Consider the following 115,343-nt stretch of genomic DNA (forward strand, 5'->3'; position numbering starts at 1 on the left):
AATCATAATCAAGTTATGCCCCCCAGCAGCAGCAATTTCAAAGGCCCTTTTTACGCTTTCCTGCCCCTGAACTTGAGAAAAATCTACATCAAATTGGTCATGAGTTTGATTGAATAAGGCATGAACATTAACTTGAGTAGGTTCTAAGGCTATTTTTCCCCGGATAAATTGTATCGTTTCCCTCAGATGGCTGAGTCCAAATACCTCAATACCCTCAACCATAGCAGCTTCTATGGCATTTTCTTCAGGTAAGATAAGCTTTGAAATACCTCGGCTTTTTGCCTCTAATGCTATGGGTAAGGCTCCTTTTATAGGCCGAATAGTGCCATCTAGGGCCAGTTCGCCCATAATCACATAGTCTTCCAATCCTTTTAACTCGACCTGCTCGGATGCTTCTAAAATAGATAAGGCAATGGGTAAATCATAGGCTGATCCTTCCTTTCGAATGTCTGCTGGTGCTAGATTTATGATGACTTTTCTTCTCGGGAAAAAGAAGCCATTATTTTTTAAAGCGGATTCTACTCGTTGGATGGATTCTTTGATGGTGGAATCTGGAAGTCCTACTAAATAACATTTACTTCCTTGTCCTACATGTGTTTCAATGGTGATGAGGTTGGCAGATACACCGAAAACGGCGCATCCATAGGTTTTGGCTAACATGGCTTTTTGTTAGGCAAATTAGCAGAAAAGCATGTATGACTTAATCAGTTAAGTGGACATTGTCAGCATTTACCAAAAGCTTGATTTTTTTTCCAAAAACCAAGGGGAAATTTTGCGCAATATGTCCCGATGGAAATTCAAAGGCAATGGGAAACTGGCTGTTTGCCGTATGCTCTAGAATAATTTGATTAACATTTTTACCCACACTCAGGCCTGCTTCTTTGCAGTCACTAAAACCACCAACAATCAGACCCGCTAAATGATCCAATAATCCAGCTCTTTTTAGTTGTAAGACCATGCGGTCAATATGATATAAATTTTCGCCCACATCTTCCAACAATAATATCTTTCCTTTGAAATCCGGAAGACTTTGACTGCCTATCAGGTGTACAATCAAGGATAAATTTCCTCCTACGATTTCTGCCTCTACATGACCCATTCTATTCTCTGGTTCGGAAGGAATATCAATCTGAATTTTTCCTTCAAATAGGAAATTTCTGAGATTTTCCAAAGCTTCATCTCCACCTACTTGGCAGAAATTATGCGGCATAGGGCCATGTATGCTAGCTATTCCGAGTTGAGTTACATGATTCAGAATGGCTGTTATATCGGAGAAACCGATGATCCACTTAGGATGTAGTAGGAACTTTTCAAAATTTAAACGGTCTAAAATTCGGCTGGAACCATATCCTCCTCGAATGGGGAAAATAGCTTTAATCTTAGGGTCATCCAGCGCTAATTGAAAATCACTCAATCGTTCTTCATCACTTCCCCCAAATCCAAAATAGTGCGATAAGGCATTAGGAGCTAATCGGACTTTCAAGCCCCAAGATTCTAATATTTCCACTCCTTGCTTCCACTGATCACTCTTTGGATGAGAGGCAGGAGATACCAAAATCACTTCATCGCCGGGACGTAAGAAAGGAGGAGTTTTCATATTTGTTAGAATGGTAGACAAATATGAATTATTTTTCCCTTTAACCCAAGGCTTAATTTTCGTATTATTGCAAAAAATATCCCTGTTTGACTACTCCAAAGACAAATAAAATCCTAGACTTGGTTCATCCATGTTACAACCCTCATTCGGGCTGGGCAGAGGATTTAATTCGTCATTATAACTTATTTATGTCACGTATTCCATCCGATGTAGAAGTACATGTCTATGTGGTAGATGATGGAAGTAAACATGGGGTGCATTCAGTGGATATTGAGACTTTACAACAAGCAATCCCTCATTTCACCTTCATTCCTTTAAGTCAAAACCTAGGAAAAGGAGGGGCATTAAGGCATGCCATTCGTCAGTGTCAAGGAGATTTGGTGATCTATACCGATGCGGATTATCCTTACAGGATGGAAAATGCCTGGGAAATGTACCGAAGGTTAGACCAGGGACAAGCCGATGTGGTAGTCGGGGTTCGCGATGAGCAATATTATGACCAACTACCATTTCGAAGGAAGATTTTTTCACTTTCGCTCAAATTGATGAATTATTTGTTTTTCCCTAGCTTAAAAGTGAAAGATACGCAGTCAGGATTGAAGGGATTTAATGCCAAAGGGAAAGAAATTTTTCTAAAGACAACAATTTCCGCATTTCTGTTTGATATGGAATTTTTGGTTTTAGTGTCTAAGCAAAAGGATATTCAGATGGATTGGATTTATGTGCAGGTGCGAGAAGGGATACATTTTTCTACCATGAAGCCTAAAACCATTTTAACCGAATTATTCAATTTTGTTTCTATCTTAATCCGAGGCGTCTTTTTTAAATGAAACAAGCTCCTGCCATTTTATTGACCATTGATGTAGAAGAATGCGATATTCCTTTGGAGTATGGTTATACAATGGATTTGGACGAACAATTAGAACAATCAAGAAAGGGTTTGGAGGAATTCATGTCTGTTATCACTCAGACCCAAGTTCCTTGCACGGTATTTTGTACGGGAGTTTATGCGAAACACAATCCTGAATGGATCAAAGGATTAGATGCCCAGCATGAATTGGCTTCTCATGGATTTTATCACAGTAAGTTTGATCCGAAAACGGACCTGCTGTCTTCCCGAGTACTTTTGGAAGAACTTAGCGGAAGAAAGGTAGTAGGTTTTAGAATGGCTAGAATGCAGCATGTTGAAGAATCAGATATAGTACAAGCAGGTTATAAGTACCATTCTTCCTTGAATCCAACTTGGATCCCGGGTAGATATAATCACTTAAAGGCTTCCAAGTTACCGTTTTATGAAAAGGGGCTTTGGAACATCCCCGCATCAGTTACTCCGAATTTCAGGATTCCATTATTTTGGTTAGCATTTAAAAACTTTCCATTGTTTGCCTACCAGCAAATGTGCAAAGAAACCTTAAAGAAGCATGGTTTTTTGAATCTATATTTTCATCCTTGGGAATTCGCAGATTTATCGAAATACCCATTACCGGCACATGTGAGTCGTGGTTCAAAAGGAGCGTTGGTTTCCAAATTGAAATCCTTGATTTTGTATTTGCAAAAGGAAGGCTTGGGGGAGTTTATGACCATCGAAAATTTTGTTACGCAATTAGAAAATGGAAAATAAACCTGCATTTTATGCTCGTTACGAGGTCTTATTAGGTCTATGGTTCATAGCTGGACTTTTTACAGGGATTAAACAATATAATCTCGGGGAGCTTCACTCTCACATCAATAATTTCATCATATTTAAGTCGAGCTACGGTCACTTCATCCAAAGAATGCCTTTGTACCTTGAATATCCGAAGGAATATTTCGATCTATACTTGTACGGTCCCATTTTTGCTATTTTGATGGCGCCATTTGCTTTCTTACCTACAGGCATTAGTGTGACGGTTTGGAATGTGATAAATGCTTTAGTCCTTTTTTCAGCTGTTTGGAATTTGCCATTGGATCAAAAAAAGCGGGTAGCTATATCTTGGATCATCTTGAATTCCACTGTAACGGCTTTATTGAATACCCAATTTCATCCATTGTGTATCGCGCTAATTTTGTGGTCTTATATCTGCATTAATAGGGGACAGGATGCTTGGGCTGCCCTTTGGATTGTATTAGGTATTTGTATCAAGTTATATGGAGTAGTCGGGCTAGCCTTTTTCTTTTTTTCTAAAAAACCACTTCGATTGGCGGGATATTTAATTTTTTGGATGTTGTTAATCTTATTACTTCCTATGTTATTGGGAGGTTGGGACTATGGGATGTCTACCTACATGGGCTGGAAAGAGGTTTTGTCGCACAAAAATGAGTTAAATGTAGACATTCGAAACTTACGTACAGATGTATGCGTCATGGGGATGTTTCGTCGATGGACAGGAGACGGTACTCTGTCCAATTTATGGTTTTTGATTCCTTCGATGATATTAAATGTGTATGTCTTTTTCCAAGTTAAAAAATGGAAGGATTTATCTTTTCAACTGAGAATCTTGGCTTTTGTGAGTATTTATTTGATGTTGGCAAGTACAGGAACGGAGTCACCTACTTTAATTATGGCCTTTCCGGGAGTAGGCATCTGGTTTGTTTTGGGAGAGAAAACGAAATCTCGATGGGCTTTGTTGCTGCTAACTTTATTGATTTCTAGTTTTTCCCCGACGGATTTATTTCCCCAATGGCTTAGAAATGAATGGGTCAATCCATTGGGGCTGATGATTTTGCCCTTGTTATTGGTTTGGTTGGCAATTGCCTGGGATTTAGTCAAACTAGGACCTAAAGAAATACCACGTCTTTAATTAAATCAGATTTGGCGTGTTTATTGATGAGTTCTATCATCTTCTGTTTGGCCATCATGAGTTCTTTTTTGAGTGGAGCAGAATTAATTTGTAAAAAGAGCTTTTGTTGGTGTACATAGACCTTCTGGGTACGTGCAGCGATGGGTTTTCCCATGATTTCTTCCCAGTGCGCACTGACAAAGGTTTCCTCGTACTTTCCTTGTATTTGGTAGACTTTCAGCATGGACTCGATCACCTCCTTCAAAGAATGGCTAGATTCTTTGCGAGTTGAGGGTTTAAGTCGTTTTGGATAAAAGGGAGAATCCATGTGATAAAAGGTTGTTTTAGAGTTTAAAGTTAGAATTTTTAAAGAGGACTTTCGTCGATTTAACGGTTTAAATTAATTTTTTTTCATTTTTTTTTAATTTTTTAATTCTCGAAAAAGTACCTAATAAAGTGACGTATTTAGTTTAAAATATCAGGATAGTACAATAGGTACCCTAGTGATATGAAAAAAATGAGAACTTTTTAGATAAACCCGTGTAAAAATTAATTAAGAATTGCATTACTTTTGCCTTTACTGAAAAAAACAGCGGACGCTTAGAAATCTATGAAAACTGCTACGTTGTATTTTCGCGAGTTTTATTTTTAAATAATTCTTTAACCCCAAATTACCAAACTAATGAGTACACAACAACCAAAGCCAGCTGCTAAGCCAGCTGCACCCGAAAAAAAATCTGGCGGAATTTCTGCAGGTTTAATTCTTGTCATTCTATTCGTCATTGCATTATTGATTTTCCAATTCATTATGGGTGATGGCTCTCACTTCGAAGGTGGAACCAATGAAGGTCACCCAATTCCAGGCGATTACTTTGGTATCGTGTACAAAGGTGGTGTGATTGTGCCCGTGTTAATGACTTGTTTCTTGACAGCTTTAACATTCTCAATTGAGCGTTTAGTTACAATTGGTAAAGCAAAAGGAACTGGTGATGTTAACGCATTCGTTCGTGGTATCCAAGCAGCTCTAGACAAAGATGATGTTGAAGGCGCTTTGAAAGCTTGCGAAAAGCAAAAAGGTTCAGTAGGAAACGTAACTCTTTCTGCTGTTAAAAAGTATAAGCAATTGATTACTGATGGTTCTTTAGATAAAGAGCAAAAATTATCAGCATTAAGCAAAGAAGTTGAAGAAGCTACTTCATTGGAATTACCCATGTTGGAGAAAAACTTAACTATCATTGCAACATTAGCGTCAGTATCAACTTTATTGGGTCTATTAGGAACGGTAGTTGGTATGATTAAGGCGTTCTCTGCATTAGGTAACTCAGGAGGATCAACAGATGCATCTGCTTTGGCAAACGGTATCTCTGAGGCTCTTGTAAATACTGCATTAGGTATTGGTACTTCAGCTATCTGTATCATCGCTTACAACGTTTTCACATCTAAAATTGATGAGTTGACTTACAGCATTGATGAGATTGGTTTGAGCGTTAACCAAAACTATGCTACGCATCACAATTAATATTTGAACCAATGCGGAATGATTTTTTCATTCTGATTTTTCATTTTTTTCACCGTTCAAAATAAAATTGTTATGCCAAAAGTTAAAGCCAAACGACATAGTGTTTCACTCGATATGACAGCGATGTGTGACGTGGCTTTTCTTCTGCTTACGTTCTTCATGTTAACCGCGAAGTTCCGTCCAGAAGAGGCAGTTACGATTACACCACCATCATCTATTTCAGAGAAAGCTCTGAATGCGAAAGATGGTATGTTAACCATCAGTGTTTCCAATGAGGGAGGGGTTTATTTGGCAACTGATGATCAAATGGCTAGGGAATTTATGTTAGAGCGCATGGCTAATCGCTATGGAGTTGCTTTAACAGGCGAAATGAAGAAGAACTACATGAGTTCTGAAATCGTCGGATACCCAGCTGGTGCGATGCGTCAGGTGTTGAATATGAAACCTTCTGAAGCTAAGGATAAAGGATTTATAAAAGGTATACCTATTGATTCATCTAACAATGAGTTATCCTATTGGGTAGGCTATGCCAAATTATCCAATCCAGAGTTGAAGGTTGCCATCAAAGGAGATCAAAATTCGAGCTACAAAGTATTTGCTGATATCATCGGTACCTTGCAAGCCCAGAATATTAATATCTTCCAGTTGATTACATCTCCTGAGAATAAACCAAAATAATTTACATTCTAATTCGAAAAAGAAATGGCAGAAATAGATAGCTCCGGTGGGGGTAAGAAAGGCGGGAAGAAGCGAAGTAAAAAAATGTCAACCAAAATTGACATGACACCGATGGTGGACTTAGGCTTTCTTCTTATCACTTTCTTTATGTTGACGACTACGTTGGCAAAGCCCGTTACCATGCAATTAAACATGCCTGATAAAACGGATACAAAGGAAACATCACCTGTAAAATTGTCAGAAACACTAACTGTGTGTCCTGACGAGAATAAGGTGTATTACTACCAAGGTATCCCAACTGAAGCAGGCACCAAGTTAGAGGTGACCGATTATTCTGACACGGGAATCCGTAAAGTTATCACGGATTTAAAGGCTAAAGTTGGTAGCAACTTTACTCTGGTAATTAAGCCAACCAAAAAAGCGAAATACCGTAATATGGTAGATATGCTGGATGAGTGTGCAATTACTAATAACAAGCGTTATGCATTATTAGAAATTGATCCAGATACTGAAGCTTTAATCAAACGTTCAGGAAAGTAATTTGGTCAAAAGCCTTTTAAATTAATTTTTAAATAACATAAACTATGTCACAAGTAATAAGCCAAGATGCTACATTAGATGACATTATCTTTAAAGATAAGAACCGGGAGTATGGTGCTTTTCTTTTGAGGACAACGTATCCTAAGGTCATCAAGCGGTCTGTATTACTAGGCTCAGCACTTTTTGTTGGTGCATTGTTATTGGCAGCATTCTGGAAACAGTTAACTGCCTCTAATTCTGAGAAAACAGAGGTGACAGCCGAAGTAATGAAATTGGACACTCCACCACCTGCTAAGAAGGTCGAGTTGCCACCGCCACCACCGCCGCCACCACCGAAAGAAATTCCTAAGGTGACGACAACTAAATTCTTGCCTCCTGAAATCAAACATGATGAAGAGGTAACTAAGCCTGAGCCACCACCAGAAGAGGTACGTGGTAACACAGCTAGTGAAACAGTTAAAGGTGAAACGGAGAATTACGAACCTCCCGTAGATCCAGATGCTAAAGGAAAAGAAGAGCCAGTTGAGCCACCAAAACCTGCTGAAGAGGAAATCTTTACAGCGGTAGAGCAACAAGCAGAATTCCCAGGTGGACCTGCGGCTTTCGGACGTTTCTTGCAGAAAAACTTGAAGTATCCATCTGCTGCTCAACGTGCTAACGTAGGCGGTAAGGTATATGTACAATTCGTTGTGAATACGGATGGTACTATCCAAGATGTAACTGTATTGAAATCTGTAGGGTTTGGTTGCGACGAAGAAGCAATGCGTGTAATTAAGTCTGTACCAAAATGGACGCCTGGTAAGCAATCAGGTCGTGCGGTACGCTCTCGATTCACTCAGCCGATTACGTTCGTACTTTCCGAATAATCGATTTCCCATTCATTTTTCAGACCTGCTAAATTCTTTTATTTGGCAGGTCTGATTGTTTAACAATTTTTCTATTTTGACTATGGCACGCCCAGCAGCAGTTTGGATTAATGTTTTATTTCGCTTTTTTGCCGCTCTAGCCTATTTTTTATTAGGCTATTACATTGGATTCTGGTCCGATTTTCAATTAGGGATGTTGATGGAGATGCCAACTACTTTTTGGCTAGGAATTTTGTTTATGCTGTACGGATTATTTCGTATTTGGCGTGCTTTTTTATATGTTAGTGAAACAAAAGATCCAGATTATGGCAATTATGAAGATTAAATCTTTAGGGCTTAGTTTACTAGTATTAGCTAGTATAGTTTCTTGTAGTAAATCCAAGGATAGCAAATTTTCAGATGGTCCTGCACAAGGTGAAATATCGGTGGCTGTGGATGAATCTTTTCAGCCCTTGTTATTAGCCGAAAAATCGGCATTTGAGAATAATTATCACTTTGCTAAAATCAACTTTGATTTTCATGCAGAAAATGAAGCCATTGCCGATCTCCTAAATGAGAAGGTTAGGGCTGTGGTCGTTACGCGCGATTTGACCGAAAATGAAAAAGAAATATTTACGAGAGAAAAAGTAAGCTACCGTAGTTATAATTTTGCAGCTGATGGATTGGCTCTTTTAGTACATCCTCAAAATGTTGACACCTTAATGTCTCTTCCTACCTTGAAATCCTTGCTGACTGGCGAGAATAAAACTTGGGAGTCACTTGGAGCTAAAAGTACCCAAGGAGAAGTGGCATTAGTCGTTGATAAAGCGAATTCAAGTAACATTAAATTTTTGGTTGATAAATTTGGTCTTGATATCAATAAACCACTTCCGATATTTGCTGCCGGGTCCAACAAAGCTGTTATTGAGTACGTAAAGGCACATAAAAATGCCCTAGGATTGATTGGTTCTAATTGGATAAGTGATGGGGATAATCCAACATCTTTAGGTTTTATTCGTTCTGTTCATGTGATGTCTCTTAGCGAAAAGAAAAGTAATTCATCAGCTGATTATTATCAACCTTTCGGTTATAACTTGGCGCTGAAGAAATATCCTTTGCGTAGAGATATTAAGATAATTTTGAAAGAGTCACACATGGGCTTAGGAACAGGATTTGTGAATTATGTATGTGGTGACATGGGGCAATTGGTCGTTTTGAAAGCTGGATTAATTCCACTGACCCGTCCTATCACGATTAGGCAGTATCAAATTAGTCAATAGACCATATTTAATTGACATTGTCTAATAAAATATTGAAGAATTATAATTAATTTTGTAGTTCGTAAAAAACTAAACTTTTACGATATTTAATTGAATTATTTCAATTTAAGGCCTGAGAATTATTAAGAATCGCAATTAATTTAAATGAACAATGAAGAAAATGAAATCGTGGATACTGGGTTTGGGATTATTAGTATCCAATGTGGCCTTCGGGCAAACAATCCAAGATGGTTTGCATTTTTTAGATCGTCATCAGCCAAGTAGAGCAAAGCAAGTTTTTGAATCTTTAGTAGCTTCGGCTCCTACAGGTGAAAATTACTATTTTCTTGGTTATTATTACCTGAATCTACGTGATTGGAATAATGCCAAAGCGGCCTTTGAAAAAGGTAAAGCTGCTGATCCTAAAAACTATTTGAATCAAGTAGGTTTAGCGTCTATTTTGGTCGGTCAAAATAATGTGTCGGCAGCTAAAGCTGAATTTGATCGTATCATTAAGGAGACAAAAGAAAAAAATCCTGATGTATTGCACCGTATTGCTGAGGCATATGAGATGTTTTATATTTTGGGAAAAGAAGATAGCTTTAATGCTAACAACAATGATCCAGGTGAAGCTATTCGTTTGATTGATTTGATTCAAGAAAAAACAAAGAAGATGCCTAATCCTGCTCAGTACATTGTGAAAGGTGATGCGTTCTTGATTAAAAATGATGGAGGTAATGCCGTAACCGCATACGAGCAAGCATTGTTACAAGATCCTAAAAATGTAAAAGCAAAAGTGAAAATAGGTATTGTGTATTTACGTGGTAAAAACTACAAAGAAACACAAGCTCGTTACAAAGAAGCTATTGATTTAGATTCTAACTACGCCCCTGCACACCGTCGTTATGGTGAGTATCTAATCGTAGGTAACCAATACAAAAATGCCGCACGTTATTTCAGAAAGTATTTAGAAAAAGCGGAAGCTACTCCAGAAGTGACTTTGGAAACAGCTAAATTGTTATTCTTGTCAAAGGATTATGAAGGAGCAATGAAGTTTACTGACGAAGCAGATAAGAAGGGGGTTAAAGACAATGACATCTTTCGTATGCGTGGATATGCCAATGTGGAGATGGGTAATTTTCAACAAGGTATTGAAAACTTAGATGGTATGGTGAAAAAAGGAGTTAAGCCATATTTCATGGATGATTTATACTTTGGTAAAGGTTACCAAGGTCTAGGAAAAGATTCAATTGCTTTACTTTATCTTGAAAGAGCGGCTCCTTTAGATACAAATAACAACGTGTATTCTATCATTCATGATGTGCGTTACAAGCAAAAGAGATATGCTGATGCGGCTAAGGCAGGTTTAGGAAGTATCGAATGGAAAAAGAAGAAAAGCCAAACAGTAGGTTCAGGGGATTATTTTAAAGTAGCCATGGACTTTTATTTGACTTCTGCTTACATGGATCGCGCGGATACGTTAGGTCGCCCTGCTATGGCCATGAGAGCTGATTCTATGTTTGCTAAAGCTATCGAGATTAATGATAAGTGGCCTCCGTTCTATATTAACCGTGCACGTGCGAACAACTTCATTGATTACACGGGTACTAAATGGTTAGGAGCTCCTTATTATGAGAAGTTCTTGGCTTCAGTAGAACAACAAAAAGCAGAAAAAAGTACTCAATACAAAGAAGATAAGAACCAGTTATTCGAGGCACTTAAATTCTTAGGTGGATATCATTTATCGGTTACTAAGGACGAAACTAAAGTAAAAGAATTATTTACTAAGGCTCAGGAGATTAAGCCAGATGATCCAGATATCAAAGCTTATTTCAACCCAGCACCTGCAGCACCAGCTGCGGCTCCAAAGAAATAAATTGAATAAAAAGCTGCTTTATGCAGCTTTTTATTTTTAACTCGATTAACAATCAATTCAGATACATCATGTCATACGCTATCGTTACCGGTGCTAGTAAAGGAATAGGAAAAGAAATAGCTTTGGAATTAGCTGCCAGGGGGTATAATTTGTTTCTAGTAGCACGCAATGCCCAAGAATTACATCAAGTAAGCGATGAAATCAAGTCGCACTTCTCACTGGAAGTGGATTATTTACCCTTAGATCTATCCCAGCCTGGATCCGTTGCCCAATTATATGAATGGGTAGTGGAGAAGCAAGTGGATGTGAGAATTTTGGTGAATAATGCTGGATATGGACTAGTAGGCGCATTTGAATCATATACTTGGGAGGAAAATCAACAAATGATGCAGGTTAATATGAATGCATTAACAGAAGCTTGCTATCGATTCTTTCCTTTATTGCAAGGAAAGGGACAAGCTTATGTGTTAAATATCGCAAGTTCCACTGCCTATCAGGCCATTCCTTTGATGAGTTTATATGCCGCAAGTAAGGTGTTTGTTTTGAATTTTTCTCGTGGTTTATATCATGAATGGAAATCGAAAGGAATCCAAGTTACGGTAGTTAGCCCGGGTGCAACCTCTACTAATTTCAATGATCGGGCCAATTTACAAGATAAGGCTAGGAGAGCAGCTGAAAAAGTAGTCATGACCCCAAAAGAGGTAGCTCGTTTGGCTGTGGAAGGTCTGTTTGCTCATAAACCGGAAGTCATTACAGGATTCATTAATAAACTAGGAGCTACGCTTGCTTGGTTAATGCCTAAATCGCTAAGTGAAAAAGTAGCAAAAGGGATTTATGAGTAATATATATGCAGGTTTAAAGTTTTGAAGATGCAGTCTCAAATGCAATAGGTCGCTTCGAGAATCCCTTCAATAACCTCGTGTAAACATCAGAGATTTGAATAAAAGAAAGAGAGGCTATCCTTTAAAGGCAGCCTCTTCTTGTTAAGAATGCGTATTGTTATTTGTATGAGTCTGTTCAATCCTTAGTTATCGATTAAGGATAATCATTTTCTCTTTGCTGTAATTTGGGGCAATGATTTTTAAAATATAGGTCCCAGCCGGGAGGTCGGGTAGCTGTAGGCTGATGGGCTTGGAACTTGGGGGTAAGTTGTAGCTTACGATTTCATTACCTATGAAGTCAAATACCTTGGCTTCTGCACCTTGAATATCTTCTAAAAGTTCTAGATGTAATATTCCATTCTTAGAGGGATTTGGATAAATGGATATGCCTTGCATATTTTCTGGAATGCTCATGCTTATTTTTTGAAAAGGGGAATAACATACAATACTTTCCGATTGAAAAAGGTCATATTGTTTTTTTGCCCTGACCTCAAATACTCCTATTTCTTTAGCTTTGATTAATGCCTGGTATTCATTCAGCTTTTGATTGTCTTTTTTCCATTCATATTCATCTGGTAGATCCAAACTGATGGCTTCAAGAAAATAGTTCCCCGATTTTTTAATGGCGGGTATTAAGGGCTTTTCTCGCCGATAAATACTGATTTCTTCATTTCTTTTGGACCAGCACCCAAATTTATTTTGAGTTGTAAGCCAATAATTTCCAGAATCAGTAATTTGAATGTTTGGTTCAGTGGAATCATTTTTCCATAAGTAAGCATGGGCTAGACTTGCTTGTAATTGAATGCTTTCGCCTGAGCAAAATTGTCTGGCAGGAATTGCCTCAACGATAGGAGTGGGTTCTTCTGGATAATGATATGTCTGGAGAGAGTCACTTGAGATAGACCAGCAGCCAAAATGATTTTGTACTTTCAACCAATACCATCCTATTTTTTTCACATAGCTAGATTGTGTTGTCATTCCTGTATTCCATTGATAGCCTAGAAAGTTTGTGGGAGCTTTTAATTGGATGGAATCTCCTTGACAAAAACCTAGTGCTGGCCAAGCCACTATTTTGGGTTGTTGCGGATTTTCATGAACTTGGATAAGATAAGGTACAGACCAATCTGACCAACACTGATTATCTTGACTGACCTGAGCTTGGAATTCAAATTGGCCGGATTTTATTGCCTTAAATTGGATGTGACTTTCCTTTTCACCCGTTTTCCATCGGATATAAGGGAATGTATTTTCCATTTTCAATAAGGAACTATCTTGTAAACAAAGTGATGATTTTGAGGCAGTAATGGTTGATGCTGGTGGAGCTAAGCGAACTTCAAGGTCCAAAATTTCGCTTCGGTAGAAACAAGTGTTTTGCTGAATGATCGCTTGATATTGTCCAGCTTCTAATGTTTGATGTAAGATGAAAGCCTCAGAAAAAAAATGCCCATCTTTTTCCCATCCGATGAATTGATTTTTATACTTATGATCTATTTCTATCTGAGCCATTTGATCATGACAAACATAGCGTTCAAAATTTTTGATAATGGCAATGTTAGGTCTTTTCAATTCGGGAATTGTCAAATTGATGACACGGCTATTTGACTCTGAGCAACGTATCTGTACATATAATTCAAACCTTGCATCTACAATCCATTCGGAGCCTTGTGCTCTCATGAACTCTGGTCCATATTGATTGTAGTACATCACATTTCCTGGACAACCTTGAACTTGGATTTTATAAGCATCTTGTTGACATAATGGTTCCATCGTATAAGTAATCTCATACCAAGTTGGGATACTAATTTCCTCTGTTGCTTCATCATCATTATTTTCTTCCTCTTCTATGTCATCTTCATCATCTGGGATTTGAGCACCATCGCCTTCGTCAATTTCTGGTGTAGATGCTACTGTGCTATCTTGAGGTATTTCAGGATGGTTGATACTATCTTGAGGAGTATGTAATACTTGGTTTTCCCACTGAATATAAACGGAGTCTTTAGCCAAGCAATTTAATTGGTCTTTGACTTCAATTTTAACATAAGTAGAAGAACGAAATGGGCCAATACGAGGATTACTAGCTTTAAATGCACTAATAGGAGTATTGTTGCTCGTTGACCATGTAAAACTATATGGAGGCTTTCCCTTCATGGCAGTGGTAAATAAATCGGTATCATATAAATCATCCCCTTTTAGTTGTTTATTTTCTCCAGCATCAGCCAAAATAGAAGGAGAAACATTAACTCGAATAGCTGTTTTTGGACTTTCACACTCATTGATTTTTTGTGATACCCATCGGGTGATTTCCAGAACATCTTGCCCAACATTGGTGGTTTGACTTACGTTAATGGAAGTAGCGGTGCTAATGGTGTTTTTATCCGTTGAGTTAAGGTACCATAAATTATTACTTCCTCCCGAAGCCTTAAAGCTAATTACAGAGCCACTACATACTTGAGAGGGTGTTCCACTATTCATGGGCGCAGGAGGGATAGGAAAAGCTTGCGCATATGTACCGAGGGATGGAAGGCTTTCACATCCATTTTTAAAACATGTGGCTTTAAATAAATGGGCTGATGCATCCATTGGGGTGACAGAAATACGGGCCCCTTCGCCAATTTTTTGTCCTTGGGCATCATGCCAATAAGTACTGTAAGGAGAGCAGCCAGTAGAATTCAAGGTAATTGGGCTATCTATACAACCTTTATATAGGTTGGAGGCATGGCTGGGGATAGGTACATTTTTAATTTGTAAACTTACTTCTGAAGAAGTTCTAGGGCAGGAGCTTGACTGGTTTTCATTGGTTAATGAGCCTTCATTATCATTGTTAGGACTGATAGAAAAGTTGATTCTTACCTTGATTTTTTGACTACTTAAACTCATCATGGCTTGTGAAATAACCAAGTCTTTGCTTTTTGTCCCACTAAAATTTACGTCATCAACCAAATCCTCAAAGGGTCCACCATTGATCGACCTAGTCCATTGATAATGTTGAACTTGTGCCAATGATGTACTTGAAATTTGAGGTATCAAGGTGCCAGTGCCACGCTCACAAATGCTTGGATTAACAATGGATGTGATACTGTGTAAGGTGATATTGGCCTCTTGAGAATACACCTGACATGTATTTTTGCTAACCTTTACTCGATATACCGTGCCTGAGGGATGTAAGGTTCCTCCACTGGGATAGATTTGATAATTGGCACTAGTAGCCCCTGAAATAGTGCTAAATTGACTATCAATTGGTCGTTTCTTCTCCCATTGGAACTGATCGCCATCACTATTAACAATCATTCGGATACTATTCCCATCACAATCAGTTTGTGAGGTAGGCTGAGATTGAATGATAGGACATTGCCCCTGTATTTCCCAGCAAATGAATAGGAGTAGTAGGTAGAAATAGTGCTTTTTCATCTTGAACTCTTGTTATGTGAGTTCAAATCAGGAAATTAAGCCTGAAGCTAAAAAGCCTTGAAAACTTAAAGAAATGAAATTATGAGCTTGTTGGCAAAAAAAATACGCAAGCTGTTGAAATTCAATAGCTTGCGTAAATATCAATAGTTTGGCAATTAGATATCGCAGATCTTAACAGCTTGCTCTAAAGAGGCCATTTTATCGGCACGTGCTGGAATAAATTCCTGACCAATAAAACCTTTATATCCCGTATCATAAATAGCTTTGATGATCGCTGCATAATTTAATTCTTGGCTCTCATCAATTTCATTTCTGCCTGGGACACCACCTGTATGGTAGTGAGAAATATATTGATGATGTTTTTTAATGGTTGCTATTACGTCTCCTTCCATGATTTGCATGTGGTAGATATCGTATAGTAATTTAAACTTATCAGAACCCACCATTTCACACAAGACAGCACCCCATTCGGTGTGATCAGCTTGATAATCTTTGTGATTAACTTTGGAGTTGAGTAATTCCATGGAAATCGTCACATCATGGCGCTCTGCCGTTTTCATGATACGCTGTAAGCCTTTTTTACAATTCAATAAGCCTTGTTCATCACTCATTCCGTCTCGGTTACCAGAAAAAGTAATTAAATTTTTAACGCCTACTTTAGCGGCCTTAGGGATTAAATCCTCATAAAAAGCGACCAATTGATCATGGTTTTTTACCTTGTTGAAAAAATTGGGAAGTCCCATTCCTTCAGGATATTTACCCCAACCAATGGCAGCAGTCATATCATGCTTTTTCAAAATATCCCACTCATCAGGTCCAGTAAGCTCAATGGACTGTAAACCAATTTTTTTGGCATTCATGACTAATTCTTCAAAAGGTATAGCCTGATAGCACCAGCGACAAGCTGAGTGATTAACTTTACCTTTTAAATCCATTCCAGCTTGTTTATCCGCTTCAATAAAACGGTGTTCCATGGAATTACCTAAGAAACCTAGACCTGCCAATCCTGCTGAATTTTTAATGACATCTCTTCTTGTGAATGTTGTTTTCATCGTAATGGTTTTTCTTAATTAATTGGTTTTAACCCTGCCAGTTTCCAATCAAGCTACTGGTTTCTTCTAATACGTTCATATTGTATTTCAGGGCAATCTTTTTGTATTTGATTAAATCCACGATGGTCCCTATCAACAATAAGCCTCCTGTAAAAAAATAGAGTAGACCTAAGCCGATTCGGTTGGTAACAAAGCGGTGTATTCCTGCGAAACCCACAAAACCCATGAGTGTACATAGAAGTATCAATAATGTATCTCTTCTTCTAGCCAAGTAAATGCCTAAAAATTGTTCTTGTTGACTGTCACTGAGGCCATTCAGTTTTTGTTTGACGGCAATCATTTCTTCAATTTCTAATTGAGAAATTAATGGCAAAAATCTAGGGTTCATAGGCTTGTTAGTAGGGTAGGGTGGTCAAGAAATTGGAAACAAAGTATTTGGACCAATCCAAGATTAATTGTGGTAATATACCGAAAAGGATGCTTAATATACCAAGACTAAACAAACTAAATATTTCTAAGCGATTTAAATCCGGTAATTCCCATGCAGAATTAAAGAGATTTGTTTTACCTAAATAGACTTTTTGGAAGGTCCATAAGAAATATCCTGCACCCAATAATATACCAAATGCCCCCCAAACTGCCCATGCTGGATGAATATAGGGACTAGTAAACGCTCCTAATAGACTAAAAAATTCCCCAATAAACCCAGAAAAACCAGGCAATCCCAAGGATGCAAAAATGGCAATTCCAGAGATCAAGGTGAAACGCGGCATTAAAGTAGCAATACCAGCATAGTGGTCGATTTGTCGATCGTGGGTTCTTTCATACAACACCCCAACCACTAAAAATAGCAAGGAAGATAGAATACCATGGGAAACTAATTGATAAATAGCTCCTTGCCAACCTTCCGCCTGAAAGGAAGCAATTCCTAAGAGCACAAAACCCATATGTGAAACGGAGGAATAGGCGACTAGTTTTTTCAAATCACTCATGGCTAGGGCATTATACGCCCCGTAAATGATGGAAATGGCGCCAAGGGCTGCCATGATATTGGCAGATTCCAAAGCCTCTTTCGGGAAAAAGGGGATCGCCGTTCTTAGCCAACCATAGGCTCCAATTTTAAGCAAAACACCCGCTAATAATACCGAAATAGGAGTAGGAGCCTCAACGTGGGCATCGGGAAGCCAAGTATGTAAAGGGACCATCGGTAGCTTGATCGCAAAACCAATGAATAGTAGCCAAAACCCCCACATTCTGGCACTTAGGCCATTGAGTAACCAACCTGAATTTGGATGTAAAATACTAGTAGTTTGACAATTATTGACATCACTTAATGCCTGCATATCAAAGCTATGGACCAAATCAAAGTTGGCTATTTCTTTATTAGCTATGGCTGTTTGAATATTTTTCAGCGCTTCCAAATCAAAGTTTTGACCTTCTTGAATTAATCCCAAATGTTTTGCTGTCTCGTAAGGATCAATATAGGCTAAACTGATACCTAACATAACAATTAGGATAAAAAGTGAGCCTATCAATGTATATAGGAAGAATTTAATGGATGCATAGTTTTTCCTTGGTCCTCCCCAAATACCGATGAGGAAATACATGGGCAAGAGCATAAACTCAAAGAATACATAAAACAGGAATAAGTCGCGCGATAAAAAACAACCCATTAAGGCGGCATTTAGTAATAATACCAATGAAAAATAGGCGCCCTTTTTCTCCTGAATGCTGTGCGAGTTGATGATTGCCAAAAAGGAAATAAAACCCGTTAAAGCGACCAATAAGAAACTTAAACCGTCAAGGCCTAGGGAATATTTGATGACAAATTCTCCAAGGGATCCTAAAGGTAATTGAATCCAATTTAATTCCTCTTTCCATTGAAATGATGTAGCAGAATGATCAAATTCCGTTCCAGAATAGATTAAGGCGAACAATTGAATGACTGAAATTCCAGTTGCCCAATGTTTGATCCCTTTTTCCCATTTCACTACGGCAGCCACTAGGGATCCAATTAATGGCAAAAGAATAATACATGATAGTAGCGGTAAACCCATTATTTTATTTTAATAGGACTTTTACATCCAAACGTAAAGTAAAAATAGACCAAATGTTAAAAATACCAATATCCAATATTGCTGAACTTTTCCAGATTGCCACTTACTTAAGAATTGACCTGAAAATTGACTCATTTTTGTACTGAATCCTACCAGCATGCCATCCACGATCGATTGGTCTATCCAAGCGACGATATGTCCTGCCACCACCTGCCATTGCGCCATCCAAATCAATAACCGATCCAATAAAAAGCTGTCAATAATATGTGTCCAGCGAGCTTTCCATGGGAAAAATCGGAATAAGCTAGGCCAAAAAGCTGTCAAAAACTGGTAGTTTTTTGATGGAATCCAATGTCGACTAAACCAGGTTAAACTTAGACCAAGCACCCAACTAATGGCTGTTATGATAAGCCAAAAGGATGGAACTTCAAGTGTTTTTATTTGAAACCAATTCAGAATGCTTGATTCCTGCGTATGAATTGGATTCCAGCTTGTCCAGAAAAACAAACTAAGCAAGGCTAAGAGTATCACAGGAATTTGTTGAGATAAATCCCACTTTGAGGATTTTTCCAAAGCTAATTTTGCTCGATTCTCTCCCAAGAATATGAGGTAGAATTGACGGCTGATGTACCAATTACTTAACAGCATCCCGACAGCCAGACAAGCTAGTAAAGTCCAATAGATGGGGTAAAATGGGCTGTTTTGTGCATTTTCCCAAAGAAGTCCAGCTAGGTTTTCTTTACTGAAAAAACCATTGGTGAAAGGCAATCCCATTAAGCTAGCAGCAAAAACACCATAGCCGAGTGCTGTCCAAGGGAGCTGTTTTCTAAGTCCACCCATTTGGTTTAAACTTTGGGCGTCAAGGTGATGACTTGATTTTTGATGGTGTAAATAATGTATTACTGATCCAGCAGCCAAAAATAAACCTGCTTTGAAAATACCGTGTACCACTAAATGCAAAAGTGAAGCGTCAGATCCCATACCCATCCACATTAGGCCCAATTGGGAAATGGTAGAATACGCCAGCGCTTTTTTTATGTCATGTTGGAATAGGGCAAAAACCGCTCCACTGATCAAAGAAATGGCTCCAATGACAGCCATGAAAAGATGAGTATCTTCACCTGTAAAAGGGTAGATTTTAATGCCTAAATAGACCCCTGCTGCCACCATGGTAGCGGCATGAATTAAGGCAGAAGCAGGTGTTGGACCTTCCATGGCATCGGGGAGCCAGGACATCAAAGGAAACTGAGCGGATTTACCTATTGCACCTACTAATAAGGCAATTCCAATGGTAATAGGAGCAGGGCCTACTGAACCAATTTGCATGCTAGAAAATTCCATGGTGTCGAAATGGATCGACAATCCGATTAAGCCAATAAGCAGTCCAATATCACCAAAACGGTTTAATAAAAAGGCTTTTTTAGCGGCTTTGATGGCCACTTCTTTTTGATGCCAAAAGCTGATTAATAAATAGGAACAGGCACCCACCATTTCCCATGAAGCGTAAAATATCCAAATTTGATCAGCAAATAGCAAAGCATACATCGCCGCTGCAAATAGGTGTAAATACAAGTAATATCGGGCTAAATTAGGTTCATCCTTCAGGTATGAACTAGAGAAAATTTGAACAAAAAATGCAACTATCGCAACCAAAAGAGCTACTAATTGAGAGGAAGAACTAGCCTCAAAACTGGCTCTAAAAACAGTATCTCCTAAACTAAACCAAGTTAAATGAATTGCATGATGATTCCCTTGCAATTGGAAAATAAAATAAATCAATCCAATGAATTGGATGAAAGCTAAAAGGACGGAAAAGGAAGAAAGTAAACTTGTAAGAATTCTGGAAAAAACTGCGATGAGCATGGCCGAAATCCAAGGGAAAAGGAGGAGGCCAATAAATAAGGGGGTTAAGCCCATCGGGTTACACGAGTTTAATGTGCAAATATACAGTTCTTTGTCGTTTAACCGCCACTAACAGGAGGAATTAGGGCAATTTCCATGCCTTCATTCAAGATAAAATTAGCCTCTGGAAAATGATGCTCAGCGGCAATTCGTAAAGAAGGAAGGTTGGCTAAAGCCGGATAACTTGATTTTAATTTGTCTAAAAGCTGTGAGGCGGTTAATATTTTCTCAGAACTCACCACAATTTCCTTATTTTGAAGTAAATCTCTTGTTAAACCAAAAAGTAGAATTCGATAGTTTGGCATTCGTTTGAGGGCGATTTTGTACCTTTGTGTATAATACAAATATATTGGATATTTCTCAAAGCTTACCTTCATCCCGTCCTATTCTCTATGATAATCATGGAAGAGAGATGACATATTTGCGTTTGGCCGTTACAGACCGATGTAATTTGCGCTGTTTTTACTGCATGCCAGAGGAGGGAATTCACTACATGCCTGAGAAACAGTTGCTGACATGGGAAGAAATGATGCGCATCGTTCAGCAATTATATTTCCTTGGATTAAGAAAAATCAGAATTACTGGGGGGGAGCCTTTGATACGTCAAGGGCTCATGGAATTCCTAGAAGAACTTAGTCGATTAGATGGATTAGAAATTTGTTTGACTAGCAACGGGGTTTTGCTAGAAAAGCATATTCCTCAGCTAGCCAAATTAGGGGTTCGTTCTATCAATTTGAGTCTTGATTCATTAGACAGAAAACGCTTTCATCAAATTACTCGTCGTGATGATTTTGATGTGGTTTACTCGACGATGATGCGATTGATCGAGGCTGATTTTAAAGTGAAAATCAATGCTGTAGTGATGGATGGAAAGAATGAGCTGGATATACTAGCTTTAGCCCAATTAACAAAGCAATATCCTATATCTGTTCGATTCATCGAAGAAATGCCTTTTAACGGTTCGGGGAAAGGTCCAGCGATCTTAAAATGGGATTTCATTAAAATTGTGGATCATTTGAAAGCGCATTTTGGTGACATGCAAGCCATTAATTTGAGTTATGGAGAAACGGCACTTCGATACCAAATTCCAGGATTTAAAGGAGATGTAGGCGTGATTGCCGCATTCAGTCGGACTTTTTGTGGGACCTGCAATCGGATTCGCCTCACAGCTATGGGTGAGGTGAAAACTTGTTTATATGACGATGGGGTATTCGATTTAAAAGCATTTCTTCGACAGGGGGTAAGTGACGAAGATATTCGACAGACCTTCATTACTTTATTTGGGAATAGACCTAAAGACGGTTTTGAAGCAGAAAAAAATAGAAAAGGAATTATAAACGAGTCTATGACTAGTATTGGCGGATAGTTATGAAAACAGTGAATGACATTTTCAAGGGTTTTGATCAATTACAGGTTTTGGTCATTGGGGATTTAATGATAGATGCATATACATGGGGTAAGGTGAGTCGAATTTCTCCAGAAGCTCCGGTTCCAGTAGTTCAAGTGATAAAAAAAGAAGCTAGACTAGGTGGAGCAGGAAATGTGGTCATGAATATCGCCAGTTTAGGGGCTAAACCTTGGGTAGTTTCCGTGGTTGGAGATGATGAGGCTGGAGCACAATTAAAATTCTTATTGGAGAAAGAAGGGATTTCCCTAAGTGGAATTGTAGAAGAAAAAGGAAGAATTACTTCCATTAAAGAAAGGATAATTGCTGGTTCTCAGCAATTGTTGCGGGTTGATTCGGAAACAGATAAATCCGTGCAACAGGCAAGCTCACAAGCACTTTTGGAGAAGGTAAAAGCTTGTATCAAGGAAATAGATGTAATTATTTTTGAGGATTACGACAAAGGCGTTTTGAACGAGCAATTCATTCAAGAAGTGATTACTTTGGCCAGAAAACAGGGTATTCCTACCGTAGTAGATCCTAAAAAACGTAACTTTTTTAATTACCGAGGAGCTACTTTATTTAAGCCTAATTTACATGAATTACGTGATGGATTGGGGCTTTTTCCTGAAGATTTGGAGGGGCAAAAATTATTGGAAACAGTTCATCAATTCAAAGAAAGTCAAGGTTTTGATGGGGTATTTGTGACGCTATCAGAAAGAGGAGTATTGATGGACTTAGGGCAAGAACAAGTACGTATACCGGCACACATTAGACAAATAGCCGATGTTTCAGGGGCAGGAGATACGGTGATTTCTATTGCCGCTTGTGCACTAGCATTGGGTTTACCTGCAAGACATATTGCTTCCTTAGCTAATTTGGGCGGAGGGCTAGTTTGTGAATCTTTAGGTGTAGTTCCTATTGATAAAGAATTGTTGAAAAAAGAAGCAGAAAGCCACTTGATATAAAGGTATTTTTTACAACGCTGGCAAGGTTCCAAACCTTGACAGCGTTTGTCTAACGGACCATTTTTTGAATTATTGTATCAGGAAACTGATAAGCTATTCATTAACCCAAGCCGTGAATTCTATTTCTACTTTATACTGCGGTGCGATTAAAGCCGAAATTCCATATATACCAGTAGTTGGCTTAATTGCTCCAAAGAAATGTGCATGAGCCTTGGCAATATCTAAGTTTTTTGAAATATCTGTCGTGAAAATGCGTGTTCTAACCACATCATTGATGGATGAGCCGGCTTCTTCTAACACAACAGCGATTCGCTCAATGATATTATATGTTTGTGCATACAAATCATCTTCTTTTACTTTATCGCCATCTACTAAGGCCACAGTGCCCGAGATCTCCACTAAATTTCCTGTTTTTACTGCACGGCAGTAACCAAATACGTCTTCAAATGGAGAACCACTTGAAATGGATATTCTATTGCTCATTTTTTTTAATTAGGTGTGATACTTTTTCCCAGATATCTTTCTTAGCATGGCGAACTACCTCGCCAATGATAATGACTGCGGGATTGCGAAGGTCTTCATTTTTAGCCAAATTTTCAAGTTCTCCAGCAATTCCAAGACCTACTTTTTGTAGCGACATGGTCCCATTTTGAACGATTGCTGCTGAAATTTGGGCTTTTCCGGCCTCTTGACAAATTTTCGAAATTTCGGCTAGTCGATGCATGCCCATCAAAATAACGATGGTAGCAGTAGATTGTAAACCCAGCTGTAAATCATTACTTAATGAGCCATCGGATTTTGTACCCGTCATAACCCAAAAGCTTTCATTCACACCTCTAATAGTCAAAGGTATATCCGCTGCTCCAGCTGCGGCATAAGATGAGCTAATTCCGGGGATATAGGCTGTTATTAAGCCAAATTGTTTGGCATATTCTATTTCTTCTTGACCTCTTCCAAAAACAAATGGGTCACCTCCTTTTAATCGAACAACATGCCCTAATTCATAAGCTTTTTTAACGATGAGGGCATTGATGGCATCTTGCGAATGACTTTCACCCGCTTTTTTTCCCACAAATATTTTTTCGCAGCCTTCCGAACAGTGATCCAATAGACAAGTATCTACTAAAGCATCAAATAAAACTACTTGAGCACTTTGTAAGGCTTTGATGGCTTTTAAGGTAATCAATTCAGGGTCACCAGGACCTGCCCCCACCACGCTCAGTTTGGGTTGAGGTTCCAATGATTTAAACCGACTTAATTGTTGGATCATCTTAATTACTGGCGATTGATTGGCGGAATAAACTGGCAGTTTCTAAAAAGCTTAAAGCTTGCTGTGCATAAGCTTTTGCAAATGCTTCGCTAGGTTCATGTTGGTTGATTTGAAGCACTAAAGCAGAAAAACTATCGGCTTGTAAATCAAAATCACCTGTTTGAACATATTGTTCATCAAATTTCGTAATTACGGCATGTTGTGTTGAAACTTGTACACTTTTATCTAACAACAAGGCTTTGGCAGCAGAAACAAATACACTGTAAGCGTGATAAATAGCATCTGCCCAGCGCTTATCTTCTAAGGCATTTTTGCACCAATCGTATTTTTCTTCGGATTCAAATAGCAATGTCGCTACTAAATCAATGATCACGCTGGCGCATTCTCCCACACCAATTTCCGTGTGAAAGGCCTCAGCTGCTCCCCAGTCAATGAAATCATCATCTACCAGTGTTTGTAAATCTGCAATGGGTTTAAGCAAAGTATAGAAATATTTCTCACCTTGACGATCGTAATATTGGTGGAAATATTCACCTTCTAAGGCATTTTCTTCATAGTTGTTTAAGACTACGCGTAAAACTTCAGGGCCCCTTTTGGAAGGAACTTTTATCACTTTATCGGCTATTTTACCATCTCCATTTCCTAAGGTGGCTCCGCCCAAAAGAACTTGTAAAGCAGGAAGAACCCGTTTGTCTGGCGCTTTTAACGATGAGCCATGAAATCCAATACTGGCCATGCTGTGTTGTCCACAAGCATTCATACAACCCGAAATTTTGATTTTCATCTGGCTATCATGAATTAACTCCGGAAAATCTTGAGAGATTACTTCCTCTAATTTTGACGTAATATTGGTAGAATCAGAAATAGCTAAATTACAGGTATCAGTACCAGGACAAGCCGTGATATTAGCCACTGAATTTGCTCCAGGAGATGCTAAATCATGGTCTTTTAGTATTTGGTAGACATAAGCTAAGTTTTGTTTTGGAACAAATTTGAATAACAAACCTTGATTTATGGTAATACGAACATCATCGCCAATATATCCTTCCAAAGCTTGCATGATGCTTCTAGATGTATCGCTGGAAATATTACCATTTAAAATGCGAACATAAACACCAAAATAGCCTGCTTGCTTTTGTTCGAAGGTATTGGAACTTAACCATGTTTGATACTCGGCAGAACCATCCTCTGGAAGATCAGCTAGTTTTGTCGGAATAGAAACTTCCCAAATACCATCGCTAGGAATATCTACTACCTGATTTTTTAAAGCTTTAGTTTCGACATTGACCAAATCCATGAACGCCTCAAATCCAATTTTTTGAATGAGAAACTTCATTCGCGCTTTATGGCGAGAGTTTCTTTCTCCATGACGGTCAAACACACGTAATACCGCTTCCATGAATGGAATGATTTTGTTCTCAGCTAAAAACTCATAGGCCGTATAAGCTAACATCGGTTGAGCACCTAAGCCTCCACCAACTACCACTTTAAACCCTTTCACTCCTTGTTGAATTTTAGGAATAAATCCCATATCATGCAAATACGCCAAGGAAGTATCTTCGTCTGTATTGGAAAAAGATATTTTCACTTTTCTTCCCATTTCTTGGCAAATCGGGTTTCTCAATAAATATCGAAAAGCCGTGTCAGCATGGGCACTCACATCAAATAATTCTAAAGGATCTATACCCGAGGTAGGAGAGGCCGTAATATTTCTAACGGTATTTCCACAAGCTTCACGTAGTGTAATGTCGTCTTGTTCTAATTTAGCCCATAATTCAGGAGTACGGTCCAAGGAAACAAAGTGAATTTGAATATCCTGACGCGTCGTTAAATGTAAATTCCCAGTCGAATATTCATCTGAAATAGCCGCAATGCGTCTCCACTGGTTGAACTTAATTTTTCCATAAGGAAGTTTAATGCGAACCATTTGTACACCTTGTTGTCTCTGGCCATATACACCTCGAGCCAATCGAAGGCTACGAAATTTCTCCTCATGTATCTCACCAGCTCGGAATTGAGCAATTTTATTAGCAAGATCAATGATGTCTTTTTCTACTATAGGATTTTCTATTTCTGAGCGGAAGCTTTGCATAATGGCGTATTTTAATCTTATATACTCTATATAATATATAGATTTTAAGCAAAATTACAAATTCAACGCTATTCGACCAAGGATTTTTCATTCGAATGTAAAAAACTTTTGCTTGGTAATCTTGGATACCGTGCTAATATTTAATGGCTGATCAAGTCATGTCTGTAAATTGATTTCTTAGCCAGTGGCTATAAAGGCCAGCTAAGTAGTATTTTGTGGATTGAGTTGTATGAAAATAGCTTGAAATCGTAACAAAATGTAAAGGATATGAATAGTGACTTCCATTCTTCAAAAGAATTGATTAGTTTTGCCCTCCCAAACAGAGGGGTGTCCGAGTGGTTGAAGGAGCACGCCTGGAAAGTGTGTATAGGTCTCAAGCTTATCGAGGGTTCGAATCCCTTCCCCTCTGCCAACAAGACAAATCTAGATCAGATTTGTCTTTTTTTATTTTAAGAAAGACTAAAACATTTGAAATCAATACATTTGTTCACATTAATCCGTTGAACTATGTACATTCCTGCCATCAATCAAGTGACAGATTTAGGTGAAATCATCGACTTTATTCAAAAATTTAGTTTTGGAACGATCATCTCCACGGTACAAGGTCGACCAGTGGCAACTCAACTACCTTTTGTTTCACATCTGAGCAATAATAAGATTATTTTGCGCGCACATTTTGCCAAAGCCAATAAACAGTGGAAGCATATTGCAGTTCAAGAAAGCTTACTTATTTTTCAAGAACCTCATGCTTATATTTCTCCTAAATACTATGAAAAGGAGCAAAATGTACCCACCTGGAATTACATGACAGTTCATCTGTATGGTAAGGCTAGAGTGGTGGATTCCTTGGAAGAAACGAAAGCTATTTTGGAAGAAAGCATTAATTTTTTCGAGAAGGATTATCAAGCACAATGGGTGAGTTTATCAGAAACCTATAAATCGAATATGATCCAGGGAATCGTCGCTTTCGAAATGGAAGTTTCTGAAATTCAAGCTAAAAAGAAAATAAGTCAGAATAGATCTGAAAAGGAGCAGGAACAAATTGCCCAAGCATTGTCGCAAAGCAACTTAAGCCACGAACAGCAAATTGCTGATTATATGAAAAAGAAATAGTTCGCTAGGCTGGAGACTTATTAATATAATTTTTTCATAAAAAAATTTGATTTTATTTACCTTGAAAGCAGACAAATAAGGTTTTTTATTTGGTGAAATTCGTTTACATTTATGCCAATTAATTAACCTATTTGAAAATGAAAAATAAAAATAACGATGGCTTAAATCGGAGGGATTTCCTTTCAAAAGCCAGTTTGGCCTTTGGTTCAATCATGATTGTACCTAGGCATGTACTAGGAGGTAAGCGTCCTGATGGAAGTTCATATCTCGCTCCTAGTGATGTACTTAATTTAGGATTTATTGGAACTGGTAAGCAAGGACGTGGATTGTCGAATTCTTTTTTGTCGACAGGCCAAGTAAGAATTAGTGCTATCAGTGAGGTTTACCAAGCGAAGGCTAATTTATTCTTGGACCGTGTCAAAGAAAATTATGCCAAGAATCCTTCTTGGGGAGCCTATGCTTCGATTCCCGTTTATCAAGATTATCGCGAATTATTAGCTTCTAAAAATGTGGATGCCGTTGTTATTGCAACCCCTGACCATTGGCATGCAGCCATGGCCGTTAGAGCTGCGGAAGCGGGAAAGGATATTTACTGTGAAAAACCGCTATCATTGACAGTGAAAGAAGGCCGAGCCATGGTGAATGCAGCGCGCAAACACAAGCGAGTATTTCAAACCGGAAGTATGCAGCGTTCCTGGCCGGAGTTTCGTCAAGCAGTAGAATTAATTCGTAACGGCTATATTGGAGAAGTGAAATCCATCAAAGTTAATGTTGGCCCTCCACCAGAGGCTTATCAATTACCTGCTCAAGCAATTCCGGAGGGATTAGATTTTGAAAAATGGTTAGGGCCCAATGAAGCTGTTGCTTTTAATGCGGAATTAGCTCCACCAATTACACAAGATGTATTTCCCAATTGGAGAAAATACAAGGAATTTGGCGGAGGCGGTATGACGGATTGGGGAGCGCATATGTTTGATATTGTGCAATGGGCATTGGATATGGATCAGTCTGGACCTGTGAAAGTAAGTGCTCCACAAGGGAAAGATCAGCCTTATTTAACCTATACCTATGCCAATGGTATTACCATGACTCATCAACCATGGGAATGGAATAGTGGGGTGGAATTTGTAGGTACAGAAGGTACTTTACGTAGCGCCAGAAAAAAACTGGAGACTTCTAAGCCAGAGTTGAAAGATCGCGTTATAGGGCCAAATGAAAAGCATGTGTATAAAAGTGAAAACCATTATGTAGACTTTATTCAAGCTATACGTAATAGAACTATGCCAATTTGTGATGTAGAAGTAGGACACCGAACAGCTTCCGTTTGTAACATTGGAAACATTGCTTATGCTGTGAATAAATCTTTGGAATGGAATCCGAAATCGGAGAAATTTAACGATGCAGAGGCTAATGCATTATTAGGAAGAAAATTGAACAAAACTTGGGGAATTAAAATTTAAAAAATGAATATGAAAAAGATTGTATTGACAATGATGTTAGGCCTTTTGGCTTGTAACGTAGGTTTCTCTCAAAAAGGGAAATGGGTTGAATTATTTGATGGTAAAACCTTAGACGGTTGGAAGGCAAGTGAAAGACCGGAATCCTTTCGGGTAGAAGATGGTAATTTAGTGGTGGAGGGAATGCGTGCGCATTTATATTATGATGGGGCATTTAATAACCATAATTTCAAGGATTTTGAAGTTCAAGCTCGTATTATGACTTTTCCAGGAGCAAACTCCGGATTATATGTACATACGGACTTTTTGCCTAGCGAATGGCCTAAACAAGGTTATGAGATTCAGGTAAACAATTCTCACACAGATTGGAGAAGATCGGCTAGTTTATACAATGTAGTGGATGTAGCCGAGGTGTACGTGAAGGATAATGAATGGTATGACATGGTAGTTACGGTTAAAGGAAATCGGATTGTGACTAAAATCAACGGAATCACAGTAGTGGATTATACGCAACCAGCTAGTCCTTTACGAAATAAAGGCCAGGAATTGCGACTAATAAAAAATGGGACCATCGCTATACAAGCACATGATCCCAAATCTAAAGTAATGTATAAGTCGATTAAAGTTCGACTTCTATAAATCTACTGCTTCACCATAGGCTGCTTCTGTTGCACCTTTAAATGCTTCAGAAATGGTCGGGTGAGGGTGTACTGACTTCATTATTTCATAAGCAGTACTTTCTAATTTACGAACGACCACTGCTTCTGCAATAAGTTCTGTTACGTTGTAACCGATCATGTGAGCACCAAGCAATTCACCGTATTTAGCATCATAGATAACTTTTACAAAGCCATCGCGAGCACCAGCTGCGGTGGCTTTTCCTGATGCGACAAATGGGAATTTCCCTACTTTGATGTCGTATCCAGCTTCCTTAGCTTTCTTTTCCGTCATACCCACTGAAGCAATTTCAGGAGTACAGTAAGTACATCCTGGGATATTTGTATAATCTAAAGCTTCAGTTTTATGTCCTGCAATTTTTTCTACACAAATGATCCCTTCCGCAGAAGCAACGTGCGCTAATGCTGGACCAGGAGTAACATCACCAATAGCAAAATAGCCTGGCATATTGGTTTCGTACCATGCATTTACAGGAATTTTACCTTTGTCAACGATGATACCAACTTCTTCTAAACCTATATTTTCTAAGTTAGCTATTACACCAGCTGCCGATAAAACGATATCACATTCGATTTCCTGATTACCAGTTGGAGTTTTAATTGAAACTTTGCAGGCTTTTCCTTTGATATCAACTTTCTCCACACTTGAATTCGTCAAGATATCGATACCCATTTTTTTGTATTGCTTAGCCAATTCTTTGGATACATCCTCATCTTCAACAGGAACCACGTTAGGAAGGAATTCGACAATGGTTACTTTGGTTCCCATGGCGGCATATACATATGCAAACTCAACTCCAATAGCTCCAGAACCAATAATTACCATCGAATCAGGTCTTTTACTTAGGCTCATTGCTTTGCGGTATTCAATTACTTTTTCTCCATCAATCGGGATATTAGGTAAAGCTCTTGCACGTGCACCAGTTGCAATCATCACGTTTTTTGCTTCGTAGATGGTTGATTTGCCGTCAGCATCCGTTACTTCTACTTTTTTTCCAGGCTTGATTTTTCCAAAACCCATGATCACATCGATTTTGTTCTTTTTCATCAAAAACTGAACGCCTTTACTCATGCTATCCGCAACTCCACGTGAGCGTTGAATCACTGCCGTAAAATCTGCTTCAGCACCCTTTACCGTAATACCATAATCAGCAGCATGTTTAATGTATTCAAAAACCTGAGCAGATTTTAAAAGTGCTTTTGTGGGGATACAACCCCAGTTTAAGCAGATTCCACCTAGAGATTCTTTTTCCACGACTGCACATTTTAAGCCTAATTGAGAAGCTCGTATCGCGGCTACATACCCTCCCGGGCCTGATCCTACCACGATTAAATCGTATTGTTGCGCCATTGTATTGCTTGAATTAAATGAATTTGTCCGCAATTTAGCACAAAAGCGGGTATATTTGTAGCTTAATTACACATTTAGGTATGACAAAAGACAGGTTCAATGACCTGAAAGCCAGAATAGAGGCTTTAAGGAGGTATCTTTGACTACGATCACAAAAAATATTTGATTTCGGAATTGGAAACAGTGACCATGGATCCCGAGTTTTGGAATAATCCAGACAAAGCGGAAAGTACCATGAGAGAAATGCGGGGCTTGAAATTTTGGACGGAGGGTTTCGACAAGCTTAAATCTTCCATGGATGATTTAGAAACCATTTGGGAGTTTTATGAGTCAGGTGATGCGACTGAAATGGAGGTTGATCAGGAGGGGGCCAAATTAGAAGAAAAGCTAGAAGCTTTGGAGTTTCGTAAAATGATGTCAGAAGAAGGCGATCAAATGAGCGCCGTCTTAGAGATCAACGCGGGAGCAGGTGGAACAGAGTCGCAAGATTGGGCGAGCATGTTGCTGCGCATGTATTCCATGTGGGCAGAAAAGAATGGTTTCAAAGTTCGCTTGGTGGATTCCAATGATGGAGATGTTGCGGGTTTAAAATCCGTGACCATCGAAATAGAAGGGGAATTTGCCTACGGAAATTTAAGGTCTGAAAATGGCGTTCATCGTTTAGTCCGAATTTCACCTTTTGATTCCAATGCTCGTCGACATACCTCTTTTGCCTCTGTGTATGTCTATCCACTTGCTGATGATTCCATTGAAATTGATGTGAATCCAGCAGATATTGATTGGGATACTTTTCGTTCTGGAGGTGCTGGAGGACAGAATGTCAATAAGGTGGAAACGGCAGTGCGTTTAACCCACAGGCCATCGGGTATTATTATTGCTTGTCAGCAGGAAAGATCACAATTACAAAATAAGGAAGTGGCTTTACGTTTATTGAAATCAAAATTATACCAAATTGAGATTGATAAGCGAAATGCGGCAAGAGCTGAAGTAGAAGCAGGTAAGAAAAAAATTGAATGGGGTTCTCAGATCCGAAGTTATGTATTGGATGATAGACGGGTAAAGGATCATAGGACCAACCATCAAACCTCGAATACGGATGCTGTCTTAGATGGAGAACTCAATGAGTTCATTAAGGCGTTTTTGATGGGGAATTAAATACCAGATTGCAATAGTTTGATCTTATATCAATCGGATTCAGGAGGATTTGGGAGAATTCAGGGGGATTCGAGTAGATTCGGGGTGGTTCAGGTAGATTCGGGGTGGTTCAGGTAGATTTGACAACTTTTTAAAAGTTGTCAAATCTAAATGTCAAATCAAAATTACCGAACGGCCTTATTTTTTTGTTGTAACTTCTTGATTATTTTCTTCTAACTGCTGAAGAAATTCAACTAGTTTATCTTTTGCTAATGAAAGTGCTAAAGCGATGGCATACGATTTAATGGCCCCGCCTAGGAAAGAACCCCCTTCTTTAGTTTCTAATTTTGGTTTTTTCTCAGATCCAGAAAGGAAGGAATACAATAAGTAGGAACCCAATAATACACCACCTATGAGTAATGCTTGGCTACCCTTTTCTTTGATTTGTTGTTTTATTTCACCGACCTCTTCTGAGAGTTCTTTTTCATAGGTCTCTGCTTGGGCGATTAATTCTTCTTTCTTACTTTTTGCTCGGCTCATGATTCGATATCTTCTTCAGTTTCTTGAGGGTCAATTTCTTCAACTGCTTCTTTCTTATCTTGTTTTTTCAGATTGCTTAGTAAGATTAAACTAACTATTGTACTGAAACCCGCCACAATCAAATAACCCCAATAAGCACTTTTTAACCATTCATTTAAAAAGTTAGCTAGGCCCATTAAGGCAAAAAACAAGGTAATTAATACCGCAAAAGCCGTTAAGAAAAAGGTAAATATTCGAGTCAATAGTTCTTCGATTCGTTCTTGGATGTCTAACTTCACCAATTCGAATTGTGTCTTGAGGTAATTACTCAAGAGATCGATTAACCTATTGTTATCGAAAAACCCCATTTACTTTTGTTTAAGTTTAGCCTCTATCGAATGTTGTGTGTGAGGAACTAAACGCAATCTCTCTTTGGAAATTAATTTGCCACTTTCTACGCAAATTCCGTAGGTGCCATTTTTAATTCGCATAAGTGCCTTTTCTAGGTTACCCGCAAATTTTTGCTGACGAACGGCCAATTGGTTCATGTTTTCCTTTTCAGCAGTATCCGCACCGTCTTCCATTACTTTGGAATTACCCGCAGTATCATCTGTGCCCGGATCATTTTTTTTACTTAACGTTTCTCTCAAATACGTTAATTCGGCTTTTGTTTCTTCTAGTTTTTTCAGGATAATATCTTCAAACTCCTTTAATTCTTCAGCTGAATACCTTTGCTTTTCTTCGTTTCCCATGTTCTAAATAATGCTTAATCTGAATGTTGAATAAATATTTTGCTCTTGCAAGTATTTGTTAATCAGTGATTTAGTTTCGTTTCTTATAATGGTAGCACAAATATAAATTTAACTATTTGAAATAGATAATTATTACCACAAATTGAATTTAAATTTTTAAGATCGAAGACTCTTTTTCCATTGAGATAGTCCTCTGATAGCCAGAAAGATAAACAGGATATAGAGTAAGCTAGTTCCCCATAATGCTTTTTGAACGTACATCAGCACATAAATGATGTCTATGAAGATCCAAAGAATCCAATTTTCAATTTTTTTGTTAATAGCTAACCAAGTGCCAAAAATACTTAGTCCTGTTAATGTGGCATCCAAATAAGCAAAAGAAACCCAATTAGTTAGACGGCTATGTAGGAATCCAACTACCAAACCATAACTAATAGCTAATGTGATTCCCAGCATAAGTAATTGTTTACTACTTCTTTCAGCTTTCCAATGGCTGTCTTCTTTTTTCCATTGGTAAAAACCATAAATTCCCATGACAATAAAAAAACCTTGTAATTCCATATCGGAATACAAGCCCTGATGGTAAAAAAGTATGCCAAAAAGAATGGACCCTAAAATGTTCCAAATCCAAGCAGCCAACTGCTGTTTGATAGAAAAATAGACTCCCAATAGGGAGCAAATAATGCCACTAAACTCCCAGATATTATTTTGAATCCATTGAATGATCATGTTTTGGGCTTATTTTTTTCAAAGTAGGCACAAAAATGACTGATCTGGCAATTAGAGCACATCGGTTTTCTAGCCAAACAAGTGTATCGGCCATGTAAAATTAACCAATGATGCGCCCGTGCTATCACTTCATCAGGAAGGTTTTTAACCAAGATTTGCTCCACTTTTAATGGCGTAGTGGCTGTTTGTGGCACCAATCCTAATCTTCTTGATACTCGATAGACATGCGTATCCACAGCCATGGCAGGTTGGTTGTAAATCACCGATGCGATAACATTGGCTGTTTTTCGGCCTACTCCAGGAAGTGTTTGTAAATCGTCTAAGGATTCTGGAACTTCTCCTTGAAATGCATCCATTAATTTTTGACCTAAACCCAATAAATGCTTCGCTTTATTATTCGGATAAGAAACAGACCGAATGTAGTTGAATATTTCATCGACACTGGATTCTGCTAATTCTTTAGGACTTGGGAATCGTTCGAAAAGAGCTGGTGTCACTTGATTGATCCGTTTGTCCGTACATTGTGCAGATAGTACCACAGCCACTAATAATTCAAAGGGATTACTATATCGTAACTCGGTTTCTGCCTCTGGAAAAGAGCTGGAAAAATGATCTACAAATGCTTGAAATCGTTCTTTTCTTTGCATGAAAATGACTTTCTACAAAGGTAAGAAAAATTTCAAGGCTGAATGCCCATCCATTAGGATTGAATGGGCATCTGATGCTTTGAATAAGCTAAAATAGCTTCTATGGTTCTACTAGGAGGTTCTAGTAGGGCATTGTCTAATGACAATTTGACCTTTTGGAGGGAAGCCAATTCCGATTGGTCTTCCAAGCTTAAAACAGTTGAAAACCCGGGTAGGGGTTCGTAAAGAGTTTTGACTAGGTCATTTGGGGTAAAGTTTTGCGTCATAGGCATTCTCTTGTTTTTCTAGCATTTTTCTTAGGTTAATCAATGCATAACGCATTCTACCTAAGGCCGTATTGATGCTAACGTGAGTTTGTGCCGCTATTTCTTGGAAACTTAATTCTTCGTAATGACGCATCACAAGGACCTCTCGTTGTTCATCAGGCAGTTTTTTAATTAATTCTCTGATATTAACGATTTGATCCTCTTTTAATTGTATCTCCTCTGCAGAATCTTCTGCAAATTCAAAACTGTTGAATACTTTAGATCCATCTTCCAAGACAATAGTCGGATATCTTTTGTCTTTCCTGAAATAATCGATGGCTAAATTATGTGCTATTCTAACTACCCAAGGCAGAAATTTGCCCTCTTCGTTGTAACGGCCCGACTTCAATACATCAATTGCTTTGATATAAGTTTCCTGCAAAAGATCTTCTGCGATGTAGCGATCTTTAACGATTAAGTATAGGGTCGTGTAAACTTTTGATTTGCTTCTTTTAACCAACGTTTCAAACGCTTGGTCATTGCCTTGGATGTACGCTGATACCAACGCTGCATCGTTAACTTGATTTTTGATCATAAAAATTCAAAATTGTTAACGTAGAGTTTTATCTCATGCAGGGTCTCCTATTGTTTGGTTGGCGAATTGATTTCGGTTCAAAAGTAAATAAAACTTTTATAAATCAAAACGCTTCATCGCAAATGATATAAAATTTTTAATATTTTTTTTTGTCATTTCAAGCTTACATGAGTTATGCAAGCATCATTTTTTATTAGATTTGTCAAACAAACCAAAATTAATACCCAATGAAAAAAATTAAAAATATTGCCATTGGACTATCGTTGGCATTTTTTGCTTTTACGGCTGAGGCGCAGACAGCTGTATCAGATTATGCTGGTAATTATAAATTACAAGATAATCCTTATGTGAAGTCAGTGAAATTGACTCCCAAAGATGGAAAATTAGTCATGTCTGCCGAAGGTTTTCCTGATTCAGAATTAGCTGTAGGTAAAAAAGCGGATGAATTTGTGTTGGAAAGTATGGGCGCAACCATCACATTTGAACGTGTAAATGGTCAAGTGAGTGTGATTAAAATTGATGCTCAAGGACAAGTTTTAGCTGGTCAAAAGGAAATGACAAAATCAGCTGGAGATGAATATGCTGGTTCATTTAAAATGGCAGAGAATGAATATGTGAAGAAAATTTTAATTGCTGCAAAAGAAGGAAAGCTTTTCTTGACTTCTGATGCAGGTGGTGCTGAGCCAGCAGAATTAAAACCTTCTAAAGATGCCGATGTATATACAGCAACGATCCAAGGTTATGATGCAGATATTATTTTTTCTAGAACCGATGGAAAAGTAGCTGCCATCAAATTATCAGTAGCTGGTGGCGCTGTAGTTTTGACAGGCCAAAGAGATTAATCGTAAGTTACGAGTTAGTGAAAAGGGGCAATCCATCGATTGCCCCTTTTTTATCAATAAACTGATAAGCTAGTCAAATCGAACAATAATCTAAGGTGCTGTTTATTAGGCACTTGTGAAAGTTGATTCTTAAAAATTGATTTGTATCAATTTTATTTCTTGATTTAACGCAAGATGTTTTACTTTAATTATGCTCAATTTTGCATTACAAGGAACAGGAAATCAGCAAAGGCTGATTAGCTGATGATTAGCTAGGTATTCTTTCGGAATATCTAACCGCTTTTAATCTAGAATGATGAATTTTTTAGGTTCAATCATTTTTAATGGATGTTTTTGTTGTTTAAAGGACGCTTTAAATAACAGAAATGTCCTAAAGTAATTGTCTTTTATAGAGCTGAATCGTGTTTTCCAATCCATAATATAAAGCATCACAAATTAAGGCATGCCCAATGGATACTTCATCCAAAGGCTGAACATTGGCTTTAAAAAATGCCAAATTCTCCAAACTTAAATCATGGCCTGCATTTACTCCTAAGCCCAACTGATGAGCCTTAAAGGCTGCTTTTCTGTAAGAGGCAACTGACTGAATAGGTTGAGTTGGGAATTCCTCTGCAAAAGGTTCCGTATACAGTTCAATGCGATCAGCCCCAGTGGTTTTGGCAGCCTCAACCATTTCTAAAATCGGATCCACAAAAATAGATGTACGAATACCAGCCGCTTTGAATGGGGCAATTAATTGAATCAATACATCTTGATGTTTAACCGTATCCCAGCCATGATTGGAGGTAATTTGACCAAGAGCATCGGGCACTAATGTAACTTGCTCAGGTCTAACGGCCAGCACTAACTCAACAAACTTCGCTTCCAGAGGATTACCCTCAATATTGAATTCGGTTTGTATGACTTTTTTTAAAGCATAGACATCTGCATAGCGAATATGTCTTTCATCAGGTCTAGGATGTACCGTGATCCCTTCTGCTCCAAACCGTTCGCAATCTAAAGCCATTTGGATCAAATCCGGATTATTCCCTCCACGCGAATTTCGGAGAGTAGCAATTTTGTTAATGTTTACGCTGAGTCTAGTCATATCATAAAAAAGGCCGGATAAACCGGCCATTCTATTAAATTAATTGATGCTTGGCCAAATATTCCGCTATTTGCACGGCATTGGTCGCGGCTCCTTTTCTTAAATTATCTGCCACAATCCATAAATTTAATGTATTAGGCTGAGTTTCATCTCGACGAATTCGTCCCACGAATACCTCATCTTTTCCATGAGCTGTGATTGGCATAGGATACAAGAAGTTTTTCGGGTCATCTTGTACAATCACCCCTTCTTCTTGTGCCAATAAACTTCTTACCTCATCTAAATCAAAATCATTTTCAAATTCAATATTGACAGATTCGGAGTGACCACCTATGGTGGGAATACGTACCGTAGTAGCTGTTACCTGAATGGAATCATCCATCATGATTTTTTTGGTCTCATTGACCATTTTCATCTCCTCTTTGGTATAGCCATTATCTAAAAATACATCGATATGCGGCAATACATTCAAGTCTATTTTATGAGGATAAACTTTGTCATATTCTGTTTTACCAGCACGCTCATTGAATAATTGATCTACAGCAGCTTTCCCTGTACCCGTAACAGATTGGTAAGTAGAAACCACCACACGCTTAATTTTATATTTTTTATGCAAAGGGTTCATCACTACCACCATTTGAATGGTCGAGCAATTAGGGTTTGCAATGATTTTGTCTTCAGGAGTCAAAGTAGATGCATTGATTTCCGGAACCACCAATTTTTTGGTTGGGTCCATTCTCCATGCGGATGAATTATCGACCACAGTAATACCCGCTTCTGCAAATTTAGGAGCAATAGCTAAGGAAGTTCCTCCACCTGCCGAGAAAATAGCCACATCAGGTTTCATGGCAATAGCAGTGTCAAAACCAACAACCTCGTATTCTTTGCCTTTAAAACTAACTTTTTTGCCGATTGAGCGCTCCGAAGCCACGGGAATTAATTCGCTAACCGGGAAATTTCTTTCCGCCAATACTTTCAAGATTTCGCCGCCAACTAAGCCTGTGGCGCCCACTACTGCAACTTTCATTGTATAATCGTTAAAATTGATAATTCCATGCTAATCCCAAAGAAGCCCCAGAGCTTCCATGAGAATTGATTTGCAAACTGATTTTACTATCTGTTTGCGCTAACTCATTATAGCGTTTCAATGCTTTCTTGAAATGCTTGATGCTCACTGTGCCTAGGTATAAGTTAAGTACAGCAGCACTACCCACCACTGACCAATATAAGCCGTCTGATACCTGTCCTTTACTCAAAAATGTATATACAGAAAATCCTGTGGTGAAAGCAGAAATAATTTCTACACTTCTTTTTTGACGTTTGTAGGTCAAAAACTCATAACTCACTTCAGGGTCTCTTGCCTCCAATAAAGGAATTTGCAAGGCCAATGGGCTTTCTATAATTTGTCTTTTATAGGTATACTTTTTGTTCCAACCGCCTTCTGTCTGTTCAATAGGATATAACTTCGGTTTTACTTCTTCTTGCCCCATTAAAGTTAGGGTCATGAAACAAACGTAAAACATCATTAATAGCCTGATTTTCACAGAAAAATGTTTATTGGAACGCAAAATTAGGGCTTATATCTCGAACAAGAAAGGAATTTTTGGACTAATTCAATGAATGGTATAAAGTCTTTCATAACTGATGACGACATCCAAGGGGATATCAAATGCATGAAGATCATCAATTTGAGGAACTGGACCCTCTAAGCTTAAGCCGATTTTTAAACAGTTTGGCTGGCATTGTGACAAAAAGCGATCATAAAACCCTTTACCAAACCCGACCCGATGACCCAGTAAATCAAATCCAATGAGTGGGACTAGAACAACTTGTATTTCGTTTGGCTCTATTTTTTTTGCCGTTATAGGGTCTGGTTCTAGGATGCCCCAGGCCGATTTAATCCAGGAAGTTTTTTCATACACGATGTAGGCCGACATTTTTCCTTCACCTTCTACTCTGGGGAAAGCCAATTGGAATTCATAAGGAGGATGGGTGATGGTTTCATGAATAGGCAGTGTATCGACTTCCCACTTTCCTTCTATTGATTGAAAACTAAAAACAACTGTCCCCTTTGGAAGGGATTTAAGATAGCTTATTACCTGTTGATGTAATTGTTCATTTCGCATTTGCCATTCTTCCTGAGTCCAGGATTTTCGAAGGGCAAGGTGTTTATTTCTTATTTCAAGCTTTTTCATATATCGACAAGCAACAAATTAGGATAAATATGGCATAAAATCCAAAGAAAATGACCTGCTATCTAAAACAGATTAATTAGATAAGGAAGGAAATGATATTACGATTTCAGCCCAAATTTTACTATTTTTGCCTCAATTTTGCCTAGCTTATACTATTAAATCCCCTTTATACGTGAAATTCAAGGAATACAAAAATTTAGATTACGCGCAAGTTGCCGATGAGATTTTAAATTTCTGGAATCAAGAGCAGATTTTTGAGAAATCGATTTCCACACGTGCTGGTCATCCAAGCTTTACATTTTATGAAGGTCCTCCTTCTGCTAACGGTACTCCTGGGATTCACCACGTCATGGCGCGCGCCATCAAAGATATTTTTTGTCGATACCAAACACTAAAAGGGAAACAAGTAAAACGCAAGGGTGGCTGGGATACACATGGTCTGCCAGTGGAATTGCAAGTGGAAAAAGAATTGGGTATCACCAAGGAAGACATTGGTAAGAAAATTAGTGTTGAAGAATACAATCAAAAGTGCCGTGAAACGGTCATGAAATTCACGGGGCAATGGAATGATTTGACAGAAAAGATGGGTTATTGGGTAGATCTTGAAAATCCCTATGTGACTTATCAAACCCCCTATATTGAAAGTGTTTGGAATTTGTTAAAACGCCTGTACGACAAAGGATTGTTGTATAAAGGTTATACCATTCAACCTTATTCACCTGCAGCGGGTACTGGTCTTTCTTCGCATGAATTAAATCAACCGGGCTGTTACCGTGATGTGAAAGATACTTCCTTAACGGCTCAATTTAAAGCTATTCAGAATCAAAAATCCCAATTTTTGTTTGAATTAAGTCAAGGAAATTCAGTGTATTTATTGGCTTGGACTACCACTCCTTGGACTTTACCATCCAACTCAGCCTTGACGGCTGGGAAAGGAATTACTTATGTGCTTGTTAAAACCTTTAATCCTTATACTTTTCTTCCTGTTCATGTAGTACTTGCTAAGGATTTGGTACTCAAATATTTCAATTTTCTTGCCTTAAATGGAGATTTCGAAGAATATATAGCTGCTGATAAAAAACCTCAAGCCATTCCTTATCAAATCATGGGAGAATGTAAGGGAGCGGATTTAGAAGGAATTGAATACGAACAATTGATGCCTTACGTTCAACCCGCTACACCAGCATTTCGAGTTATTTTAGGGGATTTTGTGACGACCGAAGATGGTACGGGTATAGTTCATACGGCTCCAACTTTTGGTGCAGACGACTTCCGTGTAGCTCAGCAAAATGGCATTCCAGCGATTATGGTCCTAGATGTCAATGGTAAAGAAGTGCCATTGGTGAATCGGCAAGGGAAATTTGTAGAAGAAGTGAGTGATTATGCATTAGAGCCTGTTAAAGAAGCTTACCTGACCGAAGAAGAGAAGGAACAAGCAAGAATCAAGCAAGGAAGAGATAAGTATTTGTCCGTGGATGAGCGGATCGCCATTCAATTAAAAACGGAAAATAAAGCCTTTAACGTACAAAAATTTGATCACCCTTATCCACATTGCTGGAGGACGGATAAACCTGTTTTATACTATCCTTTGGACTCATGGTTTATCAAAACCACGGCAGTCAAAGATAAATTGATCGCTTTGAACCAAACCATTCAATGGAAACCTGAATCTACGGGAACAGGTCGATTTGGTAACTGGCTAGAAAATTTAGTGGATTGGAATCTATCACGCTCCCGTTATTGGGGTACACCTTTGCCTATTTGGAGAACAGAAGATGGTTCTGAAGAGATTTGTATTGGATCTTTGGAACAGTTGACTTCTGAATTGGAAAAGGCTTTAACTTCAGGTAAATTAAATGCTGAGCAGGTTAAAGGTAATCAAGATTTTATAGCTGCGATACAAGCAGGCACGGCTGATCTTCACCGTCCTTTTGTGGATCAAGTGTATTTGGTAAGTCAATCAGGTGCTGTCTTATCTCGTGAATTGGATTTGATTGATGTATGGTTTGATTCAGGAGCTATGCCTTTTGCCCAATGGCATTATCCATTTGAGAATCAAGAGGTATTTAAAGAATCATATCCTGCTGATTTTATTTCGGAAGGCGTTGATCAAACCCGTGGCTGGTTCTTTACATTACATGCTATTTCTAGTATGGTAGAAGATTCAGTAGCTTTTAAAAATGTCGTCTCTACGGGTTTGGTTTTGGATAAAAATGGAAATAAAATGTCCAAGCGATTGGGTAATGCCATAGATCCATTTGAAACCTTGAAAAAGTATGGAGCTGATCCAACACGTTGGTATTTGATTACCAATGCCCAACCTTGGGATAACTTAAAATTTGATTTGGCTGGTATTACTGAGGTGAGAAATAAGTTTTTTGGCACATTAACCAATACCTATAATTTCTTTGCTTTATATGCTAATTTGGATGGTTTTGATCCCAAGGCAAATCCATTAGAAGAAGCTAATTTAACAGAATTAGACCGTTGGGTATTATCCAAATTGATGCATTTGATTCAAGAAGTAGACGAAGCCTATGCCTCTTATGAGCCAACCAAGGCGGGTCGTGCCATTCAAGATTTTGTGTGTGATCATTTGTCGAACTGGTACGTAAGACTTTCAAGAAGAAGATTCTGGAATCCAGAGTCTACCGAAAAGGAAATCAACCCAGACAAGCAAGCTGCTTACCAAACATTGTATACTTGCTTAGAAACAGTAGCTCAATTGATGTCGCCAATTGCACCTTTTTACGGGGATTGGTTATTCAAGAATTTAAGTAATAAGGAATCTGTTCACTTGACAGATTTTGTTCAGGTAAATCCTGCTTGGGAGAATCCAGCATTGGAGGCATCCATGGACTTAGCACAGCGCATTTGCTCTTTGGTACACTCCATTCGTAAAGTGCATAAATTAAAAGTACGTCAGCCATTGACTCAAGTGTTGGTTCCTGTTTTACAAGAGCAGGTTCGTGACCAAATTCGTCGTGTGGAAGATTTGATTAAATCGGAAGTAAATGTCAAACAAGTCAATTATTTGGACGATGCTGCTGGTGTATTAAGTAAAAAAGTGAAGCCAAATTTTAAAGCATTAGGACCTAAGTTTGGTAAAGATATGAAGTCCGTAGCGGAGGCAATTAACTCCATGACGGCAGAAAACTTGCAAGTGTTGGAAGCTCAAGGTACTATTTTGTTGAGTAATTTTTCCATTGAACTAACAGATGTGGAAATTTTAACGGAGGATATGCCAGGCTACCTAACAGCCAGCGATTCTGGGTTAACGATTGCTTTGGACAGTCAATTGAGTCCATCTTTAGTACGCGAGGGTATGGCACGTGAATTTGTTAATCGCATCCAAAATCTTAGAAAGGATTCAGGATTTGATGTAGTGGATAAAATCAACATCGACGTGTTGAAGGGAGATGTGGCTTGGGAAGAAAGTATTCAAGAATTTGGGGCCTATATCTGTCAGGAGGTTCAAGCATTGAGCATCAATTGGAAAGAGAGTTTAGATCAAGCATCTGAAATTTCTATGGATGATACAACTTTATCCGTTAAGGTGACGGTTCATAAATAAGAAGCTATGGTATTCAATTCCTTGCAGTTTTTAGTCTTCTTTGGAATTATTACCAGTGCTTATTTTTTATTACAACCTAAGTTTCGTTGGTTCCTGCTTTTAGCGGCCTCCTGCTACTTTTACATGGCTTTTGTGCCCATGTATTTAGGGATATTGGGGTTCACCATACTTATCGATTATTTTGCTGGAATCTATCTAGAACGCTTCCAAGGATTACAAAAAAAGCTATTCTTGGCGGTAAGTTTGGCCGCCAATATTGGAGTTTTGGCTATTTTCAAATACTATCATTTCATAGACCAAAATATCGTTTGGCTATCTGAGCAATTGGGGACACACATGCAGCTCCCTGTGCTGGAAATGATTTTGCCCATCGGATTGTCCTTTCATACCTTTCAAGCCATGAGCTATACCATTGAAGTATATCGTGGACATCAAAAAGCAGAAAGAAATTTTGGGATTTATAGTTTGTACGTGATGTTTTACCCTCAGTTGGTAGCAGGTCCTATTGAACGTCCTCAAAATTTGTTGCATCAATTTTATGAAGTTCACAACTGGGATTGGAACCGAGTAAAATCAGGACTATTGCAAATGGCAGCGGGTATTTTTAAGAAGGTAGTCATCGCTGATCGCTTGGCTCTGTTGGTGGATCCTACCTACGCACAAATAAGTAATCAATCGAGTGCTGCTTTGGCACTAGCCGCATTCTTTTATTCCTTTCAAATTTATTGTGATTTTTCTGGATATTCCGATGTGGCCATCGGTGCAGCGCGAGTCATGGGATTTAAATTGATGGATAATTTTAATGCCCCTTATTTTGCTAAATCTTTGCCTGAATTTTGGCGTCGCTGGCATATTTCTTTATCTACTTGGTTCAAAGATTATGTGTATTTTTCCTTAGGAGGAAACCGTGTTTCAATTCCCAAATGGTATTTGAACATCATGTTGGTGTTTGTATTATCTGGAATTTGGCATGGCGCCAGTTGGAATTTTGTCATTTGGGGAGCATTGCATGGTCTTTTTCAAGTTATTGGATTAAGTATGAATCAAGTATTTCCTAGTTTAGCCGCGGAGGCACAAAAGCAGGTTTGGGTACAGTGGGCATATCGTTTATTGACTTTTGTTTTGGTGACTTTGGCCTGGGTATTTTTTAGATTAAAGCATTTTAGTGAAGTGAAGCAGTTCTTCCAAACACTATTTATGGGCAAAACAGCAGGTTTACCACTTGCCTTGAACTTCCCTGAAATTGTTTTGTCCATCGGCTTAATTATTTCCTTATGCTGGTGGGAGTATCGTCAAAGAATAGTAGGCAGAACTCAAGCATGGCCATTTTTATTTCAGTTTAGTCTATTGGCCTTAGCCATTTATTTTTTAGGCGTATTTAGTTTAAAACAATTTATCTACTTCCAATTCTAATATGCGTCGACTAATTGCCCTTTTAATATTTATTTTCTGTTCCACTGTACTCATGATCAGTAGTTCGGAAAAAGGTATGCATTGGATTACTCAAGGACGATATGCACGCAATGATGCTTGGGGAGCAGATAAATACCGTTTTGGAGATTTATATGGGATTTCCTATTTGTCGGATTTTCGCATAGCTAAGGACAGCCATTTATTGGCCGTACCCGATAAAATGGGTAATGATTTGCGCGATTATGATTTAACCATTTTAGGAGATAGTTATTTATACAGTTCTTTTCAAGTGCATCCTGCTTATTTCAATCGGGTGAATTCTGTACAAATGTATCGATGGTCAGATAGCCTGCAGCACCTAATACCAACTAAATCCACGCGGAAAAAAGTATTGTTAATCGAATGTGTAGAAAGAAACATGTGGGACCGTATGAATCTGGCTGATGCTAGATTACGTCTTGATGTCCAACAAAAAAAATCGTTGCCTGTTGATAAGTCAACCAAGCAAATACTCATCAATCAATTGGATCGATTTGATGCAGGAGTAAAGCGTGCCATATATCATCCAACGTTGGAATCTAATTTGGATTTTGTCTTGTTCAATGTTGGTTTTTTGGGATGGATCAAAGAGCTTAAAGCGGATTTCACTTGGAAGGCTTTAGGTAGAACAAATCCAGATGTACAAGTTTCTCATGATGGTCAATTTCTTTATTTAGAAGAAACGCTTAATCCCCAAAAAAGAGGATCTTCATTCAGGCTTATTAAGAAAGAAGAAATTGATAGGATGGTAAGTCATCTTCAAGCAATAGAATCCTATTATCTGTTGCATGGATACGATCAAGTGATATTTTCTCTGATTCCCAATCCAGTTGCAGTCTTAGAAACGGAAACTAAAGCCCTGAATTTAGCCATTCAAATAATCATGCAGCACCCTCAAAGGCATGTCAAAATAGTAGATCCTAGTTTTTCATTGAAACAACAAGCTACTATGAATTTTTACCGATCTGATTCACATTGGAACTTGCGTGGTGCTCAAATTTGGTTGAATGAATTCAATCAAGTACTCAGCAAGCTGCCTTAATTATTTTGGGAACTGACTTTTGTCTAGTTTAGGAAGTAAGTGCAAAGCATTTTTATAATACACTTTTTTCAATACCTCATCTGGTAATCCTAGGCCATAAATACGCCAAAATGCATGTCTTTTGCGGTAATACGGGAAATATTCGTCTTCTGTTTCCAATAATCTGAAATAGGTATAATATTCTGATGTGTTCCAAATATCTTTTCCGAATAAGACCCGATCTTGGTATTGAATCATGAATTTTCGGGCATTTTTCGGTTGTCTTCCTAATTCATGAATAACCGCTCCTATTTCCGTATACATGTTGGGATAAGTGTCTAATAAGCGCCCCAATTCTGCTAAATCATTGCCTCTCCAAGCGAGGTGGGCCGCAATGAATTTGGTTTTAGGGTGCTTGCGGATGATGTCGGTCAGTTCATCCATCACGACCTGCCACGAAGGGTATTTAGAGGATGGGCGCGCTCTCCCTGGAAATTGTTTTAATTCTAACCAACGCTCATTGGTTTTATCATGAACATCAAAGAAAGAAATAGGCTCACCAGTATGGATTAAAACGGGGATATTCAATTCCCCACATTTTGCCCAAACAGGATCCAATCTAGGGTCATTGGTGGCTAGTCTATTTCCTTTGGAATCTTTAACTTCTAAACCGAGATCCTTATAAATTTTCAAACCCATAGCACCTGCTTTTACTTCTGTTTCTAGGGCAGCTACGGTTTTGGCAGTCCAATCAGGACTATCGATATTGGCAAAACTCAAATTGGTAAAAACCACCACACGGTTATTGGTTTTTTCTAAGCCTGCACGAGCAGATAGAGCTAAATATGCTGTTCCTGCGGCTATATCAGCACCACGTTGTGAACCTTTTCCACTTAGATTTACCATGACCTTCATATTAAGGCTATCCATTTGTTTTAATAGATAAGCCAAATCTTGATTGGGCATGTTGAATTGGTGATTGTGAATATCAATGAAGGGATATTTAGCTTTTTTGATGTGATGCTCTGGAACTTTTAATGTAGAAACAGGGTCATATTCTTCGAAACTCATGGTTTTTTCTTGAGCCAACAAAGAGCCACTTAGTAGTAATGTGCAGAACAATAGGTATTTCATTTGATTCATTATTTTAACGAATCTATTCAATTCTGCTCAAATACAGCGCATTTCATTTAAAATTTTGAAAAGGATTCGGGGTATTTCGGTATATTCGAACTTTTATGAAATACCTCTATTCAATACTTTTAGTTTGCTTACTTTCCTTTTCACTGTTTGCGCAGGAAAATGGGAAAAAAGCCAAGAAGGAAAGCGCCGCTTTTTCTCCTGCTCGAGCAGAAGAGTGGATGGCTGAAGGTATGCGCCATTATTTAAAAGAGGATTATGATGAGGCTATATTAGTATGGGAGCAACTTTTGGCAGAAATGCCACAGGAAGCATCTATTTCATTTTATTTGGCCAAATGTTATCTAGCACAAGGTAAATCCATCAATGCCTTAAAGTTTGCACAAAAGGCCAATGAGCTTTCTCCCTACTCCTTAGATTATGGATTGATGTATGGCGATTTATTATTGCAAGAGAGGAAATCCAAAGAAGCTATTGCCTGCTTTTTGAAATTAATTCAGTATGACTCCATGCAACCTGATGTGAATCTTCGATTAGCTCAGGCTTACCTATGGAATAACCAAGGTGACGAGGCCTTGAAGGCATTGAAATCTGCAGAGCCATGGATTGGGGATTTTCCAGAAATAATACGAACCAAGCAATACATATACTTGAAGAATGAGCAGTGGGAAGAAGCTATTCAGGAAGGGGCGAACTTTGTAGCCAATAACCCTGAAGAGCCCTTGTTTGCTTGGGAACAAATGGAATATTGGTGGCATTTAAGTACTTGGAAAGGTGCTAAAATCGCATTGGAACAGTTGTCGGTAGATTTTCCCAATGATGGACAAGTAGCCTTATTAAATGCCAATGTACGGGTTCATGAAAAGAATTTTGCAGCATCGCTTTCCTATTTAGAGCGCTGTTTAGCCGATTCTGATATGCACATTGAACTGTTCAGTCAAGTGACCTTACAAACCTTTGAATTAATGTCTGGTCAAGGAGACTGGGACAAAGCCTATGCTTTTCTACAAAGGGCTGTAGCTGCTTTTCCCAAAGAGCCTCGATTTGTGGCCATGCAAGGAGATTTATGGATGAGTATTTCCAAGTTTCAAGAAGGTCAAAAAGCCTATATCAAAGCGGCACGAAATGGGGGAGGGAAGTTTGAGGTTTGGACTAGAATTATTCAATTGGACTTTGAGATGAATGCTTTAGATAGTGTCTTAGTGCATTCAAAAGAAGCTTTAGAAGCTTATCCCAATCAAGGATTTTTGTGGTTTCAAATGGGTTTTGCCCAATATATGCAGGGAAAGAGCAAAGAAGCACTAGCTTCTTTTGAGTCAGCTATTCCTTATGTACAGGAGAAAGATACTTGGTATATACAATTATTTGCCTTGATGGGGGATGCCTATCATGCCTCGGGGAATTATCGGGATTCTGATATGAGTTTCGAAAAGGTGTTGGCTAAAAACCCAGAGGAAGAACATGTACTAAATAATTACAGCTATTATTTATCATTAAGAAAAGAAAAGCTAGACAAAGCCGCAAAAATGGCTAAAGTATTAACAGATAAATTCCCCAAAAATGGAACTTATTTGGATACATATGCTTGGGTTTTGTATCAGCAAAAGGAGTATTCCAAAGCTTTGCAATACCTAGAATTAGCGCTGAAGGATGAGAAGCAAAATAGCTCAACGGTTTGGGAACATTATGGAGATATCCTGTTTCGCTTAGGAAGGTTGGAGGAAGCGATGAAGGCTTGGGAAAAGGCAAAAAATTTAGAGGGAGCTAGTCCAAATTTATTTAAAAAGATTGAGAAGAGGCAAATTATCGAAAATTGAGATAATTTTGTGTTGTAAAAAAAATCACATGCCGCATTTAAGCCACGGGAAAAATATTTTACTTGTTTTTTTATTCATTCTTTTTCAATCCTGTGGGAAAAAGGTTGGGACTCCATCGGTGGAAACGGTAGCGGTAATTGATACCATCATAGCCATGGATACAACGACATTAATCGAAATTAAGCCAGCAGTGGTGGAAGTTCAACCAGTAGTGGAGGAACCCAAAGTTCATACTGAAGATTTGAACTTCAATTACCTAAAGGCAAAGTCAAAGGTTCTTTGGAAGACAAATTCCAATTCAGATACCTATACCGTGGATATTCGGATGAAAAAAGACAGTCTGATTTGGATGAACATTTCTGTATCTATGATCACTGGAGCCACCGGGATTTTTTCGAAAGATCGAGTACAGTTTTTTCATAAAATCAATAATGAGTATTTTAACTTGACTTATGATAGTTTAAGTACCAAAATGGGTTTTAAAATAAACTATGAAATCTTACAATCTTTAATTGTGGGGAATCAACCCTTTAAGAAGAAAAATTCTAGGGTAATTCGAGAAAATGAAAATTATATTTTGAAACAAGATGAAGGTCGCATTCAAATTGATAATTATGTGGGACCTAATAGAAAGCTGAAAAAATTGCTGGTCAATGATGGCCCTACAGAAAATAAATTGACGTTGGATTATGAAGATTTTGCGACAATAAACCAGTTTTTATTCCCTTTTTCAAGTCAAATTACGTTAGATGTGAAGGACAAGGACAATAAAGTAGTAAAAACGCTCATTAGTATCAAGTATTCTAAAGTTGAATTGTTAGAAAGTCCTTTAGAATTTCCTTTTAAAGTTCCTGCTAAATACCTGAACAAATAAATCCTAAAACCTTGAAATACATCGCTTTTCTATTTTGTTTAATGCTGGCTTTTTCCATGGACGCCCAAGTGGATAAAAGAGAGCAATTGGAGCGTCAAAAGAAGGAGAATTTAGCTAAAATTAAAGAACTAAATAGCATCATTTCTCGTACTTCAAAGAAGAAAAAAGTATCCCTAGGGAAGTTGAATGTCTTAAAAGAGCAGATTGGTGTTCAGAAAAAGCAAATTGGCATTTTGAGCGAAAATCAACGGCTATTGGCACGAGAAGCTAATAAACTCCGTCAAGAAAGTGACATCCTCGCAGCCAAATTGGAAAAATTAAAGCGGATGTATGCCCAAATGTTATTTGAGGCGCAAAAGACATCTACGGTATATAATAAGCTTAGTTTTTTATTGCTTTCCTCTAACCTTGGTGAATTTACACGACGTTTTGACTATTTGCGTCAATTTACTAGCAACCGTAAAGCCCAAGCGCATAAGATATTTCAAACTCGTCAGGATTTAATGTCCAAAGAGCAGCAAGTCATCTTTAAGAAAACAGAAGAGAAAAAGGTATTGGTAGAGAAGGAAAAGGAGAAGAAGACCTTGGAAGTACTGAAAACCAAAGAGGACAAAGTGGTTACGGTCTTAACCCAGCAAGAAAAGAAATTACGTATCGAATTGGAGCGAAAGAAATTGGCGATTCGGAAATTAGATAATTTGATTGCTGGAATCGTGGCTCGAGAGATTCAAAAAAGTCAGGAAAGAGAGCGACGCCTACGTTTAGCACAGCAAGCCAGAAAATTAGAAGTGAATAAACCCTCATTGCCGACGTTGAGGGGAGATGGATCTTTACCAAAATATGCCGAGAAGTCGGGCAATGAAGATACTAAGTTGGAGACGAGAATTGAAACGGCAGAGGATAAAAAAGAACTGGCGAAGCCTAAAGTAAATGAGAAAGTAGAAGTGGCTAAAGCTGAGCCATTAGAAAAAAATATTTATTACATGAATGCCGAGGAGGCTAAATTAGCGAGTTCATTTGGAGCTTTACGGGGTAAAATGCCATTTCCTGTTCCTTCAGGGTTCATTTCAGATCATTTTGGGGTACATAAGCATCCTATCTTGAAGGGAGTGATGATCAATAATAATGGTATTGATATTCAAACAGCTCCAGGTTCTCCTGTACATTCTGTTTATGAAGGTATTGTGCAATCGGTGGTCAATATTCCGGGAATTAACATGGTGGTGGCAATTCAACATGGTGATTACTTTACCGTCTACAGTAAGTTAGACAATGTTTCGGTTTCCACGGGGCAGCGAGTTCGAACTGGCCAGCGAATAGGTAGTGTGGCATCTGATGAAGATGGTACCGCAGAAATAAATTTTCAAGTTTGGAAAAACACCATTCGCCAGAATCCTGAGCAATGGTTGAGAAGGTAATTAACTGAATTTGTAAACTACTCTCAATTGGATATTTCGTCCTTGGTCATCCGTATAATAGCGGAATCTATTTAAATAATCTCGATAGGATTCATTGAGCACATTGGTGATACGTATTCCCACATCCAATTTGTTGAATTGATATCCCCAGTTCAGTTGTACCAATTGATAAGCAGCAGGTGGAGCTGAATAGTCAGAACCAGGTTCTACTCGACTTTGTCTTGAGACTTGAGTGATTCCTGCACTGATATATTGTTTGTTTTTATTGAATTGATATCGAACCAAATATTCAAAGCGGTCAGCGGGAATATTCACCATATATTCTCGGTTTTTGATATTAAAAGCCCTTACCAAACTTGTCTTTTGAACTAAGGAAATTTTAGGATTTATGTGGTATGAAATTTGGCCATCTAATCCATTAAATCGAGCATTGATTTGTTCGTAAGTGAATCCAGGGAAAATACCACGTAGTGTCACAATATAGACAGCTTGACCATCATTGACCATGGGCCGTAAGTAGATGAAATCCTGAATATGATTACTGTATAAGCCTAATTCGATGTTCCATTTTTCCAAATTATATTCTGTATTCAGACTTAGGTTGGTGGCTGTTTCCCCTTTTAGGTTCGCTTGACCAATTTCATAAGCAGCTGCACCATGGTGCACACCATTGGAAAATAATTCGTTAGCACCTGGAGCTCGGAATGCCCTAGCTAAAATGAAGTGGCTTTCTAAATTGTCTGTCCAATGGTATTTAATACCTGCGCTGCCTGATAAGCCCGTAAATCGTTGTATATCTCGGTCAATAATGAAAGAATAGTTCTTGATAGGTCGGTGGGTCACAATTTCCTTTTGGTCCAATCGAAGCCCTAATTCCAATTCCCATTTTTCTTTGACCATTCTTTCGATGACAAATATACCTAGGTTATTTTGTTCATAATTAGGCAATAGACTGGTAACCAAAGTGGGGTTATTTACCCGATTCCCTGAAGTGATATTGTCTTGTAGCGAGAAGGTAAAACCATATTGTCCTTTCCAGAATTGACTAGAATTGGCACCATCTAAAATGACTTCGCCAGTATAAGTGCTAAGTTGAAAGCTTAAGGTATTGATGTTTTTCCCAGCACGTAAAACATCCAGCTCTAAACGTTGATCTGTTTGATGAGCCAAGGTTAAACGTAAGGTATAATTAGGGGAAACTTGATAAAAACTTTTAAATTTCAACAAATCATGGATGACATCTTGGTTTGGCCGATCGATGTTTCGAATAAATTCATTGGGGGTGAATTGTTCCAGAGGACTCGCTAATTTGATCGATCTTTCTAAGTCATTCACGTTTCCGATATGAGACCCTAAGAAGATTCCCAATACTGTATGGAATCTACTATAGAAAAGGTCCGTACCAAACTGACGCGTTTTATATCCAATTTGGCTAGAAAAATTTTGTTCTTGTACTCCAGTATTCGCTAAATAATAATTGGCCGAATGTATATTCCCACCATTTTTAATGGTTCCTTGGATACGCCATCCCCAGCCTTTTGCTCCTGCAAAGCCACCTTCTACACTTCCTGAACCTACCCATTGGCGGCCATTGGTGAAGTAAATGTTTTGTAGTTCACCTTTAATACCGCTGGTATCTGGGAGGGCGTTGGGTTCTAGCATGACAATACCTCCAATGGCATCTCCACCATAGCGCAAACCAGCAGGCCCTTTAATGACTTGAATATTTTTACTGACAAAAGGGTCAACTTCTGGAGCATGTTCGCTTCCCCAATTTTGACCTTCTTGTCGAACCCCTTGATTGAGAATGATTACCCGACTAGAGTGCAGCCCGTGTATAACAGGTTTGGAAATGGTACTTCCGGTTTGTAAGCTTTGAACGCCTGAAATACCTTTCAGCATTTCCCCTAAATTTAACCCATCTCTTTCTTTTCTTTCCTCCGTACTTAATGAGCCGCGCATTTGAGCACTTGTTTCATTTCTTTTACCGCTGACGATAACTTCCTGCAAATGTTCATCGTGCACATGGAGTGCAATATTTTCTTCGTGTTGATTACTAAGATTGACCTTGATTTCCACAGGCTCATAGCTACTCATTTCACAAACCAAGGTATAAGTTCCTGGGCAGATTTTTTTGATGGAGAAATTACCTAGAGAATCTGTTTGAACGGCAAAATTAGTGCCTTTTAAATATACGTACGCCCCTTTAATTTTTTCCCGATTTTCAATGGAGGAGACTCTTCCTTGTAGGGTACAAAAACAATTTTTCTGCGAATAGGATTCGTAAAAAAGAAAAAACAAGAAGAAAAATAATACCTGAGATTTTAATTTCATGCGGTGCCATCTATTTCAGATGGGGGTTTAAATATACACTCATTTTATTTTTTAGCCCAATTTCAGGATTAGATAACCGATGATTAAGCTTTTTGAGACGACCAGTTCGAGGGTTGTAGCGATAAATATTTTTCAATAATAATTTGTTTTGTTTAATCTTTTTATAAATTTGTTAAACAAAACAAACACTTCATATATGACAGCTCTTGAATTTACGTATCAGGTTGGAAGCTTTTCTAAGTTTTTGAAACCCTTTGCTTTACGTTTAACAAAAGACATGGATGATGCCAACGACTTAGTTCAGGATACCCTGGTGAAGGCATACTCCAACCGTGAAAAGTATGCAGAAGGGACCAATTTAAAAGCTTGGTTGTTTACCATCATGAAAAACACGTTCATTACGCAATACCAGCGTATGGTTCGTCGAAATACTTTCATTGATACCACTGAAAATTTACACTTCATCAACTCACAAGAATCTTTACAAACAAATGGCGCATTATCTGAGTTTGTGCGTGAAGATTTAGAAAAAGCATTAGAGCAAACAGACGAAATGTATCGATTACCTTTTTTGATGTATTTCAGAGGATTTAAGTACCATGAGATTTCAGAAGAATTAGATTTGCCCATCGGTACCGTTAAAAACCGAATTCACATAGCTCGGAAAGAATTAAAGAAAAAATTACACATGTACGCTTAAAATTTCAGAATTGATTAGTTTTTTGGTTAACAGAAGAAACAAGTAAAAAGTCAGATTTTGTCTGGCTTTTTCTTTTTCGCTGTATAGCTCTTTCAAAAGATGATTATATTTGTTTAGCTACGAATAAATGGACAGGATGAAAAAGAAAAAGGTAATAGTCATTGGTGCTGGCTTTTCTGGCATTTCAGCAGCAACTGCATTAGCAGACAAAGGATATGAGGTTCAGGTGTTGGAAAAAAATGCTGAACCTGGTGGTAGAGCTCGAGTTTTTAGAGAAGGAGGATTTGTGTTTGATATGGGTCCAAGCTGGTATTGGATGCCAGATATTTTTGAAACCTATTTTGGGAAATTCGGGAAAAAGCCATCTGATTATTATGAGTTGAAACGTTTAGATCCTTCTTATACTGTTATATTATCTGATTCTGAGGTCATTGATATTCCGGCCGACATGGATGGAATTAAAGATTTATTTGAATCGTATGAGGAAGGGGCTTCTGGTCAATTGGACAAGTTTTTAAAACAAGCAGCTTATAAATATCGGGTGGGTATTCAGGATTTTGTTTGGCGCCCATCGGTGAAAATTACGGAATTTTTAAGTTTAAAACTGCTCATAGATGCCATCCGTATGGATGTTTTTTCTTCCTTCTACAAACATATCCGTAAGTTTTTTAAATCGGGAACCATTTTGAAATTGATGGAATTCCCAATTTTATTTTTAGGTGCTATATCTCAAAATACGCCTGCTATGTATAGCTTGATGAATTTTGCTGAGATTACCATGGGCACTTGGTATCCCATGGGAGGAATGCACCAAATCGTGAAGGGCATGGTGGCATTGGCTGAGGAAAAGCGAGTAAAATTTACCTATAATTCGGAGGTAACGGGTTTTGAGATTGTCAATAAACATGTTCGTGCAGTAAAGACAGCTAAAGGTTTAATTGAAGCAGATATGGTGGTAGCCAGTGCGGATTACCATTGGGTGGAGCAATTATTAGGAGAAGATTTCAGGAACTATTCAGAGGAGTATTGGGATAAACGTGTCATGGCGCCTTCGTCTTTATTATTTTACCTAGGAATATCCAAACGTCTCCCAAAACTAAAACATCATAATTTGTTTTTTGACCGTGATTTTTCGGTCCATTCACACGAAATTTATACCGATCCTTCTTGGCCTTCTGATCCTTTGTTTTATGCCAGTGCCCCTTCGGTGACGGATCCATCTGTGGCACCAGAAGGATGTGAAAATCTCTTTTTGTTAATCCCTGTTGCCCCTAATTTGGAAGATACTGAAGCATACAGAGAAAAGTATTTCCTTCAATTAATGGATCGTTTGGAAGCTTATTGCGGAGAAAATATTCGAGATTCTATTGTATATAAGCGTTCTTATGCTCACCAAGATTTTATGTCTGATTACCATGCATTTAAGGGGAATGCCTATGGATTAGCCAATACCTTATTCCAAACGGCTTTTTTAAAACCTAGCTTGAAAAACAAGAAATTAGATAACTTATATTATACGGGACAGTTGACTGTTCCGGGCCCCGGTGTTCCTCCTTCCTTAATTTCGGGATTGGTGGTTGCCCATGAAGTTGATAAATCCCTAAGAAAATAGCATGACTCAGATAGATTTATATCAACGTGTTTCATTGGCTTGTTCCAAACTGTTGACCAATGCCTATTCTACTTCCTTTTCATCAGGAATTAAGACTTTATCCAGTCGGTTTCATGATCCTGTTTATGCGATTTATGGATTTGTTCGTTTGGCAGATGAAATTGTGGATACTTTTCATGACCATGATAAAAAAGTTTTGTTTGAGCGATTCAAAAAGGATACCTATTGGGCTTTAGAAGAAAAAATAAGTTTGAATCCTATCTTAGAGTCATTTCAACGGGTTTTTCATGAATATGACATGGAGCAAGAATTAGTGGATGCATTTCTATATTCTATGGAGCTTGATTTGTTTGAAACTCAGTATGATGAAGAGGGTTATAAACGATACATATATGGTTCAGCGGAGGTGGTAGGATTAATGTGCTTGCATGTTTTTTGTCAAGGAGATAAATCGAAATACCATGCCTTAAGATCCGATGCTTGTGCCTTAGGTTCCGCTTTTCAAAAAATCAATTTTTTACGAGATATCAAATCGGATTTTGATGAGCGAGGAAGGGTATATTTCCCAGGAATCGATTATTTGACGATGACAGAAAAAGATAAAAAGGACATTGAAGCTGATATTCAATTGGACTTTGATGCAGGATTGCGTGGAATCAATCGATTACCCCAAGAATCCAAAAATGGTGTTCTATTGGCATATTTATATTATACTCGCTTATTTGAAAGAATTAAGCAGGCTCCTTTAGTACAAATTAAGGAAGAGCGTGTACGTGTTCCTGATGGAGAGAAACTATGGATATTTATTAAAATGAAATGTGGATTAGCTTAATTGCTAATTTGAGAATCATTCATGAACAAAAATGTCAACCCCGAGAGGGTTGACATTTTTTATTAATCCAAAGGAGTATTTTAGTTTTTAGAACCTGTAACCGCTCCTGCAGCTTTTTTAGCATTTTGTGCATCTTGCATTGGGTTAGCTTGGCCAGCTCCATAACTTCTTGGTTGTGCTTTAAATAGTTGAACACGCGTAGGTTGTGCTGGTTCGCGAGGGAATGAATTGTCGTCTGTATCGATATCAGCGATTTCATAATATGGATCTAGTGTCCATTTGGCTACTTTTTTACTGGTAGGAATGATTTTCTTCGCCTGTACATCATTCAAGCGCCAGATTTCTGCTGGAAAACGAAGCACTTCCTCTGTTCCATCTTCAAAGCTTAATTTGACAATAACAGGCATAGGTAATCCACCTTTATTTTTGAAATTTACCACATAGAAATTCTTTCCTTCAGCGACCAATTTGCGCTCATCATCCGACAAGGAAGCTAAGTAGTCTTGGTATTTTTTCTTTTCAGCCTCAGAAGTCGCAAAACGGTCATAGCTATTGTAAAAGTCATTCATGTCAGGGTCTTTTTCAACCACCGTTTCTTTGATATCCGTTTTATTACGGATATTCGAAATGGTTTCTCTTTTAGCCGTAAAATCAGCTTTGTCTTTTGCTTTTTTGGCGATTGGGTCTTGGTTATCTATGCCATACCATTCTACGGTTTCAATGGATTGATTAACAGGCTCTGTTCCATAGAACCAGCCTCTCCAAAACCAATCTAAATCTACTCCAGATGCATCTTCTAAGGTACGGAAGAAATCAGCAGGATACGGTTGTTTGAATGCCCAGCGTCTTGCGTATTCTTTGAAAGCATAATCAAATAATTCACGACCCATCACGGTCTCACGCAAGATGTTTAAGGCAGCCGCTGGTTTAGCGTAGGCATTGTTTCCAAAATCCATGATGTTTTCAGAATTAGCCATCACTGGAACTTGATTTTTTGAATCTAAACGCATGTAAGGAACAATGCTTTGAGCTTCCCCACGTCTAGCTGGGAAATTACGATCCCATTCTTGCTCCGCTAAGTATTGGCAAAAGGTATTCAAACCTTCATCCATCCAGGACCATTGTCTTTCATCAGAATTGATGATCATCGGAAAGAAGTTGTGCCCAACTTCATGAATAATAACCCCAATCATGCCATTTTTTACATTTTCTGAATAGGTTCCATCGGTTTCTGGTCGACCGCCATTGAAGGAGATCATCGGGTATTCCATTCCACCACCCAGTGTAGCATGGCAAGAAATAGCTACTGGATATGGATAGGCCACCGTTCTTTTGGAATAGGAACGAAGGGTATGTGCTACTACCATAGTGGAATATTTCCCCCAAAGTGGATTTCCTTCTTTGGAATAATAAGACATCGCCCAAACTTTTTTACCTTCTACATCCACTTGCATGGCATCCCAAATGAATTTACGGGAAGCCGTAAATGCAAAATCACGCACATTGTCGGCCTTGTAAATCCAGGTTTTTTTACCAGTAGGCTTTCCTTTTTCGGCTTGTTCGGCTTCTTCTTGATTGATGATTTCCACAGGGCGAGTAGCTGTTTTAGCCTTCTCCCAACGTTTTAATTGAGTCGCAGTCATCACTTGGTTTGGATTCAATAACTCACCTCCAGCACCTACCACGATGTCATTGGGTGCCGTGATCGCCACTTTATAGTTACCAAAGTTCAAGGTAAATTCTCCTTGGCCTAAAAATTGCTTATGTTGCCAGCCATACACATCATTGTACACCGCCATTCTTGGGAACCAGTGTGCAATGAAATAATTAGCATTTCCATCTTTGGCAAAAAACTCATATCCAGAACGACCGTAATATTCGGTAATTAAGTAATTCCAATCAATCGCAAAACTAACACTGGCTCCTGATTTTACGGGAGTAGGTAAGTCGATGCGCATCATCGTTTGATTAATGGTATAGCGTAAAGCATTTCCTTTCATGTCTTTTACCGCCGTAATTTTGTATCCATAGCTTTTAGGATCTGTTAGTTCTTTAAAAGCAGACGCAGAAATGCCATTTTTGATGTCACCGGTTTTAGATGTGCTACCAGCCGATCCTTTTTCAAATAGATTTTGGTCTAATTGCAGCCATAAATAGGGTAATTCATCCGGTGAATTATTGAAATAAGTGATGGTCTCTGAGCCAATAATCTTTCTATTGATATCATCTAACTCCACTTTGATATCATAATCTGCGCGTTGCTGCCAGTAATCTTTACCAGGTGAACCGCTGGCAGTACGATAACTATTTGGTGTAGGTAGTATAGATTCTAATTGTTCGAATCGATTGTTTGCGTTGTAAGTACCTGCTGGTGATTGGCCAAAAATAGGATTAGCAAAAAGTCCTAGCAGAAGGAAGAAGAATAGTTTTTTTGTCATTGATGAGCTCTTTTTTTCAAAAATAGAAAAAAGATTTTACTCTTTGTTCATCTATTCTGTTCTCTCCGTTTATTCTTAGGCAATTGTATCTAAAAAAAAAGACCCTAAGCTATTTTAGTCTTGGGTAGATTTTGTAGTTTTGAAGCTTATAGATAAAAATTAAACTGTTCAACCATGAGTGTTATTATAGGCCAAAAAGAATATTTCAAGGGCATTGAAAAAATTAAATTTGAAGGAGTAGATTCTGACAATCCTTTAGCATTTCGTTACTATGATGAAAATAGAATAGTAGCGGGTAAAACCATGAAGGAGCACCTTCGTTTTGCTATTGCCTATTGGCACTCATTCTGTGGAGACGGTTCAGATCCCTTTGGCCCAGGAACACATCATTATCCATGGGATGTAGCTTCTGATCCACGTCAGCGTGCTGCTGATAAAGCAGATGCAGCATTTGAATTTATTACTAAAATGGGTGCACCATTTTATTGTTTTCACGACGTAGATGCGATTGATCAATCCCAAGATCCTAAAGAATTTTCAAGCCGTGTACAATATATCTCGGACATTTTTGCCAAAAAACAGGCAGAAAGTGGCGTGCAATTATTATGGGGAACAGCCAACTTGTTCTCGAACGAGCGTTATATGAATGGCGCTTCGACTAACCCCAACTTTGAAGTGTTAGCACATGCAGGAGCTCAGTTAAAATCTGCCATTGATGCGACGATCAAATTAGGTGGTCGTGGCTATGTATTCTGGGGAGGGAGAGAAGGATATATGACTTTATTAAATACCGACATGAAGCGTGAGCGCGAGCATTTTGCTCGAATGTTACATACTTGTGTAGAATATGCTCGTAGAAATGGATTTACAGGGAAGTTCTTTATTGAACCAAAACCTTGTGAGCCAACTAAACACCAATATGATTATGATTCGGCAACAGTAATTGGATTTTTGAGAGAGTTTGATTTATTGTCTGAATTTGGCTTAAATCTAGAAGTTAACCACGCTACATTAGCTGGTCATACTTTTGCCCATGAGTGCCAAGTGGCTTCTGATAATGGCATGTTAGCTTCTTTGGATGCCAACCGCGGCGATTACCAAAACGGTTGGGATACAGATCAGTTCCCTACGGATATTTATGAGTGGGGGGAAGCCATGGCCATTGTTTTACGCCAAGGTGGATTAGCTGGTGGTGGGATCAACTTTGATGCGAAGCGTCGTAGAAATTCAACCGATGCGGCTGATTTATTCTATGCTCACGTTGGAGGAATGGATACCATTGCACGTGCTTTATTAATCGCGGATAAGATTTTGACTCACGGAGAAATGGATAAATTGAAAGCGGCTCGTTATGCTAGCTTTGATTCAGGTAAAGGTGCTGAATTCGAACAAGGTAAATTGAAATTGGAGGACTTGTATCAAATTGCTACCGAAATTGGAGAGCCAGCTTTGATATCAGGTAAACAAGAATATTTAGAAAATTTATTGGGCAGATTTGTCTAAGAAAATGAAAAAATTATTCATTGTATTGCTGTTGATTTACAGCAATGTTAAAGCAGCAGGGCCGAAAGACCCTGCTCTTTTTTCAAGTGCCAAACCCTGGGCTTATTGGTGGTGGCCAGGGAATGCTGTTTCTGAGAAAGGAATCACACATAACTTAGAGGCCTTTGCCAAAGCTGGTTTTGGAGGTTTGCACATCATTCCCATTTATGGGGCAAAAGGCTATGAAAATCAATTCTTGAATTACCTGAGTCCCGCTTGGAATTCGAAATTGGCCTATGTCCTAAAGGAATCTAAAAGGTTACATCTTGGGATTGATTTAACCTTAGGAACTGGATGGCCCTATGGTGGCCCACAAATAGGTATCACCGAAGCGGCCAAAGCCTATAAGATTCAAACATTGAATTTGTCAGAAGGAGAAGCAATCGCAACTATTTCCCCCAGCTTAGAAAAATCCGCCAATTCTCAATTAGTATCTATCACATCGTACCAAGGAAACAATTTTCAGGAAGATTTGTGGCCCTTGTATCAACAAGGTAAAATTTCACATTGGAAGGCAAAAACGGCGAATACGGTTATTTATCTGTTTTATCAAACCTTAACCCAACAAAAAGTCAAACGTGCAGCTCCTGGCGGAGAAGGATGGGTGATGGATCATTTTTCACAAGAGGCATGGGATGTGTATAAACAAGCCTTTGCCGCTGTCTTAAAAAAATCACATGCTCCTCTTAGGGCCATTTATACGGATTCATATGAAGTTTATGGGGCTAATTTTAGTCCTCGTGTATTTGATGAATTTAGGAGAATTAATGGTTATGACCTCCGTCATTATTTACCAGTATTGGCGGCAGCTAAAGCAGAGAGCGAATTTCAAAATCAAGTTTGGGCAGATTATCACCGTACTTTGGCTGATATGTTGCTCAATCAATTTACTAAACCATGGTCTAAATGGATTAAAAACCAAGGTTTCTTAAGTCGGGATCAGGCACATGGTTCTCCCGGAAATTTGATTGATTTATACGCTTCTGTGGATATTCCAGAAACTGAATTTTTTGGCAGTAAGCCTTATACCATTCCGGGATATCGCATTGACCCAGATTATGATAGTGTAAGATTTGGTATACCGGATTTAAGAAATATCAAACTGGCCTCGTCTGCAGCAGATATCATGGGCAAAAAACTGGTTTCTTGTGAAACGGCTACTTGGTTAGGTAATCATTTTAAAGTTTCATTAGCTCAGGTAAAACCCATCATTGATGAGGTATTTGTGGGTGGAGTGAACCACGTTTTTTATCATGGAGCTACTTATTCTCCGCCCGAAGTGGCTTGGCCAGGATGGTTATTTTATGCTAGTACCAATTTTAATCCTCAAAGTCATTTTTGGGGTGCTTTACCCGAACTGAATAAATACATTGAAACATGTCAAAGCATGTTGCAAAAGTACCCAACGGATTCTGACCTATTGCTGTATTTTCCCATGGAAGATATTTGGCATCAAAGAAATGCATCTGGGGAAACCCACGCCCTTGATTTACATGCCAATAGTCGAGATTGGATGATTCAGACTCCATTTGGAAAATGGTCCAATGCCTTACAAAATCGAGGTTTTCAAGTGGATTATGTGTCAGATTATTTGTTGAGTACCTTGCAAGTAGTAGCTCCTAAAAAGTGGAAAGCCCCCTCTGGTAATATCTATAAAATGTTACTGATTCCACCCAGTACACACCTTTCTTTAGAAACCATGGAGCTTTTGGCAAAATGGGTAAAACAGGGAATGCCCGTTTATTTTTTAGAACATATTCCCTCTGTAATGAGTACTTGGAATTATTCGGATGAACAAAAGGAGCGTTGGTATAAGGCAAGAGAAAGTTTTCTCTTAAGGGTTTTATCTGATCCAGCAGATGTACTGACTCGTCATGCCGTAAGTAAAGAGACGATGACTGAACAAGGGCTTTCCTTTATTCGTAAAAGGACTGAAAATGGTTTTGCTTATTTTGTGACCAATTTGTCCCATCAGTTTAGTGAGGGAAATGTAGCATTGGCAAAATCCAGTGCTGGCATAGAAATACTAAATCCTTTGACACAGGAACTAAAGAAAGTTAAATTACCAAAATCTAAGTTGCTTCCACTCGTGTTGGCACCTGGTGAAAGTCGGATTATCCGCGTATCGAGTACTTTCAAAGGTGGAGTAGTATCTGTATTGACGGAAAAAAGTGAGGTTCAAATAAAGCCTTCAAGTAAGATTCAAGTAGATTTTGTACAAGGTGCACCTAGTTTGCCTCATTCGCAGCAAATGGATGAGTTGAATTATTGGACAAAGGAATCCTCCACGCATCAATTTAGTGGATCAGCGAAATACTCCTTTGATTTTTCATTAACTGCAGAGGAACTAAAATCAGCCAAGGTCCTTCATTTTGATCAAGTCCGTGACTGGGTCAAGGTGAAATTGAATGGAAAGGATTTGGGGATTATTTGGTCCATTCCTTTTCAATTAAACATTCCTACGGGAATATTGAAGGATGAAAACCACATCGAATTGGAAGTGACGAATGTTTCTGCCAATCGGATTCGGCAATTGGATAAAGAGGGAGGTAAGTGGAAGAATTTCTATGAAATTAATTTTGTGGACATTAGATATAATCCTTTCGATGCTTCCAATTGGCCCATTACTGATAGCGGACTTCAAGGAAAACTATATTTTAGTATTCGATGATAAGCCCGGTAGCACATTTGATTCAAAAAATGCACGCGCTTCGTCACGAGGAAAATGCGCATTGGATGAAGAAATACATGCGGGAACAGTTTCTATTTTTGGGATTAAAGAAACCTGTTAGGCATCAATTGTTAAAAGAATGGTATGCCCAAGAAGGGAAAGGATTAGATTGGTTTCAAGTGGCCAATGAGTTATTTCGACAGAAAGAAAGGGAATTTCAATACATCGCCTTGGATTATCTTCTGTTGGAGAAAAAAAACTGGGATGAACGGATTCCTCATTTGGTTGAAGATTGGATTGGAGATCAATCTTGGTGGGATATAGTGGATGTTTTAGGGCCACATGTGATGGGAATATATGTGTTGAATCATCAAGAACAACGCGATTATTGGATACAGCGATGGATGGCTTCTGGGAATTTTTGGTTACAGCGAGTTTGTTTGTTATTTCAGTTGTCCTACAAGCAAAAAACCGATGTTTCATTGCTGGCTCAAATCATTGAAGATTTGGCGAAAGAGAAAGAGTTTTTCATTCAGAAAGCCATTGGCTGGTCACTTAGGCAACATGCGCGAGTGGATGCTATTTGGGTTAAGGACTTTGTTTTATCTCATGATTTAGCCCCATTAAGTAGGAGGGAGGCGCTCAAACATCTATAAAAAAGCCTTGTTGAGCTGTAGAAGTCCAACAAGGCTTTTTATACTAAATCAGACCTAAGGTTTAGGCTTTATTTCTTTTTTTCATCAAGGCTAGTTCGTGAGCGGTATCGTAATAACTTCGCAAATTAGACCAATCAAAAGTGTCTGAAATACTCTCAACACGGTTTCTTTGGGTAATTCTTTCTCTTTGAGACTGCTGCGTAAATTTGAATAAATTATTAGCTAATTGCTCCACAGATTCTTGGTAAGTTTGAGATTTACGATGGACAACGCTCACTCCCCATTGCTCATAATCACGCATAATTTGCATGATGTAATCCCCAAAACCAGATAGATCAGATGTTACCGTAGGCACTCCTCTAGCCATGCATTCCAAAGGTGTATATCCCCATGGTTCATAATAGCTTGGAAATACCCCCAAGTGACATCCGCGAACGAATTGACTGTAATCTAAACCAAACAAGGGGTTGGTTGAAACGATAAAATCAGGGTGATAAACGATTTTGACTTTATCATCTGGGTTATTCAATAAATTAGTTCGGTGCAAATTGCGAATAATATCATCTTCTTGTTTTAACAAGTGAGTGACCACTTTTGGCCTTGAAGTAGACTTCCAAGTTTGAACCGTTCTTCTTAAACGAAGTCGCCAGTATTCATCCACAAAATTGTTTAAATCTGGCAGTTGTAAATTGTTGGATGACGCAGCTGCTAAAAACAGTTTCTCTCCTACTTCTTTTTCTATGGCAGAGCAGTTTTCTCGGATTTCATCCAAGACGGCTCTAGAGTGTAATACTTCAGGGTCAATGGAATGGTAAGGCTGCTTGGTAACAAAGAACATGACCACGGTTTTTTTAGAACCAGAATCCTTCATTTTTTGATTTAAGGAAGCAAGGGCATCCAATGTAAGGTCATATCCTTTATTGCTATATTCAAATCTACCTGAGGTAAATAAGTATAAGGTTTGATCCAAATCAAAAGCTTGACTCTGGAAAAAATGCCCCATGACAAATTCGGATAGATTCTGCTTGTATTTGGAATGTAAATTTTGGTGCTCGTGTAATGCCGCAAATCGTTGGATATTTAATCCATTCGGTAAGATGAGTTCAGGAATTCTGCCCAGAAAATATTGACATTCTTTGGCTGTAATATCACTGACAGTGGTTAAAACATCGGCTTTTTGGGCAGCTTGTCTTTCAAAACTAGCTTGTGCTTCAATGCCATAAGTAACAGCTTCTTTGTACCAATCAAAGGTGTCGATCACATCATAGAAGTTAGGTACATTTCCTGCCAAATACCGCCCAAGCATGGTAGCATGCGTGGTAAATACCGTCGAAATCTTTACCTTTTCTTTCTTTAAATCAGGCAAACAAGTAGAGGCCATCCATTCATGAAAATGAACGATCAGGTCTTTTTTGTTTTGATTTTCCTGTGCCCATTTACTGATGAATAGTCGGATTAATTCACCTAAAGCAATGGTCTGATTCACCAATTCCTCAACGCCCAAAGTAGAAATTTTATGGTTTTCCCATATTCGACCCTTGATGGCATTGATTTGATCGTAAATAGATGCGATATCAAAAAGAATGATTTTTGGTTTACCCGTAATCAACCAATTTCCATAATGAACTTGATAACCCTGTTCTCTCATCCACAATATGGCTCTTTCCATGGGAGTATCTTCCCCTACAGGTAAAGCTTCAAATTCTGCGGCAGCTGTTTGCGGGAAATAGGGTCCAAGTAAAGCATAATCTTCACCCCATTTTTCCACCATGGAGGGTACTTTGGTACGAATTACCGTATAAATACCACCTACTTGATTACATGTTTCCCAAGCTACTTCAACTAAGAATTTCTTTTTAACTACGGGCTTTCTTGTTTTAACTTCGTTCGTCATAGTGAAAATCGTTTAAGACATGTAAGAGGCACTTTCTATTACTGCTGTTTTACCATTTTTGGTAATAGTGAAATTAAAGCCTTTTTGGATAGAATAAGCGCCATATTCCCCTTTTTTATTAATGGCTAGGTAGCCAACTTGAAAATCTTGGTATTTATATCGTTTGACAATCCGCATAATCGCCTCTTCACAAGCTTGTTGCGGACTTTTACCTTGACGCATGAACTCTACAATGAGAAAAGAACCTAAGGTTTTCATGACAAATTCACCTAATCCGGTAGCACAGGCACCTCCTACTTCATCATCGCAAAAAACAGCTCCACCAATAATGGGTGAATCTCCCACACGTCCATGCATTTTAAAGGCCATCCCACTGGTGGAACATGCCCCAGCTATTTCGCCAGCTTTCCCTAATGCCAATAAACCAATGGTATCATGGCGTTCTATGTTCACTTTAGGCTCGTATTTGGCTTGTTTTTTCCATTCGAGCCAGGCTTTTTTTGATTTCTCGGTCAGCAAGTTTTGTTTCTTGAATCCTTGAGATAAAGCGAATTCTAAGGCACCAGCACCAGAGAGCATGACGTGTGGCGTTTTTTCCATCACGGCTCTAGCTACGGATATAGGGTGCATGATATGTTCCAAAAAGGTAACCGAACCAGCGTTTCCTAAATGATCCATGATACAAGCATCTAAAGTCACATGGCCATCACGATCTGGATATCCTCCGTAACCCACTGTAGTTTCATTGGGGTCAGCCTCAGGTACCCAGGCACCGGCTTCTACACCATCCAAAGCTTTACCTGTTTCCATGATTTTTTGGTAACCAGCTTGGGTACCTTTTTCATTTTTCCAAGTGGCAATAATGATAGGTTCAGTTACCGTAGTTTGTTGTGCAAATAATGCAGGACTCGCTAGTCCTATTACTCCAGTTGTTTGTAAAAATGATCTTCTTTTCATTCAAATTTTATGGCCTCGCCCTCTTAAGAATTAATTTTGTTTGTTGATTGAATAACAAATGTGTAAAATTGTCTTTCCAAAGTAAAAAAAAATCTTTGAATTTTCATCTTCAAATTCGTGCCCAACGCTTCAATGAGACAATTTAAATCCTTTTTCCCTTTAATCGTAACCTTGATTTGGACTTATGCGTTACATACTAACTGGGGAACCCTACCTCCGATGGGTAAATTACTAAGTCCTTTCCATGGATTTTGGGTCAATGCTGAAAAAGCCGATGCTTCTGAACAAACAGAGGAGAGCTTACAAATACCTGGACTATTAGAGCCAGTTCAAGTCATGTATGATGAAATGGCAATTCCCCATGTTTTTGCCAAAAACGACCATGATTTATATCTGGCACAAGGTTATTTAACGGCCAAAGATCGTTTGTGGCAAATGGAATTTCAAACCCATTTTGCAGGGGGCAGAATATCCGAAATAGTAGGTTCCAAAGGAATGGTTTCAGATCAGTTCCAACGCAGAATGGGGGCTATTTATGGAGCAGAACAGTCCTTGAAAGGAATGGTAGAAGATCCTGTGGCAAAAGCATCCTTGGTGGCTTATTCAGATGGAGTCAATGCTTACATTGAAAGTCTCACGGATCGAACTTTACCCCTAGAGTATAAATTATTGAATTATCGTCCTGAAAAATGGGAGCCCTTAAAAAGTGCTCTGTTTTTAAAGAACATGTCATTCGTATTGGCATCTGGAACAGATGATTTAAAAATGACCAATATTTTGAGGAAATACGGTCGGGAGGTAGCCGAACACTTATTTCCCAATTATCCCTTCGAGGAAAGCCCTATCATTCCAGAAGGGAACCCCTTGGATTTCAAACCGCTACCTGTACCCGCTGCTCCAGCAGATTTTATTGGATTGGGAAGTACCATGAAAACACCGGAGAAAGACCCTAATACGGGTTCTAATAACTGGGCAGTAGCTGGAAATAAAACGATTTCTGGCATGCCTATTTTGGCCAATGACCCGCACCTGACTTTATCATTACCATCCATTTGGTATCAAATGCAATTAGTCGCTCCGGGGATTAATGTATATGGTTCCACCATGCCTGGATCCCCTAATGTGATTGCTGGTTTTAATAAGAATATTGCTTGGGGGGTGACCAATGTAGGATCTGATGTCATGGATTGGTATCAAATCAAATTCAAGGACGCTTCCAAACAGGAATATTGGCACGATGGGAAATGGAAGAAAACAACGATGAGAATCGAAAGATTTAAAGTGAGGGGAGAGGATGATTTTGTAGATACTGTATTTTTTACTCACCATGGACCTGTGGTTTATTTAAGCCATGAAAAACCATTCCGTTCGAATATTCCAGTAGGTCATGCTTTGAAGTGGATTGCCTTAGAAAAATCAAGCGAGGTATCAGCCTTTTATCAATTGAATCGTGCAGCTAATTATGATGAATATAAAGCCGCCATAACGCATTTTTCTGCTCCTGCCCAAAACTTTGTATTTGCTAGTAATCAAGGAGATATAGCACTTTGGGTCAATGGTAAATTTCCATTAAAAGCTAATTTACAAGGTAAATATTTACTGGATGGTACTGATCCTGCGGCAGATTGGAAAGGCTATATTCCTCATGATCATGATCCACATGTAAAAAATCCACCTCGAGGTTTTGTGAGCTCGGCCAACCAGTTTTCTGTTGATAAAAGCTATCCTTACTATCTGGGTTGGCAGTTTGCTCCATCGGATCGTGGTCGAAGAATCAATGAACGGTTGTCTGTCATGAATAAAGCTACGGTGGATTCATTGCGAGGATTACAAAACGACAATTTTAATATTCGCGCTCGTCGATTATTACCTTTATTATTGCCACATGTGAGCAATCCGAATCCTCAAATGGCAGCGGCATTAAAAGTCCTTAAAAAATGGGATTTGCAGAATTCTAAAGAGTCGATTGGGGCCACCATCTTTGAAAATTGGGTGATTTTATTGCAGTCATCTCTTTGGGATGATGAATTCAATGCAGATGAAAAGGCGCCTATGAATATCCCGACAGTAGATCGTACGCTTAAATTAATGATAGAAGAGCCAGGGGCAATTTGGTGGGATAATGTGAAAACAAAAAACAAGAAAGAAAGTATGAGCGATATTATTCGTACTTCTTTTCAAGCAAATATCGATAGCTTAACCAAGCTGCATGGTCCATTGGAGCCTGATTGGGTTTGGTATAAACATAAGCAAACTGGGGTGAGGCATTTAATTCCAGGCATGGATGCATTGAGTCGATTGAATATTCCGATTGGAGGTGGAGGCTCTATTGTGAATGCTTCAACCACCAAAACGGGTCCATCATGGAGGTTGGTGGTGGAACTATCCAAATCAGGCAATCCGAATGCTTATGGCGTATATCCAGGTGGCCAGTCTGGAAATCCGGGAAGTACACATTATGATGATTTAATCGATACATGGGCTAATGGAGAATTGAGACCGCTATTATTCATGAATCAAGCGGATCAAAAAACCAATCGAATTCGTAAAAAAATGATATTAACAAAGTAATTATGGCACAACGTAAAATGAATACATCTTTTGGCCTCACTGTGGTGCTCATCATGGTTATAGTGGGAGCTATTGTTCAAACCTATTTACCTTGGTATTCTATGGGAATAGCCTTTGGTATTATTTCCTTCATTTTAGCTTTACCTAGTAAATCAGCTTTTTTAATTGGCTTGGCTTCAGGCTTTGTTTTATGGGCATTGGCCGCAGTTTGGATGGATGGTCAATTCCCTAGTACCTTGCCTTTTCGTATGGCACAAATTTTACCTTTGGGTGGAAGTGTGTTGGCTTTGTACTTGGTGACGGGTTTTTTTGGAGGTTTGACTGGTGCTTTATGGTCTTGGGCAGGCTCAAAATTGAGAGGAACTCATTGAAAATTGTAATTTTTTAGGACAACTGAATAAGACCTTGTATCTTTGCATTCAAGTCATTATTAAACATTATACCCCGTGAAAAATCTTCATTATGCTTGGTTAGTAGTTTTAACTTTTGCTATTGCTTATTTGTATTTTAAACCAACAGGATCTTCTGCAGGAATTGGAGCCACTATCACTGATGGTAAGAGAATCGTTTTTGTTAATTCAGATTCCTTGTTGAACAATTACCAATTTTACAAAGACGCTCAAAAAGAGTTTGAAAATAAAGGATACCGTTTACAAGTTGATTTAGGTCAAAAAGAACGGGCTCTTCAAGGAGAATTGCAAGCAATTCAACAACGTGCTTCTGCGATGACTCAAGCAGAATTACAAGCAGCTGATATGACCTTGAAAAAGAAAGGAGCAGAGTTGCAACAATATAGCCAACAAAAGCAAGCTGAGTTAGGTCAAGAACAAGCTAAGAAAAACGAAGAGTTATATAATAACATTCGTGAGTATATCACTAAAGTGAACAAAGAGAACAAATACGAATTCGTTTTGGGTTATTCTAAATTAGGTGGCGGTATATTATTTGCCGATGCTTCCGTTGATGTTACTCAAAAAATGATTGAAGGTTTGAACAAAGAATACGCTGCCAAAAAAACAGGTAAGTAATCTTTTAAACTCGAAAAAGCCACGCAGTGAATCTGTGTGGCTTTTTTATTTGTAGTATTATGGCAAGAGAAAAAATTCAAAAGAAAGTTGAAATCCAGAATAGAAGGGCTTCTTTTGAATATGCATTTTTAGAAACTTGGACTGCGGGATTGGTTTTAACTGGCACGGAGATTAAATCCATCCGTCAAGGTAAAGCGAACCTGACAGATGCCTATTGCCTTTTTATGCAAGATGAATTATATGTGAGAAATATGCATATTTCTACCTACGAAGAAGGCACTCACTTCAATCATACACCGCTTCGAGATCGGAAATTATTATTATCAAAAAGAGAGCTGAAAAAACTTCAAAAAGAGTTGAAGAATGTGGGTCTGACAATCATTCCTACTCGCTTATTTATTTCTGACAAAGGTTATGCCAAATTAAACATTGCCTTAGCAAAAGGTAAAAAGAGTTTCGATAAACGAGAAGATATCAAGGAGAAGGATGTCAAACGAGAAATGGCTAGACAATTGTCCTAAACTTTATTTCGAAAGCGTTTAGCCATCTTTACTGCTGCCATAATGAGTATCCCGAAAAGGGAGAATCCCAACAATCCGTATAGCCAATCTAAGCTATTTTTCCCCACAACAAGAAAGACTACCGATACTAATAAAATGGTGGCAATTTCATTGAATAGACGAAGTTGGGGCCCAGAGAAAATGAAATTCTGCCGACGAAACTGTAAGATGATATGGCGGCAATAAAAATGGTAGATGGTAATTCCAACGACAAAGGCGAGCTTTAGGTGTAACCAAGTATGTTGCCCAAATCCATCCCACCATTGAAGATACACCAAGCTAAGGCCAGTTATCCAAGTTAAAAACATAGCAGGTATCATGATGGCATTGAATAATACCTGTTGCATTTTTTCAAATTGAGCAGAAAGTATAGTGCGCTCAGGCTCTGTCTTATCTTGAGATTCTGCGTGATACACCAATAGACGTGGTAAATAGAATAATCCAGCAAACCAACTTACCACAAAAATGATGTGCAGTGATTTTATAATTGGATAGATCATGGTCTTTGGTAACGTTTGAAAAAACTATTGACTTTTAGTTGAATGACTCCAAAGATAGCTTCTTTAAAAATATTGGCAGACATTTTACTTTCGCCTTTCGTTCGATCGGTGAAAATTATAGGGACTTCCACAATCTTGAAGCCATATTTCCAAGTAGTAAATTTCATCTCAACTTGAAAGGCATAGCCAATGAATTTGATTTCATGCAGAGGAATGGTTTCTAAGACTTTTCTTCGATAACAAACAAACCCCGCTGTGGCGTCTTGTATGGGCATTCCTGTAATAAAACGGACATAAAAACCAGCAAAATACGACATCAAAACTCGCCCGATTGGCCAATTGACCACATTGACACCGTTGATATATCGTGAACCAATGGCCATGTCTGCACCATCTTCACAAGATTGAAATAAGCGAACTAAATCGTCTGGATTATGAGAGAAATCAGCATCCATTTCAAAGATATAATCGTATTGCTTTTCAATGCAATAATTGAATCCAGTGATATAGGCGGTACCTAGGCCTAATTTTCCTGTACGTTCAATGAGGTGGATTCTATCAGGAAAAGAGGATTGAACTTGTTTTACTACTTGAGCTGTACCATCAGGTGAGCCATCATCCACAATTAATAAATCAAATTGAGGTGCTAGGCTCATCACCTTTTCGATGATGGCTTGGATGTTTTCAATTTCATTGTAAGTCGGGACGATGACAATCCTCGAATTCATAAATTTATTTTTTTGAGTAGCAAAAACATTCAGTAATGTGGTCGTTTACTAGGCCCGCAGCTTGCATAAATGAATAGCAAATGGTTGGGCCAACGAATTTAAAACCGTATTTCTTCAGGGATTTGCTCATGGTTAGTGAGAGTTCCGTACTGCTAGGCAATTCTTGATGACTGAAGAAGTGATTTTGTATGGGGGTGAAATTCACAAATTCCCAAATGTAGCGATCAAAGCTACCAAATTTTTCCTGAATTTTGATAAATGCTTGCGCATTCATTTTAACAGCATTGATTTTTAACCGATTTCGAATAATTTTTGGGTTTAAGAGACATTCCTGTAGTTTTTCATCTGTCCAAAGAGCTATTTGATGATAATCAAATTGGTCAAAAGTCTCCCTGAAATCTTCTCTTTTTCGTAAAATAGTAATCCAACTTAAGCCAGATTGAAAGCCTTCTAATATCAATAGTTCAAATAGTTTTTGTTCATCATGAAGCGGTTTTCCCCACTCGGTATCATGATAATTTATATATAGTGGGTCAGAAGAGACCCATCCACATCGAGTTAGATTCGTCATATATCAGAATTAGCTTGCAAGCAAGTGAATTTAAAGGGATTTGCCTTGTTAAAAACTGATAATTTCACAAAAGCTGAATTCAATGCTTGTTTGCTCTCAAATCCTAAGAAATATTTTATACCTTTGAAATTAGATAAGGGTGTGTAATTTTTCTTAAAGATTGTCACTTAATAGGGAATTTGGTAAAAGCCAAAACTGTCCCCGCAACTGTAAGTTTTTGTAAAAACATTTATCCTTTTAAAGCCACTGGATTTTCTGGGAAGGCAGATAAATGATGAAAACGAGTCAGGAGACCTGCCTTTTTCAATTCTTGATGTCGCATTACGGAGGATGAGACGAGATCGAGCGTTCGAGTATTTTTTCAATTTTATAGCTGAGAGGCTAAACATCATGTTTCATTTTAAATCGCAATGCTTGGCATTGGGGGCAATTTTATTCCCTAGCGCCGTGGTTTTTGCTCAGCAATCTGCTGACTCACAATTATTGTCAGAGGTACAAGTATCTGCACCAAAGTATCCTCAAAAATTAAATCAAACTGGTAAAGTTATTAGTTTGATTAGCCGGGCTCAACTAGACCAAATGGCAGGTAAAAGTTTGGCGGAAGTCTTGCAAAGTCAGGTAGGAATTTCAGTAAATGGGGCTAGAAGCGCACCCGGATCCAATCAAGAAATATATGTTCGTGGAGCCAACACGGGACATGTATTGTTATTGATTGATGGTTTTCCCGTAAATGATCCATCTCACATTTCACAAGTGATGGATTGGAATTTATTGGATATCAGCTCTTTGGAGCGGATTGAAATATTGAAAGGTGGTCAATCCACCTTGTATGGTTCTGATGCCATGGCTGGGGTTATCAATTTAGTAACTCAAAAAACGAGTTCTAAGCAAGTACAAGGCCATGTTCAAATTCAAGCAGGAAGTATTGGGGAGTTGAATACGGCGGCACAAGTTCGAGGTGCTATTGCTAAGAATCAATGGAATATTCAGGTTCGAGATTTTGTAAGTCAAGGATATTCTGCTGCAAAAGATACAGTTGGGAACTACGAAAAAGATGGATTTCGACAGCAACAGGTTCATTTGGCTTGGTCTCGACCAATTGGTGAAAAATCTTGGTTGGATGTTTATTATCAATGGAATGCTAACCGAAGTAATTTAGATGCTGGGCCATTTGCCGACGAAAAAGATTATACAGCCCAGGCAAATTCAAGTTCTTTGCGGTTGCAATATCAATTTAAAGGGGAAAATACAAGCTGGTATTTACGCGCATTTCATGAAATCATACATCGTGAATTCAAGAATGATTCTACGTTTATAGCAGCGAATGCATGGTCAAATTTTTCTTTTTCCTCATATCATGGCAAGAGCCAAGGGCTTGAATGGTATGGCAAATGGTCTTTGGGGAAAGAATATGTTTTGTTGGCAGGTACGGAATATCGGTATCAAAATACCTTGCAATCCGATTATTCCATTAGTGCTTTTGGTCGATATGATTCACCATCGTTGGCGCCAGAAAAAGCCAATCAATCCATTTGGGCCACTTATGCCACGCTTCAAAAGAATTGGCAAAAAGGAGGTATAGAAGTAGGAACGCGATGGAATAAATCATCCAACTTTGGAGACTTTACCACATTTAATATCAATCCTTATGTGTTTTTGTCTACACCATGGAAGCTATTTGCTAATGGATATACAGGATTTAAAGTTCCTTCTCTATATCAATTGTTTTCTCCCTATGGTAATAATGAATTAAAACCTGAACTAGGTTCAACTTTAGAAGTTGGTTTGTCGTATTTGGATGCCATTTGGTCGGCAAGGTTGCTTGGATTTCAGAATCAGGTAAAGGATGGAATCGTATTTCAATCCAAGAATGTAGACCCCTATGGGCAATATGTGAATGTGTCAAAACAAAGTACACAAGGAATCGAATTGGAGGGAGCTTACCGCAAGGGTCGTATTAGTGCCACATTGAATTATACCTTTTTAGATGGTACCATGAAGAACAAATTTGCAGGGAAAGATAGTACATATTCCTCTTTGATAAGACGGCCGGCCCATGCTGTCGTATTAAATTTGGGACTTCGACTAAGTAGTCAGTGGCAGGTGTCATTGTTGCATCATTGGCAAGCAAGAAGGACAGATTTTGTATATGATGAAGCGTTGTTTTCTGTCGTATCTAAGGAATTGAAGCCCTATGTTTGGGCTGAATTGCAAAGTAGTTATGAGTTGAATAAGCACATACATATCAATCTATTGATTAAGAATGTATATAATCAATTATTTGTGGAATCTTATGGATATGCAACGCAGCCTTTGAATGCGGTATTGGCGCTTAAGTATAGTTGGTAGTGATCAACAACGCTGTCAAGGTTTAAAACCTTGACAGCGTTAGGCAAATGTATCTATTTTGCTCTTTCCAGAAGGGTTAAAAATTGATAAATTTTTCAAAATACCAATGAATTGATATGTTGAAATTAATCCAATAAGTTGGAGGAGTTTTTGAAAAAAATTACGGAAAATCACCAACGCTGTCAAGGTTTTAAACCTTGACAGCGTTGGTGATTTTAAGGCTTAAATCGCTCATAGGCATCTTTCCCAGAAACAGGATCTTTGCCAAACAACTCAATATAATTTACGGAAGGCAAGAATTTGCTTTCATCTACATTGACAAAGATACGCTTTAATATTTGCAACTTACCATTGATGGGGAACAGAGCAATGGGAACCCCTTTCGGGTCCAGTTTGACCACAAATTTTCTCTTACGATAAGCTAAGAAATAACCTTCATAGGAAGGCTCTAATTCGCTATTGATTTTATTGGTATACAGTCCATAGGCCAAGGTCTTCTGTATGGAAGATAATTCTTCTTGTTGGCCTTTTTCGGTATAGCGAATCCAATAGGTATGCACTGGGTTTTTAGCATTCAGTGCTTTGTTTGATGTTAAATTGGCATCATAAACGACTACATTTGAATTGGAACTACGTTGAATGTAGAACAAACGTATGGCACTTTCTGGTGGAGTAGGAAATAGTCCTACTTTAGCCATTGCGGGTAAAGTGCCTATTGCTAGCCACAGGAAAATACGAATAAAAGCAGACGGAATATTCAATAGAAAGCCTCGATGAAATAAGAAAATGATTATTGTTTTTCCATTTTTTCAACGATTTCCTCAGAAATGCCTACACAAGAAAATCCTCCATCATGGAACAAGTTTTGCATCGTTACTTTGCGAGTTAAATCTGAAAATAAAGTGATGACATAGTCAGCACATTCATCAGCCGTAGCGTTTCCAAGGGGAGACATTTGATTCGCATACTCATAAAAGGCATTGAAACCACTAATTCCCGTTCCTGCAGTAGTCTTAGTAGGTGATTGGGAAACAGTATTAATACGAACCCCTTTGGCTTTACCATAGTGGTAACCATATGAGCGAGCAATGGATTCTAGCATAGCTTTAGCTTGAGCCATATCCGTGTAATCAGGGAATGAACGTTGAGCTGCAATGTAGGAAAGTGCAACTACTGAGCCTCCTTGAGAAATAGCATCTTTTTTCTGAGCGACTTGAAGCATTTTATGAAAAGATAGAGCAGAAACATCCAATGATTTTAAAAACCATTCGTAGTTTAAATCTCCGTATTCACGTCCTTTACGAATATTGGTACTCATTCCAATGGAATGTAATACAAAATCGATTGGTCCACCTAAATATTCAATGGACTCGTCGTATAATTTTTCTAAGTCTTCAATCGAGGTGGCATCCGCACCAATAACTTTAGCGCCACATTTTTCGGCTAAATGATTGATTTCGCCCATACGCATAGCGAGTGGTGCATTGGTTAAGGTGAAAGTGGCCCCTTCTTCGTGAGCTCTTTCTGCAATTTTCCAGGCGATGGAATCTACGTTTAACGCGCCAGAGATAATACCTCTTTTTCCTTTGAGTAATTGATATGCCATAAGAAGCGATCTAGATCGATTGAAATTTTGTGATTTTGCTTCCAAAGTAACGAATTTTTTCTCAGAATAGAATGGATTTATTCATCTCAAATACCATTCTATTTGCTGAATGGGTTGTTATTTAGAAAATTATGCGTAAATTGCAGAGGAAATTTAAGAAATGAAGAGGGGTTTTTTAATCCCTCTTTTTGTTTTCAATTGAAAAAGCATGGGTGATTTATCAGAAAAAATTAGGGAGTGGTTGTTGGCTTATGTGGGAGATGGTCCTATTTTTTTAGTTGATTTACAGGTTTCACAAGGCGGCAAACGTAGTCTTGTAACAATCCTAGTGGACACATTAGAAGGTATTTCCATTGATGAATGCGCTTTATTGAGTCGTAAATTGGCTCATCACATAGAAGAGAATGTTTGGATTGAGGAAGCTTATAATTTAGAAGTATCTTCTCCTGGTTTAGATTTCCCGCTAACACAGGGATGGCAGTTTCAAAAGAACTTGGGTCGAAAGGTAAAAGTTTGGATGAAAAAAGAAGGGCAAGTGGAAGGAGCCATATTGGCTTACAAGGAGGATTCGATTGAAATATTAACAGAGAAAACGCTGAAACATCGCGTGATTGTGGCAAAGGAGTCTACTTGGTTTCCTTTGGCAGATATAGATAAAATTAAAGTACAAGTGTCATTTCAATAAAAAAAGAGAGATAGCAATGAACAGTGTTGAATTAATTTCGTCATTTGCAGAGTTTGCTCGGGAAAAGAACATTGATAAACCGTCAATGATTGCGGTTTTAGAAGATGTATTTCGTACCATGATTCGTAAGAAATTTGGTTCCGATGAAAACTTCAATGTGATTATCAATCCCGAGAGTGGCGATTTAGAGATGTGGCGTACACGTGAAATCGTGGACGATAATTCAGAGGATATTTGGGATTTTGATAAAATTCCATTGTCAGAAGCGAAATTAATTGAGCCCGATTTTGAGATTGGAGAAGAAGTGGCTGAATTGATTAAACTAGAGGATTTTGGTCGTCGTGTGGTTCAAACAGCTCGTCAGACTTTGATTCAAAAGATTAAGGATATTGAAAAGGAGAGTCTTTACGATAAATATAAAGATTTAGTTGGAGAATTAGTAAGCTCTGAAGTATACCAAATTTTAGGTCGTGAGTTAATCTTATTGGATAACGAAGACAATGAATTGATTTTGCCAAAAACGGAAATGATTCCTAAGGATCGTTTCAAGAAGGGGGAAACAATTAAAGCCATTATTCATAAGGTGGAAATGGCGAATGGTACACCTCGTATCATTCTTTCACGTATTTCACCTGTCTTTTTGGAGCGTTTGTTTGAACAAGAGATTCCAGAAATTTATGATGGTACCATCACGATTCGTAAGATTGTTCGTGAGCCAGGTGAGCGTGCCAAAGTAGCTGTTGAGTCCTATGATGACCGCATTGATCCAGTTGGAGCATGTGTGGGTATGAAAGGATCTCGTATTCATGGTATTGTTCGTGAATTGCAGAATGAAAATATTGACGTGATTAACTTCACTGATAATTTAGAGTTATTGGTAGCCAGAACCTTGAGTCCGGCTAAATTGAACTCGATGACTATTGATAAAGAGCGTAAGCGTATTTCGGTATTCTTAAACTCAGATCAAGTTTCCATGGCGATTGGTCGTGGCGGTCAAAACATTAAATTAGCAGGTAAGTTAGTGGGATATGAAATTGACGTCTTCCGTGATGTTCCTAAGGATGAATTGGACGAGGAGGATGTAGAATTGAATGAATTCTCTGACGACATTGACGCTTGGATTTTGGATGAACTACATAAAATTGGTTTGGATACAGCCAAGCAGGTTTTAGCTTTATCTAAAGAAGAGTTAGAGCGTAGAACGGAGTTGGAAGAGGGGACTATCGAAGATATCTTATCGATTCTTCGTGCTGAATTTGAGTAAGTTGTAACACATTGAATGAATTATAGTATTTTGTAATTTTTATGGCAGAAGAAAAGACAATGCGATTGAGCCTTGTAGCAAAACAAATAAACGTGGGGACGTCTACGATCCTTCAGTTTCTTTCTGCTAAGGGTCACAAAATTGATAATAACCCAAATGCCAAATTAAATTTTGAGCAGCTTAGCTTATTGGCTAGAGAGTATGATGCGAATCATATTTTGGAAGCTTCTGAAGCACCTAAAAAAGCTGTTGAAGAAGTAGTTGTGCCAGAACCTGTTGTGGTCGTGGAGAAAAAGCCAGAACCTGCCCCTGTGGTAGAAGTCGTGGCACCTACTCCAGAACCAGTTCCAGTTGTTGAAGTTCCCGTGGTGGAGGTTGTTAAACCTGAGCCAAAGCAAGAAGAGGAACCTAGACCAATGGGTTTAAAAGTATTGGGTAGAATCGATTTAGACAAAAAGGGCCATCCTATTACGCCAAAGCCAGTTGAGAAACAAGTGGAGGCTCCCCAAGTAGTAGAAGAAAAAGTGGTAGAGCCTGTTGCTCCAGTAGTTCCCGAAGCTAAAGTAGAGCCTATTCAAGAAGTTGTTGAACCCATTAAGGAGGAAGTTAAACCTGTAGTTGCTCCAGTAGCACCTGTTGTACCTCCAGTGGTAGAATCAACAACTCCTGATATTCAGCTGATTGAGGCAAAAGGAGAAACATTAAAAGGTCTGACTGTTTTAGGTAAAATTGAATTACCTACTCCAAGTGATCGCTCTGGTGATAAAAAACACAAGAGAAAGCGTATAATTAAAGAAGAAAAGAGACCTGTTTCTAATGATACAACGAATCGTCCGGCACCAGCTGGGGGAGGAGGAGACTTCAAGAAAAAGGACTTTGGGAAGAAGCCGGCTACTCCAGGTGCTAAACCAGGTGGTCCAAAGGAAGAGCTTTCTGATAAAGATATTCAAGAGCAGATTAAGGCTACCATGGCCCGCTTGCAAGGAGCAACCAACAAGCAGAGTTTTGGAGCGGATAAGCGACGAGTTAAGCGTAGAGAACGTGCAGAGGCGGATGAAGCTCGTCAATTAGCTGAAGATGAAGAATCAAAAATCTTAAAGGTAACTGAGTTTATTTCAGCGAGTGATCTAGCCTCATTGATGGATGTTTCCGTGAATGAAGTTATTTCTACTTGTATGAGTTTAGGTATGTTTGTTTCGATTAACCAACGTTTGGATGCCGAAGCTATTACCATTATAGCTGATGAGTTTGGGTTTGAAGTAAGTTTTATTTCAGCAGAAGAAGAAATTGATGCTGTTGAAATAGAAGTGGAAGATGATCCAGCTGATTTAGTTCCAAGAGCACCCATTGTGACGATCATGGGTCACGTTGACCATGGTAAAACTTCCTTATTGGATTATATCCGTCGTGCTAAAGTAGCAGCAGGTGAAGCTGGTGGTATTACTCAGCATATTGGAGCTTATTCGGTACAAACGGAATCGGGAAAGAAAGTAACCTTCTTAGATACACCTGGTCACGAAGCCTTTACCGCGATGCGTGCTAGGGGTGCTAAAATCACTGACGTTGTCATTATTGTAATTGCAGCGGATGATTCAGTGATGCCACAAACTAAAGAAGCAATTAATCATGCTATGGTGGCTGGTGTACCTATCGTATTTGCTTTTTCTAAAGTAGATAAAGATGGAGCAAATCCAGATAAAGTTCGTGAGGAATTAGCTGCCATGAATATGTTAGTGGAAGATTGGGGTGGTAAATACCAATGTCAAGAAATTTCTTCTAAATCAGGATTGGGTATTGACGACTTATTGGAAAAGGTATTGTTGGAAGCTGAATTATTAGATTTGAAAGCCAATCCAAATAAAAAGGCAATTGGTTCTGTAATTGAGGCAGAATTAGATAAAGGCCGTGGATATGTGACTACCTTATTAATTCAATCAGGAACCTTAAACATCGGAGATATGATGTTGGCTGGAGATAATTATGGTCGCGTAAAGGCCATGTTTGACCACCACGGTAATAAAATCAAAAAAGCGGGCCCATCAACACCAGTTCAAGTCTTAGGTTTGAATGGTGCTCCTCAAGCTGGAGATAAATTACTTTGCTTAGAAAATGAGCGTGAAGCTCGTGAAATAGCGAATAAGCGTGAGCAAATCTTACGTGAGCAATCATTACGTACTAGAAAACATATTACGCTGGAAGAAATTGGTCGTCGTAAGGCTATTGGTACTTTCCGGGAGTTGAATGTGATTGTTAAAGGTGACGTAGATGGTTCCGTAGAGGCATTGTCTGACTCTTTATTAAAGCTATCTACCGAAGAGGTTCAAGTAAGAATTATTCATAAAGGGGTAGGTCAGGTTTCAGAATCAGATGTAGCCCTAGCGTCTACTTCTGATGCCGTTATTATTGCTTTCCAAGTTCGTCCATCAGTGAATGCCCGTAAATTGGCTGAAGCTGAGCAGATTGAAATTAGAAACTACTCGATTATCTACCAAGCGATTGATGAAATCAAAGCAGCGATGGAAGGTATGTTGGCCCCTACTTTTGAAGAGGTGATTACTTCGAATATTGAAGTACGTGATGTATTCAAAATCTCTAAAATTGGTACGGTAGCAGGTTGCTATGTATTGGATGGAACAGTGAAGCGTGCCAATAAAATCCGAGTGATTCGTGACTTTGTGGTGGTACATGAAGGTGAGATTTCTGCTTTGAAGCGTTTTAAAGATGATGTGGCAGAAGTTAAGTTTGGTTACGAATGTGGATTGTCCATCAAGAATTTCAATGACCTAGAAATGGGAGATACTATTGAATGTTACGAAATGAAAGAAGTAAAACGTACACTGAAATAAAATTTCAATGCATGATAACATAAAAAGGCCGATTCGAAAGAATCGGCCTTTTTTAATGTAAAAGCTATTAATTTATTTACTGTGAAAGCAATTTCTTTAGATTGACACTTCTAAAAAATACAATGATTAATGATAGAAAAAGCCCAAAAAAGAGGAAGCTAAGCGTAATAATAGTACGTTGGGGATCAGATTTTTGTAAGGGTACTTGGGCTGGTTCTAACACTTTAAATACGGGTGTTTCTCGCTGAACTTTGACTTTGGAATCAGTTACTTGCGTATTTAAGCCAGCATATAAATTAAAGGCAATGTCTACCTCATATTGAAGTTTTTTTTCTTGATCCTTAGCTACTTGTAAGAATGTATTTCTATGCTGATCTCGGTAAGTAGATAGTCTACTTAAGGCATTGTCATAAGATTTTCGAGCATCTAAAAGTCGATCTTGTAAAAATTTCAGTTCTTTCAGTACCTTTTCCATTCTATAACTAATGACATATTTCGTTAAATAGGATTGTGTAAAGCTTGTTAAATTGGCTGCTGCAACAGGATCAGTCATTTTGACTGAAATCATGATGACACCTGTTTTTTTGTCAAATTCGGCCTTTATTCTCCTTCTTAAATTATTAACTGCGTAATATTGGCTTTTATTAAGTTGGATTAATTCAGAAGATATAGTTGATTTAGGCGATTGGATGCCTGTTGTTTTCTTTGGAGCTTGTACAGACTGATTAAAACTAAAAATTTGTAATGGTGGCGTTTCTGGATAAGCTATTAGATAATCATAAACTTGTAACCATTTTTTATGTTTTTGGACATAAATGTTGCTTTGTAGAGCCTCTAATAAAAAGGGTGTGCTTTGAACTATGTTTGGATAAATGTCTGGTTTTACTAAGTCAGATCCCAAACCACTACCTAAATCGACACCAGCCAATCCAGCTATCGACTTTAATCCACCTAAATTAGATCCACTACTTCTATTATCCATTTCAGGCAGTAGCTTGACGGTGGCAACAAATTCATTGGGTATGGTTAAAGAATAAATAGCCCCAATTCCAGCAAATATGAAGGCAGTAATACCAATAAATAGATAATATGATTTTAAAACTCTAAGGATTTCACCAAAATTAATTGTGATTTCCCCACTATTTATATTCGGATGAATACTATTATTTTCTTTAGACATTACCACTTATTTAGATAATTGATTAATTAATGTGATAATTGTAATCGAGAAGGAAGCTAAACTCGTACTAAGTCCAATGATTTCAGCCGTACTTAAACCTTTTTTAGTTCCTGGAGGTATTCCATTAACAACGATTTCAGATCCAGGTAAGACGCGAGGGTAATTTTTGAAAAATAGAAATTTTTTCGTTTGGGTCGAAAGGCCATTGGGGCTTTTAACAAATATTTGACTTTTTATGGCATTGGGGGCAAATCCACCAGCTTCGGCAATATAATCCGTTAGGGAATAGCCCTCTCTATAGGATACAGAAATAGGGTTTTGTAAAGCTCCTGATAGTTTTACTGTTTGAAGTGCTCTTGGTATAAATAGAGAGTCATTAGACATTAAAAGCATATTTTCCTTAGAATTAGGGTTATTTAAGATTTCTTTTAAATTTACCCCTACTATGATGGATCGACGGTACAACTGAGCGCCTTCTAAATATGCACCATCTTTTAAGCCACCAGACATATCAATGATATCGGAAAGTTTTTGTTTATTGTTTTTCAAGGCGTAAACACCTGGATAATTGATCATACCCTCTATAGTAACTGATCTTTGCTCCTCATAATCAGGAGAACGACGTACCGAGAGTATATCAAATGGGGTCAATACATACTGACTTCCTTCATTGGAAACCTGTAAATTTCCATCTATACTAAACGTTTTGATATCAATCTTTTCATCTGTGATCGTACCTTGACCGTGCGTAATGATTCGTCGGGCTAATTCTAATTTAGAATAACTTGCTCCTTCTTTAAATCCTTTGGCCATAAGGATTAAATCACCCACTTTCATGCCATCTTTATATTCAAAGTCTCCTTCTAAATTAACTTCACCAAAAATACTGACGGTTCTTTTTTCCTTTAAACTAGAAACAGTAAATACTTTAATAATATCTTCTCTTTGAAGGGGAACATCGGCGATTTCACCACGTAAAATTCTTCCTAAATCAATTGAAATGATTTGGGGTTCAAAATTTTCTTGGCGACGTGTTATGGTGGCTCTACTTAGAAAAGCATCTTCTCTGGTACCTTCAGCCCTTTTGATTAATTCTTTTACCGTATTAGCTCCAGATTCCAAAGCATACATGCCAGGTCTAAATACAGCTCCTTCGATCTCTACTCTGTTTTCAAATCGTTCGATGATAGCGCCAATCGCATATTTGTCGCCATTTTGTGGTAAAAAATTAGAAACTTCATCTTGAGTGATATTCATTAACTTCAATTCCCTTGAAGTATTACGTGTCACAGGAATGGAATAGGTATACGCTTTACTAGTAAATCCTCCTGCAAAACGTAAGACATCTTTTAACGTTTCTCCTTTTAATGTTTCGAAAATCATGGGACGTTTAACCTCTCCAATTAATTCCACGCGTGTTTCATAATCAGAAATACGAATGATATCTTGATCCTGTAAATGAATGTTATCTTTTTGATCCGCTTTTAATAAGAAGTCATATAAATCTAAGGTCCTAATTGTTTTATTACCTCGGATTAATCGGATGTTTCTATATGAACCATTGGCACTTGGCCCACCCGCTAAATATAGCGCATTGAATATGGTAGCTAGAGAAGATACGGTATAACTACCGGGGAACTTCACCTCTCCAGTTAATGTGACTTTAATGCTTCTAACGTTCCCTAACGTTACTTGAGCAGAGGAGCCGCTCCCTGGTTTATTTAATCCTTGATATAATTGACGCAGTCGACCAATGATTCTATTGGAAGCGGCATCTATACTTAGGCCATTGACATAGATCGGACTTAAGTTTAAGATTTTAACTGTCCCTTCTGCACTAACTGTAACTTTAAAATTATCTAGTACATCGCCAAAAATATCAATATTTAGTTCGTCGTCAGGACCTAACGTGTAATTGCTGGGTGTAGCAATTTTTAGATCAGGTTCAAAGTTTAATGTTTCCGTATCAAATAAATCAGCTCCAAATATTACTTTCTCTAAAGCTTTTGATTTTCTTATTTGTAATTCTTTGTACACTTTAACTAAACTGTCGTTATATACGTTCAGGGGTTGCGAGAGAAATATTCTTTCTTCTGGTGTAAAGAGTTGTTCATCCAATGATTTTTTAATCTTAGGCACGAATTCACTATTTGAATTGGAGTCAAAGATATTTTCGCTGTCTTCGTACGAATTAGGATCCCTTTTTTTGACACTTAACTTCCCAGTCGTTTTTCTTTTAGACATGGTTTCTTTCATCCCAGGAGTTGAATTGGAATTCGATGTCTGATTATTAATATTGCCAGAATTATTCGTGTTGTTTCCAGTTTGTAATCCATTTAGCCTATCTCTCATTTTGGCAATGTCTACTGCTGTATATCCTTGGGCTATGGCTGCTTGTTCTATTTGCAATTCAGTCATACCGCTAGCTTGCGCCTTTTGAAAGAAAAGCGCTATTTGATCATCCGTTAAGTCTTCAATATTTTTTTTCCCTTGTTGTGTTACCTGACCAAACGAAATATGGACAAATAGCAAAAAAATAAGTGTAAAAAAGGAGGAAGAGTGGATTTTATAGAACAACCTCATGGTAAGTAGTATAGATGAACAACATATTTACAAATCTAAGACTTTTTTTGCAGAGCACCTTAAGCCTCTTTAGGGTAATATGGATATGCATGAGATTGTTTTTCTTTAAAATTTCGGACAAGCCAAAGTCCTTTTAATTTTTAAATATGGTTTTTTCAAGGATATATCCCAATCAAATAAGTAAGCAACAGAAATTTCATGAGCACCTCCAGAAGGTAAGCCTAGTTTTGAAATAGTTAAATCATACGAATACCCTACGGAGAAATTATCTTGTCGGTATCCAACCAAAGCCACAATAGATTCTCGACTATTCATGATTCCATCATTGCTTTTTTTGATAGGTACTCCACGGTACCAAGCCCCTAAAACAATGGGAGAAAGGGTTAAATAAGCACCCACATCTAATTGGTCAAATGTACCTTGATGTTTGTAATTCAAGACAGGGCTGATACTTTTTTCCGTATTTCGAGATCGGTAGGAGTTTTGTTCAAAATAACTATCCTCCAACATGATCTTTGTGCCCACTTGAATGCTGAATTTCATAGCTACAGGCGAGTTGATCGTAGATGTACTACTCGATAATGACTGATTAGGTGTATTTAGATGATGTACAGATAAACCTATCCAGGAGTTTCTAAGATTGAGCAAGGCACCCGTAGAAAAGTCCATGTAGTTTGTTGAAGCACCATTCTTCTCCCAATTCTTTAAAATGGGGTCATCACTGTTTTGACTGATACTTCCATTGACAAATTGATCTCCAAAAATCAAATTGGAATAGTCTAATCCTCGGTTGACGTAGGAACTTTGTATACCGACTGAAATGGAACTTTCTTCGGCCAAATTGATGTGATAAGCATACTGTAAACCAATCGACGTCGTTTGTAGATTAGAAAATTGCTTATCTGTCGTCATAAGCAATCCTACGCCACTATTGATGCTCGAAAAATTGATATCAGCGGTCAAAGAGGAAAACTGGTAACTTGAACTAAGATTAGGCCATTGGTTACGGTGATTGAAATTTACTTTGGACGTATTATTGATTCCTGCAAAAGCCGGTGAAATTAAAAGTGGCGCAGAATAGAATTGGGAAAGCTGAGGGTCTTGCGCAAGTAATTTCATTGAGCCCATCAAGAATGTGCCTATGAGGAAAAAAACAATACGGTATGATCCGAGTTTACGTCGCATAGCCTAGCAATTTAGTACTTAGCTTTTCAAAAACCAATATTTTACGTTATTTTGTGCTTAATCCATGTACTTGCCTAGCTCTTAAATGATTAAAAAGTATCTATTCCTTTTTCTGGTTTGGCTTGTTTCTTTCCGGGCATTTTCGGATCCTAAAATTGTTTTTCGAAATAATTGCATCACCCAGTGCGCAAGTTGTGAAAAAGGAGTCAATCCCGATATGGCGACTGTCTTCGAATTGACAGAACATTTCCCTACAGGCACCACTTTCATCTGGGATTTTGGTGAACCAGCAGCCCCTGGGGATAAAAAAAATACAGCAACAGGTGCACACCAATATTGTACTCCAGGTACTTATCCAGTTAAGGTAACTATTCAAAGTCCAGTAGCGAATACGCCTCCTTTGGTTTTAACGGAACGGGTGATTATAGGTCAATTGCCCTATATTTATTTGGGGAAAGATACATCTGAAGTTAAAAAGACGATTTGTTTAGGGCAAGAACTCGTACTGAATGCATTTCAAAAAGTAGGCAGACCTTCCTATCCCATTGAGGTATTGTGGTACCCTAAAGGACAAACTACCGATACCATCAAAGTAAGAGAGTCTGGTTGTTATTCCGTGAAAATTACCGAACCGCAGTCGGGATGTTCTGCTGAAGCAAAAATGCAAATTGATATTTGTGGCGAAACTGATCCTAATCAAGTACTATTAAAAGCGCCTCCAGCCTGGTATTTTGGTAGTAGTGCTGGAGTCAAGTTTGAAAATCCAGATAATCCAACACCTACTACCGGTAGAATCAATGTGCCCAATGGAGTGGCTGTTATGACGGATCAAACCAATAGTATCATTTATTATACAGATGGACAAAAGGTTTTTGATCGGGATAATAATCCAATAACCTATACCAAAGATCCATCAGCCTTAATAAATGGGGATATAAGTAATTCCCAAGGAGTTACTACCATGCCCAAAACGTCTTGTAAAGGATGTCAATCTGAGTATTATATTTTTACCTTAAGGAAAAATGCGTCGAATGAGAATCAGATATATTACAGCATTGTTGATATGAAGCTGAATAAGGGCAAAGGCGGACTTTCCGTGATCAATCAATTATTAAGTCCTGTTCCTAGCACCGAACGTTTGGTAGCCTCTCAAGGGGGCTCTGGTTTTTATTGGTTGATTTCTCAAGATGCTAACAGTAATACCATCCGAACATTCAAAGTATCTGATGCGGGTATTTCTGCCCCTACCATCACGAGCCCTTCTGGATCTACCAGCTTGACCAGTTCAGCAGGTTATACCAAAATCTCTACGGATTGGAGTAAAATGGCGGTGGTTGTTCCTGGGCCGCCCACCAACAAATTGGATTTATTTGATTATGATGCTTCAGGAGATGGGAAACCGACTTATTTAACCACACTGGATTTAGGGCCTTCGCCACCAAGCATTTATGGGGTAGAATATTCTCAAGATAAAAAAGTGTTATATGTTTCCATGCAAGGAGATGGTCAGTCCATTCGTTCTCAAATTTTACAATTTAATATTGCCACTAATAATGCAGATACCATTTTGGCAACTAAGAAGGTATTATTGGATACTATAGCTAAAATTGGGGCTTTACAAATTGATCCAGTTTATAATACCATCATTTTCGTTGCCATTGAGGGTAGTTCTACTTTAGGGAAAATCACTCAAACCAATGGATTATTGTCCAGTTCGGACACATTACAAAGGGCCAAATATGAACCTAATGCAGTCACATTTCCTACCAATGTGACCAGTCAACTAGGCCTTCCTCCTTCCATTCCTTCTCCTCCAAATCCAAGTAGTCCACCGAGTATCAAGCAATCTTGCGTAGGAACTACTTTTAGCTATAAGGTCGATAAAAAGCTTTGCGATCCCATGAACAATGATAAAATAGTTTGGAAAATATATAAAACAATCTTGGATCCATTTCCTACTAGCACGGGTTTAACTGTGCCCTTGAACCCTGCTGGAACACTTTATTATTCGTATGAAGGGGATGTCATGAAACATAAATTTAAGGATGCAGGTAAATATGTAATAACAGCTGCTATCTCCAATGTTTGTGTGAAGGATTTTCTTTTAGATGCTCAGGAATTTGATATTCAAATCATGGAACCTTTGAGCTTGAAAGAAGAGTACAATAGTATTTGTAAGGATAATGCCAAAGTGATGTTGGATAAGCTGCCTCCCCAAAAGACCTTGACTTTCGAATGGAGCTCAAAAGATAATACTTCTGAAATCGTTGTTCCCAAGCCAGGTGGATCTTATGAGGTAGTGGTGACAGATACAGCGACGGGTTGTTCGGTATCTAAAAAAACACAAGTTAATTTCTTGACCATTGAGTATTTCTTTCCTAAAAAGGATTATTTCATTTGCATGGATGAGGTGAATCCTCAAACCATTTTACAAATCGCTGGAAACAGCCGAGATTTCACCTTTGCCTGGTCTCCCAATTCGGCCATTGTCAGTCCGTTGAACGTAAATTATGCCAAGATTAATCGAAATGGCAATTACCAAGTAGAAATTAAAGATGCTGACGGTTGTATTACCTCTAGTACCTATACGGTACCAGACAAATGTGAACCCCTGATTTTTGCGCCCTCCATTTTTACTCCGAATGGGGATGGGAAAAATGATACCTTCAACCCGATTCCAAAAAATCCAACAAGAACCCAGATTGTTAATGTGCAAATATTTAATCGTTGGGGAGAAATGCTTTTTTCTAAGCAAAGTTCTAATTCAGCTGAATTATCATGGGATGGTAAGTTCAATGGGCAATTAGTCCCCCCTGATACTTATGCTTGGGTAATTCAATACCAATCTACTCCTGAAAATTTTCCTGAAAAAGGCATTATGACCTTACGCGGAGCAGTGGTAGTAGCGTATTAAATCAATTAATTGATAAAGATTTTCAGGATACAATAAGTATGAAATCTCGTTCGTTCTTTTTCAAAATGCCTGAAAAAAAACAACGCTGTCAAGGTTTTAAACCTTGACAGCGTTAGAGATTTCAATAATTTTTTTAATATGCTCTTACCTCAATTCCTTTCATGAAATTGACAAATGCTTTATTAACTACTTGATTTCCTCCAGGCGTTGGGAAATTACCAGTAAAATACCAATCACCTAAATGACTCGGGCAAGCGACATTTAAGTTGCCTACCGTTTGGTAAATGACCGAAACCTCTGCTTTGATGTTTTTGGGGCGGACAATATCCGCTATTTTATTCGAAATTTCTTGGTCAGTAAATGGTGCATAAATGGCTTTAACGAAGTTCTCCGTGTGCGCCGTACCATTTTCTAAGGCAAGCAAACATTTTAAATTCACCTCATCTAATATACTTTCTAGATCTCTCTCTTTTAAAAGGGCAAGTGCAGCTCTAAATGCGACAAATTCCTTCATTTTCGACATGTCAATACCATAACAATCTGGATATCTGATCTGTGGAGCAGAAGAAACAATGACTATTTTCTTAGGAGATAATTTGTCCAATAAACTTAAAATACTCTTTTCTAATGTGGTCCCTCGAACAATGGAATCATCAATTAAGACAACTGAATCAACTCCTTTATTAATCACTTCATAGGTCGTATCATATACATGAGAAACCATGTCATCTCGCTGTTCATCACTGGTGATAAACGTACGGACCTTCACATCTTTCGATATTAACTTCTCTACCCTTGGGCGGAAGGTTAACATTTCTTCCAATTCTTTTTCAAAAAGAATCCCCCCCATGATGGCCTGCTTTCTTTCTTTGGCTAAATGGTCTTCTAATCCATCTATCATGCCTAAAAATGCAGTTTCTGCAGTGTTAGGAATGTAAGAAAATACCGTATTTTTAAGGTCATTATTTACCTCGTCTAAGATTTGAGGAATTAATAATCGACCTAGTTTTTTACGTTCTGTATAAATATCTGGATCTGAACCTCTGGAAAAATAGATACGCTCAAAGGAACAAGATTTTTGTTCTAGACGATCAATGAATGGCGCTTCTTTCACCGATCCATCCATATCAATAACCAAGGCAGAACCAGGTGTAATCTCCTGAATCTGATCATAAGCACAATTGAAGCTCGTTTTAATGGCCTGTTTTTCAGATGCCACCACTACTACTTCTTCATCCATGTAGTAATAGGCCGGACGAATACCAGCAGGGTCACGTGCCACAAAGGAGGCCCCGTATCCCGTTAAACCCACCATGGCATAACCACCATCAAAATCTTTACACGAACGCTCCAATACGCGAACTAAATCAATTTGCTCAGCTAGAATATCCGATAATTCAGGGTTTTCATATTTGTCGCGGTATTTCAAAAATTGTCTTTGGTTTTCTTCATCCAAAAAGTGACCAATTTTCTCCATGACAGTGACCGTATCTACTTTTTCCTTTGGATGCTGCCCCAAGGAAACTAGTTTGTCAAATAAATCATCCACATTGGTCATGTTGAAATTACCTGCCATCACCAAATTGCGACTTCTCCAGTTACTTTGACGTAACATCGGGTGACAGTTCTCTATTTCATTTTGGCCATGTGTACCATAGCGTAAGTGGCCTAATAATACTTCCCCAGTGAAAGCAACATTTTCTTGCCACCAAGCTGCATCATGACTCGGATCGATGCCCGTTTCACGCTTCACATCTTTGGCTAATTTTTGTGCTTTCCTGAATTTTTTATTGATTTTTCCGAAGATATCGGCTACTGCTTGTGGCTCTACTGAGCGGTACCGACTGATGTATCGGTTTCCTGGATTTACATTGATTTTGATATTGGCGACTCCTGCTCCATCTTGACCTCGATTGACTTGTTTTTCCATCATCAAGTACAATTTACTAAGGCCATAGGTCGGCGTTTTATACTTGTCCAGATAATACTGGAAAGGCTTGCGCAATCGAATAAGGGCAATTCCACATTCGTGCTTTATTGAATCAGACATTTGGTATGCGTTTCAGAAGAGGTTTTTACTCAAAATCGAATACAAAACTAAGTAATAAAAATGATGGCTCAACGGAAATGTCCATTATTTATTTCCTTATTTTAAGAAATTCCAAATAGCCGTTGGAGCCAAGAAACTTCCAAAAATAAACACTACCAATATCGCATAAACCCACATATTGCCATTTTCATTCCAAATAACCGCACGATCTTCTTGCGCATTTTTCTTGAAATAAATTTGGTACGGAATCTTTAAATAATAGAAAATTCCCAAAGCCGTGGTCAAAATTGCCGTTACTAGCAAAACTAAGGTTAACATTTGAGAGCTATTTTGGTATTTTTCCCATAAAAAGGAAAAATAAGTAACCTTGGCAATGAAGCTTCCCGCAGGAGGTAAGCCAGCCAACGCCACCATGCCAATCAATAAAAATAAGGAAGCGAGTGGTCTACTTTTGGACAATCCGCTCCATTTTTCTAAATCATTCGATTGATAAGAATCTGAAGAAGCTTCATCAATTAAATAAAATACCAAAATAGTGCTCATTCCATAAATCAAGGAATAAAATAAGAGGACCTCTGTGGCTTGTTGGATCGGAAATAGCCAGGCCATTGCCATAAATCCTCCATGTGCAATACTTGAATAAGCAAGAAGTCGTTTACTATTTCGCTGCCCTAAAGCTCCTAAATTGCCAACTAATAAGGTTAGAATAGCCAAAAAAGCAATAGGTACCTCCAACGATAGAGGAATAAAATGCAATAATCGAATCCCCAAAAATGTAACGGCTATTTTAGGAGCAGTAGATACCCAAGTCATCCAAGAGGCAGGTAAACTTTCAATTACATCTGGACTCCAAGGGTGAAATGGCGCCCATGCTAATTTAAATAGCAAGGAGCTAGCCACTAAAGTGAGGGCCAATCCTGCCAAATACGGATCCGCTGTAGCGAGTCCCCGACTGAAATCAGGACTGTTGATATGCATGGTTCCCGTCATACCATATACGAAGGAAATTCCGTACAATAAAAGTGCTGTACTGGCCAAACCAAATAATACATAAGGTAATATGGCTCTAGAACCTTCTGGGTCTTTTCGAATACCCACTAATAAATAAGTACCTAAGGACATCCACTCAATACTCAAAAATATACTGAGCCAATGGCTACTGATGGAAACTAATAGAGCCCCTCCTAAAATGGATAAAAAACCCATTTTTTCTTCAAATTGAAAGCTTTTTTGTTGGGCTTGATTGACAAAAATCAGAACGATGGCCAAAAACAAAAGTAAAGCATTGATGGAATTACTACCCGCATTAATCCAAAAAAAGGAAAAAGAGGCAAATCCTGACATACCCGTAGACATACGTTGAATGGCCAAAACAAAGGCTAGTAACAAACCGATTTGGGTGATAAAATACCGCCAAGAAGTAGAGAATTTAGTAGATCTTCCATGAAGAAATAATTCGGCAAAAATTCCTACTAAAATCCAAACGCAGAGAAGTAACTCGGGTATCATCAGGGAAAGTCCTTGGCTGATTCCATCAAGTTTCTGTGGTAGAGATTGCAGTATTTCTGGGGAAAACATAGCGTAAACTTACGGTTTTTTGCCTATTATTTTTTGACTTAAATAATACGCTGTGGGATTATTTTCCATTTTGACCATTTCTTCAGGACTACCTTCAAAACAAATTTGTCCGCCGGCCTCTCCTCCGTCAGGTCCCAAATCGATGATATGATCAGCGCATTTAATCACTTCCATATTATGCTCAATGATGATGACACTGTCTCCCTGCTCCACCAAATCATGTAAGGCTTTTAATAGTTTTTTAATGTCATGGAAGTGTAAACCGGTAGTTGGTTCGTCGAAAATAAACAAGGTTTTTCCCTTGTTTGGATTGCCTTTTCCTAAAAAACTAGCCAATTTTACCCTTTGCGCTTCTCCGCCAGAGAGGGAATTGGAAGATTGCCCTAATTTGATGTAGCCCAATCCAACCTGAAATAAGGGATCAATCTTTTCTGCGATTTTTGGAGTTTTACTTTTGAAAAATTCTACACCTTCCTCCACGGTCATATCCAGAATTTCAGCAATATGCTTGTCTTGGAATTTTATATCCAAAATCTCTTGTTTAAATCGGCTTCCTTGGCATGATTCGCAGACTAATTTAATGTCGGCCATGAATTGCATTTCAATGGTGATTTCACCTTCCCCTTGGCAAGTTTCACAACGACCACCTTCTACATTGAAAGAAAAGTGAGAGGGTTTATATCCCCTCGTTTTAGCTAAAGGCAATTCAGCATATAGAGCACGAATGGCATCATAGGCTTTAATATAGGTGACAGGATTGGATCTGGAAGATTTACCAATGGGCTGTTGGTCAACCATTTCCACGCTGGCTATCTGGGAAATGCTACCTTTTAATTCTTTGAATTTACCCGTTTCTTCGGTACCTAATTGCAGTTGACGTAATAGGGCAGGATATAATATTTTACGAATTAAAGTTGACTTACCAGACCCACTTACGCCAGTAACTACCGTCAATATTCCCAAAGGGATCTTCACCGTGACATTTCTTAAATTATTTTCGCTGGCACCAATGATTTCAATATGAGCCAAACTCTTTCTTCGGAACGCAGGAATTTCAATACGATCTTTTCCTTGCAAAAATTGCATCGTATGGCTTGTCAGATCATGTCGGGTCAATGCTTCCTCTAAATTTCCTTGGAACATCAGCTCTCCGCCATGTCGTCCTGCCTCTGGACCAATATCAATGATCTGATCCGCAGCTCGCATGATATCTTCCTCATGTTCTACCACAATAACCGTATTTCCCATCTGCTTGAGCATCAGCAAGACCGAAATAAGTCTTTCTGTATCTCTTGGGTGCAAACCAATACTTGGTTCATCTAAAATGTACATGGAACCCACCAAAGCACTTCCTAATGAGGTCGCCAATTTAATGCGTTGGAATTCCCCTCCAGAAAGGGTAGAACTTAATCGGTTCAGAGTTAAATAACCCAAACCCACCCGATTCATGTAGTCCAATCGATTTTTAATTTCGATTAATATTCTGCGTGCAACTTGCTGGTCTGTCTCGTTGAATTGAACTTCATCAAAAAAGCTCTTGACTTTAGATATTGGCCAAAGTACCATATCGATGATGGAATGCCCATGAATTTTGACATAGGCTGCATCTTTTCTTAATCTAGAGCCCAAACATTCAGGGCAATTTGTTTTGCCACGGTATCGAGAAAGCAAAACACGGTATTGGATTTTATAAGTTTCTTTTTCTAGATGCTCAAAGAACTGAGTCAATCCTGCAAAGTATTTATTTCCTGTCCAGAGTAATTGTTTTTCCTTATCCGTAAGGTCTTTGTAGGGCCGATGAATCGGAAAATCAAAGCTTACGCCATTACGGATTAAAGGATAGAGCCATTCGCTCATACGTTCACTTCTCCATGGGGCAATAGCTCCTTCGTAAATGGATAGTTCCGTATCCGGGAAAACCAAATCCGGGTCTAATCCCAATACCTTGCCATAGCCTTCACAGTTTTTACATGCTCCAAAAGGATTGTTGAAAGAGAATAGATTTAAGCTTGGTTCTTCAAATGAGATACCATCTAACTCAAATTTATCGGAGAAAACTTTTCTTTTTTGACCTTCTAGTTCAACCCAACAAATTCCATCTCCTTCAAAATAGGCCGTTTGAACCGAGTCGCCCAAACGAAATTGGGTTTCCTCATCATCCGCTTTACTAATTAAGCGATCAACCAATATGGCTAAATCGGCCGAATTTTCATCTATTTTTTTCAACAAGGCCTCATCCTCCACCAGTTCCTCCAAATTCAAAATATCATCGCCTAATTTTAGCCGCGTGTATCCTTTTTGAATTAAAAGTTGACATTCATTCTTCAGACCTCGACCTTCATGACGAAGCAATGGGGCTAAGATGATGACTTTCTTTTGAGGGAATTGCATGATCCAATCCACGATGACTGAAACGGAATCTTTTTTTACTTCTATTCCTAAAATAGGGGAATAGGTTTTTCCAATTCGAGCAAAGAGTAATTTGAGGTAATCATATATTTCGGTGGTTGTACCTACGGTGGATCTGGGGTTTTTGGTATTAACTTTTTGCTCTATGGCGATGGCAGGGGAAACACCGCGAATGTAATCTACGGCGGGTTTTTCCATGCGGCCTAAAAACTGGCGGGCATAGCTATTGAGGCTTTCCACATACATGCGTTGCCCTTCCGCAAAAAGCGTGTCAAAAGCCAATGAGGATTTTCCAGAGCCAGATAATCCTGTAATAACTACTAATTGATTGCGAGGAATGGCGACATCCAAATTTTTTAAATTATGGACACGTGCACCTTTGATGATGATGTGTGTTCTTGGGTCTAAATTTTCTATTCCCTGCTTAGTTACCAAACTCGAATTCGGATGATTCATATAACAAAATTATCCTTTAATTTTGTTAATCGTATTTTCAATATCATAATCCACCGTTTTTTTCGTTTTTACTCAAAAAAATATTCATGAAACATATATTCTTACTTTGTTTTTTAATTAGTGTCGGTGTGGTTTTTGAATCACGAGCTCAAGATCCTGTAGTCATTAAGGAGGATGGAGCCAAAGGAGATTTGGATGTAGAGCCCGATGTAAGTGAACTAACGTTTCGTCAGAGGTTACATTTTGGTGGAGGATTATCAGGTTTGAGCTTTGGAAACCCGACCAGTATAGGCGTTTCTCCTATGGTTGGTTATCAATTGGCCAATAATACCATAGCTGGCGTAGGTTTAACTTATCAGTATTATTCGGTCAATTATGGGGGAAATATTGGAAAGTTAACCAGTAATCTCTTGGGTGAGCGAATATTTATTCGTCAATATATTCCTTCTTTGACGGCCTTGCTAGGTCAAAGTTATTTAGTGGGTCAAGTAGAAAACTATTCCAATTTGTCGGATAGTAATGCCAGCAATTATTATGGTTATTCTAACCCCGTATTAGTTGGAATCGGGATAGGGTCTAAGTTGGGAATTAACTTGTCTGTCATGTATGATTTAAATTATGGGTCATCCACAGGAAAGGTATCACCTTATGGCTCGGCTTTAGTGGTTCAAGTAGGAGGTTTTTTCTTTTAATTTTCAAAACATTTTTAAGATTTAAAGGTATACTATCTTGAAATAGGCTATGCTGAAATAATCTAAGAATTTTCATTTTTTTAATGATCATTCTCCGTTTTTTTCACGCATAAATGCTTAATTTCGAAATAATGTTTTACCCTAATCATCCAACCTTACAATGACTGAACCTCTCTTGGTGGAAGACCCCAACCGATTCGTACTTTTCCCTATTAAACACAACGATATTTGGAAGTTTTATAAACAAGCGGAAGCTTCTTTTTGGACTGCAGAGGAAATTGATTTACAGCAAGATTTAGCGGATTGGAAGAAAATGAATGACGGTGAACGTCATTTTATTTCCCATGTTTTGGCATTTTTCGCTGCTTCTGACGGAATCGTGAATGAGAATCTAGCTAACAATTTTTTGAAAGAGGTTCAATATGCGGAGGCTAAATGTTTTTATGGTTTTCAAATCATGATGGAAAACATTCACTCGGAAACGTATTCCTTGTTGATTGATACCTACATCCAAGAACCAAAAGAGAAAGATCGTTTGTTGAGAGCCATCGAAACCATCGATTGTGTTAAGAAAAAAGCGGAATGGGCATTGAAGTGGATTGACAGTGATAGCTTTGTGGAACGTTTGATTTCATTTGCTGCAGTAGAAGGTATCTTTTTCTCAGGCTCATTCTGTTCTATTTTCTGGTTAAAGAAACGCGGTTTAATGCCAGGTTTATCTTTTTCCAATGAGTTGATTTCTCGCGACGAAGGTTTGCACTGTGATTTTGCTTGTTTACTATACACGGATCACATTAAAAATAAAGTATCTCAAGAGCGTGTTTATGAAATTATCACGAATGCCGTTGAGATTGAAAAGGAATTTGTGACGCTAGCTTTACCTGTTTCTTTGATTGGTATGAATGCCGATTTGATGTGTCAGTACATCGAGTTCGTCGCTGACCGATTGTTGGTTTCCTTAGGATGTAAGAAATTTTACAATGCCACAAACCCATTTGATTTCATGGAAATGATTTCATTGCAGGGTAAAACTAATTTCTTTGAAAAACGCGTGGCTGAATATCAAAAATCTGGCGTAATGTCAGATAAGGATACGATGTCGTTCAGTTTAGATGAAGATTTTTAGTCGATAGAATATTTAATATCCAATGAAATGCCTCTCTTATGGGAGGCATTTTTTTTACCATCTTTCCAAAATCATTGGAATAACTAAGCCTATCACAATTCCTGAAATGACTAGGACCCAAGAAGACATGTTGATTTTGGTCAATCGAATGAGCAAACTGGAAAAGAGTAAAATGCTGATAACTACCACGATTTGTCCCATTTCTAAGCCAATATTAAAGGCAAATAAAGGTCCCATGATGGAATTTTCTTTACCCAATAAGCTTTGCAGGTAATTGGAAAATCCCAATCCATGAATTAATCCAAAAATTCCTACCAATACATATTTCAAAGCCGAGTTCTCTTGTTTCTTAAGTCCTGAATCTTTGAAACTAAAATTCCCTATGGCTGAAAGTAGAATGGTACATGGGATCAAAAATTCAATCCAATGCATGGATACTTGAATCCATCCTAAAGTAGCTAATGCAAGCGTCAAGGAATGTCCTAAGGTAAAAGCCGTAATGAGAAAGAAAAGATTTTTGCTATCTGAAAATCGATAAATACAGGTAAGAGATAAGATAAAAAGAAGATGATCTAAAGCTTGAATATTTAATATATGCTGAAGGCCAAGCGTTAAATAGGTATTAAAATAGGTCATTATTGCGTGGTTTTTGCGTAAAATTATTGAAATTCAGGAAAATAATACCAATCGACCTATTTAAATTATGTCTAGTTTTGACTACATCATTGTGGGTGCAGGAACAGCGGGTTGCGTCTTAGCCAACCGACTATCTGCCAACCCCCATATTTCTGTATTGCTTGTGGAGGCAGGAATAAATAACCGTGATCCTCGGGTGGACATGCCTTCTGCTTATTCTTTATTACAAAAGAGTCATTTGGACTGGAACTTTTATACCGAACCTCAAGCGATGCTTCAGGGTAGAAAAATTTACCAGCCAAGGGGGAAGACCGTGGGAGGTAGTAGTGCCATTAATTGTATGGCCTATATTCGAGGGAATGCGGCTGATTTTGATGATTGGGTGGCAGGTGGATGCGCAGGATGGTCCTACCAAGAATTGTTACCTTATTTTAAAAAATCAGAAAGAAACACCTTTTTTACGAATGACTACCATGGTCAGGATGGGCCAGTCACGGTAAGTAATGCGGTACATATTAGTCCTTTTGGTAAGGCTTTTGTGGAGGCCTGTCAAGAAGTTGGAATACCCGACAATGTTGATTTTAACGGGGAAAGGCAGGTTGGGGCTGGATATTTTCAATTCAATATTCAAGATGGTGTACGCAGTTCAGCTGCCAAAGGCTTCATTGAGCCAGTGTTGAAACGTAGTAATTTGAAAATAATAAGCCGATTCCATGTAGCATCGTTGCTTATGGAAGGGGAAAAGGTCCTAGGTGTACAAGGATATTATCGAGGAGCAAAGAATCTGACAGAATATAGGGCAAATAAAGAAGTTATTTTATCGGCAGGCTCTTTTCAAAGTCCTCAAATTATGCTTTTATCTGGAATCGGAGATAAGTCTTACTTGAAATCTTTTGGAATTGATTGTCGCCATGACTTGCCTAAAGTAGGCCAAAATCTGTCGGATCACGTATTTATCAACATGAATACCCGTGCCAATACGCAGGGGGAATCCTATAATATGGCATTGAATTTGAAGAATTTTGCTACTTATTTGATGAATCATCAAGGACCATTATCTTCCAGTCCCTTGGAAGCTTGTGCTTTTTTTGATTCCGTGAGTCAATCTGAGCGGCCTGATTTGCAATTTCATTTTTCCTCAGCATGGGCTTATGATTTGTATGATAAGGATAATCTGCCTTTATCAGATGGGTTTACGGTATTGCCCACTTTATTGAAGCCTAAAAGTAGGGGATATGTAGGTTTACGCTCTTCCAATCCTTGGGATGCTCCCTTGATTGATCCTCAATTTTTAACGGATGCAGGAGGAGAAGATTTGGCGACCTTGGTGAGAGGAGTCAAGCTAGCTAAAGAAATTATGTTATCCTCGGCTTTTAAACCATTGCGTTTGAACGATCAAGTCAATTACCCAGCTGGGTCTGATTGGTCGGAAGATTTTATATTACAACATATACAAGAAGCCTTGGAATGTGTGTACCATCCAGTAGGAACGTGTAAAATGGGAATAGATCCCGATGCGGTGGTTGATTCATCGAACATGCGCGTGCGTGGTTTGAAGGGACTTCGTGTGGCGGATGCCTCCGTGATGCCTGATTTAGTGGCGGGAAATACGAATGCGGCGGTAATGGCCATCGCTGAAAAAGCGGCTGATTTGATTTTAGATTTTGATTTTGAGTAAGAAATTGATGAATATTGTTTTTATGTTTAAAAAACGAATTATGAAAAACCTATTTTTAACAATGGCGTGTTTTTGCACGACCTTTTACCTTATGGCACAGAAAGCAGATGCGAACTCTTTGAGAGAGGCGGAATTGAATCGATTTAAAATCATGGTTGCACAAGATGGTGCTGGATTGGACAAAGTATTGCATAAAGACTTAGTGTATATTCACTCTTCGGGTACCCAAGATACCAAGGCTTCTTACATTGAATCCATAGTTTCTCAAAAATCCATCTATGCGATCATTGAACCAGAGGAATTCACACAACGGGTTTATGGTAATATCGGAATCAATTCCGGTATTGTAAATGTGACCAATAAAAAAGATGGAGCCTTATTGCCTGTCAATCGTTTAAAATTTACCGACGTTTTTATCTTTGAAAATGGACGTTGGCAAATGGTTTCTTGGCAATCTTTAAAGATTAATAAGTAAGTCGCAGTTCTTCTGCGAATGCTTCCAAAGCCTGATAAATGAGCATTAATTCCTCATTTTTGATGCAATAAGGAGCCAAAATATACAGTGTATTTCCAAGGGGTCTTAACAAGATCCCTTTTTTTATGAAATATTGGTAGGCGATATCACGTAATGGGTGCATGTATCCTGTAGCTTCTCCTACTTTTAAATCCAAAGCTAAGATGGTTCCTTGCTGACGAATGTTGTGTAAAATAGGGTGATTGCGCTGTGAATTAGCCCATTGTTGATGTGAGAGTATGATTTGTTCAATATGGGTCCAAGTTTCTTCCTTTTCCATTAAGTCCAAACTTGCATTGGCGGCCGCACATGCCAGAGGATTGGCTGTGAACGAATGGGAGTGAAACAGCGTTTTTTTACGGTCATTGGACAAAAAACTTTCGAATAGTTCATTGGAACAGCAAGTTACTCCCATGGCCATCATACCTCCAGTAAGACCTTTTGACAAACAAACGATATCCGGTTTTTCTTGTAAATAATCCATGGCAAACCATTTGCCCGTTCGACCAAATCCTGTCATGATTTCATCGGCAATGCATAATAATCCATGTTCGTGCGCCAATTGAATTAAAGCATCCAATGTACTTGCTTCATACATTAGCATACCTCCGGCACCTTGAACCAATGGTTCAAAAATGAAAGCAGCATATTCATCAGGGGCCGATTCTAAATGGGATTTCATGTCTTGAATACAAGCCTCTGGATTACTAGGTTGGGAGATGAACTCCACTTCAAAGAGCATGTCTTGGAAGGGGGCATTAAATGAGCTGGGAGCCCCTAGACTCATAGCACCAAAGGTATCTCCATGATAGGCATCCTGTAGAGCGATGATTTTTCTCTTTTTGGTTTTTCCCTGATTATGGAAAAATTGCAAGGCCATTTTGACACCCACTTCCACAGCAGTGCTACCATTATCAGAGAAAAAGACCTTTTGGAAATGCTTTGGTAAATGGGCTAGGAGTCTTTCTGACAAAGTGATGGCTGGTTCATGTGTGAAGCCAGCAAAAATAACTTGTTCAATCTTAAGTGCTTGTTCGTAGATCTTTTGAGCCATATAGGGATGCCCGTGTCCATGGATGTTGACCCACCAAGAACTGATGGCATCTAAGTACTTTTCTTCATTTTCTCCGTATAACCAACAACCTTCACCCCTGGTAATGGGGATGGAAAAAGGTTCAATCTGGTGTTGAGTAAAAGGATGCCAAATGACGGCAGCATCTCTTTGGACATACGAATTAAAGTTTGACTTGTTGGGCATAATGATCTATGATGCTATCATCTATTTTTTGCTCTTCATTGACACGCAAAAGTAAGGGCAATTGGGTGTAATTGAGAATAAATTTTTCTCCAGATGGATTTTCTGGACCGTTAAAAACAATACCTAAGATGGATATGCCTCTTTGTTGTAGCATTTCAAAACTCAGTAAGGTATGATTAATACTTCCTAGGTAATTTTTGCTCACTAAGATTACGGGAGCATTTAAGGATTGTATTAAGTCTATATTGGTTTGCTGATCATTGATGGGAACCATTAAGCCACCGGCTAATTCAATCACTAAAGGTTGCGAACTTGCTGGTTTTTGAAATTGATTCAATTCAATGGTTATTCCATCTAATTCAGCAGCAGTATGAGGAGATAAAGGTTGGCTTAGTCGATAGGTAGAAGGCCAAATAGTTAGATTAGGGTGTTTTACCCATTGCTGAATCCAATAGGCATCCCCTTGTTCCAAATCTCCAGATTGTATAGGTTTCCAATAGTCGGCCTTTAGAGCTTTAGTCAAGATAGCGGAAACAACTGTCTTGCCGATTTCTGTTCCAATTCCGGCCACGATGATGGTCTGACTCATATATTTGATTCTAATAATTGAATTAAATCAAGCATGTCTTGTTCTTGAGTCAAGGCACTTAAGGTAATTCGAATGCGTTCTTCTCCTTTGGGAACGGTTGGGTAAACAATAGGTTTTAAGCCAAAGCCTTTTTCTTGGGCTAGTTGGGCGATACGTCTAACTTCTTGATTGCCTGGAACGATGAACGTTTGAATAGCACTTTGGCTTTTACCCCAATGTGGGTGAGCAATATGTTCTTGAAAAAAAGTAATGTTATTTTTTAATTTTTCTCGAAGTTCATTCTGTTGCTGTATAAAATGCAAGGTTGTGATTAAAGCGGAAACATGAGCAGGTGTCGGAGCAGTGGAATAAATGAATGAGCGGGCAAAATTGATGAGGTATTGTCTCAATGCTTGAGAGCCCAATACCACGGCACCTGCATTACCCCAAGCCTTTCCAAAGGTAATAACTCGAGCAAAAACCTGATCAATCAGCCCTAATTCTTGGACTAATCCTGCTCCAAGATGGCCATAAACCCCACCTGAATGGGCTTCATCGATAATTAATTCGAAGTCGTATAGCTGTTTTAGTTCAATCAATTTTTGGAGAGGAGCTCGATCTCCATCCATGGAATAAATGGATTCTACCACGACCCATTTGGTTTGATGAGGATATTGGGCTAATTCCTTAGCTAATGTTTCCCAGTCGTTATGTTTAAATATGATTTTTTTTCCTTTTCCTAAACGAATTCCATCTATGATGCTCGCATGAAGTAGTTGATCACAAAAAACAATATGATCTTCTTGACTAATGGAAGAAAGTAAACCTAGGTTTGCTTCAAATCCAGAGCCAAAGAGTAAAGCAGATTCTGCTTGGTGCATGTGAGCACAGGCATGTTCAAAATTTTCGATTAAGGAATTGTTGCCTGAGATAAGTCGAGAACCTGTTGCCCCGTTGAGAGGTAATTGTCCTTTGTTTTGTTCTAACCAATTTTCAAAATCTTTGATAATCAGTTGATTTAGCACATTATTTTTGGCCAAACCTAAGTAGTCGTTGGAGCAAAAATCAATAAAATGATCTACGTGTTGCAGGCTACGTAATTGGCCGTTTTTCTGACGGATTTCTAACTGATCGACTAAATATTGTTGGATGTTGCTCATGATATTCAGGCAATAAAAGTACAAAAATAATGAGCCCTAGCGGGTAAATACTATAGATATACCCCAATTTTGTCCAAAATATTGATTAAACGTGTAAAAAACTTAGAAAAGGCTTGACAAATTCAACGATGTAACGTAGTATTGCACTGCGCTTCAATATCGTAAGCGCTCTATTCAATATTCCAGATTCCATTCCATCCATTGTTTGTTTCACAATTTTGTAGATAATCTGCTTTTGAGCGTATCACAAAATCCTTGTGAAAAGGAATAGGAACTGTCATTCATTTAAGATTCATCATTTCCCATTTTATGGAAGAGAAACCGATCAGGAGAGTAAAAAAAGTACAAGAAGATTTACCTGCTACTGAGCGCCCGAAAAGGCAAAGAATTAAAAAAACTGGAGAAGATCAAGATGCTTTAACACCTAGTTTCCAACTAGATGAAGCTGCACCGATTGTCAATGTCCAGCAAGAAGAATCAAGTTCAACACCTGTAGCCACTCTAGTTGAAGAGCCCATTGAATACGATGCCATTATCCCTGCAGAGGAGTTTTTGGTAGATACTTCTTTCGTAACTGGGGAAGAAAATGGGGCAGAGGCTCGTTCAGCACAAGGAAGTCCAGAGGATTTAAAGAAATTACCGAAAGAAGAGACACCAGTCACTCCACAGCCTCATTTCAAACGCTCTAATTACAATCAAGTCATCAAGGAATTGGATGGTTTGATTGAAAATGAAGGTGTTTTGGAAATCATGCAAGAGGGAGGATACGGGTTTATGCGTTCTTCCGATTATAATTATTTAGCCTCACCAGATGATATTTATGTATCACCTTCTCAAATCAAAATGTTTGGTTTGAAAACAGGAGATACGATCAAAGGAACGATTCGTCCTCCGAAAGAAGGAGAGAAGTACTTTGCTTTATTGAAGATTGAAACGGTGAATGGTAAAACTACGGATGAGATTCGTGATCGTATCAATTTTGAATATTTGACACCTTTATTTCCGGAAGAAAAGTTGAATTTGTCTACTTCAGCAGACAATTATTCCACACGTATTTTGGATTTGTTTGCTCCAATTGGTAAAGGACAGCGTGGAATGATTGTGGCGCAACCCAAAACAGGTAAAACTGTCTTATTGAAGGATATTGCTAATGCTATTTCCCGAAATCATCCTGAGGTTTATTTGATTATTTTGTTGATTGATGAACGACCTGAGGAGGTGACAGATATGCAACGTTCTGTTCGTGCGGAGGTTATTTCTTCGACCTTTGATGAACAGGCAGAGCGCCATGTGAAAGTAGCCAGTATAGTTTTGGAAAAGGCAAAACGTATGGTTGAATGTGGCCATGATGTAGTTATTTTATTGGATTCCATCACGCGTTTGGCTCGTGCTTACAATACGGTGGTTCCATCTTCTGGTAAGATATTATCTGGTGGAGTGGATGCCAATGCCTTGCATAAGCCCAAGCGTTTCTTTGGTGCGGCTCGTAATGTAGAGAACGGAGGGTCTTTGACCATCATTGCTACGGCATTAATTGAGACTGGATCAAAAATGGATGAAGTGATTTTTGAAGAATTCAAAGGAACGGGTAATATGGAATTACAGTTAGACCGTAAATTATCTAACCGTCGTATTTATCCATCTATCGATGTAACGGCCTCGGGTACTCGTCGTGAAGATTTATTAATGGATCCAGCAGTATTACAACGAGTTTGGATTTTGCGCAAGCACATGTCCGATATGAATTCGGTAGAAGCCATGGAATTTTTACAACAGCAAATGAAAGGTACAAGAACCAACGAGGAGTTCTTGGTATCTATGAATCGTTAAGATGTCGATACTGCCTAAAGAATTATTTTCTTTGGAAAAAACCAATCACCTACAGCCGGTATGGTTTGTCGGTCATGGTAGTCCCATGAATGCTTTGGCAGATAATTCTTTTACGCAACATTTAAATCAATTAGGTAAGACCGTTTTGGAGCACAACACTCCCAAAGCGGTCTTAATTGTTTCTGCCCATTGGTTAACCCGAGGAACATTCGTTCAAGCGAGTGCGAAGCCCAAGATTATCTATGATTTTGGAGGATTTCCGCCGGCATTGCATCATTTCCACTATCCAGCTGTAGGGGATGCTGAGGAGGCCAACTTGTTGGCTTCGCAAAGTGTAAAGATTCATGCCACCACTGAGTGGGGATTGGATCATGGGGCATGGACCGTTTTATGCCATTTGTTTCCAAAAGCTGAGCTACCTTGTTTTGAGGTATCTATAGATTATGGAAAACCTTTGGAATATCATGTAAGCTTGGCGCAAGAACTACAGTTTTTGCGCGAAAGAGGGGTCTTGATTTTAGGAAGTGGCAATATTGTTCATAACCTAAGGGCTAGTATGGCCAATTTGGGAAATGGACGCGAGGCCTTTGGCTATGATTGGGCACAGGAATTTGATGCTTGGTCAAGTCAAAAAATTCAAGATAAGGATTTGAGTGCTTTGATTAATTACGAAGGCGCTCCGGGTGGTATGGAATCTGTTCCTACCCCAGACCACTATATTCCTATGTTGTATTCTTTGGCCTTAGCTAGGAAAGGAGAGGAGGTTCATTATACTTATGATGAATTGGTTTATGGCGGTATTTCAATGCGTTGCTTTGAGATAAAATAGGTTTTATGATTTCCAGTTTGCGAAAGTCTGCTCTATGATTTGGCAGGCTTTTTTTATGTCGTTTTCAGAAATACAAAGAGGAGGCGCCAGGCGGATTTTATTACCATGAGTGGGTTTGGCTAGTAAACCAGCTTGCATCATGGATAAACAGATTTCCCAAGCTATTGGACTTTCTTCACCCGTATTAATTTCAATGGCGCAAAGGAGACCTTTACCTCTTACCTCTCTAATGAGGGGGCATTTGTTGGCCAAATCTTGTAAAAAGCTCATCAATTGATTACCTCTTATTTGAGTGTTTTCTATCAGCTTTTCATCTTCTACAATATCAATGGCCTCGGAAGCAATAGCGCAGGCAAGGGGATTCCCTCCATAGGTGGAGCCATGTTCCCCAGGTTGTAGGGTTAGCATGATTTCATCTCGACAAAGCACAGCTGACACAGGCATGAAGCCACCAGAAAGTGCTTTTCCAAGTAGTAAAATGTCGGGTTTAACATTTTCGTGATCGCAAGCTAGCCAAGCCCCAGTCCTGCCTAATCCAGTTTGAATTTCATCTGCAATAAAGAGGACCTGAGCTGCTCGGCAGAGTTCCTTGGCCATTTTTAAATAGCCAGAATCAGGTAAAATAACACCCGCCTCACCTTGAATGGGTTCCACCATAAAACCGGCTACATGTGGATTTTCCAAAGCGGATTTCAATGCTTGAAGATCATTGTAAGGGATTTTGATGAATCCAGGTAAAAATGGTCCGAAGTTGGTATAGCTTTGTGGATCATTGGATGCTGAGATTGCTGCTAGGGTTCTACCCCAAAAATTTCCTTCTGCCACAATGATTTGAGCTTGATTACTTGGAATCCCTTTCACTTCATAGCCCCATTTTCGGGTCAATTTGATGGCAGATTCCCCGGCTTCTACGCCGGTATTCATGAATAGTACTTTGTCATAGCCAAATTTATCAGCTAGCTTTTTTTCGGCTAATCCTAATTGGTTATTATGAAATGCCCTAGAACTTAATGTTAATTTTTGCGCTTGTTTCACCATGGCACCTAGTAATCGAGGATGGCAATGTCCTTGATTCACAGCACTGTAAGCAGATAGGAAATCGAGGTATTCTTTACCATTCACATCCCAAACAATTGCTCCTAGGCCTTTTTCTAAAATAACTGGAAGCGGATGGTAATTGTGAGCGCCGTATTTTTCTTCTAGGTCAATGAATTGTTGGCTGTTCATGAGTAAATGTGCTTATCGTTGATTGGGGATGGATTTGATTGTCATTGATTGTCGTCCTTACTTAGCTTGAATTTGCTTGACTTGAATTTGGATGGTACTTGCTTAGATTTGCTTAGATTTGACAACTTTCAAAAAGTTGTCAAATCTAAATTTAAAAACAAAGGTTCCATTTTATTAGCTAAAATGGAACCTAAATCTTGATAATCTTAATCAATTAAATGGATTTATAGCAATTCATAAATACCTGCGACACCCTGTCCACCACCTACGCAGGCAGTGACCATCCCGTATTTTTGATTTCTACGACGCATTTCATTGAATAATTGAATGGATAATTTGGCTCCAGAACATCCTAGTGGATGACCCAGTGCAATGGCTCCACCATTGACATTCACTCGACTTGGATCTATTCCTAAGGTTTTGATAACAGCTAAAGATTGCGCTGCAAATGCTTCGTTCAACTCAATTTGCTCAATATTATCCAAGAGTAAGCCCGCTTTTTTCAAGGCGATTGGAATTGCTTCTACCGGACCAATTCCCATTAAGCTAGGTTCTACTCCAGCTGTGGCATAACTCACCATTCTTGCGATAGGCTGTACATTCAATTCTTTTAAAAATTTTTCAGAAACCACCATGACAAATGCTGCTCCATCGGATGTTTGAGAGGCATTTCCTGCTGTTACTGTTCCGCCCATTGCAAAAACGGGTTTCAATTTAGCTAAGGCCTCAAGTGTAGTATCAGCTCTCGGTCCTTCATCTTGACTCACGATAGAAGTACGCGTTTTCTTTTTACCCTCCTTGGCATCAAAATAATTCTCAGTCACACTGATGGGAACAATTTCCGAAGCGAATTTGCCATCTTTAATAGCCGCAAGAGCTTTAAGATGAGATTGAAAAGCGAAGTTATCTTGTTCCTCCCTAGTTACTTCATATTTTTTACTTACGGCTTCAGCTGTTAACCCCATGCCGATATAATAGTCGGGATGCTCCGAAGCCAAGTCATAATTCAAGACTGTTTTGTGGCCTAGCATAGGTAACATGGTCATGGATTCTGTTCCACCTGCAATCACACAATCCGCCATGCCCGAACTCACTTTGGCCGAAGCCAAAGCGATGGCTTCCAAACCTGAACCACAATAGCGATTGATAATAAAACCTGGAACATTTTTAGGCAAGGACAAAAGAGAAATGTATCTAGCCATTTGCATCCCTTGCTCAGCTTCTGGTATAGCATTTCCAACAATGAGATCATCAACCCGACTAGGGTCTAAGTTGGGAACTTGAGCCACCAAATGTTTGATAACTTCGGCTGCTAAGGTATCAGGGCGAACGGTACGAAAACCTCCTCTATTGGCTTTGGCTACAGCTGTTCTGTAACCAGCAATGATATATGCGTTCATAATCAATTGATTTTGAATGGATTAATTTCTTGGTGGTTTTCCACCGTTTAATAGACTACTGATTCTTTCTAACGTTTTTTTCTCTCCAGAAAGTGACAAGAAAGCCTCTCTCTCTAGATCCAACAGATATTGCTCTGTTACCATTTGTGGGCTATCTAAATCACCACCACAAATAGCGTAAGCTAGTTTGTTGGCAATTAATGAATCATGCTCAGAAATATAATTACCCATCTTCATACTAAAGATTCCTGCTTTAAATAGAGCTAATCCTTGTTTTCCTTCCACCCAAACATCTGAACGCTGTTGTTTTTGTACATAACCGGCATCTGCTAATGCTAAGGCTTCTCTTTTAGCTTCTGCAATGAGTTGGCTACGGTTCAAAACGATACGATCAAAAGGACGAATGTAATTCATCTCTTTGGCCTCATATGCCGATGTGCTTACTTTTGCTGTTGCGATGTTCATAAAGGCCTGTTGAAGTCGATTAAGTTCAACATCACCAGCCTGACGAGCATCACCCATGCGCATGGCCATTTCTTTTGTTCCACCACCGGCAGGTATCAAACCAACCCCAACTTCCACTAAACCCATATAAGTTTCAGCGTGCGCTACTAGTTTATCGGCATGCAAGCTTATTTCGCAACCACCACCTAAAGCTAAAGTATGAGGTGCCACCACCACCGGAATGGAAGAATATCGGACGCGCATCATGGTATTTTGAAATACCGCAATCATATTGTTGACTTCATCAAATTCTTGATTGGCCGCAAACATGAATAGCATTCCCAAATTAGCTCCTGCAGAAAAAGCTTCAACGCCTTCATTTCCAATCACTAAACCTCGGTAATTTTTTTCAGCTAGGTCAATGGCCTTTTGGATTCCTTCCAAAACGCCTTGACCCATGGTGTTCATTTTGGAGTGGAATTCTAAGCATATGATATCATCACCTAAATCAACGATGGTCGCATCATCGTTTTGGTAAACTATTTTGTCTGGCTTTAAGCTGCCAAGGAAAATTTGATTTTCAATTCCCTCAATCGCTCGGTAATTTTTTGAAGTTAAATCATAGTAAAGACGTTTTCCACCTTCATTTTTATAAAAAGTGGTGAATCCTTTTTGGACCATTTCTACTACCCATGCAGCTGCTTCCATGCCATTTTCCTGCATCAAATCAAGCCCTTTTTGTACGCCTAAGGCATCCCAAGTTTCAAAAATGCCCATTTCCCAACCAAATCCAGCACAGATGGCTTGGTCAATTTTTACTAAATCATCAGCAATTTCTGGTATGCGATGAGAAGCATATCGGAAACCATCTAATATGGTTCTACGATAAAATTCACCTGCTAAATCTTTTCCAGAAAGTAATATTTCAAATCGCTTCGGTAAAGCGTCTATTGCTTTGGAGCGGTCTAAGGTTTCGAAGGAAACTTTTTGTGCAGGTCTATATTCAAATGTTTGTAAATCAAGACTTAGAATCTCGGTCTTACCCTGAGCATTTTTAGTCTTTTTGTAAAATCCTTGTCCAGTTTTATCCCCTAACCACTTATTCTCCATGAGTTTTTGGAGCATTTTAGGTAAGATGAAAATGTCTTTACTTTCATCATTCGCTACGGCTTTATATAAATTGTTAGCTACATGAACCGTCGTGTCCAATCCCACTACATCTGACAAACGGAAGGTTCCAGATTTTGGCCGACCTACTACTTTAGAAGTAAGTTTGTCCACTTGCTCCACCGTTAGACCTAATTCTTCCACGACTTTCATCGTTTGCATCATGGAATAAACGCCAATGCGGTTGGCTATAAAAGCAGGAGTATCTTTGCAAAGTACAGTGGCCTTGCCAAGATTAGTTTGACCAAATTCCAATAAAAATTGAATGACATCTGGGGATGTTGCTGGTGTAGGAATAATCTCTAAAAGACGTAAATATCGCGGAGGATTAAAAAAATGCGTGCCGCAGAAATGTTTTTGGAAGTCTTCACTTCTTCCTTCAGCCATCAAATGGATGGGAATTCCTGACGTATTAGAGCTAATCAAAGTCCCTTTGGTACGGATAGCATCCACTTTTTCGAACAGGGATTTTTTAATGTCCAAATTCTCTACTATGACCTCCATGATCCAATCTGCCGAAGCTATATCAGATAAGTTATCATCAAAGTTTCCTAATTTGATGCGTTTAGCGAAATCTCCAACGTACAAGGAAGCTGGCTTTGATTTTAACGTTTGTTGAAATGCAAGATTTACAATGCGATTTTTAACAAGAGGATGCGTCAAACTCAGGCCTTTGGCTGTTTCTTCAGCGGTTAGTTCTTTAGGCACAATGTCCAGAAGCAACACATCTACACCTATATTGGCAAAGTGACATGCAATTCGGGAACCCATGATGCCAGAACCTAAAATAGCAACTTTTTTGATCGAACGATTCATTTGAATTATGTTTTTAATTAAAAAACGTAAGCGCGTAAAGTTAATTAAATTTTGAAATGTTATGCAAGCATACTAAATTTTTTTGATAAAAAAATCCACCCTTCCGCTAAACCTCGACAGCGTTTCAAACGCTGTCGAGGTTAACGAAAAAAATAAAAATTATTGCTCCATATAACTGGTAATAGGTTCGCAAGCACAGATTAAGTTGCGATCACCATAGGCCGAATCAATGCGAGAAACGCTTGGCCAGAATTTATTTGCTTTCACATAAGCTAATGGGAAAACAGCCTTTTCTCTAGTGTAAGGTCGATTCCATTCGCCAATCAATACCACACTTTGCGTATGTGGGGCATTTTTCAACACATTATTGTTCTTATCTGCTAGTCCATCTTCAATTTCTTGGATTTCTGCACGTATACTTAGCAAGGCATCGCAGAAACGATCTAACTCTTCTTTGTTTTCAGATTCGGTTGGTTCAATCATCAAGGTTCCTGCCACGGGGAAAGAAAGGGTAGGAGCATGGAAACCATAATCCATTAAACGCTTCGCAATATCTTCGGCTTCTATACCAACGCTAGCTTTGAAAGGTCGACAATCCACAATCATTTCGTGGGCGCAACGACCATGAGAACCAGTATAAAGAATGGGGAATTTAGTTTCTAAGCGCGCTTTAATGTAATTCGCATTCAGGATCGCGGTTTCTGTAGCCCGGGTTAATCCTTCTCCGCCCATCATAGCAATGTAGGCATAGGATATGGCTAAAATACTAGCTGATCCTACTGGACCCGCTGATACGGCTCCATGGCTACTAGCCTCTACGGAGTCTGTCATCACATGGCCTGGCAAAAATGGTACTAATTGCTTAGCCACACCAATGGGTCCCATACCAGGGCCACCACCTCCGTGAGGGATGCAGAATGTTTTATGCAAGTTCAAGTGACAAACATCCGCCCCAATAGTCGCAGGAGAAGTTAATCCCACTTGAGCATTCATGTTGGCACCATCCATATAAACTTGTCCCCCATTTTCATGGATGATTTGACAAATTTCTTTGATGGACTCTTCAAAAACACCGTGCGTACTTGGGTAAGTTACCATTAAGCAAGCCAAATCGTCTTTATGTTCGATGGCTTTGGCGCGTAATTGTTCTACATCAATATTACCATGGGCATCACAACCCGTAACAATTACTTTCATACCCGCCATGACAGCTGAGGCTGGATTGGTTCCGTGAGCTGAGGAAGGAATTAAGGCCACATTGCGATGAGAATCTCCACGAGAAGCGTGGTAAGCACGAATCACCATTAAACCTGCATATTCTCCTTGTGCTCCTGAATTTGGTTGCATGGACATCGCAGTAAATCCTGTGATTTCACATAACCAATCATTTAATTCCATAATTAATCGTTGATATCCACGTGTCTGACTAGCTGGAGCAAATGGATGCATTTTTCCAAGTTCAGGCCAAGTAACCGGAATCATTTCCGTAGTAGCATTTAATTTCATGGTACAAGAACCCAATGAAATCATGGAATGCACCATGGATAAATCTTTGGATTCCAATGACTTTAAATAACGCAACATCCCATGCTCTGAATGATAGCGGTTAAATACGTCATGACTTAAAAAGGCAGATTGACGTGTTAATTTGGCAGGAATTCTCCAAGTGATGCTCATTTCTTCTCCTCCGATTCCTTCCATTTTGACACGTTGGAAGAAACCTAGTATTTCAACTACATCATCTTCTTGTGTCGTTTCATCCAATGAGATACTTAACTTACTGTTATCATTTCTGAAATAGCGGAAATTGCGCTCGGAAGCTTCTGCTAGCTCTCTTATTTCTTCGGTATATTCTCCCGTAATTACGGTGATGGTATCAAAGTGATGAGTGTTTTCTAAGCTAAAGCCTAATTTTTGGACACCAGCAGCTAATAATTCGGTTAGCCCGTAAATTTTGGTGGCTTTATTTTTTAATTCCTCTGGTCCATGGTAAATAGCATATGCTGCGGCCATGATGGATAATAATACTTGAGCCGTACAAATATTGGAAGTTGCTTTTTCTCTACGAATATGTTGTTCGCGTGTTTGAAGCGCCATACGCAAGGCCCTATTTCCTTCGGCGTCTATGGACACACCAATGATACGGCCTGGAATATTTCTTTTGTACTTTTCTTTGGTAGCAAAGAAAGCAGCATGTGGTCCACCAAATCCCATCGGTACACCAAAACGCTGTGAACTACCTACCACCACATCTGCTCCCATTTCACCCGGAGGAGTTAGAATAGTTAATGCTAATAAATCTGCAGCTACCACTACTTGAAGTCCATTTTCTTTGGCAGATTCAATCAGGTGAGTATAGTCAAAAACCTCACCATTGCTGGCAGGGTATTGTAAAACAATGGCATAATATTGGGCATCTGTAACATCCAAGTTCAGGTGATTGCCTACCACTACTTCGATTCCAAGAGGTTCTGCTCTCGTTTTGAGCACGTCGATGGTTTGAGGTAAACACAGTTCAGAAACAAAAATCGATTCCGCCTGATTTCTTTCTGCGGGTCTTTGACCATGTAACATGGTCATCGCTTCAGCAGCAGCAGTTCCTTCATCTAAAAGGGAGGCATTGGCCAGTTCCATTCCTGTCAAATCAATGATCATGGTTTGGTAATTCAACAACATTTCCAATCTTCCTTGGGCAATTTCCGCTTGGTAAGGAGTATAAGCTGTATACCAAGAAGGGTTTTCCAAGATATTTCTTAAAATAACGGAAGGCACTATCGTATCGTAATATCCCAAACCAATATGGCTTTTGAATATGTTATTATGTCCCATAATTTGTTTGAAATCGCGTAAAAATTCAAACTCTGTTTTGGGATTTGGCAGTCGCAAACCTTGCGCTAAGCGAATAGGTTTAGGAACAGTTTGTTCAATTAAAGTAGTCAGACTATCAACGCCAATGGTTTTTAACATGGCCGCGATATCAGTTGGATTAGAATTGTTGTGACGCAATGAAAAATCTTCCCTGTATTTGAAATTGGGGATCATAGGATGAAGGCGAAATTTGGGTGAAAAAACGTTGTAAAATTAATCTTTTTATGGGATTTATTTTTCAATTATTATCTTGCGAACTTAATTTTTTCCTCAACAAAATGAAAAAGACTTACTATTCGGTTTTAGCACTTTTTTTAGTTGCAAAACTAATTCCATTGAGCCTTTTAGCTCAATCAAATCCAGTACCTTATGCTTATACGATCAAGGCAGAAGATTTGAAAAAACATTTGACTTTTATTGCTTCCGATAGCTTGAAAGGTAGAAATACAGGTTCGGCAGAACAAAAAGTTGCAGCGAACTACATTGCTAACCATTTTAAGGCAGTAGGACTGGCTCCAGTTCAAGGAAGTTATTTCCAAAAAGTTGATTTAGTCAATCGCGCATGGACCAATGTGGCGGCTCAAATCAAAGGTAAATCCTATGGATATTTAGCGGATTTTATGGCTTATGCATTAGCTCCGGTAGCTGCAGGAACAAAAGCTCCCACTGTTTTTGCGGGTTATGGTGTGCAGCAAGGCGCCTTTACGGATTTTGATAAATTGAAAGCCAAAGGAGCTATGGTGCTTGTTATCGATGGTGAAGCCAAAGATCAGGCAGGAAATTATGTACTTTCTGGTTCCAAAGATCCTTCTGCTTTTGGTAAGGCAACGGGTTGGAGAGAAAAAATGAAATTAGCCCAAGCCGCCGGTGCTACAGGTTTGATTGTCATTACCGACAAAGATGAGAACGTGTTTAGTTCTCAAGTAAATCAGCGACAAGCTACGATGAAGCGTTTTGGTAATGAGCGTATGGTGTTTAAAGAAGATACTCAAAATAAAGAGGCTGAATTTCCAGTATTATTGATTTCATCAGCTATGGCAGCACAATTGTTGGGTACGGACGTAGCGGCAATAGAAGCATTCAAAACGAAGGTTTCCACGGAGAAAAAATCAGTTGCTAGCAAATTTAAATCAGGAACGATTGAGTTAAAAATTGAAAATGCAGAAAGCCCAGTAGATACTTATAATGTTGTTGGGTTTTTGGAAGGTACTGATAAAAAATCAGAAGTTGTGGTCATTACAGCACACTATGACCACATTGGAGTATCTGCAGATGGCCAAATTAATAATGGAGCAAATGACGATGGTTCAGGTACAGTAACTGTGATGGAGCTGGCTGAAGCATTTGGAAAAGCTGCTGCAGAAGGTCATCGCCCACGTAGAAGTATTTTGTTTATGACAGTAACTGGTGAAGAAAAAGGTTTGCTAGGTTCTGAGTATTATTCCAATCATCCTTTGTTTCCGTTGGCAAATACCGTTTGTGATTTGAACATTGATATGGTAGGCCGCTATGATGATGAACACATTGGTAAACCAGATTATATCTATGAAATTGGTTCTGATAAATTGTCTTCTCAATTGCGTGCTGTATTGGAAGAGCAAAATAAAAAACACATTGGTTTAGAATTGGATTTCAAATTCAATGATCCAAATGATCCAAACCGTTTTTACTACCGTTCAGATCATTACAACTTTGCCAAACACAA

At 38.6% G+C, this 115,343-nt stretch carries 93 protein-coding genes, 1 tRNA gene and 1 riboswitch (2 of these 95 only partly in view); of the genes, 47 read left to right on the forward strand and 47 right to left on the reverse strand.

Features of this window, described 5'->3' with window-relative positions:
- Both U0R11_RS02660 and U0R11_RS02665 read right to left on the reverse strand, forming a co-directional pair.
- Positions 1-660: the beginning of a YifB family Mg chelatase-like AAA ATPase gene (locus U0R11_RS02660; protein WP_406749670.1), read on the reverse strand. Its footprint begins 879 nt before the window's first position; 660 of the gene's 1,539 nt are visible here — the first part of the coding sequence; the start codon lies at positions 658-660; its stop codon lies off the left edge, out of view.
- 40 nt (positions 661-700) lie between these two features.
- The gene (locus U0R11_RS02665) at positions 701-1,597 is read right to left on the reverse strand and encodes a S66 peptidase family protein (protein WP_406749671.1); all 897 of its coding nucleotides are present in this window, start codon (positions 1,595-1,597) and stop codon (positions 701-703) included.
- A 119-nt stretch (positions 1,598-1,716) separates the two neighbouring features.
- Here U0R11_RS02665 and U0R11_RS02670 point away from each other — a divergent pair, with 119 nt between their 5' ends.
- Genes U0R11_RS02670 through U0R11_RS02680 form a run of 3 tightly spaced genes read left to right on the forward strand, consistent with a single transcriptional unit; the run spans position 1,717 to position 4,377 of the window.
- Entirely contained in the window at positions 1,717-2,427 is a 711-nt protein-coding gene (locus U0R11_RS02670; RefSeq protein WP_406749672.1) for a glycosyltransferase family 2 protein, read from the forward strand.
- Positions 2,424-3,218, forward strand: coding sequence for a polysaccharide deacetylase family protein (locus U0R11_RS02675; RefSeq protein ID WP_406749673.1), 795 nt, complete (start codon positions 2,424-2,426; stop codon positions 3,216-3,218). The genes U0R11_RS02670 and U0R11_RS02675 overlap by 4 nt, the downstream gene beginning before the upstream one ends.
- Positions 3,208-4,377, forward strand: coding sequence for a glycosyltransferase family 87 protein (locus U0R11_RS02680; protein WP_406749674.1), 1,170 nt, complete (start codon positions 3,208-3,210; stop codon positions 4,375-4,377). Before U0R11_RS02675 ends, U0R11_RS02680 begins: the two co-directional genes overlap by 11 nt.
- On the opposite strand, the gene U0R11_RS02685 is transcribed toward U0R11_RS02680, so the two are convergent.
- Complete coding sequence (locus U0R11_RS02685; RefSeq protein ID WP_166374532.1) at positions 4,355-4,684, reverse strand: DUF721 domain-containing protein; 330 nt, start codon at positions 4,682-4,684, stop codon at positions 4,355-4,357. The genes U0R11_RS02680 and U0R11_RS02685 overlap by 23 nt on opposite strands.
- A gap of 354 nt (positions 4,685-5,038) precedes the next feature.
- On the opposite strand from U0R11_RS02685, the gene U0R11_RS02690 reads away from it, so the two are divergent.
- The 8 genes from U0R11_RS02690 (at position 5,039) to U0R11_RS02725 (ending at position 11,915) form a co-directional block, all read left to right on the forward strand.
- Positions 5,039-5,875, forward strand: a complete 837-nt coding sequence (locus U0R11_RS02690; RefSeq protein WP_406749675.1) for a MotA/TolQ/ExbB proton channel family protein — start codon at positions 5,039-5,041, stop codon at positions 5,873-5,875.
- A 72-nt stretch (positions 5,876-5,947) separates the two neighbouring features.
- Positions 5,948-6,553, forward strand: a complete 606-nt coding sequence (locus U0R11_RS02695; protein WP_406749676.1) for an ExbD/TolR family protein — start codon at positions 5,948-5,950, stop codon at positions 6,551-6,553.
- 24 nt (positions 6,554-6,577) lie between these two features.
- On the forward strand, positions 6,578-7,093 hold the full coding sequence (locus tag U0R11_RS02700; RefSeq protein ID WP_166231856.1) for an ExbD/TolR family protein: 516 nt from the start codon (positions 6,578-6,580) through the stop codon (positions 7,091-7,093).
- A gap of 125 nt (positions 7,094-7,218) precedes the next feature.
- Positions 7,219-7,959 carry an energy transducer TonB gene (locus tag U0R11_RS02705; RefSeq protein ID WP_406749677.1) on the forward strand — a complete coding sequence of 247 codons (741 nt, stop codon included), beginning with the start codon at positions 7,219-7,221 and terminating at the stop codon, positions 7,957-7,959.
- 82 nt (positions 7,960-8,041) lie between these two features.
- Entirely contained in the window at positions 8,042-8,284 is a 243-nt protein-coding gene (locus tag U0R11_RS02710; protein WP_406749678.1) for a hypothetical protein, read from the forward strand.
- A complete protein-coding gene (locus U0R11_RS02715; protein ID WP_406749679.1) occupies positions 8,274-9,218 on the forward strand; it encodes a PstS family phosphate ABC transporter substrate-binding protein in 945 nt (314 codons plus the stop codon). Before U0R11_RS02710 ends, U0R11_RS02715 begins: the two co-directional genes overlap by 11 nt.
- A 151-nt stretch (positions 9,219-9,369) precedes the next feature.
- Positions 9,370-11,073: a tetratricopeptide repeat protein gene (locus U0R11_RS02720; RefSeq protein ID WP_406749680.1), complete on the forward strand. Its 1,704-nt coding sequence runs from the start codon at positions 9,370-9,372 to the stop codon at positions 11,071-11,073.
- A gap of 68 nt (positions 11,074-11,141) precedes the next feature.
- The gene (locus tag U0R11_RS02725) at positions 11,142-11,915 is read left to right on the forward strand and encodes an SDR family NAD(P)-dependent oxidoreductase (protein WP_406749681.1); all 774 of its coding nucleotides are present in this window, start codon (positions 11,142-11,144) and stop codon (positions 11,913-11,915) included.
- Positions 11,916-12,101: 186 nt separating this feature from the next.
- On the opposite strand, the gene U0R11_RS02730 is transcribed toward U0R11_RS02725, so the two are convergent.
- The 6 genes from U0R11_RS02730 to U0R11_RS02755 form a co-directional block, all read right to left on the reverse strand.
- The gene (locus U0R11_RS02730; protein WP_406749682.1) at positions 12,102-15,362 is read right to left on the reverse strand and encodes a T9SS type A sorting domain-containing protein; all 3,261 of its coding nucleotides are present in this window, start codon (positions 15,360-15,362) and stop codon (positions 12,102-12,104) included.
- Positions 15,363-15,517: 155 nt separating this feature from the next.
- The gene (locus U0R11_RS02735) at positions 15,518-16,414 is read right to left on the reverse strand and encodes a hydroxypyruvate isomerase family protein (protein WP_406749683.1); all 897 of its coding nucleotides are present in this window, start codon (positions 16,412-16,414) and stop codon (positions 15,518-15,520) included.
- A gap of 28 nt (positions 16,415-16,442) precedes the next feature.
- Entirely contained in the window at positions 16,443-16,802 is a 360-nt protein-coding gene (locus tag U0R11_RS02740; RefSeq protein ID WP_406749684.1) for a TM2 domain-containing protein, read from the reverse strand.
- A gap of 7 nt (positions 16,803-16,809) precedes the next feature.
- The gene (locus U0R11_RS02745) at positions 16,810-18,471 is read right to left on the reverse strand and encodes a complex I subunit 4 family protein (protein WP_406749685.1); all 1,662 of its coding nucleotides are present in this window, start codon (positions 18,469-18,471) and stop codon (positions 16,810-16,812) included.
- A 21-nt stretch (positions 18,472-18,492) separates the two neighbouring features.
- Positions 18,493-20,334 carry an NADH-quinone oxidoreductase subunit 5 family protein gene (locus U0R11_RS02750; protein WP_406749686.1) on the reverse strand — a complete coding sequence of 614 codons (1,842 nt, stop codon included), beginning with the start codon at positions 20,332-20,334 and terminating at the stop codon, positions 18,493-18,495.
- A 98-nt stretch (positions 20,335-20,432) separates the two neighbouring features.
- On the reverse strand, positions 20,433-20,678 hold the full coding sequence (locus tag U0R11_RS02755) for a MoaD/ThiS family protein (RefSeq protein ID WP_406749687.1): 246 nt from the start codon (positions 20,676-20,678) through the stop codon (positions 20,433-20,435).
- Between the two features lie 80 nt (positions 20,679-20,758).
- Here U0R11_RS02755 and moaA point away from each other — a divergent pair, with 80 nt between their 5' ends.
- Positions 20,759-21,739: a GTP 3',8-cyclase MoaA gene (gene moaA / locus U0R11_RS02760; RefSeq protein ID WP_406750042.1), complete on the forward strand. Its 981-nt coding sequence runs from the start codon at positions 20,759-20,761 to the stop codon at positions 21,737-21,739.
- A 2-nt stretch (positions 21,740-21,741) separates the two neighbouring features.
- Entirely contained in the window at positions 21,742-22,725 is a 984-nt protein-coding gene (locus U0R11_RS02765) for a bifunctional heptose 7-phosphate kinase/heptose 1-phosphate adenyltransferase (RefSeq protein WP_406749688.1), read from the forward strand.
- A gap of 93 nt (positions 22,726-22,818) precedes the next feature.
- On the opposite strand, the gene U0R11_RS02770 is transcribed toward U0R11_RS02765, so the two are convergent.
- Genes U0R11_RS02770 through U0R11_RS02780 form a run of 3 tightly spaced genes read right to left on the reverse strand, consistent with a single transcriptional unit; the run spans position 22,819 to position 26,087 of the window.
- Positions 22,819-23,208: a RidA family protein gene (locus U0R11_RS02770; protein WP_406749689.1), complete on the reverse strand. Its 390-nt coding sequence runs from the start codon at positions 23,206-23,208 to the stop codon at positions 22,819-22,821.
- A complete protein-coding gene (gene cobA, locus U0R11_RS02775; RefSeq protein ID WP_406749690.1) occupies positions 23,198-23,995 on the reverse strand; it encodes a uroporphyrinogen-III C-methyltransferase in 798 nt (265 codons plus the stop codon). The genes U0R11_RS02770 and cobA overlap by 11 nt, the downstream gene beginning before the upstream one ends.
- 1 nt (position 23,996) lies before the next feature.
- On the reverse strand, positions 23,997-26,087 hold the full coding sequence (locus U0R11_RS02780; protein WP_406749691.1) for a nitrite reductase: 2,091 nt from the start codon (positions 26,085-26,087) through the stop codon (positions 23,997-23,999).
- Positions 26,088-26,408: 321 nt separating this feature from the next.
- Here U0R11_RS02780 and U0R11_RS02785 point away from each other — a divergent pair.
- From U0R11_RS02785 to U0R11_RS02800, 4 genes are all read left to right on the forward strand, one after another.
- A tRNA-Ser gene (locus U0R11_RS02785) sits at positions 26,409-26,499 on the forward strand.
- A 95-nt stretch (positions 26,500-26,594) separates the two neighbouring features.
- Positions 26,595-27,200 (forward strand): FMN-binding negative transcriptional regulator, encoded by a 606-nt coding sequence (locus U0R11_RS02790; RefSeq protein WP_406749692.1) that lies wholly within the window; start codon positions 26,595-26,597, stop codon positions 27,198-27,200.
- A gap of 137 nt (positions 27,201-27,337) precedes the next feature.
- Positions 27,338-28,660: a Gfo/Idh/MocA family protein gene (locus U0R11_RS02795; RefSeq protein WP_406749693.1), complete on the forward strand. Its 1,323-nt coding sequence runs from the start codon at positions 27,338-27,340 to the stop codon at positions 28,658-28,660.
- 9 nt (positions 28,661-28,669) lie between these two features.
- Positions 28,670-29,296: a 3-keto-disaccharide hydrolase gene (locus U0R11_RS02800; protein WP_406749694.1), complete on the forward strand. Its 627-nt coding sequence runs from the start codon at positions 28,670-28,672 to the stop codon at positions 29,294-29,296.
- On the opposite strand, the gene lpdA is transcribed toward U0R11_RS02800, so the two are convergent.
- Positions 29,291-30,685 carry a dihydrolipoyl dehydrogenase gene (gene lpdA, locus U0R11_RS02805; RefSeq protein WP_406749695.1) on the reverse strand — a complete coding sequence of 465 codons (1,395 nt, stop codon included), beginning with the start codon at positions 30,683-30,685 and terminating at the stop codon, positions 29,291-29,293. The two genes, U0R11_RS02800 and lpdA, sit on opposite strands and share 6 nt — an antisense overlap.
- A gap of 80 nt (positions 30,686-30,765) precedes the next feature.
- On the opposite strand from lpdA, the gene prfB reads away from it, so the two are divergent.
- Positions 30,766-31,840, forward strand: a protein-coding gene (prfB, locus tag U0R11_RS02810; protein ID WP_406749696.1) for a peptide chain release factor 2 whose coding sequence is annotated in 2 segments (ribosomal slippage) — positions 30,766-30,825 and positions 30,827-31,840 — 1,074 coding nt in all. Because the reading frame shifts where the segments join, the coding sequence is not laid out codon by codon here.
- Between the two features lie 177 nt (positions 31,841-32,017).
- Here prfB and U0R11_RS02815 read toward each other — a convergent pair.
- The 6 genes from U0R11_RS02815 to U0R11_RS02840 all read right to left on the reverse strand — a co-directional run bounded on the left by U0R11_RS02815 (position 32,018) and on the right by U0R11_RS02840 (position 35,306).
- Positions 32,018-32,359: a hypothetical protein gene (locus tag U0R11_RS02815; protein ID WP_406749697.1), complete on the reverse strand. Its 342-nt coding sequence runs from the start codon at positions 32,357-32,359 to the stop codon at positions 32,018-32,020.
- Complete coding sequence (locus U0R11_RS02820; protein ID WP_406749698.1) at positions 32,356-32,706, reverse strand: phage holin family protein; 351 nt, start codon at positions 32,704-32,706, stop codon at positions 32,356-32,358. The genes U0R11_RS02815 and U0R11_RS02820 overlap by 4 nt, the downstream gene beginning before the upstream one ends.
- The gene (locus U0R11_RS02825; RefSeq protein WP_166374506.1) at positions 32,707-33,090 is read right to left on the reverse strand and encodes a TraR/DksA family transcriptional regulator; all 384 of its coding nucleotides are present in this window, start codon (positions 33,088-33,090) and stop codon (positions 32,707-32,709) included.
- A gap of 156 nt (positions 33,091-33,246) precedes the next feature.
- Entirely contained in the window at positions 33,247-33,819 is a 573-nt protein-coding gene (gene pnuC / locus U0R11_RS02830; protein WP_406749699.1) for a nicotinamide riboside transporter PnuC, read from the reverse strand.
- Positions 33,816-34,466, reverse strand: a complete 651-nt coding sequence (gene nth / locus U0R11_RS02835; RefSeq protein WP_406749700.1) for an endonuclease III — start codon at positions 34,464-34,466, stop codon at positions 33,816-33,818. The genes pnuC and nth overlap by 4 nt, the downstream gene beginning before the upstream one ends.
- A gap of 240 nt (positions 34,467-34,706) precedes the next feature.
- Positions 34,707-35,306 carry an RNA polymerase sigma factor gene (locus U0R11_RS02840; protein WP_406749701.1) on the reverse strand — a complete coding sequence of 200 codons (600 nt, stop codon included), beginning with the start codon at positions 35,304-35,306 and terminating at the stop codon, positions 34,707-34,709.
- 227 nt (positions 35,307-35,533) lie between these two features.
- Here U0R11_RS02840 and U0R11_RS02845 point away from each other — a divergent pair, with 227 nt between their 5' ends.
- Positions 35,534-36,148: a class I SAM-dependent methyltransferase gene (locus U0R11_RS02845; protein WP_406749702.1), complete on the forward strand. Its 615-nt coding sequence runs from the start codon at positions 35,534-35,536 to the stop codon at positions 36,146-36,148.
- Between the two features lie 370 nt (positions 36,149-36,518).
- On the opposite strand, the gene U0R11_RS02850 is transcribed toward U0R11_RS02845, so the two are convergent.
- The 4 genes from U0R11_RS02850 to U0R11_RS02865 all read right to left on the reverse strand — a co-directional run bounded on the left by U0R11_RS02850 (position 36,519) and on the right by U0R11_RS02865 (position 39,430).
- Entirely contained in the window at positions 36,519-37,235 is a 717-nt protein-coding gene (locus U0R11_RS02850) for a pyridoxine 5'-phosphate synthase (RefSeq protein WP_406749703.1), read from the reverse strand.
- 34 nt (positions 37,236-37,269) lie between these two features.
- Positions 37,270-38,262 carry an aspartate-semialdehyde dehydrogenase gene (locus U0R11_RS02855; RefSeq protein WP_406749704.1) on the reverse strand — a complete coding sequence of 331 codons (993 nt, stop codon included), beginning with the start codon at positions 38,260-38,262 and terminating at the stop codon, positions 37,270-37,272.
- 10 nt (positions 38,263-38,272) lie between these two features.
- Positions 38,273-38,740, reverse strand: coding sequence for a hypothetical protein (locus U0R11_RS02860; protein ID WP_406749705.1), 468 nt, complete (start codon positions 38,738-38,740; stop codon positions 38,273-38,275).
- Between the two features lie 108 nt (positions 38,741-38,848).
- Positions 38,849-39,430 carry a 5-formyltetrahydrofolate cyclo-ligase gene (locus tag U0R11_RS02865; protein ID WP_406749706.1) on the reverse strand — a complete coding sequence of 194 codons (582 nt, stop codon included), beginning with the start codon at positions 39,428-39,430 and terminating at the stop codon, positions 38,849-38,851.
- Between the two features lie 172 nt (positions 39,431-39,602).
- On the opposite strand from U0R11_RS02865, the gene ileS reads away from it, so the two are divergent.
- The 3 genes from ileS to U0R11_RS02880 are packed head-to-tail and all read left to right on the forward strand — an operon-like array spanning position 39,603 to position 45,498.
- Positions 39,603-43,004 carry an isoleucine--tRNA ligase gene (gene ileS / locus U0R11_RS02870; protein WP_406749707.1) on the forward strand — a complete coding sequence of 1,134 codons (3,402 nt, stop codon included), beginning with the start codon at positions 39,603-39,605 and terminating at the stop codon, positions 43,002-43,004.
- Between the two features lie 6 nt (positions 43,005-43,010).
- Positions 43,011-44,417: an MBOAT family O-acyltransferase gene (locus tag U0R11_RS02875; RefSeq protein ID WP_406749708.1), complete on the forward strand. Its 1,407-nt coding sequence runs from the start codon at positions 43,011-43,013 to the stop codon at positions 44,415-44,417.
- A 1-nt stretch (position 44,418) separates the two neighbouring features.
- Positions 44,419-45,498 (forward strand): hypothetical protein, encoded by a 1,080-nt coding sequence (locus tag U0R11_RS02880; RefSeq protein WP_406749709.1) that lies wholly within the window; start codon positions 44,419-44,421, stop codon positions 45,496-45,498.
- On the opposite strand, the gene U0R11_RS02885 is transcribed toward U0R11_RS02880, so the two are convergent.
- Complete coding sequence (locus tag U0R11_RS02885) at positions 45,499-46,611, reverse strand: amidohydrolase family protein (protein WP_406749710.1); 1,113 nt, start codon at positions 46,609-46,611, stop codon at positions 45,499-45,501.
- 104 nt (positions 46,612-46,715) lie between these two features.
- Between U0R11_RS02885 and U0R11_RS02890 the strand changes: the two genes are divergently transcribed.
- Genes U0R11_RS02890 through U0R11_RS02900 form a run of 3 tightly spaced genes read left to right on the forward strand, consistent with a single transcriptional unit; the run spans position 46,716 to position 50,726 of the window.
- Positions 46,716-48,434, forward strand: coding sequence for a tetratricopeptide repeat protein (locus U0R11_RS02890; RefSeq protein WP_406749711.1), 1,719 nt, complete (start codon positions 46,716-46,718; stop codon positions 48,432-48,434).
- 28 nt (positions 48,435-48,462) lie between these two features.
- Positions 48,463-49,308 (forward strand): DUF4292 domain-containing protein, encoded by an 846-nt coding sequence (locus tag U0R11_RS02895; RefSeq protein WP_406749712.1) that lies wholly within the window; start codon positions 48,463-48,465, stop codon positions 49,306-49,308.
- A gap of 11 nt (positions 49,309-49,319) precedes the next feature.
- Complete coding sequence (locus U0R11_RS02900; RefSeq protein ID WP_406749713.1) at positions 49,320-50,726, forward strand: murein hydrolase activator EnvC family protein; 1,407 nt, start codon at positions 49,320-49,322, stop codon at positions 50,724-50,726.
- Here the strand turns inward: U0R11_RS02900 and U0R11_RS02905 are convergent, their stop codons facing one another.
- Positions 50,727-53,060, reverse strand: coding sequence for a TonB-dependent receptor (locus U0R11_RS02905; protein ID WP_406749714.1), 2,334 nt, complete (start codon positions 53,058-53,060; stop codon positions 50,727-50,729).
- Between the two features lie 196 nt (positions 53,061-53,256).
- Here U0R11_RS02905 and U0R11_RS02910 point away from each other — a divergent pair, with 196 nt between their 5' ends.
- From U0R11_RS02910 to U0R11_RS02920, 3 genes are all read left to right on the forward strand, one after another.
- On the forward strand, positions 53,257-53,760 hold the full coding sequence (locus U0R11_RS02910; protein WP_406749715.1) for an RNA polymerase sigma factor: 504 nt from the start codon (positions 53,257-53,259) through the stop codon (positions 53,758-53,760).
- 136 nt (positions 53,761-53,896) lie between these two features.
- Positions 53,897-55,372, forward strand: a complete 1,476-nt coding sequence (locus tag U0R11_RS02915; RefSeq protein ID WP_406749716.1) for a phytoene desaturase family protein — start codon at positions 53,897-53,899, stop codon at positions 55,370-55,372.
- Position 55,373: 1 nt separating this feature from the next.
- Positions 55,374-56,204: a phytoene/squalene synthase family protein gene (locus tag U0R11_RS02920; RefSeq protein ID WP_406749717.1), complete on the forward strand. Its 831-nt coding sequence runs from the start codon at positions 55,374-55,376 to the stop codon at positions 56,202-56,204.
- A gap of 80 nt (positions 56,205-56,284) precedes the next feature.
- On the opposite strand, the gene U0R11_RS02925 is transcribed toward U0R11_RS02920, so the two are convergent.
- Positions 56,285-58,642, reverse strand: coding sequence for a M1 family metallopeptidase (locus U0R11_RS02925; RefSeq protein ID WP_406749718.1), 2,358 nt, complete (start codon positions 58,640-58,642; stop codon positions 56,285-56,287).
- Positions 58,643-58,816: 174 nt separating this feature from the next.
- On the opposite strand from U0R11_RS02925, the gene xylA reads away from it, so the two are divergent.
- The 3 genes from xylA to U0R11_RS02940 are packed head-to-tail and all read left to right on the forward strand — an operon-like array spanning position 58,817 to position 63,511.
- Entirely contained in the window at positions 58,817-60,145 is a 1,329-nt protein-coding gene (gene xylA / locus U0R11_RS02930; protein ID WP_406749719.1) for a xylose isomerase, read from the forward strand.
- 4 nt (positions 60,146-60,149) lie between these two features.
- Positions 60,150-62,855: a glycosyl hydrolase gene (locus U0R11_RS02935; RefSeq protein WP_406749720.1), complete on the forward strand. Its 2,706-nt coding sequence runs from the start codon at positions 60,150-60,152 to the stop codon at positions 62,853-62,855.
- Complete coding sequence (locus tag U0R11_RS02940) at positions 62,852-63,511, forward strand: DNA alkylation repair protein (protein ID WP_406749721.1); 660 nt, start codon at positions 62,852-62,854, stop codon at positions 63,509-63,511. The genes U0R11_RS02935 and U0R11_RS02940 overlap by 4 nt, the downstream gene beginning before the upstream one ends.
- A 61-nt stretch (positions 63,512-63,572) precedes the next feature.
- Here U0R11_RS02940 and U0R11_RS02945 read toward each other — a convergent pair whose 3' ends face one another.
- Entirely contained in the window at positions 63,573-65,405 is a 1,833-nt protein-coding gene (locus U0R11_RS02945; RefSeq protein ID WP_406749722.1) for a glycosyltransferase, read from the reverse strand.
- A gap of 12 nt (positions 65,406-65,417) precedes the next feature.
- Entirely contained in the window at positions 65,418-66,362 is a 945-nt protein-coding gene (locus tag U0R11_RS02950) for an isoaspartyl peptidase/L-asparaginase family protein (RefSeq protein ID WP_406749723.1), read from the reverse strand.
- Between the two features lie 132 nt (positions 66,363-66,494).
- Here U0R11_RS02950 and U0R11_RS02955 point away from each other — a divergent pair, with 132 nt between their 5' ends.
- The 4 genes from U0R11_RS02955 to smpB all read left to right on the forward strand — a co-directional run bounded on the left by U0R11_RS02955 (position 66,495) and on the right by smpB (position 70,482).
- Entirely contained in the window at positions 66,495-68,933 is a 2,439-nt protein-coding gene (locus U0R11_RS02955; protein ID WP_406749724.1) for a penicillin acylase family protein, read from the forward strand.
- A 2-nt stretch (positions 68,934-68,935) separates the two neighbouring features.
- Positions 68,936-69,304, forward strand: a complete 369-nt coding sequence (locus tag U0R11_RS02960; RefSeq protein WP_406749725.1) for a hypothetical protein — start codon at positions 68,936-68,938, stop codon at positions 69,302-69,304.
- Positions 69,305-69,379: 75 nt separating this feature from the next.
- On the forward strand, positions 69,380-69,961 hold the full coding sequence (locus U0R11_RS02965) for an OmpH family outer membrane protein (RefSeq protein WP_406749726.1): 582 nt from the start codon (positions 69,380-69,382) through the stop codon (positions 69,959-69,961).
- A gap of 59 nt (positions 69,962-70,020) precedes the next feature.
- Positions 70,021-70,482 carry an SsrA-binding protein SmpB gene (smpB, locus tag U0R11_RS02970; protein ID WP_269004586.1) on the forward strand — a complete coding sequence of 154 codons (462 nt, stop codon included), beginning with the start codon at positions 70,021-70,023 and terminating at the stop codon, positions 70,480-70,482.
- Here the strand turns inward: smpB and U0R11_RS02975 are convergent.
- From U0R11_RS02975 to U0R11_RS02985, 3 genes are read right to left on the reverse strand one after another with little or no spacing between them, the layout of a single operon-like run.
- Positions 70,479-71,021, reverse strand: coding sequence for a CopD family protein (locus U0R11_RS02975; RefSeq protein WP_406749727.1), 543 nt, complete (start codon positions 71,019-71,021; stop codon positions 70,479-70,481). The two genes, smpB and U0R11_RS02975, sit on opposite strands and share 4 nt — an antisense overlap.
- Positions 71,018-71,749, reverse strand: a complete 732-nt coding sequence (locus U0R11_RS02980) for a polyprenol monophosphomannose synthase (RefSeq protein ID WP_406749728.1) — start codon at positions 71,747-71,749, stop codon at positions 71,018-71,020. The genes U0R11_RS02975 and U0R11_RS02980 overlap by 4 nt, the downstream gene beginning before the upstream one ends.
- A 4-nt stretch (positions 71,750-71,753) precedes the next feature.
- Complete coding sequence (locus tag U0R11_RS02985; protein WP_406749729.1) at positions 71,754-72,320, reverse strand: DNA-3-methyladenine glycosylase I; 567 nt, start codon at positions 72,318-72,320, stop codon at positions 71,754-71,756.
- Positions 72,321-72,440: 120 nt separating this feature from the next.
- Positions 72,441-72,636: riboswitch (cobalamin riboswitch) on the forward strand.
- Positions 72,637-72,710: 74 nt separating this feature from the next.
- Between U0R11_RS02985 and U0R11_RS02990 the strand changes: the two genes are divergently transcribed.
- A complete protein-coding gene (locus tag U0R11_RS02990) occupies positions 72,711-74,669 on the forward strand; it encodes a TonB-dependent receptor plug domain-containing protein (protein WP_406749730.1) in 1,959 nt (652 codons plus the stop codon).
- A 215-nt stretch (positions 74,670-74,884) separates the two neighbouring features.
- Here the strand turns inward: U0R11_RS02990 and U0R11_RS02995 are convergent, their stop codons facing one another.
- Together U0R11_RS02995 and U0R11_RS03000 are read right to left on the reverse strand one after the other, a co-directional pair.
- Positions 74,885-75,367, reverse strand: a complete 483-nt coding sequence (locus tag U0R11_RS02995) for a DUF4833 domain-containing protein (RefSeq protein WP_406749731.1) — start codon at positions 75,365-75,367, stop codon at positions 74,885-74,887.
- Positions 75,368-75,459: 92 nt separating this feature from the next.
- Complete coding sequence (locus U0R11_RS03000) at positions 75,460-76,275, reverse strand: enoyl-ACP reductase FabI (RefSeq protein WP_406749732.1); 816 nt, start codon at positions 76,273-76,275, stop codon at positions 75,460-75,462.
- Positions 76,276-76,483: 208 nt separating this feature from the next.
- Between U0R11_RS03000 and U0R11_RS03005 the strand changes: the two genes are divergently transcribed.
- From U0R11_RS03005 to infB, 3 genes are read left to right on the forward strand one after another with little or no spacing between them, the layout of a single operon-like run.
- A complete protein-coding gene (locus U0R11_RS03005; protein ID WP_406749733.1) occupies positions 76,484-76,960 on the forward strand; it encodes a ribosome maturation factor RimP in 477 nt (158 codons plus the stop codon).
- 16 nt (positions 76,961-76,976) lie between these two features.
- Complete coding sequence (nusA, locus tag U0R11_RS03010; protein WP_406749734.1) at positions 76,977-78,224, forward strand: transcription termination factor NusA; 1,248 nt, start codon at positions 76,977-76,979, stop codon at positions 78,222-78,224.
- A 41-nt stretch (positions 78,225-78,265) separates the two neighbouring features.
- The gene (gene infB / locus U0R11_RS03015; protein WP_406749735.1) at positions 78,266-81,070 is read left to right on the forward strand and encodes a translation initiation factor IF-2; all 2,805 of its coding nucleotides are present in this window, start codon (positions 78,266-78,268) and stop codon (positions 81,068-81,070) included.
- Positions 81,071-81,146: 76 nt separating this feature from the next.
- On the opposite strand, the gene U0R11_RS03020 is transcribed toward infB, so the two are convergent.
- The 3 genes from U0R11_RS03020 to U0R11_RS03030 all read right to left on the reverse strand — a co-directional run bounded on the left by U0R11_RS03020 (position 81,147) and on the right by U0R11_RS03030 (position 86,018).
- Positions 81,147-82,250, reverse strand: a complete 1,104-nt coding sequence (locus tag U0R11_RS03020) for a Wzz/FepE/Etk N-terminal domain-containing protein (protein WP_406749736.1) — start codon at positions 82,248-82,250, stop codon at positions 81,147-81,149.
- Positions 82,251-82,256: 6 nt separating this feature from the next.
- Positions 82,257-84,833, reverse strand: coding sequence for an SLBB domain-containing protein (locus U0R11_RS03025; protein WP_406749737.1), 2,577 nt, complete (start codon positions 84,831-84,833; stop codon positions 82,257-82,259).
- A 105-nt stretch (positions 84,834-84,938) separates the two neighbouring features.
- On the reverse strand, positions 84,939-86,018 hold the full coding sequence (locus U0R11_RS03030; RefSeq protein WP_406749738.1) for a PorP/SprF family type IX secretion system membrane protein: 1,080 nt from the start codon (positions 86,016-86,018) through the stop codon (positions 84,939-84,941).
- 217 nt (positions 86,019-86,235) lie between these two features.
- On the opposite strand from U0R11_RS03030, the gene U0R11_RS03035 reads away from it, so the two are divergent.
- Positions 86,236-88,932 carry a T9SS type B sorting domain-containing protein gene (locus U0R11_RS03035; protein ID WP_406749739.1) on the forward strand — a complete coding sequence of 899 codons (2,697 nt, stop codon included), beginning with the start codon at positions 86,236-86,238 and terminating at the stop codon, positions 88,930-88,932.
- A 133-nt stretch (positions 88,933-89,065) separates the two neighbouring features.
- On the opposite strand, the gene U0R11_RS03040 is transcribed toward U0R11_RS03035, so the two are convergent.
- The 3 genes from U0R11_RS03040 to uvrA form a co-directional block, all read right to left on the reverse strand.
- Positions 89,066-90,982 (reverse strand): amidophosphoribosyltransferase, encoded by a 1,917-nt coding sequence (locus U0R11_RS03040; protein WP_406749740.1) that lies wholly within the window; start codon positions 90,980-90,982, stop codon positions 89,066-89,068.
- Between the two features lie 96 nt (positions 90,983-91,078).
- Positions 91,079-92,560 carry an NADH-quinone oxidoreductase subunit N gene (locus tag U0R11_RS03045; RefSeq protein ID WP_406749741.1) on the reverse strand — a complete coding sequence of 494 codons (1,482 nt, stop codon included), beginning with the start codon at positions 92,558-92,560 and terminating at the stop codon, positions 91,079-91,081.
- Between the two features lie 9 nt (positions 92,561-92,569).
- Complete coding sequence (uvrA, locus tag U0R11_RS03050; RefSeq protein WP_406749742.1) at positions 92,570-95,425, reverse strand: excinuclease ABC subunit UvrA; 2,856 nt, start codon at positions 95,423-95,425, stop codon at positions 92,570-92,572.
- Between the two features lie 86 nt (positions 95,426-95,511).
- Here uvrA and U0R11_RS03055 point away from each other — a divergent pair, with 86 nt between their 5' ends.
- Entirely contained in the window at positions 95,512-96,117 is a 606-nt protein-coding gene (locus U0R11_RS03055) for a hypothetical protein (protein WP_406749743.1), read from the forward strand.
- A gap of 160 nt (positions 96,118-96,277) precedes the next feature.
- Entirely contained in the window at positions 96,278-97,243 is a 966-nt protein-coding gene (locus U0R11_RS03060; RefSeq protein WP_406749744.1) for a ribonucleoside-diphosphate reductase small subunit, read from the forward strand.
- 54 nt (positions 97,244-97,297) lie between these two features.
- On the opposite strand, the gene U0R11_RS03065 is transcribed toward U0R11_RS03060, so the two are convergent.
- Complete coding sequence (locus tag U0R11_RS03065; protein ID WP_406749745.1) at positions 97,298-97,879, reverse strand: HupE/UreJ family protein; 582 nt, start codon at positions 97,877-97,879, stop codon at positions 97,298-97,300.
- Positions 97,880-97,946: 67 nt separating this feature from the next.
- On the opposite strand from U0R11_RS03065, the gene U0R11_RS03070 reads away from it, so the two are divergent.
- Complete coding sequence (locus tag U0R11_RS03070) at positions 97,947-99,557, forward strand: GMC family oxidoreductase (RefSeq protein WP_406749746.1); 1,611 nt, start codon at positions 97,947-97,949, stop codon at positions 99,555-99,557.
- A 91-nt stretch (positions 99,558-99,648) separates the two neighbouring features.
- Entirely contained in the window at positions 99,649-100,032 is a 384-nt protein-coding gene (locus U0R11_RS03075; protein WP_166374456.1) for a nuclear transport factor 2 family protein, read from the forward strand.
- On the opposite strand, the gene bioA is transcribed toward U0R11_RS03075, so the two are convergent.
- From bioA to U0R11_RS03090, 3 genes are read right to left on the reverse strand one after another with little or no spacing between them, the layout of a single operon-like run.
- Positions 100,022-101,329 (reverse strand): adenosylmethionine--8-amino-7-oxononanoate transaminase, encoded by a 1,308-nt coding sequence (bioA, locus tag U0R11_RS03080; RefSeq protein WP_406749747.1) that lies wholly within the window; start codon positions 101,327-101,329, stop codon positions 100,022-100,024. The genes U0R11_RS03075 and bioA overlap by 11 nt on opposite strands.
- Complete coding sequence (gene bioD, locus U0R11_RS03085) at positions 101,307-101,918, reverse strand: dethiobiotin synthase (RefSeq protein WP_406749748.1); 612 nt, start codon at positions 101,916-101,918, stop codon at positions 101,307-101,309. Before bioD ends, bioA begins: the two co-directional genes overlap by 23 nt.
- Complete coding sequence (locus U0R11_RS03090) at positions 101,915-103,057, reverse strand: aminotransferase class I/II-fold pyridoxal phosphate-dependent enzyme (RefSeq protein ID WP_406749749.1); 1,143 nt, start codon at positions 103,055-103,057, stop codon at positions 101,915-101,917. Before U0R11_RS03090 ends, bioD begins: the two co-directional genes overlap by 4 nt.
- A 309-nt stretch (positions 103,058-103,366) precedes the next feature.
- Between U0R11_RS03090 and rho the strand changes: the two genes are divergently transcribed.
- Both rho and ygiD read left to right on the forward strand, forming a co-directional pair.
- On the forward strand, positions 103,367-104,887 hold the full coding sequence (rho, locus tag U0R11_RS03095) for a transcription termination factor Rho (protein WP_406749750.1): 1,521 nt from the start codon (positions 103,367-103,369) through the stop codon (positions 104,885-104,887).
- A gap of 1 nt (position 104,888) precedes the next feature.
- Positions 104,889-105,716: a 4,5-DOPA-extradiol-dioxygenase gene (ygiD, locus tag U0R11_RS03100; RefSeq protein WP_406749751.1), complete on the forward strand. Its 828-nt coding sequence runs from the start codon at positions 104,889-104,891 to the stop codon at positions 105,714-105,716.
- Between the two features lie 3 nt (positions 105,717-105,719).
- Here ygiD and rocD read toward each other — a convergent pair whose 3' ends face one another.
- The 4 genes from rocD to gcvP form a co-directional block, all read right to left on the reverse strand.
- A complete protein-coding gene (rocD, locus tag U0R11_RS03105) occupies positions 105,720-106,943 on the reverse strand; it encodes an ornithine--oxo-acid transaminase (protein ID WP_406749752.1) in 1,224 nt (407 codons plus the stop codon).
- A gap of 224 nt (positions 106,944-107,167) precedes the next feature.
- Positions 107,168-108,343 carry an acetyl-CoA C-acyltransferase gene (locus U0R11_RS03110; protein ID WP_406749753.1) on the reverse strand — a complete coding sequence of 392 codons (1,176 nt, stop codon included), beginning with the start codon at positions 108,341-108,343 and terminating at the stop codon, positions 107,168-107,170.
- Between the two features lie 21 nt (positions 108,344-108,364).
- Positions 108,365-110,770 carry a 3-hydroxyacyl-CoA dehydrogenase/enoyl-CoA hydratase family protein gene (locus U0R11_RS03115; protein ID WP_406749754.1) on the reverse strand — a complete coding sequence of 802 codons (2,406 nt, stop codon included), beginning with the start codon at positions 110,768-110,770 and terminating at the stop codon, positions 108,365-108,367.
- A 159-nt stretch (positions 110,771-110,929) separates the two neighbouring features.
- Positions 110,930-113,812, reverse strand: a complete 2,883-nt coding sequence (gene gcvP, locus U0R11_RS03120; RefSeq protein ID WP_406749755.1) for an aminomethyl-transferring glycine dehydrogenase — start codon at positions 113,810-113,812, stop codon at positions 110,930-110,932.
- A gap of 104 nt (positions 113,813-113,916) precedes the next feature.
- On the opposite strand from gcvP, the gene U0R11_RS03125 reads away from it, so the two are divergent.
- A protein-coding gene (locus tag U0R11_RS03125) for a M28 family peptidase (protein ID WP_406749756.1) crosses the window boundary here: on the forward strand, positions 113,917-115,343 show its 5' portion. Its footprint extends 175 nt past the window's final position; the window shows 1,427 of its 1,602 coding nt (coding positions 1-1,427); the start codon lies at positions 113,917-113,919; its stop codon lies off the right edge, out of view.

The organism is Aquirufa salirivi (assembly GCF_045310485.1).
Classification (GTDB): Bacteria; Bacteroidota; Bacteroidia; order Cytophagales; family Spirosomataceae; genus Aquirufa; species Aquirufa salirivi.

Bases quoted from the DNA above. Each gene is read 5' to 3' on its own strand.
- U0R11_RS03005 (WP_406749733.1), top strand. From the start codon at position 76,484: ATGGGTGATTTATCAGAAAAAATTAGGGAGTGGTTGTTGGCTTATGTG.
- U0R11_RS03025 (WP_406749737.1), bottom strand. From the start codon at position 84,833: ATGAGGTTGTTCTATAAAATCCACTCTTCCTCCTTTTTTACACTTATT.
- U0R11_RS02945 (WP_406749722.1), bottom strand. From the start codon at position 65,405: ATGACGAACGAAGTTAAAACAAGAAAGCCCGTAGTTAAAAAGAAATTC.
- U0R11_RS02795 (WP_406749693.1), top strand. From the start codon at position 27,338: ATGAAAAATAAAAATAACGATGGCTTAAATCGGAGGGATTTCCTTTCA.
- xylA (WP_406749719.1), top strand. From the start codon at position 58,817: ATGAGTGTTATTATAGGCCAAAAAGAATATTTCAAGGGCATTGAAAAA.
- U0R11_RS02665 (WP_406749671.1), bottom strand. From the start codon at position 1,597: ATGAAAACTCCTCCTTTCTTACGTCCCGGCGATGAAGTGATTTTGGTA.
- U0R11_RS02745 (WP_406749685.1), bottom strand. From the start codon at position 18,471: ATGGGTTTACCGCTACTATCATGTATTATTCTTTTGCCATTAATTGGA.
- U0R11_RS02755 (WP_406749687.1), bottom strand. From the start codon at position 20,678: ATGCCAAACTATCGAATTCTACTTTTTGGTTTAACAAGAGATTTACTT.
- U0R11_RS02845 (WP_406749702.1), top strand. From the start codon at position 35,534: ATGAAAAAAATTAAAAATATTGCCATTGGACTATCGTTGGCATTTTTT.
- U0R11_RS02885 (WP_406749710.1), bottom strand. From the start codon at position 46,611: ATGAAATACCTATTGTTCTGCACATTACTACTAAGTGGCTCTTTGTTG.
- U0R11_RS02980 (WP_406749728.1), bottom strand. From the start codon at position 71,749: ATGAATTCGAGGATTGTCATCGTCCCGACTTACAATGAAATTGAAAAC.
- U0R11_RS02725 (WP_406749681.1), top strand. From the start codon at position 11,142: ATGTCATACGCTATCGTTACCGGTGCTAGTAAAGGAATAGGAAAAGAA.
- U0R11_RS03110 (WP_406749753.1), bottom strand. From the start codon at position 108,343: ATGAACGCATATATCATTGCTGGTTACAGAACAGCTGTAGCCAAAGCC.
- U0R11_RS03060 (WP_406749744.1), top strand. From the start codon at position 96,278: ATGACTGAACCTCTCTTGGTGGAAGACCCCAACCGATTCGTACTTTTC.
- rocD (WP_406749752.1), bottom strand. From the start codon at position 106,943: ATGAACAGCCAACAATTCATTGACCTAGAAGAAAAATACGGCGCTCAC.
- U0R11_RS02685 (WP_166374532.1), bottom strand. From the start codon at position 4,684: ATGGATTCTCCCTTTTATCCAAAACGACTTAAACCCTCAACTCGCAAA.
- U0R11_RS02850 (WP_406749703.1), bottom strand. From the start codon at position 37,235: ATGACTAGACTCAGCGTAAACATTAACAAAATTGCTACTCTCCGAAAT.
- U0R11_RS02820 (WP_406749698.1), bottom strand. From the start codon at position 32,706: ATGGGGTTTTTCGATAACAATAGGTTAATCGATCTCTTGAGTAATTAC.
- U0R11_RS03070 (WP_406749746.1), top strand. From the start codon at position 97,947: ATGTCTAGTTTTGACTACATCATTGTGGGTGCAGGAACAGCGGGTTGC.
- U0R11_RS02710 (WP_406749678.1), top strand. From the start codon at position 8,042: ATGGCACGCCCAGCAGCAGTTTGGATTAATGTTTTATTTCGCTTTTTT.
- U0R11_RS02905 (WP_406749714.1), bottom strand. From the start codon at position 53,060: ATGAAATTAAAATCTCAGGTATTATTTTTCTTCTTGTTTTTTCTTTTT.
- U0R11_RS02800 (WP_406749694.1), top strand. From the start codon at position 28,670: ATGAAAAAGATTGTATTGACAATGATGTTAGGCCTTTTGGCTTGTAAC.
- U0R11_RS02695 (WP_406749676.1), top strand. From the start codon at position 5,948: ATGCCAAAAGTTAAAGCCAAACGACATAGTGTTTCACTCGATATGACA.
- U0R11_RS02985 (WP_406749729.1), bottom strand. From the start codon at position 72,320: ATGACGAATCTAACTCGATGTGGATGGGTCTCTTCTGACCCACTATAT.
- U0R11_RS02715 (WP_406749679.1), top strand. From the start codon at position 8,274: ATGAAGATTAAATCTTTAGGGCTTAGTTTACTAGTATTAGCTAGTATA.
- U0R11_RS02925 (WP_406749718.1), bottom strand. From the start codon at position 58,642: ATGACAAAAAAACTATTCTTCTTCCTTCTGCTAGGACTTTTTGCTAAT.
- U0R11_RS03030 (WP_406749738.1), bottom strand. From the start codon at position 86,018: ATGCGACGTAAACTCGGATCATACCGTATTGTTTTTTTCCTCATAGGC.
- U0R11_RS02940 (WP_406749721.1), top strand. From the start codon at position 62,852: ATGATAAGCCCGGTAGCACATTTGATTCAAAAAATGCACGCGCTTCGT.
- U0R11_RS02920 (WP_406749717.1), top strand. From the start codon at position 55,374: ATGACTCAGATAGATTTATATCAACGTGTTTCATTGGCTTGTTCCAAA.
- U0R11_RS02990 (WP_406749730.1), top strand. From the start codon at position 72,711: ATGTTTCATTTTAAATCGCAATGCTTGGCATTGGGGGCAATTTTATTC.
- U0R11_RS02995 (WP_406749731.1), bottom strand. From the start codon at position 75,367: ATGGCTAAAGTAGGACTATTTCCTACTCCACCAGAAAGTGCCATACGT.
- U0R11_RS02875 (WP_406749708.1), top strand. From the start codon at position 43,011: ATGGTATTCAATTCCTTGCAGTTTTTAGTCTTCTTTGGAATTATTACC.
- ygiD (WP_406749751.1), top strand. From the start codon at position 104,889: ATGTCGATACTGCCTAAAGAATTATTTTCTTTGGAAAAAACCAATCAC.
- U0R11_RS02790 (WP_406749692.1), top strand. From the start codon at position 26,595: ATGTACATTCCTGCCATCAATCAAGTGACAGATTTAGGTGAAATCATC.
- U0R11_RS03035 (WP_406749739.1), top strand. From the start codon at position 86,236: ATGGCGACTGTCTTCGAATTGACAGAACATTTCCCTACAGGCACCACT.
- U0R11_RS02840 (WP_406749701.1), bottom strand. From the start codon at position 35,306: ATGATCAAAAATCAAGTTAACGATGCAGCGTTGGTATCAGCGTACATC.
- gcvP (WP_406749755.1), bottom strand. From the start codon at position 113,812: ATGATCCCCAATTTCAAATACAGGGAAGATTTTTCATTGCGTCACAAC.
- U0R11_RS03045 (WP_406749741.1), bottom strand. From the start codon at position 92,560: ATGTTTTCCCCAGAAATACTGCAATCTCTACCACAGAAACTTGATGGA.
- U0R11_RS02855 (WP_406749704.1), bottom strand. From the start codon at position 38,262: ATGAAAGTTGCAGTAGTGGGCGCCACAGGCTTAGTTGGCGGCGAAATC.
- U0R11_RS02950 (WP_406749723.1), bottom strand. From the start codon at position 66,362: ATGAAAAGAAGATCATTTTTACAAACAACTGGAGTAATAGGACTAGCG.
- U0R11_RS02690 (WP_406749675.1), top strand. From the start codon at position 5,039: ATGAGTACACAACAACCAAAGCCAGCTGCTAAGCCAGCTGCACCCGAA.
- U0R11_RS02895 (WP_406749712.1), top strand. From the start codon at position 48,463: ATGCCGCATTTAAGCCACGGGAAAAATATTTTACTTGTTTTTTTATTC.
- U0R11_RS03040 (WP_406749740.1), bottom strand. From the start codon at position 90,982: ATGTCTGATTCAATAAAGCACGAATGTGGAATTGCCCTTATTCGATTG.
- U0R11_RS02955 (WP_406749724.1), top strand. From the start codon at position 66,495: ATGAGACAATTTAAATCCTTTTTCCCTTTAATCGTAACCTTGATTTGG.
- U0R11_RS02910 (WP_406749715.1), top strand. From the start codon at position 53,257: ATGACAGCTCTTGAATTTACGTATCAGGTTGGAAGCTTTTCTAAGTTT.
- cobA (WP_406749690.1), bottom strand. From the start codon at position 23,995: ATGATCCAACAATTAAGTCGGTTTAAATCATTGGAACCTCAACCCAAA.
- U0R11_RS02675 (WP_406749673.1), top strand. From the start codon at position 2,424: ATGAAACAAGCTCCTGCCATTTTATTGACCATTGATGTAGAAGAATGC.
- bioD (WP_406749748.1), bottom strand. From the start codon at position 101,918: ATGAGTCAGACCATCATCGTGGCCGGAATTGGAACAGAAATCGGCAAG.
- U0R11_RS03065 (WP_406749745.1), bottom strand. From the start codon at position 97,879: ATGACCTATTTTAATACCTATTTAACGCTTGGCCTTCAGCATATATTA.
- U0R11_RS03090 (WP_406749749.1), bottom strand. From the start codon at position 103,057: ATGAGCAACATCCAACAATATTTAGTCGATCAGTTAGAAATCCGTCAG.
- U0R11_RS02770 (WP_406749689.1), bottom strand. From the start codon at position 23,208: ATGAGCAATAGAATATCCATTTCAAGTGGTTCTCCATTTGAAGACGTA.
- rho (WP_406749750.1), top strand. From the start codon at position 103,367: ATGGAAGAGAAACCGATCAGGAGAGTAAAAAAAGTACAAGAAGATTTA.
- pnuC (WP_406749699.1), bottom strand. From the start codon at position 33,819: ATGATCATTCAATGGATTCAAAATAATATCTGGGAGTTTAGTGGCATT.
- bioA (WP_406749747.1), bottom strand. From the start codon at position 101,329: ATGCCCAACAAGTCAAACTTTAATTCGTATGTCCAAAGAGATGCTGCC.
- U0R11_RS03075 (WP_166374456.1), top strand. From the start codon at position 99,649: ATGGCACAGAAAGCAGATGCGAACTCTTTGAGAGAGGCGGAATTGAAT.
- U0R11_RS02890 (WP_406749711.1), top strand. From the start codon at position 46,716: ATGAAATACCTCTATTCAATACTTTTAGTTTGCTTACTTTCCTTTTCA.
- U0R11_RS02730 (WP_406749682.1), bottom strand. From the start codon at position 15,362: ATGAAAAAGCACTATTTCTACCTACTACTCCTATTCATTTGCTGGGAA.
- U0R11_RS02750 (WP_406749686.1), bottom strand. From the start codon at position 20,334: ATGCTCATCGCAGTTTTTTCCAGAATTCTTACAAGTTTACTTTCTTCC.
- U0R11_RS02935 (WP_406749720.1), top strand. From the start codon at position 60,150: ATGAAAAAATTATTCATTGTATTGCTGTTGATTTACAGCAATGTTAAA.
- infB (WP_406749735.1), top strand. From the start codon at position 78,266: ATGGCAGAAGAAAAGACAATGCGATTGAGCCTTGTAGCAAAACAAATA.
- U0R11_RS03115 (WP_406749754.1), bottom strand. From the start codon at position 110,770: ATGAATCGTTCGATCAAAAAAGTTGCTATTTTAGGTTCTGGCATCATG.
- U0R11_RS02780 (WP_406749691.1), bottom strand. From the start codon at position 26,087: ATGCAAAGCTTCCGCTCAGAAATAGAAAATCCTATAGTAGAAAAAGAC.
- U0R11_RS02740 (WP_406749684.1), bottom strand. From the start codon at position 16,802: ATGAACCCTAGATTTTTGCCATTAATTTCTCAATTAGAAATTGAAGAA.
- U0R11_RS02815 (WP_406749697.1), bottom strand. From the start codon at position 32,359: ATGAGCCGAGCAAAAAGTAAGAAAGAAGAATTAATCGCCCAAGCAGAG.
- nth (WP_406749700.1), bottom strand. From the start codon at position 34,466: ATGCAAAGAAAAGAACGATTTCAAGCATTTGTAGATCATTTTTCCAGC.
- U0R11_RS02915 (WP_406749716.1), top strand. From the start codon at position 53,897: ATGAAAAAGAAAAAGGTAATAGTCATTGGTGCTGGCTTTTCTGGCATT.
- nusA (WP_406749734.1), top strand. From the start codon at position 76,977: ATGAACAGTGTTGAATTAATTTCGTCATTTGCAGAGTTTGCTCGGGAA.
- U0R11_RS02700 (WP_166231856.1), top strand. From the start codon at position 6,578: ATGGCAGAAATAGATAGCTCCGGTGGGGGTAAGAAAGGCGGGAAGAAG.
- U0R11_RS02880 (WP_406749709.1), top strand. From the start codon at position 44,419: ATGCGTCGACTAATTGCCCTTTTAATATTTATTTTCTGTTCCACTGTA.
- U0R11_RS02960 (WP_406749725.1), top strand. From the start codon at position 68,936: ATGGCACAACGTAAAATGAATACATCTTTTGGCCTCACTGTGGTGCTC.
- U0R11_RS02860 (WP_406749705.1), bottom strand. From the start codon at position 38,740: ATGACCCTAACTTTAATGGGGCAAGAAGAAGTAAAACCGAAGTTATAT.
- U0R11_RS02865 (WP_406749706.1), bottom strand. From the start codon at position 39,430: ATGAAAAAGCTTGAAATAAGAAATAAACACCTTGCCCTTCGAAAATCC.
- uvrA (WP_406749742.1), bottom strand. From the start codon at position 95,425: ATGAATCATCCGAATTCGAGTTTGGTAACTAAGCAGGGAATAGAAAAT.
- smpB (WP_269004586.1), top strand. From the start codon at position 70,021: ATGGCAAGAGAAAAAATTCAAAAGAAAGTTGAAATCCAGAATAGAAGG.
- U0R11_RS03020 (WP_406749736.1), bottom strand. From the start codon at position 82,250: ATGTCTAAAGAAAATAATAGTATTCATCCGAATATAAATAGTGGGGAA.
- U0R11_RS03000 (WP_406749732.1), bottom strand. From the start codon at position 76,275: ATGGCATATCAATTACTCAAAGGAAAAAGAGGTATTATCTCTGGCGCG.
- U0R11_RS03055 (WP_406749743.1), top strand. From the start codon at position 95,512: ATGAAACATATATTCTTACTTTGTTTTTTAATTAGTGTCGGTGTGGTT.
- U0R11_RS02680 (WP_406749674.1), top strand. From the start codon at position 3,208: ATGGAAAATAAACCTGCATTTTATGCTCGTTACGAGGTCTTATTAGGT.
- U0R11_RS02975 (WP_406749727.1), bottom strand. From the start codon at position 71,021: ATGATCTATCCAATTATAAAATCACTGCACATCATTTTTGTGGTAAGT.
- U0R11_RS02720 (WP_406749680.1), top strand. From the start codon at position 9,370: ATGAAGAAAATGAAATCGTGGATACTGGGTTTGGGATTATTAGTATCC.
- U0R11_RS02825 (WP_166374506.1), bottom strand. From the start codon at position 33,090: ATGGGAAACGAAGAAAAGCAAAGGTATTCAGCTGAAGAATTAAAGGAG.
- lpdA (WP_406749695.1), bottom strand. From the start codon at position 30,685: ATGGCGCAACAATACGATTTAATCGTGGTAGGATCAGGCCCGGGAGGG.
- U0R11_RS02765 (WP_406749688.1), top strand. From the start codon at position 21,742: ATGAAAACAGTGAATGACATTTTCAAGGGTTTTGATCAATTACAGGTT.
- U0R11_RS02735 (WP_406749683.1), bottom strand. From the start codon at position 16,414: ATGAAAACAACATTCACAAGAAGAGATGTCATTAAAAATTCAGCAGGA.